At 62.3% G+C, this 110,939-nt stretch carries 116 protein-coding genes and 1 pseudogene (2 of these 117 running past the window's edge); 57 read left to right on the forward strand and 60 right to left on the reverse strand.

Features of this window, described 5'->3' with window-relative positions:
* Window positions 1–646 carry the 5' portion of a phosphatase PAP2 family protein gene (locus QRM57_RS18100; protein ID WP_284987601.1) on the reverse strand. The gene continues 185 nt to the left of window position 1, outside the view, so only the first 646 of its 831 coding nucleotides appear in the window; its start codon is at window positions 644–646; its stop codon lies beyond the left edge, outside the window.
* 151 nt (window positions 647–797) lie between these two features.
* Between QRM57_RS18100 and QRM57_RS18105 the strand changes: the two genes are divergently transcribed.
* The gene (locus tag QRM57_RS18105; protein WP_284987602.1) at window positions 798–1,892 is read left to right on the forward strand and encodes a pyridoxal-phosphate-dependent aminotransferase family protein; all 1,095 of its coding nucleotides are present in this window, start codon (window positions 798–800) and stop codon (window positions 1,890–1,892) included.
* Between the two features lie 71 nt (window positions 1,893–1,963).
* Here QRM57_RS18105 and QRM57_RS18110 read toward each other — a convergent pair whose 3' ends face one another.
* The 14 genes and pseudogenes from QRM57_RS18110 to QRM57_RS18175 form a co-directional block, all read right to left on the reverse strand.
* The gene (locus QRM57_RS18110; RefSeq protein WP_284987603.1) at window positions 1,964–2,233 is read right to left on the reverse strand and encodes a hypothetical protein; all 270 of its coding nucleotides are present in this window, start codon (window positions 2,231–2,233) and stop codon (window positions 1,964–1,966) included.
* A 2-nt stretch (window positions 2,234–2,235) separates the two neighbouring features.
* On the reverse strand, window positions 2,236–3,321 hold the full coding sequence (locus QRM57_RS18115) for a C2 family cysteine protease (protein ID WP_284987604.1): 1,086 nt from the start codon (window positions 3,319–3,321) through the stop codon (window positions 2,236–2,238).
* Between the two features lie 88 nt (window positions 3,322–3,409).
* Window positions 3,410–3,961: a hypothetical protein gene (locus tag QRM57_RS18120; RefSeq protein WP_284987605.1), complete on the reverse strand. Its 552-nt coding sequence runs from the start codon at window positions 3,959–3,961 to the stop codon at window positions 3,410–3,412.
* Window positions 3,962–4,147: 186 nt separating this feature from the next.
* On the reverse strand, window positions 4,148–4,567 hold the full coding sequence (locus tag QRM57_RS18125; RefSeq protein WP_284987607.1) for an ATP-binding protein: 420 nt from the start codon (window positions 4,565–4,567) through the stop codon (window positions 4,148–4,150).
* On the reverse strand, window positions 4,560–4,892 hold the full coding sequence (locus QRM57_RS18130; RefSeq protein ID WP_257369546.1) for an STAS domain-containing protein: 333 nt from the start codon (window positions 4,890–4,892) through the stop codon (window positions 4,560–4,562). The genes QRM57_RS18125 and QRM57_RS18130 overlap by 8 nt, the downstream gene beginning before the upstream one ends.
* Window positions 4,882–6,858, reverse strand: coding sequence for a glycosyltransferase family 2 protein (locus QRM57_RS18135; protein ID WP_284987608.1), 1,977 nt, complete (start codon window positions 6,856–6,858; stop codon window positions 4,882–4,884). Before QRM57_RS18135 ends, QRM57_RS18130 begins: the two co-directional genes overlap by 11 nt.
* Before the next feature lie 19 nt (window positions 6,859–6,877).
* Complete coding sequence (locus QRM57_RS18140; RefSeq protein ID WP_284987609.1) at window positions 6,878–7,984, reverse strand: PP2C family protein-serine/threonine phosphatase; 1,107 nt, start codon at window positions 7,982–7,984, stop codon at window positions 6,878–6,880.
* 178 nt (window positions 7,985–8,162) lie between these two features.
* Entirely contained in the window at window positions 8,163–8,630 is a 468-nt protein-coding gene (gene bcp / locus QRM57_RS18145) for a thioredoxin-dependent thiol peroxidase (RefSeq protein WP_284987612.1), read from the reverse strand.
* A 94-nt stretch (window positions 8,631–8,724) separates the two neighbouring features.
* Complete coding sequence (locus QRM57_RS18150) at window positions 8,725–9,504, reverse strand: winged helix-turn-helix domain-containing protein (protein ID WP_284987613.1); 780 nt, start codon at window positions 9,502–9,504, stop codon at window positions 8,725–8,727.
* Window positions 9,505–9,514: 10 nt separating this feature from the next.
* Entirely contained in the window at window positions 9,515–10,864 is a 1,350-nt protein-coding gene (allB, locus tag QRM57_RS18155; RefSeq protein WP_284987614.1) for an allantoinase AllB, read from the reverse strand.
* A complete protein-coding gene (locus QRM57_RS18160) occupies window positions 10,857–12,026 on the reverse strand; it encodes a glycerate kinase (protein WP_284987616.1) in 1,170 nt (389 codons plus the stop codon). Before QRM57_RS18160 ends, allB begins: the two co-directional genes overlap by 8 nt.
* Before the next feature lie 28 nt (window positions 12,027–12,054).
* The gene (gene gcl / locus QRM57_RS18165; protein ID WP_284987617.1) at window positions 12,055–13,830 is read right to left on the reverse strand and encodes a glyoxylate carboligase; all 1,776 of its coding nucleotides are present in this window, start codon (window positions 13,828–13,830) and stop codon (window positions 12,055–12,057) included.
* A 131-nt stretch (window positions 13,831–13,961) separates the two neighbouring features.
* Window positions 13,962–14,858, reverse strand: a pseudogene (locus QRM57_RS18170) (2-hydroxy-3-oxopropionate reductase); the annotation flags it as partial.
* Window positions 14,859–14,919: 61 nt separating this feature from the next.
* Complete coding sequence (locus QRM57_RS18175) at window positions 14,920–15,723, reverse strand: hydroxypyruvate isomerase family protein (protein WP_105692055.1); 804 nt, start codon at window positions 15,721–15,723, stop codon at window positions 14,920–14,922.
* Between the two features lie 457 nt (window positions 15,724–16,180).
* Here QRM57_RS18175 and QRM57_RS18180 point away from each other — a divergent pair, with 457 nt between their 5' ends.
* Window positions 16,181–17,230, forward strand: a complete 1,050-nt coding sequence (locus QRM57_RS18180) for a hypothetical protein (protein WP_284987619.1) — start codon at window positions 16,181–16,183, stop codon at window positions 17,228–17,230.
* Window positions 17,231–17,382: 152 nt separating this feature from the next.
* Here the strand turns inward: QRM57_RS18180 and QRM57_RS18185 are convergent, their stop codons facing one another.
* Window positions 17,383–17,787 carry a hypothetical protein gene (locus tag QRM57_RS18185; protein WP_284987620.1) on the reverse strand — a complete coding sequence of 135 codons (405 nt, stop codon included), beginning with the start codon at window positions 17,785–17,787 and terminating at the stop codon, window positions 17,383–17,385.
* A 214-nt stretch (window positions 17,788–18,001) separates the two neighbouring features.
* Here QRM57_RS18185 and QRM57_RS18190 point away from each other — a divergent pair, with 214 nt between their 5' ends.
* Complete coding sequence (locus tag QRM57_RS18190) at window positions 18,002–18,904, forward strand: hypothetical protein (RefSeq protein WP_284987621.1); 903 nt, start codon at window positions 18,002–18,004, stop codon at window positions 18,902–18,904.
* A 67-nt stretch (window positions 18,905–18,971) separates the two neighbouring features.
* Here the strand turns inward: QRM57_RS18190 and QRM57_RS18195 are convergent, their stop codons facing one another.
* The 4 genes from QRM57_RS18195 to QRM57_RS18210 all read right to left on the reverse strand — a co-directional run bounded on the left by QRM57_RS18195 (window position 18,972) and on the right by QRM57_RS18210 (window position 23,910).
* The gene (locus QRM57_RS18195) at window positions 18,972–20,756 is read right to left on the reverse strand and encodes an SAVED domain-containing protein (protein WP_284987622.1); all 1,785 of its coding nucleotides are present in this window, start codon (window positions 20,754–20,756) and stop codon (window positions 18,972–18,974) included.
* Entirely contained in the window at window positions 20,753–22,219 is a 1,467-nt protein-coding gene (locus QRM57_RS18200; RefSeq protein ID WP_284987623.1) for a ThiF family adenylyltransferase, read from the reverse strand. Before QRM57_RS18200 ends, QRM57_RS18195 begins: the two co-directional genes overlap by 4 nt.
* On the reverse strand, window positions 22,216–23,223 hold the full coding sequence (locus QRM57_RS18205) for a nucleotidyltransferase domain-containing protein (RefSeq protein ID WP_284987624.1): 1,008 nt from the start codon (window positions 23,221–23,223) through the stop codon (window positions 22,216–22,218). Before QRM57_RS18205 ends, QRM57_RS18200 begins: the two co-directional genes overlap by 4 nt.
* A gap of 543 nt (window positions 23,224–23,766) precedes the next feature.
* The gene (locus QRM57_RS18210) at window positions 23,767–23,910 is read right to left on the reverse strand and encodes a hypothetical protein (protein WP_284987626.1); all 144 of its coding nucleotides are present in this window, start codon (window positions 23,908–23,910) and stop codon (window positions 23,767–23,769) included.
* Between the two features lie 214 nt (window positions 23,911–24,124).
* Here QRM57_RS18210 and QRM57_RS18215 point away from each other — a divergent pair, with 214 nt between their 5' ends.
* Entirely contained in the window at window positions 24,125–24,874 is a 750-nt protein-coding gene (locus QRM57_RS18215) for a DUF7255 family protein (protein ID WP_284987627.1), read from the forward strand.
* Window positions 24,875–25,072: 198 nt separating this feature from the next.
* On the forward strand, window positions 25,073–25,774 hold the full coding sequence (locus QRM57_RS18220) for a hypothetical protein (RefSeq protein WP_284987628.1): 702 nt from the start codon (window positions 25,073–25,075) through the stop codon (window positions 25,772–25,774).
* A 52-nt stretch (window positions 25,775–25,826) separates the two neighbouring features.
* Here QRM57_RS18220 and QRM57_RS18225 read toward each other — a convergent pair whose 3' ends face one another.
* Complete coding sequence (locus QRM57_RS18225; RefSeq protein WP_284987629.1) at window positions 25,827–26,105, reverse strand: hypothetical protein; 279 nt, start codon at window positions 26,103–26,105, stop codon at window positions 25,827–25,829.
* Between the two features lie 443 nt (window positions 26,106–26,548).
* Here QRM57_RS18225 and QRM57_RS18230 point away from each other — a divergent pair, with 443 nt between their 5' ends.
* The 7 genes from QRM57_RS18230 (at window position 26,549) to QRM57_RS18260 (ending at window position 33,980) form a co-directional block, all read left to right on the forward strand.
* Window positions 26,549–27,544, forward strand: a complete 996-nt coding sequence (locus QRM57_RS18230) for a LacI family DNA-binding transcriptional regulator (RefSeq protein WP_284987630.1) — start codon at window positions 26,549–26,551, stop codon at window positions 27,542–27,544.
* A gap of 200 nt (window positions 27,545–27,744) precedes the next feature.
* Window positions 27,745–29,052, forward strand: coding sequence for an ABC transporter substrate-binding protein (locus QRM57_RS18235; protein ID WP_284987631.1), 1,308 nt, complete (start codon window positions 27,745–27,747; stop codon window positions 29,050–29,052).
* A gap of 3 nt (window positions 29,053–29,055) precedes the next feature.
* The gene (locus tag QRM57_RS18240) at window positions 29,056–29,997 is read left to right on the forward strand and encodes a carbohydrate ABC transporter permease (protein WP_284987632.1); all 942 of its coding nucleotides are present in this window, start codon (window positions 29,056–29,058) and stop codon (window positions 29,995–29,997) included.
* Window positions 29,994–30,893: a carbohydrate ABC transporter permease gene (locus QRM57_RS18245; protein ID WP_284987633.1), complete on the forward strand. Its 900-nt coding sequence runs from the start codon at window positions 29,994–29,996 to the stop codon at window positions 30,891–30,893. The genes QRM57_RS18240 and QRM57_RS18245 overlap by 4 nt, the downstream gene beginning before the upstream one ends.
* A 63-nt stretch (window positions 30,894–30,956) precedes the next feature.
* Window positions 30,957–32,060, forward strand: coding sequence for a Gfo/Idh/MocA family protein (locus QRM57_RS18250; protein WP_284987634.1), 1,104 nt, complete (start codon window positions 30,957–30,959; stop codon window positions 32,058–32,060).
* 1 nt (window position 32,061) lies between these two features.
* Window positions 32,062–32,808, forward strand: coding sequence for a ThuA domain-containing protein (locus QRM57_RS18255; protein WP_284987635.1), 747 nt, complete (start codon window positions 32,062–32,064; stop codon window positions 32,806–32,808).
* A 5-nt stretch (window positions 32,809–32,813) separates the two neighbouring features.
* Window positions 32,814–33,980 carry a Gfo/Idh/MocA family protein gene (locus QRM57_RS18260; RefSeq protein ID WP_284987636.1) on the forward strand — a complete coding sequence of 389 codons (1,167 nt, stop codon included), beginning with the start codon at window positions 32,814–32,816 and terminating at the stop codon, window positions 33,978–33,980.
* Here QRM57_RS18260 and QRM57_RS18265 read toward each other — a convergent pair.
* A complete protein-coding gene (locus QRM57_RS18265) occupies window positions 33,973–34,914 on the reverse strand; it encodes an NAD-dependent epimerase/dehydratase family protein (protein ID WP_284987637.1) in 942 nt (313 codons plus the stop codon). The two genes, QRM57_RS18260 and QRM57_RS18265, sit on opposite strands and share 8 nt — an antisense overlap.
* Window positions 34,915–34,999: 85 nt before the next feature.
* Between QRM57_RS18265 and QRM57_RS18270 the strand changes: the two genes are divergently transcribed.
* Window positions 35,000–35,635, forward strand: a complete 636-nt coding sequence (locus QRM57_RS18270; protein ID WP_257369577.1) for a TetR/AcrR family transcriptional regulator — start codon at window positions 35,000–35,002, stop codon at window positions 35,633–35,635.
* Window positions 35,632–36,315: a type 1 glutamine amidotransferase domain-containing protein gene (locus QRM57_RS18275; protein ID WP_257369579.1), complete on the forward strand. Its 684-nt coding sequence runs from the start codon at window positions 35,632–35,634 to the stop codon at window positions 36,313–36,315. Before QRM57_RS18270 ends, QRM57_RS18275 begins: the two co-directional genes overlap by 4 nt.
* Window positions 36,316–36,424: 109 nt before the next feature.
* Here the strand turns inward: QRM57_RS18275 and QRM57_RS18280 are convergent, their stop codons facing one another.
* Window positions 36,425–37,147 (reverse strand): hypothetical protein, encoded by a 723-nt coding sequence (locus tag QRM57_RS18280; RefSeq protein WP_284987639.1) that lies wholly within the window; start codon window positions 37,145–37,147, stop codon window positions 36,425–36,427.
* A gap of 144 nt (window positions 37,148–37,291) precedes the next feature.
* The gene (locus QRM57_RS18285; RefSeq protein ID WP_284987641.1) at window positions 37,292–37,729 is read right to left on the reverse strand and encodes a hypothetical protein; all 438 of its coding nucleotides are present in this window, start codon (window positions 37,727–37,729) and stop codon (window positions 37,292–37,294) included.
* A gap of 414 nt (window positions 37,730–38,143) precedes the next feature.
* On the opposite strand from QRM57_RS18285, the gene QRM57_RS18290 reads away from it, so the two are divergent.
* Both QRM57_RS18290 and QRM57_RS18295 read left to right on the forward strand, forming a co-directional pair.
* A complete protein-coding gene (locus QRM57_RS18290; protein ID WP_284987643.1) occupies window positions 38,144–38,341 on the forward strand; it encodes a hypothetical protein in 198 nt (65 codons plus the stop codon).
* A gap of 92 nt (window positions 38,342–38,433) precedes the next feature.
* Complete coding sequence (locus tag QRM57_RS18295) at window positions 38,434–38,814, forward strand: hypothetical protein (RefSeq protein WP_284987644.1); 381 nt, start codon at window positions 38,434–38,436, stop codon at window positions 38,812–38,814.
* Here the strand turns inward: QRM57_RS18295 and QRM57_RS18300 are convergent.
* Complete coding sequence (locus tag QRM57_RS18300; RefSeq protein ID WP_284987645.1) at window positions 38,800–39,393, reverse strand: hypothetical protein; 594 nt, start codon at window positions 39,391–39,393, stop codon at window positions 38,800–38,802. The genes QRM57_RS18295 and QRM57_RS18300 overlap by 15 nt on opposite strands.
* Before the next feature lie 382 nt (window positions 39,394–39,775).
* On the opposite strand from QRM57_RS18300, the gene mpaB reads away from it, so the two are divergent.
* The 13 genes from mpaB (at window position 39,776) to QRM57_RS18365 (ending at window position 49,952) form a co-directional block, all read left to right on the forward strand.
* Window positions 39,776–40,825, forward strand: a complete 1,050-nt coding sequence (mpaB, locus tag QRM57_RS18305; protein ID WP_284987646.1) for a daptide biosynthesis RiPP recognition protein — start codon at window positions 39,776–39,778, stop codon at window positions 40,823–40,825.
* Window positions 40,822–42,111: a daptide-type RiPP biosynthesis aminotransferase gene (mpaD, locus tag QRM57_RS18310; protein WP_284987647.1), complete on the forward strand. Its 1,290-nt coding sequence runs from the start codon at window positions 40,822–40,824 to the stop codon at window positions 42,109–42,111. The genes mpaB and mpaD overlap by 4 nt, the downstream gene beginning before the upstream one ends.
* On the forward strand, window positions 42,108–43,340 hold the full coding sequence (gene mpaC, locus QRM57_RS18315) for a daptide-type RiPP biosynthesis dehydogenase (RefSeq protein WP_284987648.1): 1,233 nt from the start codon (window positions 42,108–42,110) through the stop codon (window positions 43,338–43,340). The genes mpaD and mpaC overlap by 4 nt, the downstream gene beginning before the upstream one ends.
* 5 nt (window positions 43,341–43,345) lie before the next feature.
* Window positions 43,346–43,489, forward strand: coding sequence for a daptide-type RiPP (locus QRM57_RS18320; RefSeq protein WP_235517646.1), 144 nt, complete (start codon window positions 43,346–43,348; stop codon window positions 43,487–43,489).
* A 56-nt stretch (window positions 43,490–43,545) separates the two neighbouring features.
* A complete protein-coding gene (locus QRM57_RS18325) occupies window positions 43,546–43,671 on the forward strand; it encodes a daptide-type RiPP (protein ID WP_284987650.1) in 126 nt (41 codons plus the stop codon).
* A 49-nt stretch (window positions 43,672–43,720) separates the two neighbouring features.
* Complete coding sequence (locus tag QRM57_RS18330; RefSeq protein ID WP_211713282.1) at window positions 43,721–43,858, forward strand: daptide-type RiPP; 138 nt, start codon at window positions 43,721–43,723, stop codon at window positions 43,856–43,858.
* Window positions 43,859–43,938: 80 nt separating this feature from the next.
* Complete coding sequence (gene mpaM, locus QRM57_RS18335) at window positions 43,939–44,754, forward strand: daptide-type RiPP biosynthesis methyltransferase (protein ID WP_284987651.1); 816 nt, start codon at window positions 43,939–43,941, stop codon at window positions 44,752–44,754.
* Window positions 44,751–45,935, forward strand: coding sequence for a YcaO-like family protein (locus QRM57_RS18340; RefSeq protein ID WP_284987652.1), 1,185 nt, complete (start codon window positions 44,751–44,753; stop codon window positions 45,933–45,935). Before mpaM ends, QRM57_RS18340 begins: the two co-directional genes overlap by 4 nt.
* The gene (gene mpaP, locus QRM57_RS18345; protein ID WP_284987654.1) at window positions 45,932–47,593 is read left to right on the forward strand and encodes a daptide biosynthesis intramembrane metalloprotease; all 1,662 of its coding nucleotides are present in this window, start codon (window positions 45,932–45,934) and stop codon (window positions 47,591–47,593) included. Before QRM57_RS18340 ends, mpaP begins: the two co-directional genes overlap by 4 nt.
* The gene (locus QRM57_RS18350; RefSeq protein WP_284987655.1) at window positions 47,590–48,303 is read left to right on the forward strand and encodes an ABC transporter ATP-binding protein; all 714 of its coding nucleotides are present in this window, start codon (window positions 47,590–47,592) and stop codon (window positions 48,301–48,303) included. The genes mpaP and QRM57_RS18350 overlap by 4 nt, the downstream gene beginning before the upstream one ends.
* Window positions 48,300–49,034, forward strand: coding sequence for a hypothetical protein (locus QRM57_RS18355; protein ID WP_284987657.1), 735 nt, complete (start codon window positions 48,300–48,302; stop codon window positions 49,032–49,034). The genes QRM57_RS18350 and QRM57_RS18355 overlap by 4 nt, the downstream gene beginning before the upstream one ends.
* Complete coding sequence (locus tag QRM57_RS18360; protein ID WP_284987658.1) at window positions 49,034–49,738, forward strand: hypothetical protein; 705 nt, start codon at window positions 49,034–49,036, stop codon at window positions 49,736–49,738. Before QRM57_RS18355 ends, QRM57_RS18360 begins: the two co-directional genes overlap by 1 nt.
* A 28-nt stretch (window positions 49,739–49,766) precedes the next feature.
* Window positions 49,767–49,952 carry a hypothetical protein gene (locus tag QRM57_RS18365; protein WP_257369601.1) on the forward strand — a complete coding sequence of 62 codons (186 nt, stop codon included), beginning with the start codon at window positions 49,767–49,769 and terminating at the stop codon, window positions 49,950–49,952.
* A 14-nt stretch (window positions 49,953–49,966) separates the two neighbouring features.
* On the opposite strand, the gene ggt is transcribed toward QRM57_RS18365, so the two are convergent.
* Entirely contained in the window at window positions 49,967–51,796 is a 1,830-nt protein-coding gene (gene ggt / locus QRM57_RS18370; protein ID WP_284987749.1) for a gamma-glutamyltransferase, read from the reverse strand.
* A gap of 179 nt (window positions 51,797–51,975) precedes the next feature.
* Here ggt and QRM57_RS18375 point away from each other — a divergent pair, with 179 nt between their 5' ends.
* Together QRM57_RS18375 and QRM57_RS18380 are read left to right on the forward strand one after the other, a co-directional pair.
* A complete protein-coding gene (locus tag QRM57_RS18375) occupies window positions 51,976–52,548 on the forward strand; it encodes an RNA polymerase sigma factor (RefSeq protein ID WP_284987659.1) in 573 nt (190 codons plus the stop codon).
* Complete coding sequence (locus QRM57_RS18380; protein WP_284987660.1) at window positions 52,545–53,342, forward strand: hypothetical protein; 798 nt, start codon at window positions 52,545–52,547, stop codon at window positions 53,340–53,342. The genes QRM57_RS18375 and QRM57_RS18380 overlap by 4 nt, the downstream gene beginning before the upstream one ends.
* A 348-nt stretch (window positions 53,343–53,690) precedes the next feature.
* On the opposite strand, the gene QRM57_RS18385 is transcribed toward QRM57_RS18380, so the two are convergent.
* The 3 genes from QRM57_RS18385 to QRM57_RS18395 all read right to left on the reverse strand — a co-directional run bounded on the left by QRM57_RS18385 (window position 53,691) and on the right by QRM57_RS18395 (window position 55,611).
* Complete coding sequence (locus QRM57_RS18385; RefSeq protein WP_284987661.1) at window positions 53,691–53,975, reverse strand: hypothetical protein; 285 nt, start codon at window positions 53,973–53,975, stop codon at window positions 53,691–53,693.
* Between the two features lie 160 nt (window positions 53,976–54,135).
* Entirely contained in the window at window positions 54,136–54,651 is a 516-nt protein-coding gene (locus tag QRM57_RS18390) for a DUF4265 domain-containing protein (RefSeq protein ID WP_284987662.1), read from the reverse strand.
* Between the two features lie 126 nt (window positions 54,652–54,777).
* Window positions 54,778–55,611, reverse strand: coding sequence for a hypothetical protein (locus QRM57_RS18395; protein WP_284987663.1), 834 nt, complete (start codon window positions 55,609–55,611; stop codon window positions 54,778–54,780).
* A gap of 197 nt (window positions 55,612–55,808) precedes the next feature.
* Here QRM57_RS18395 and QRM57_RS18400 point away from each other — a divergent pair, with 197 nt between their 5' ends.
* Window positions 55,809–56,324: a hypothetical protein gene (locus QRM57_RS18400; protein WP_284987664.1), complete on the forward strand. Its 516-nt coding sequence runs from the start codon at window positions 55,809–55,811 to the stop codon at window positions 56,322–56,324.
* Window positions 56,325–56,348: 24 nt separating this feature from the next.
* On the forward strand, window positions 56,349–57,020 hold the full coding sequence (locus QRM57_RS18405) for an HAD family hydrolase (protein WP_284987666.1): 672 nt from the start codon (window positions 56,349–56,351) through the stop codon (window positions 57,018–57,020).
* A 182-nt stretch (window positions 57,021–57,202) separates the two neighbouring features.
* Here the strand turns inward: QRM57_RS18405 and QRM57_RS18410 are convergent, their stop codons facing one another.
* Together QRM57_RS18410 and QRM57_RS18415 are read right to left on the reverse strand one after the other, a co-directional pair.
* Window positions 57,203–57,514, reverse strand: a complete 312-nt coding sequence (locus tag QRM57_RS18410) for a hypothetical protein (protein WP_284987667.1) — start codon at window positions 57,512–57,514, stop codon at window positions 57,203–57,205.
* A gap of 302 nt (window positions 57,515–57,816) precedes the next feature.
* On the reverse strand, window positions 57,817–58,395 hold the full coding sequence (locus QRM57_RS18415) for a hypothetical protein (protein ID WP_284987668.1): 579 nt from the start codon (window positions 58,393–58,395) through the stop codon (window positions 57,817–57,819).
* A gap of 125 nt (window positions 58,396–58,520) precedes the next feature.
* Here QRM57_RS18415 and QRM57_RS18420 point away from each other — a divergent pair, with 125 nt between their 5' ends.
* Window positions 58,521–58,925 (forward strand): hypothetical protein, encoded by a 405-nt coding sequence (locus QRM57_RS18420; RefSeq protein WP_284987669.1) that lies wholly within the window; start codon window positions 58,521–58,523, stop codon window positions 58,923–58,925.
* A gap of 204 nt (window positions 58,926–59,129) precedes the next feature.
* On the opposite strand, the gene QRM57_RS18425 is transcribed toward QRM57_RS18420, so the two are convergent.
* The 4 genes from QRM57_RS18425 to QRM57_RS18440 all read right to left on the reverse strand — a co-directional run bounded on the left by QRM57_RS18425 (window position 59,130) and on the right by QRM57_RS18440 (window position 62,017).
* On the reverse strand, window positions 59,130–59,306 hold the full coding sequence (locus QRM57_RS18425) for a hypothetical protein (RefSeq protein ID WP_284987670.1): 177 nt from the start codon (window positions 59,304–59,306) through the stop codon (window positions 59,130–59,132).
* Between the two features lie 119 nt (window positions 59,307–59,425).
* Entirely contained in the window at window positions 59,426–59,662 is a 237-nt protein-coding gene (locus tag QRM57_RS18430; protein WP_284987671.1) for a hypothetical protein, read from the reverse strand.
* A 423-nt stretch (window positions 59,663–60,085) separates the two neighbouring features.
* Window positions 60,086–60,988, reverse strand: coding sequence for a diacylglycerol kinase catalytic domain-containing protein (locus QRM57_RS18435; RefSeq protein ID WP_284987672.1), 903 nt, complete (start codon window positions 60,986–60,988; stop codon window positions 60,086–60,088).
* 9 nt (window positions 60,989–60,997) lie between these two features.
* Entirely contained in the window at window positions 60,998–62,017 is a 1,020-nt protein-coding gene (locus QRM57_RS18440; protein WP_284987673.1) for an SPFH domain-containing protein, read from the reverse strand.
* A gap of 103 nt (window positions 62,018–62,120) precedes the next feature.
* Here QRM57_RS18440 and QRM57_RS18445 point away from each other — a divergent pair, with 103 nt between their 5' ends.
* Entirely contained in the window at window positions 62,121–62,858 is a 738-nt protein-coding gene (locus QRM57_RS18445) for an NUDIX hydrolase (RefSeq protein ID WP_284987675.1), read from the forward strand.
* Here the strand turns inward: QRM57_RS18445 and QRM57_RS18450 are convergent.
* The 4 genes from QRM57_RS18450 to QRM57_RS18465 all read right to left on the reverse strand — a co-directional run bounded on the left by QRM57_RS18450 (window position 62,853) and on the right by QRM57_RS18465 (window position 66,969).
* Window positions 62,853–63,449, reverse strand: a complete 597-nt coding sequence (locus QRM57_RS18450) for a dTMP kinase (RefSeq protein ID WP_284987676.1) — start codon at window positions 63,447–63,449, stop codon at window positions 62,853–62,855. The two genes, QRM57_RS18445 and QRM57_RS18450, sit on opposite strands and share 6 nt — an antisense overlap.
* 65 nt (window positions 63,450–63,514) lie before the next feature.
* Window positions 63,515–64,327, reverse strand: a complete 813-nt coding sequence (locus QRM57_RS18455) for an enoyl-CoA hydratase/isomerase family protein (RefSeq protein WP_284987677.1) — start codon at window positions 64,325–64,327, stop codon at window positions 63,515–63,517.
* On the reverse strand, window positions 64,324–65,556 hold the full coding sequence (locus QRM57_RS18460) for a CaiB/BaiF CoA transferase family protein (RefSeq protein WP_284987678.1): 1,233 nt from the start codon (window positions 65,554–65,556) through the stop codon (window positions 64,324–64,326). The genes QRM57_RS18455 and QRM57_RS18460 overlap by 4 nt, the downstream gene beginning before the upstream one ends.
* Window positions 65,557–65,583: 27 nt before the next feature.
* The gene (locus QRM57_RS18465; RefSeq protein WP_284987679.1) at window positions 65,584–66,969 is read right to left on the reverse strand and encodes an SLC13 family permease; all 1,386 of its coding nucleotides are present in this window, start codon (window positions 66,967–66,969) and stop codon (window positions 65,584–65,586) included.
* Window positions 66,970–67,080: 111 nt separating this feature from the next.
* Here QRM57_RS18465 and QRM57_RS18470 point away from each other — a divergent pair, with 111 nt between their 5' ends.
* From QRM57_RS18470 to QRM57_RS18520, 11 genes are all read left to right on the forward strand, one after another.
* On the forward strand, window positions 67,081–67,845 hold the full coding sequence (locus QRM57_RS18470; protein ID WP_257369624.1) for an IclR family transcriptional regulator: 765 nt from the start codon (window positions 67,081–67,083) through the stop codon (window positions 67,843–67,845).
* Between the two features lie 384 nt (window positions 67,846–68,229).
* Window positions 68,230–68,493: a hypothetical protein gene (locus QRM57_RS18475; RefSeq protein WP_235517603.1), complete on the forward strand. Its 264-nt coding sequence runs from the start codon at window positions 68,230–68,232 to the stop codon at window positions 68,491–68,493.
* 302 nt (window positions 68,494–68,795) lie between these two features.
* Window positions 68,796–69,281, forward strand: a complete 486-nt coding sequence (locus QRM57_RS18480) for a hypothetical protein (RefSeq protein ID WP_284987680.1) — start codon at window positions 68,796–68,798, stop codon at window positions 69,279–69,281.
* A complete protein-coding gene (locus QRM57_RS18485) occupies window positions 69,278–70,507 on the forward strand; it encodes an Nramp family divalent metal transporter (protein ID WP_284987682.1) in 1,230 nt (409 codons plus the stop codon). Before QRM57_RS18480 ends, QRM57_RS18485 begins: the two co-directional genes overlap by 4 nt.
* Complete coding sequence (locus tag QRM57_RS18490; protein WP_284987683.1) at window positions 70,504–70,926, forward strand: hypothetical protein; 423 nt, start codon at window positions 70,504–70,506, stop codon at window positions 70,924–70,926. Before QRM57_RS18485 ends, QRM57_RS18490 begins: the two co-directional genes overlap by 4 nt.
* Window positions 70,913–71,248 carry a PRC-barrel domain-containing protein gene (locus tag QRM57_RS18495; protein ID WP_235517593.1) on the forward strand — a complete coding sequence of 112 codons (336 nt, stop codon included), beginning with the start codon at window positions 70,913–70,915 and terminating at the stop codon, window positions 71,246–71,248. Before QRM57_RS18490 ends, QRM57_RS18495 begins: the two co-directional genes overlap by 14 nt.
* Before the next feature lie 126 nt (window positions 71,249–71,374).
* Window positions 71,375–71,752 carry a hypothetical protein gene (locus QRM57_RS18500; protein ID WP_284987684.1) on the forward strand — a complete coding sequence of 126 codons (378 nt, stop codon included), beginning with the start codon at window positions 71,375–71,377 and terminating at the stop codon, window positions 71,750–71,752.
* Window positions 71,753–71,869: 117 nt separating this feature from the next.
* A complete protein-coding gene (locus QRM57_RS18505; RefSeq protein ID WP_257369631.1) occupies window positions 71,870–72,385 on the forward strand; it encodes an SRPBCC family protein in 516 nt (171 codons plus the stop codon).
* Window positions 72,386–72,514: 129 nt separating this feature from the next.
* The gene (locus tag QRM57_RS18510) at window positions 72,515–74,038 is read left to right on the forward strand and encodes a CYTH and CHAD domain-containing protein (RefSeq protein ID WP_284987685.1); all 1,524 of its coding nucleotides are present in this window, start codon (window positions 72,515–72,517) and stop codon (window positions 74,036–74,038) included.
* 79 nt (window positions 74,039–74,117) lie between these two features.
* Window positions 74,118–75,851, forward strand: a complete 1,734-nt coding sequence (locus QRM57_RS18515; protein WP_284987686.1) for an ABC transporter ATP-binding protein — start codon at window positions 74,118–74,120, stop codon at window positions 75,849–75,851.
* The gene (locus tag QRM57_RS18520) at window positions 75,848–77,806 is read left to right on the forward strand and encodes an ABC transporter ATP-binding protein (protein ID WP_284987688.1); all 1,959 of its coding nucleotides are present in this window, start codon (window positions 75,848–75,850) and stop codon (window positions 77,804–77,806) included. The genes QRM57_RS18515 and QRM57_RS18520 overlap by 4 nt, the downstream gene beginning before the upstream one ends.
* A gap of 98 nt (window positions 77,807–77,904) precedes the next feature.
* Here QRM57_RS18520 and QRM57_RS18525 read toward each other — a convergent pair whose 3' ends face one another.
* From QRM57_RS18525 to QRM57_RS18545, 5 genes are all read right to left on the reverse strand, one after another.
* Window positions 77,905–78,477 (reverse strand): MOSC domain-containing protein, encoded by a 573-nt coding sequence (locus QRM57_RS18525; RefSeq protein ID WP_284987689.1) that lies wholly within the window; start codon window positions 78,475–78,477, stop codon window positions 77,905–77,907.
* The gene (locus QRM57_RS18530) at window positions 78,467–78,949 is read right to left on the reverse strand and encodes an NUDIX hydrolase (protein WP_235517575.1); all 483 of its coding nucleotides are present in this window, start codon (window positions 78,947–78,949) and stop codon (window positions 78,467–78,469) included. Before QRM57_RS18530 ends, QRM57_RS18525 begins: the two co-directional genes overlap by 11 nt.
* A gap of 78 nt (window positions 78,950–79,027) precedes the next feature.
* Window positions 79,028–80,362 (reverse strand): hypothetical protein, encoded by a 1,335-nt coding sequence (locus tag QRM57_RS18535; protein WP_284987691.1) that lies wholly within the window; start codon window positions 80,360–80,362, stop codon window positions 79,028–79,030.
* Window positions 80,359–81,975, reverse strand: coding sequence for an ArnT family glycosyltransferase (locus QRM57_RS18540; RefSeq protein WP_284987692.1), 1,617 nt, complete (start codon window positions 81,973–81,975; stop codon window positions 80,359–80,361). Before QRM57_RS18540 ends, QRM57_RS18535 begins: the two co-directional genes overlap by 4 nt.
* The gene (locus QRM57_RS18545; RefSeq protein ID WP_284987693.1) at window positions 81,969–82,091 is read right to left on the reverse strand and encodes a hypothetical protein; all 123 of its coding nucleotides are present in this window, start codon (window positions 82,089–82,091) and stop codon (window positions 81,969–81,971) included. Before QRM57_RS18545 ends, QRM57_RS18540 begins: the two co-directional genes overlap by 7 nt.
* Window positions 82,092–82,448: 357 nt before the next feature.
* Here QRM57_RS18545 and QRM57_RS18550 point away from each other — a divergent pair, with 357 nt between their 5' ends.
* On the forward strand, window positions 82,449–83,774 hold the full coding sequence (locus QRM57_RS18550; RefSeq protein ID WP_284987695.1) for a hypothetical protein: 1,326 nt from the start codon (window positions 82,449–82,451) through the stop codon (window positions 83,772–83,774).
* A gap of 85 nt (window positions 83,775–83,859) precedes the next feature.
* Here the strand turns inward: QRM57_RS18550 and QRM57_RS18555 are convergent, their stop codons facing one another.
* From QRM57_RS18555 to QRM57_RS18570, 4 genes are all read right to left on the reverse strand, one after another.
* Window positions 83,860–84,039 (reverse strand): hypothetical protein, encoded by a 180-nt coding sequence (locus QRM57_RS18555; protein WP_211713326.1) that lies wholly within the window; start codon window positions 84,037–84,039, stop codon window positions 83,860–83,862.
* A 6-nt stretch (window positions 84,040–84,045) separates the two neighbouring features.
* Complete coding sequence (locus QRM57_RS18560; protein WP_235517567.1) at window positions 84,046–85,176, reverse strand: glycosyltransferase family 2 protein; 1,131 nt, start codon at window positions 85,174–85,176, stop codon at window positions 84,046–84,048.
* A 185-nt stretch (window positions 85,177–85,361) separates the two neighbouring features.
* Window positions 85,362–85,532 carry a hypothetical protein gene (locus QRM57_RS18565; RefSeq protein ID WP_186313584.1) on the reverse strand — a complete coding sequence of 57 codons (171 nt, stop codon included), beginning with the start codon at window positions 85,530–85,532 and terminating at the stop codon, window positions 85,362–85,364.
* A gap of 180 nt (window positions 85,533–85,712) precedes the next feature.
* The gene (locus QRM57_RS18570; protein WP_284987696.1) at window positions 85,713–86,543 is read right to left on the reverse strand and encodes an oxidoreductase; all 831 of its coding nucleotides are present in this window, start codon (window positions 86,541–86,543) and stop codon (window positions 85,713–85,715) included.
* A gap of 280 nt (window positions 86,544–86,823) precedes the next feature.
* On the opposite strand from QRM57_RS18570, the gene QRM57_RS18575 reads away from it, so the two are divergent.
* The 3 genes from QRM57_RS18575 (at window position 86,824) to QRM57_RS18585 (ending at window position 88,618) form a co-directional block, all read left to right on the forward strand.
* On the forward strand, window positions 86,824–87,306 hold the full coding sequence (locus tag QRM57_RS18575; RefSeq protein WP_284987697.1) for a hypothetical protein: 483 nt from the start codon (window positions 86,824–86,826) through the stop codon (window positions 87,304–87,306).
* A 74-nt stretch (window positions 87,307–87,380) separates the two neighbouring features.
* Window positions 87,381–87,818, forward strand: coding sequence for a hypothetical protein (locus tag QRM57_RS18580; protein ID WP_235517559.1), 438 nt, complete (start codon window positions 87,381–87,383; stop codon window positions 87,816–87,818).
* Between the two features lie 122 nt (window positions 87,819–87,940).
* Entirely contained in the window at window positions 87,941–88,618 is a 678-nt protein-coding gene (locus tag QRM57_RS18585) for a zeta toxin family protein (RefSeq protein ID WP_284987698.1), read from the forward strand.
* Between the two features lie 99 nt (window positions 88,619–88,717).
* Here QRM57_RS18585 and QRM57_RS18590 read toward each other — a convergent pair whose 3' ends face one another.
* The 3 genes from QRM57_RS18590 to QRM57_RS18600 are packed head-to-tail and all read right to left on the reverse strand — an operon-like array spanning window position 88,718 to window position 91,544.
* Window positions 88,718–89,257 (reverse strand): GNAT family N-acetyltransferase, encoded by a 540-nt coding sequence (locus tag QRM57_RS18590; RefSeq protein WP_284987699.1) that lies wholly within the window; start codon window positions 89,255–89,257, stop codon window positions 88,718–88,720.
* Window positions 89,254–90,603, reverse strand: coding sequence for an LLM class flavin-dependent oxidoreductase (locus tag QRM57_RS18595; RefSeq protein WP_284987700.1), 1,350 nt, complete (start codon window positions 90,601–90,603; stop codon window positions 89,254–89,256). Before QRM57_RS18595 ends, QRM57_RS18590 begins: the two co-directional genes overlap by 4 nt.
* Window positions 90,604–90,659: 56 nt before the next feature.
* Entirely contained in the window at window positions 90,660–91,544 is an 885-nt protein-coding gene (locus QRM57_RS18600; protein WP_235517552.1) for a MetQ/NlpA family ABC transporter substrate-binding protein, read from the reverse strand.
* Between the two features lie 221 nt (window positions 91,545–91,765).
* On the opposite strand from QRM57_RS18600, the gene QRM57_RS18605 reads away from it, so the two are divergent.
* The 4 genes from QRM57_RS18605 (at window position 91,766) to QRM57_RS18620 (ending at window position 96,755) form a co-directional block, all read left to right on the forward strand.
* A complete protein-coding gene (locus QRM57_RS18605) occupies window positions 91,766–92,860 on the forward strand; it encodes a methionine ABC transporter ATP-binding protein (protein ID WP_284987701.1) in 1,095 nt (364 codons plus the stop codon).
* 2 nt (window positions 92,861–92,862) lie between these two features.
* On the forward strand, window positions 92,863–93,522 hold the full coding sequence (locus QRM57_RS18610; RefSeq protein WP_284987702.1) for a methionine ABC transporter permease: 660 nt from the start codon (window positions 92,863–92,865) through the stop codon (window positions 93,520–93,522).
* A gap of 22 nt (window positions 93,523–93,544) precedes the next feature.
* The gene (locus QRM57_RS18615) at window positions 93,545–94,699 is read left to right on the forward strand and encodes an LLM class flavin-dependent oxidoreductase (RefSeq protein ID WP_284987704.1); all 1,155 of its coding nucleotides are present in this window, start codon (window positions 93,545–93,547) and stop codon (window positions 94,697–94,699) included.
* 505 nt (window positions 94,700–95,204) lie between these two features.
* Window positions 95,205–96,755: an MFS transporter gene (locus QRM57_RS18620; protein ID WP_284987705.1), complete on the forward strand. Its 1,551-nt coding sequence runs from the start codon at window positions 95,205–95,207 to the stop codon at window positions 96,753–96,755.
* Here QRM57_RS18620 and QRM57_RS18625 read toward each other — a convergent pair.
* Together QRM57_RS18625 and QRM57_RS18630 are read right to left on the reverse strand one after the other, a co-directional pair.
* The gene (locus tag QRM57_RS18625; protein ID WP_284987706.1) at window positions 96,752–97,159 is read right to left on the reverse strand and encodes a rhodanese-like domain-containing protein; all 408 of its coding nucleotides are present in this window, start codon (window positions 97,157–97,159) and stop codon (window positions 96,752–96,754) included. The two genes, QRM57_RS18620 and QRM57_RS18625, sit on opposite strands and share 4 nt — an antisense overlap.
* A 36-nt stretch (window positions 97,160–97,195) precedes the next feature.
* Window positions 97,196–98,338: an LLM class flavin-dependent oxidoreductase gene (locus tag QRM57_RS18630; protein WP_284987707.1), complete on the reverse strand. Its 1,143-nt coding sequence runs from the start codon at window positions 98,336–98,338 to the stop codon at window positions 97,196–97,198.
* 453 nt (window positions 98,339–98,791) lie between these two features.
* Between QRM57_RS18630 and QRM57_RS18635 the strand changes: the two genes are divergently transcribed.
* Entirely contained in the window at window positions 98,792–100,813 is a 2,022-nt protein-coding gene (locus tag QRM57_RS18635; RefSeq protein WP_284987708.1) for a rhamnogalacturonan lyase, read from the forward strand.
* Between the two features lie 60 nt (window positions 100,814–100,873).
* Here the strand turns inward: QRM57_RS18635 and QRM57_RS18640 are convergent, their stop codons facing one another.
* The 4 genes from QRM57_RS18640 to QRM57_RS18655 form a co-directional block, all read right to left on the reverse strand.
* Window positions 100,874–101,539 carry an SRPBCC family protein gene (locus QRM57_RS18640; protein WP_284987709.1) on the reverse strand — a complete coding sequence of 222 codons (666 nt, stop codon included), beginning with the start codon at window positions 101,537–101,539 and terminating at the stop codon, window positions 100,874–100,876.
* Between the two features lie 89 nt (window positions 101,540–101,628).
* Window positions 101,629–102,849, reverse strand: coding sequence for a metal-dependent hydrolase family protein (locus tag QRM57_RS18645; RefSeq protein WP_284987710.1), 1,221 nt, complete (start codon window positions 102,847–102,849; stop codon window positions 101,629–101,631).
* Window position 102,850: 1 nt separating this feature from the next.
* Complete coding sequence (locus QRM57_RS18650) at window positions 102,851–103,360, reverse strand: GAF domain-containing protein (protein WP_284987712.1); 510 nt, start codon at window positions 103,358–103,360, stop codon at window positions 102,851–102,853.
* Window positions 103,357–104,760, reverse strand: a complete 1,404-nt coding sequence (locus tag QRM57_RS18655; protein WP_257369664.1) for an MFS transporter — start codon at window positions 104,758–104,760, stop codon at window positions 103,357–103,359. Before QRM57_RS18655 ends, QRM57_RS18650 begins: the two co-directional genes overlap by 4 nt.
* A 108-nt stretch (window positions 104,761–104,868) precedes the next feature.
* Between QRM57_RS18655 and QRM57_RS18660 the strand changes: the two genes are divergently transcribed.
* Window positions 104,869–105,747 (forward strand): MurR/RpiR family transcriptional regulator, encoded by an 879-nt coding sequence (locus QRM57_RS18660; RefSeq protein ID WP_235517530.1) that lies wholly within the window; start codon window positions 104,869–104,871, stop codon window positions 105,745–105,747.
* 7 nt (window positions 105,748–105,754) lie between these two features.
* On the opposite strand, the gene QRM57_RS18665 is transcribed toward QRM57_RS18660, so the two are convergent.
* A complete protein-coding gene (locus QRM57_RS18665) occupies window positions 105,755–108,418 on the reverse strand; it encodes an exo-rhamnogalacturonan lyase family protein (RefSeq protein WP_284987713.1) in 2,664 nt (887 codons plus the stop codon).
* A gap of 194 nt (window positions 108,419–108,612) precedes the next feature.
* Here QRM57_RS18665 and QRM57_RS18670 point away from each other — a divergent pair, with 194 nt between their 5' ends.
* Window positions 108,613–109,206, forward strand: a complete 594-nt coding sequence (locus tag QRM57_RS18670) for an adenylate kinase (protein WP_284987714.1) — start codon at window positions 108,613–108,615, stop codon at window positions 109,204–109,206.
* Here the strand turns inward: QRM57_RS18670 and QRM57_RS18675 are convergent.
* Both QRM57_RS18675 and QRM57_RS18680 read right to left on the reverse strand, forming a co-directional pair.
* On the reverse strand, window positions 109,203–109,952 hold the full coding sequence (locus QRM57_RS18675; protein WP_284987715.1) for a glycosyltransferase family 2 protein: 750 nt from the start codon (window positions 109,950–109,952) through the stop codon (window positions 109,203–109,205). The genes QRM57_RS18670 and QRM57_RS18675 overlap by 4 nt on opposite strands.
* Window positions 109,949–110,939: the 3' portion of a bifunctional PIG-L family deacetylase/class I SAM-dependent methyltransferase gene (locus tag QRM57_RS18680; protein ID WP_284987716.1), read on the reverse strand. Its footprint extends 389 nt past the window's final position; 991 of the gene's 1,380 nt are visible here — the last part of the coding sequence; its start codon lies beyond the right edge, outside the window — the gene reads right to left on this strand; it ends in the stop codon at window positions 109,949–109,951. The genes QRM57_RS18675 and QRM57_RS18680 overlap by 4 nt, the downstream gene beginning before the upstream one ends.

The raw sequence follows: 110,939 nt of genomic DNA on the forward strand, positions 1-110,939 counted from the left end.
TAATGACCCGCGCGCGCAGGGTCTTGAGCCTCAGGATGACCAGGTACGCCACGATGCCCGCAATCACCAGGGAGTTCAGGGAGTGTCCGCTGGGAAAGGAGGGGGAGTGCTCGTAGGGCGGGATGGCGTCGGCAAGGTCCGGCCGGGTGCGGCCAAAGAGTGGCTTGCCGAGGACGGTGATGAGCAGTGAGCCGAGCCCGGCGGCAAGCATCAGGATGACCGGTGTCCAGGACTTCCTGCGCACGGCCAGGAAGATCATGATCACCACGGCAATGATGGGCATTCCCACAGTGCCACCGACGTTTGTGTAGGCAGTGATCGCAACATCCAAAGCAGGGGATCGGACCGTCTTGGCTGCATCAAGTGCTGGATGGTCCAGGCCTGCAACGCCGTCGGCTTCCGTGACCGATTCATAGACCTCGCCGAAAACCAGGGCCAACGACAATGCCACCGCAAGGCCCACGACCAGCGTGATGATGAGCGCTGCATAGGGGCCGAGGAGTCTGGTGATCCACTCGGCGCCCCTGGCCAAGGTGCGCCCGATCGGGGATTTCCAGCGCGTCAGGTCCTGTCCGGCAACGAAGCGGTCCTGGCTTACTTCGCCTTGGACGCCGGCTTCTGGCTGCTTCTGCCCTTCAGTCGTCACTCTTGTCCCCTATCCGTGGCGGCCTCCGCATTGGTGAGCAACCTTAGCATTTTCACCTTGGGCGATCCTGGGGATGCGTTCAGGGAAGCTGCCGTTCGCTCCGTCCACCAAGCTGGGGCAGAATGACCACTACCAGCGGAAGGAGTTCCACATGCCAGACATTCTGACGTCCAGGTTCCTGTTCGGTCCCGGCCCCAGCAATTGCTACCCCGAAGCCATGGCCGCCCTTGCGTACCCAGTGCTCGGCCACCTGGACCCAGTGTTCATCGAGCGTCTGGACCACACCTGCGAGGGCCTCCGGACAGTGTGGGGGACTTCCAATGCGCGCACGCTTCCGTTGAGCGCTACGGGTTCCGGCGGGATGGAAGCGGCTTTCGTGAACACCGTGTCCGACGGCGACGTGGCAGTCATCGCCGTCAACGGACTGTTTGGGGTACGGATGTGCGAGGTCGCCCGACGATGCGGGGCAACAGTGGTCCGCGTCGATCACGAATGGGGGCAGCCCATCGATGCTGACAGGGTCCTCTCGGCACACCCTCATCCGAAAGTGATCGCGGCGGTCCACGCAGAGACGTCCGTAGGCGTGATCTCCGACATCGCCGCCCTCGGTGCCGGAAAGGGCGACGCTCTCCTGATTACGGACGCCGTCACATCGATCGGTGGGTTGGAGCTCCTGGCAGACGACTGGGGGATCGACGTCGGATACGCGGGCACGCAGAAGTGCTTAGGCGTCCCGCCGGGATTGTCGCCGTTCACGGTGTCCGACCGCGCGTTCGAACGCCGCGTCAAGGATCCGCGTTCCTGGTACCTCGATATTGGGCTGCTCGGTGGCTACGTCGGCGCGGCCAGCGGTGCCCGGACCTACCACCACACAGCGCCGGTCACCATGATCGCCGGCCTCGAAGCTGCGTTGGACCGCATCCTCGCCGAAGGGCTGGACGTTGTGCAGGCCCGGCATCGCGCCGCTGGTGACGCGTTGCAGAACGGGCTGCAGGAGATGGGCTTGGAGCTGTTCGCTGCCGAAGGCTCCCGGTTGCCGAGCCTCACCACCGTCAAAGTGCCCGACGGCGTCAACTCGGCTGCCGTCCGCGCTTACCTTTTGGAGCACTTCAGTATGGAGATCGGCTCCGGAGTGGGGGAGTTTGCCGACACCGTGTGGCGGATCGGAATGATGGGCCCCAACGCCAACAGTGCGTCGGTGACACTGGTGCTGGGCGCGCTGAAAGAGGCCCTCGCCAAAGCCTGACGCTCGCTCACGTCCCGCCTGCTTGGGGGTGACGCTCTCTCACGTCCCGCCTGCTTGGGGGTAACGCTCTCTCATGTCCCGCCGTCGTACTTCAACGTCACCGAGGCGAGGGCCGAGTCGTCGTCGGGCTGGATCCCGGTGACGGTGAGGACCCCCGCGCCAGGGAGGGTGACGGACTGACCCTCCCGGAAGGCCTGCTTCCGTTCCTGCTCTGCCGTCCGGATCCAGAACTGCACGGCAGGGGCTCCTTCGGCCATGCCAATCTTAACCACCCCAACTTTCACGCCGTCGAAGGTTGGCTGCATTCCTTGCTTCACGGTTACCAGCTGTTCCACGGTCATCCCTACTTCACATCCACGGAGTACACGGAATCGAAGTTCTCCTTGTACTCATCTTCGGTCAGTTCCAGCGTTCCGGACTTGTGGTCGCTGTCGCCCTCCATGTAACCGCCTGAAAGCCCCCACGGGTTGGCCAGCACGATGACCTTCTGGCCGTCGTCGTTGGTTTTCACATCCACCACCATGTACGCGTGGTTGGGGACCACATCTGTGCGGTTGACCTCTTCAGATTCCCAGAACCAGTCGAAGTCGTCGTCTTTCACATCTTCGGTGCCTACGGAGACCGCTTTGCCGTCCGAAAGTTTGTCCTCGATGTCGTCCAGGTTCAGCTCCCCGTCCTTATCCGCGGACTTTCCGGTCATCAGCTCCATGGCTTCGTTGCTGTAGCCGCCGTCGATGTCATCGTAGGAGCCGCCCCGGTGCTCAGCGGCAGCGCGTTCGTAGATGGACAACCAGTTCGGTTGGCCGTCTGCGCCGCGGACTCCGCCCTCCGTGGACTTGGCCTCCACAGTCACCTCCACGGGTTCGCCGTCGTCATACAGGGTGACAACCCAGTGTGTTGGCGGGTCGCCGACGGGACGCATATGCGATTCCAGGAACTCATCCAATTTGCCCTGCCGCTCCAATTCCTGGGCCACCGAACCCATCCCGGCCAGCAGCCAGCAGTCACCGATCTGGCCCTGGCGGATGTCGCTGGGGTTGCCGGCGTCGGGGTCCTTTCGAACATCGCCGGGAACATCGACGTCGGGCGTGTCCGGGTTCAGGGGCCCGGGGTCGCCGGGCGGGTTGGAGTCGCCCCGCCCGGAACGATCGGAGCCCGAAGACCCCGAGCTGGACCTGTCCTGCTCGTCCGCGTTCCGGGCCAATTCCGTGGCCTGGTCCCGTAGCTCGGCGGAGATCCTCACCAACATGGGCCGGTGCTCGGAGTTCCACGACGCCCGGAATATCGCAGCATCCCTGCCATCCCAGCGGGCGTTGGTGATGAGGTTGCCCAGCTCAAGGGACAACGAGGTCATGCGCTCGGAGTGTCGGGACATGGTTTTGGCCAATGTCCGCAACTGTTCAACATCAGCACCGTAGAATCCCGGCATTGTCCCGTCCCCCTTGAATGTTGTGGCCATGAAGCCAAGGTCACCGTAACCGTGTGGCCCGCCGGACGCGATGGATAGAACTTCCCTGTCAGCCCGTGGGGGTGGCCGTGCCGGCACAACTTTCGGCCGTGACCGGGACCGTCATGCTCAGGAAGGCGGGGCTCTTCGATTCGATGGTGATGGTCGCGCCAGTGCCGTCGGTGCTGCGGGCCACCACCCAGCCACCCGGAACGGGGTCAGTTCCGCCGAAGGCCGGGAAGCCGTACTTATCCAGGACGGGGTCTGCCGCGTCGAAAACAGCCTCGAAGTTTTTGGACGGCTCCACGATGTCCGCGCTGCTTTTCAAACTTTGCGGATGGAAGATGCACGTGCCGTCTTTGCTGTTCGTCACGCTGGAGGGATCGTCCGGGGCCCACGTGAGGCCGGGCATTTTGGCTTCCAAGGCCTCGACGAGCTCTTTGGTCAGGGCGTCATACTTGATGGTGCTCTCCGCGAGCGATGCCGGCGCGGCCGTGACCGGCGGCGCAGAGCTCGGTTTCCGGGAGGGGCCGTCCGGGGTTGCGGCGCAGCTGGACAATGCCGCCGCGCACCCCAAAAGCGCAGCTGCCAGCTGCAAGTTTCGCTGCGCGGTTCTGCGCATGGTTCCCCCAACTTCATAAAACGCTCGACGGCGGTACTCACCGAATGGTGTCACAAATGCCTTCCGGCGGCGATGGGCAGAACACCCCTCCGACGGCTTCGGCGGTGGGGTGTGAGGGAGGGTTGGCGGGAAGGGGGTGGGATGTGAGGGAGGGTTGGCGGGAAGGGGGTGGGGTGTGAGTGAGGGTCAGGTGTTGCGGGTGAGGATCCAGGTGTTGGTGCCGTCCTGGCGCTCGAACGTCACCGTGGTCACCAGTGCCTCGATCAGTGCCAGCCCCCGCCCGGACTCCGCCTCAGAATCCGGCATGGACGCCTGCATGTCGTCGGCGAACGGCTCGCGGGCGTTGAAAGCGCTCACCCTGGCCACCAGTCGGCTGGGACGGACGCTGATGTCGACGTCGATCTCCACAGGCTTCTCTGCCGCCGGCAAGGCATGCTGCACAATGTTGGCGGCGGCTTCGATCACGGCGGTCGCGAAAGTCATCCGGTCCATATCGGGCACGAAGGAAGCGTCGTCCCACAAGGCATCCAGTTCGTTGTGGATGGACTCGATCGCTTCCTCGGTGGAAGGCCCGTGGAACCCCCGGCGGGCGATCACGTCAGTCATCGCCGAATGCTTCCTCAGCCGAAGGGTATGCCGTCAGCACGCGGTCCATGTTGGTCAGTTCCAGCACCATCTTCACCTGCGGCTGAACTGCGGCGATGCGGAGGTCGCCACCGGCCTGGCGCGCTGCTTTGAGGCAGCCGATCAGTGCGCCCAGCCCGGACGAGTCCATGAAGTTGGTCTCGGCCAGGTTCACCACCACGCGGTTGGAACCCGATGCCACAACCTCGTTCACTACCTCGCGGAGTTTGGGCGCGGCCACCATGTTCAAACGGCCCACGCTCTTCACTTCCGCGTAGGTGTCCTTGACCTCATAGCTAAACTGCATCTGCATTCCTTTCCTCCGGGCGCTTGGGCCCAACATCCTCAGGCACGAAACCCTTGTACAAAACTGCCTTGACCAGCACGCTCAGGACCACCAGGTCGAAAGCCACCCACGCCACGTTCACCAAGGTGCCCAGCGGTTCGGAAAGCCCGGTCAGCAGGCGGGCGATACCAACCACCATCGCCACAGCCAGCAGGACGGCCACCGTGATCTGCGGGCGGATCAGGCTCCAACTCGGTCCGCCGCTCTGGCGTGCTTTGGGGGTGACCGCGAATCCGAGGGGACGGCCGAACCAGACGTTCCGCGCCGCCGTCGTGCATGCCTTGATCCATGTGGGGAACAGCGCAAGGCTGTACTGCTGCCCGCGCCAGGTGGGAATCCCGTGCCCCGCCACCACGAACAGCAGCTGGTTGACCACCATGAACGGGATGAAGCGGATGAAGAAGTCCCAGCTGAGGCTGCTGACCGGGAGGATGCCGAGGGTCAGGTAAATGATCGGCGCGGCGAAGTAGACCACGGCCGCAAACCCGCTGAGGTAGCTCCACATGGTGGAGAAGTACATGAGCCGTTGTCCCCAGGACAAGCGACGTTGCACCAGCGGATTTTCGCGAAGCAGGACCTGCATGGTGCCCTGTGCCCAGCGGAGGCGTTGGGTGAGCATGGTTTTGAGGTCCTCAGGCGCCAGTCCGTTGGCCAGGATTTCGTGGTGGTACACGCTCTTCCAGCCGAGCCCGTGGATGCGCATGGCCGTTGCCATGTCTTCGGTGACCGAGATGGTGGCCAGGGGCATGATCGGCTGGGCTTCGTCGGTGCGTTCCACGGAGATCGCGTCCAGGACGGCGTGGACCGATTCGAGCGCACCCAGCGGGGACCAGTCGCGCCCGGACATGCGGTCGACGGCGTCACTCGCCACAGTGGTGACGCCACCTTCGCCGACGTGGGCGAGTTCCATTGCCGCGATTTCTTCGAGGTCGGACTGCAGGGCGGAGAAGTCCGCTGCGACCAGGGTGCGCACGGCTTCGTCCACTTTGCGTCGCACGCGGTAGGTAATCTCGCTGAGGGACACCCGCGCGTCGAGTTCCTGTTGGGCTGCCGTGGTGGCGGCCTCCACCTCGTTGAGCATCTGCTCCACCAACGGGTTACGGGCCTCCTCCGAGCGCCGGGCCTTCTTGATGGCCTGCTTGGAGGCGCTCAATGCCCGCCGGACACTCTTCTCCGTGGCTTTGACGTAACCCACCAAGCCCAGTTGCATCAAGGCTTCGCGGCGAAGGATCGCGTTGGAGCCGCAGAAGAAGGCCGCGTTCCAGCCGTCCTTGCCCTGTTGGATGGGGCCGTAGAACAGGGGAGCCTGGCTGCCGAGGGGATCGTCGGCGGGAACGTTGCTGAAGTACTGCGGGGTCTGGACCAGCGCCACGCGGTCGTCGTTGAAGTAGCCCAGCGTCTTGTCCAGGATGTCCGGCTCGGGGATCTGGTCGGCGTCGAGAATCAACAGGTATTCGCCCGAGGTGACCATGAGCGCGTTGTTCAGGTTGCCTGCTTTGGCATGCCGCGGCATGTCAGGGGTCCAGTCCGCACCGCGCGTCACGTAGCCGATCCCGTGGGTGTCGGCGAGGTCGCGCATCTCGGGGCGATTGCCGTCGTCGAGAATCCAGGTGCTGTGCGGCCAGCGGATGTCCTTGGCGGCCAGGGCTGTGGTCAGGACCAGGTCCAGGGGTTCGTTATATGTGGTGATGAAGACGTCGACGGTGGCGTCGGCGGGCGGCGGGGGAGGCGGCTTGCGGATCTTGAGGTTCCACACCGTCAAGCCGAAAAGCATCACGTCGATCAGGCTGTACGTCTCGGCAATGACCAACGGAACGGCGATCCACCACGCATCCCAGTTCAGTGAGGCAAACCAACGCCAGGCCACATAGTTGACGCCCAAAATGACCGTGAGGACAACCAGAAGCCGGGTCCAGAAACGTGTCACAATCCCCCTTTAATGTGGCTCAGTGTTTACGGCGAACGACGACGGCGGTCACGTCATCTTCGGCGGTCGCAGCGGGTGCCAACTCCAGAAGGGCGGCGCAGACCTCGTCCGAGGTAGCTCCGTTGCGTGTCACCTTTTCGACGTTAACCAGGAATTCTTCAAGGGAGGCGTGGGCATCGAGCACTCCGTCGCTGACGATCACCAGGGAATCTCCGGGCTCCAGCTCAAGTTCCGCGGCCGGCCACAGCTGGTCGTCGAGGATGCCCACTGGCGGACCGGCCGAGACCAACCGCTGTGCCGCCCCGTCAGCCGGGACGTGCAACGCAAGGCCGTGACCGGCGTCGATATAGCTGAGCTTGCCTGAGCCGCTGTCCAGACGGGCGTGGAACATGGTGACGAACGAGCCCGACTGGTCAAGGTCCGAGGTGATGGTGGCGCTGGCCGAGCCGAACGCATCGGCGATCGCCGGGGTGTCCGCTACCGACCGCATCACGGCCCGGACAGTTGCTGCGATCAGGGCGGCCCCCATGCCCTTGCCCATGGCGTCGGCGAAGGTCAGGTGCATGCCGTCGCTGGTTTGGTACCAGTCGTAGAAGTCCCCGCCAACGCTGCGGGTCGGGCGGAAGGCCCCAGCGACGTCGTAACCGTCAACGCGGACCGTCTCCCGGGGGAGGAGGCTCTGTTGGACCACGGCCGCCCGCTCGAGTTCATCGGCTTGGCGCTGATCCTCGGCGGGAGCGGCAGGGGTGCGCGCCCGCCGGAACAGCGCGCGGATGCGGGCCTGGACTTCCTTGGGGCTGAAGGGCTTGCTGATGTAGTCGTCGGCGCCGGTGTCCAGGCCGTTGAGCCGGTCGATCTCGTCCGCGCGGGCTGTGAGCATCAGGACATAGGCGTCCGAGAACTCCCGCAGCCGGCGGCACACTTCCATGCCATCGATGTCCGGAAGATTGATGTCCAGCGTCACCAGTTCGGCGTTGGTGTTCCGGACGGCCTCGACGCCGGAAAGGCCATCGGGTGCCTCTGTCACCACGAAGTCGAGCTGCTCGAGGATGAGGACGAGGAGCCCGCGGATGTCGGCGTCATCTTCGACGACGACAGCGTGGCGTGGAGACGAGGTTGAGGCCATGGCTCCATTAACTAATGCGGCTGGGTATTTGTCACGTTTAGTCACGACATATGAAACGCCCACTCACAAAAGTGAGCGGGCGTTACATGATTTGTACAGTTACGTGAGAGAAGGATCCGCTCAAGCAGGCGGGATGTGGGAGAGGGATTCCCTCAAGCAGGCGGGATGTGAGAGAGGGTTAGACGCCCAGCTCTTCCTTCAGCGCCTGGACGTGGCCCTGCGCAGAAACCTGGTACTGGGCGAGCTGGACTGTGCCTTCGCCATCCAGGACAACGGTGGAGCGGACGATGCCCTCGACGATTTCGCCGTCTACCAGCTTCTCGCCCCAGGCGCCGTAGGCCAGGGCAACCTTGTGGTTTTCGTCGGAGAGCAGCGGGAAGGTCAGCGCGAATTCGCCGGTGAACTTGGCGAGGGCCTCGGGGCCGTCGGGGGAGATCCCGATGACGTCGTAGCCATTGCCCTGCAGGCTGGCGAGGTTGTCGCGGAAGTCGCAAGCCTCGGTGGTGCAGCCGGGGGTGGCTGCCTTCGGGTAGAAGTACACAATGACGTTGCGTCCGCGATAGTCGGACAGCGAGACCTTGGTGCCGTCGGCGTCGAGAAGCGCGAAATCAGGTGCTTGCGTTCCGACGAGGAGTTTCTGGGTCATGGCGATCCTTTACATTCAACCGGTGTGCACCGGCGGTCATTTCAAACAACAGCGATCATTCAAAGAACGAAGTCAATGAAGTAGAACAGCGAAATCAGATGCTGTATTCCGCAGGTCCGCGCACTGTGGCATAAGGCCCTGGCACGAACTGGTAGCCGCCACCACGGACGGTGGCGACGGTGTGTCGGGCGGAGCCTAGCTTCCGCCGCACCCTTCCAACATAAACGTCGATCGAGCGAAATGCCGCGCCGGGGAGGTCAAATGACTCCAGGAAGCGTTGCAATTCTTCACGTGCAATGGCCCGTGAGCAGTTCACCACGAGGTAGCGCAGCAGCTTGTATTCCATGCCAGTAAAGGAAACGGGCTCCCCATCCAGCAGGACTACTTCAGCGGCCAGGTCCACCGCAAGTTGGCTGCGGCGGCTGGCCAACGTTACGGGCTCGACGGCGGTGCTGCCGCCCGCTGAGGCGCCGTCGCCGCCGTCGGAAGCGGCTTCCGAACGCGCCTCCGCGAGGGCGTCCGCGAGTGTCACGGTCGCCGCCGACTTGGTACCGGCGTCGGCGGCTTCCTGCGGAGTGCCGCCCCAGGAAGTGTCGCCGACGCCGGAGTGCTCTGCCCCGGGGGCGGGCCAGATGCGGACTTCCGCTTCCGGGGCAAGTTTCATGGCACGGGCCAGCACAAGTCGTGCTGCCCGCTCCCAGATTTCAGGATCGATCTCGTCGCCCTCGGCAGGGTTGACCCAGAGCGCGAGGCCGTGAGCTGTCAGGCCGTTGCGATCGTTGAGGCTCCGAGGGTTCTGGCCGGGCCGCCGTGCGGAGGACCCGCGTGCTGCGGGTCCTCGCGACGGCGGTGGCCCGTAGGCATTGACTGCCATGACGGTAGGCCTAAACGTTGCCGCGGCGGAGCAGCTTGCCGCCGGGGTTCTGGCCGTCGATCGGGGTGCCGCGCAGGTAGGTGTTGCGGACGACGCCGGCCAGGGGACGGCCGTCGTACGGCGTGATCGGGTTCTTGTGCTTGAGCTTGGTGACGTCCACAACGAACGCTTCGTCCTGGGCGAAGATGGAGAAGTCGGCGTCGTAGCCAAGGGCCAGCTGGCCCTTGTTGTGCAGGCGGGCCAGGGCGGCGGGCTTCTCGGACATCCAGGCGACAACCTGTTCAAGGGAGATGCCGCGGTGGCGGGCTTCGGTCCAGATCAGGGACAGGCCCAGCTGCAGTGAGGAAACGCCGCCCCACGCCACAGCGAAGTCACCGTTCTCCAGGTCCTTGAGGTCCAGTGTGGAGGGCGAGTGGTCCGAGACGATGCAGTCGATGGTGCCATCCTGCAGGCCCTTCCAAAGGAGCTCGCGGTTGGAGGCTTCGCGGATGGGCGGGCAGCACTTGTAGGCCGTGGCGCCGTCGGGGATTTCTTCGGCCATGAGCGTCAGGTAGTGCGGGCACGTCTCAACGGTGAGGTTGACGCCGTCGCGCTTTGCCGAAGCGATCATGGGAAGCGCGTCGGAGGAGGAGAGGTGCAGGATGTGGGCGCGGGCGCCGGTCCAGCGGGCGCGTTCGATGACCTCGGCGATGGCCTTGTTCTCGGCGCCGCGGGGACGGGAGGCCAGGAAGGTCTCGTAGTGGTCGCCGCCCGGGTGCGGGGCACGGTCGATCGCGTGGGAGTCCTCGGCGTGCACGATCATGAGGGAGTCGAAGGACTTGAGCTCAGCCATGTCCTCTTCCATCTCGTCCGCGTCCAGGTGCGGGAACTCGTCCACGCCGGAGTGCAGGAGGAAGCACTTGAAGCCGAAAACGCCTTCGTCGTGCAGCGGACGGAGGTCGCCCTTGTTGCCCGGGATGGCACCGCCCCAGAATCCGACGTCCACGAAAGCCTGGTCCTTGGCGACGACGCGCTTCTGCTCCAGGCCGTCCACGGTGGTGGTGGGCGGGATGCTGTTCAGCGGCATGTCGATGATGGTGGTCACGCCACCGGCAGCTGCGGCACGGGTGGCGGAGGCGAAGCCTTCCCACTCGGTGCGGCCGGGCTCGTTGACGTGAACGTGGGTGTCCACCAGGCCGGGGATAAGGGTTTCGTCGTCTGCGAGTTCGATGACCTCATCGCCCGTCAGGCCGTTGCCCAGGGGTTCGATGGCCACGATGATGCCATCGCGGATGCCAACTTCGCGGGCTGCGATACCGGCGGTGGTCAGGATGCGCTGGCCCCGGATAACGAGGTCATAGGCGCCGATTGCTTCAGACATTGAGGTACTCCTTGTTTTCGGTCCGTTCCGCCAGGTACACGCCTATGTGCTTACCTAATTGTTCAAGCAACGGACCTGCTTCAGCGATACATTTTTGGACATCTTTTTCCAGATCGGTCAGTGCATGGACCGTATGGAAGCCGGCGTCCGTGAGTTGTTCCCGGCTCAGGGTACTCCGGCCGCACACGGCGATCACGGGAACCCCATTCCTCTGCGCTGCACGCGAGACGCCCATGGGGGTCTTGCCGAGCAGGCTTTGCTCGTCCAGGCTGCCCTCTCCGGTGATCACCAGATCGGCGCCCTTCAGGCGTTCTTCCAGTTCCGTGAATTCAAGCACGACGTCGATGCCCGGCCGCCGCTCTGCCTTCAGTGCCGCGATGGCAATGTAGCCAACGCCGCCTGCTGCTCCTGCGCCTTCTGCCTTGGCCGCGAATTTGGCATGTTGCCCGGTTGTGGCTGCAAGGACGTCGACGAAGTGGCTCAGTGCTGCATCCAGTTCGGTGACGTCGTCCGGCGTCGCGCCTTTTTGCGGACCGAAGATGGCTGGGGCTCCGCTGGCCCCCAGAAGGGGATTGTCGACGTCGGACGCCAACACGAACTCCGTGGCCTCAACGCGGACGTCGAAGTTGGAGAAGTCGATGCTGTCCACTTGGGCGAGGGCTGCGCCGCCGCCGGGGAGCTCGTTGCCGTTCTTGTCCAGGAAGACGGCACCGAGGCCCTGCAGGACTCCCGCGCCGGCGTCGGTGTTGGCGCTGCCGCCCACACCCAGGATGATCTTGCGGCAGCCGAGGTCCAGCGCGGCACGGATGAGTTCGCCCGTGCCGATGCTGTTGGCCTTCTTGGCCGTTTCGCTGCTGGGCCCGTCCGGGAGGAGGGCGAGACCGGAAGCTGCCGCCATTTCGATGACAGCTTCCTGGTCCTTGATGGCGAAGTCCGCTTTCACGGGTTCGCCCAGCGGGCCGGTGACGGTGGTGGTCCGGCGGGTGAAGCCGGAGCCGATGGCGGCGTCGATGGTTCCTTCGCCGCCGTCGGCCACCGGAATGCGTGTTGCTTCAAAACCCTTGGAGCCGAATCCCGCCAGCAGTCCTGTTGCCAGGTGCTTGGCGACGTCGGGCGCGGACAGCGAGCCCTTGAATTTGTCCGGGGCGATGACAACACGCATTCCGGTGCCTCCCTTCTTTTACTGTTACTTACGCTTTGGTCAGGATCGCGGTGGGTGCGTCCGCCGCAGACTCTGCCAACTCTTCGAACTCGTTCACGCCGTTGATCTCAACGCCCATGGAGATGTTGGTGATCTTTTCCAGGATCACTTCAACAACCACGGGAACCTTGAACTCGCCCATCAGTGCCTTGGCCTTATCGAAAGCGGCAGGCAGATCGTTCGGGTCCTCAACGCGGATGGCCTTGACGCCCAAGCCTTCGGCAACCTTGATGTGGTCCACGCCGTAGCCGTTTGTCTCCGGGCTGTTGATGTTTTCGAAAGCCAGGGAAACGTTCTGTTCCATGTTGAAGCCGCGCTGGCTCTGACGGATCAGGCCCAGGTAGCTGTTGTTCACCACAACGTGGATGTACGGCAGGTTGAACTGGGCGCCTACGGCCAGTTCCTCGATCATGAACTGGAAGTCGTAGTCACCGGACAGGGCAACAACGGTGGCGTCCGGGGTGCCCCTCACTACACCGAGTGCTGCCGGAGCGGTCCAACCCAGCGGGCCGGCCTGGCCCGCGTTGATCCACTTGCGGGCACCGAACACGTGCAGCATCTGTGCGCCGGCGATCTGCGACAGGCCAATGGTGGACACGTAGGTGGTGTCGCGGCCGAAGGCCTTGTTCATCTCCTGGTACACGCGCTGCGGCTTGATGGGCACGTTGTCGAAGTTGGTCTTGCGGTGCAGGGAGCCCTTGCGCTCCTGGCACTCGGCAACCCAACCCGAGTAGTCCGGCAGGGTCTTTGCTGCCTGGCGTTCGCGAGCCAGCTCCAACAGACCATCCAGCGCCGCACCGGCGTCGGACGCAATGCCCAAGTCCGGCGAGAAAACGCGACCGATCTGCGTCGGCTCGATGTCGATGTGCACGAACTTACGGCCAGCCGTGTAGGTGTCCAGGCCGCCGGTGTGGCGGTTGGCCCAACGGTTGCCGATGCCGATAACGAAGTCGCTCTGCAGGAACGTCTCGTTGCCGTAGCGGTGCGAGGTCTGCAGGCCAACCATGCCGGCCATCAGCTGGTGGTCATCCGGGATAGCGCCCCAGCCCATCAGAGTGGGGATAACAGGAACGTTCAAGATCTCGGCCAGCTCGACCAGCTGAGCGGAAGCGCCGGCGTTGATGATGCCGCCACCGGCAACGATCAGCGGGTGCTTGGCTGCGGTCAGCAGGTCCAGTGCCTTTTCCAGCTGCTTGCGGGAAGCCTTGGGCTTCTCGATGGGCAGGGGCTCGTAGGCGTCGATGTCGAACTCGATCTCGGCCATCTGGACGTCGATGGGCAGGTCCAACAGGACCGGGCCCGGACGACCCGAACGCATCAGCTGGAACGCCTTCTGGAAGGCGCCGGGAACCTGGCCCGGCTCCAGGATGGTCATGGCGAACTTGGTCAACGGCTTGGCGATGGACTCGATGTCCACGGCCTGGAAGTCTTCCTTGTGCAGCTTGGCAACGGGTGCTTGGCCGGTGATGCAGAGCATCGGGATGGAATCAGCCTGGGCTGCGTACAGGCCGGTGATCATGTCCGTGCCAGCGGGGCCCGACGTGCCGATGCAGATGCCGATGTTGCCATCAGCTGCGCGGCTGTAGCCGTCAGCCATGTGGCTGGCGCCTTCAACGTGGCGGGCCAGCGTGTGGCGGATACCGCCGTGGGCACGCATTGCTGAGTAGAAGGGGTTGATCGCTGCGCCGGGCAGACCGAAAGCTTCGGTTGCGCCTTCCTTTTCCAGGATGGCTACGGCCGCATCAACGGTGCGCATCTTTGCCATGGTGTACTCCTTGTTTTTTGCCCTTTCGGGCGAAGTCTGTGGTGTTTTTGGGTGTGGTGAGGGAGCCGCCGTCGTTTAAGTACGACGGCGGGTTCCCTACTTGTGTTGCTTGGTGCCTTTTGCCGGGGTGCTTACTTGCGGCCGCTGAGCTGGAGGACCTGCTTGAAGAGGCCCGAGTGGTCGAGGCCGCCGTCGCCCTGGTTGACGGTTGCGGCGACGAGCTGGGCGACGACTGCGCCGAGCGGGACAGCGACGTTGGCTTCGCGGGCTGCGGAGGTGACGATGCCGAGGTCCTTGTGGTGGAGGGCCAGGCGGAAGCCGGGGTCGAAGTTGCGGTCGAGCATCTTCTGACCCTTCTGGTCGAGGACCTTGGAGCCGGCCAAGCCGCCGCCGAGGACCTTTAGTGCTGCGTCGGTGTCTACGCCGTAGGCCTCAAGGAAGGCGATGGCCTCGCCGAGGACCTGAATGTTGACGGCTACGATCAGCTGGTTTGCAGCCTTGACGGTCTGGCCTGAGCCGGACGGGCCGACGTGGACGATGGTCTTGCCCACTGCGTTGAGGACATCCTGCGCTGCCTCGAAATCCTCCGCGGAGCCGCCGACCATGATGGACAGGACGGCGTCGATTGCGCCCTGCTCGCCACCGGATACGGGAGCGTCGAGCGGGCGGATGCCTGCTGCAACTGCATCTTCGGAGAGGCGCTTGGCGACGTCCGGGCGGATGCTGGATGCGTCGATCCAGATGGTGCCCTTCTTCGCGTTGGCGAAGACTCCATCCTTGCCGCTGACGACACCCTCAACATCGGGGGAGTCCGGGACCATGGTGATGACGACGTCGGCGTCCTTGACTGCGTCCGCGATGCTCGTGGCACCCTGGCCGCCTTCGGAGACGAGCTTGTCGATCTTGTCCTGGCTGCGGTTGAAACCGGTGACCGTGTGGCCGGCCTTGACGAGGTTGATGGCCATGGGGAGGCCCATGATTCCGAGTCCGATGACTGCAACGTTGCTCATTGTGGTTCTCTTTCTGAAAGTCTTTTTAGCTCAGGTGTGCTGTTTGGTGAGTCAGCCGCTGTGGCGGGTGCCGCCGTCGTTAGTTGGCGTTGGCGCGCTGGCGGATGGCCCAGCTGAAGGCCGATTCCTGCGGTTCCTTGTACTCGAGGCCGATGTAGCCGTCGTAGCCGAGTTCGCGGCTGCGGGCGATCCATTCGCCGAGGGGGAGCGTGCCGGTTCCGGGAGCGCCGCGGCCGGGGTTGTCGGCGATCTGGATGTGGCCGAAGTCCTTGGCGTGGTTCTCGATGACGGATTCGACGTCGTCGCCGTTGACTGCCAGGTGGTAGAAGTCGGCGAGGAGCTTGATGTTCTGTGCGCCGGATTCTGCCTTGACGCGGGCGATGACCTTGAGTGCGTCTTCGGCGGTGAGGAGCGGGTACTTGGGTGCGCCGCTGACCGGTTCGAGGAGGACGGTGCCGCCGATGCGGGCGACGCCTTCCGCTGCTGCAGCGAGGTTCTTTGCCGCGAGTTCGTCCTGCTCTTCAGGGGTGAACTCGTCCTGGCGGTTGCCATAGAGGGCGTTGAAGGCCTTGCAACCGAGGCGCTCACCGATGCCTGCTACGACGTCGATGTTGTCCTTGAACTCGGAGCAACGTCCCTTCCAGGACACCAGGCCGCGGTCGCCGCCGGGCATGTTGCCAGCGTTGAAGTTCAAGCCCGTGAGCTGAACGCCGGCGTCCTTGATGGCTGTTTCAAACTCTGTTGTCTCTTTGTCGGTGGGAACCGAAGTGGCGAAGGGCCACCAGAACTCGACGGCGTCAAAACCGGCTGCCTTCGCGGCGGCGGGGCGCTCGAGCAAGGGCAGCTCCGTCAGGAGGATGGAGCAGTTCACTGTGTACGTCATCGTAGGTCCTTCCGAGGAGGGGCTTGGATCTATCTTCCGTTGCTTGGCTATTGCCTTGGTGCTTGGCTTTGGTTTCCGCTTTGTGGAATTTAGATTCTGCTTTATGAAAAGTTTAGGGAAGGTGGGGGTGTGAGTCAAGGGGGTGGGTGGCGAGGTGGGGGTTTGGGATACCAGAGCCGTGTAGTGCCCAGGGCCGGTAGCCGCACTGCAGGCTCGCCTTCGCAACTAATTGTGCAAAGAGTCTTTGCTCGACTAGGGGTTGAATGTTCGGCGAAGACTGGGCGAGTACGGACTCCGTATACCTACTCCGCGCCAAGGTGGTCCGTAGGATTGGCGTTGTGTCAGAAACAACAACAGGCGGCCCACCGCGCTCACTGAGCGTCGGAGACATCGTCGTTGGTCCGAACGATCTTCTTGGCGAATGGGTGGCGGCCCAAATCACGAGTATCGATCCTGGTTGGAAAAGGTTGGTGTGCTCGACCTGAATTGGTCAGGTTCGCAACCGTTATCAACAGAGGACTTGGATGCCATTGAGCCGCTCGTATTGACGCACAATTCGTGGAATGGCCGGTTATCGCACGTCAACTGTGACTGGGTGCTTCCCCGGAGCTTTCGCGTCATCGGTAGCCTGCCACTGATCCATGACCAACCCTCGAACAGTTACACCAGCAGTTGGCGAGCGGGGTATCAGCTTGCCCTTCAACGTGCTTGGGACCGGGGTGAGCACGATTGGAAGGAACCAGGGAAACTCGAACTGACGCCAGGGGAATTGGATCATGCCCTAGTCGAAGGCGCACCTGTTCAAGATGGAGTGCGCAGCCTCAGAGTGACCGGCCTGTCCGAAGCAGACTGCCTGCGGATAGCATCGACTTTTCCCAACCTTAGGAGTCTAATTCTCGGCGGCAACCTCGGGCAGCTCAGGAACGCCGGAATGCTTAACCGGCTCGGCCGGCTCCGGGACCTACTTATCTCCGACCTATTCGGCATGACGAAGGCCGACTGTTTGCTTCCTATCGAAGTTCCCAACCTCGAGTATCTTTACCTAGACAGCGTCCCTCATGAGTACGCCTCTGCGATGCGGAGTCGTTGGCGGTCTGAGGCGGCAAACGGCACAAGCGTCAGCATCACCAAGGCACGCAAACCTGAATGGGTGCAAGAGAATCTTGAAAATCCGCTTCGTGACTGGGACGGACGCGAGCACATTAGTTCTGATCGGTTCAAGAAAGCTGTGACGCAATTCAAGAAAACACGAAGGGAGGTGCTCGCAGCGCGCTCAGTGAAGTCCGAAGAGCCCACCTTGGGACGAATGGAGGACGTTGGGCGTGATTACGCCAGCGCCTTCAATCGCCTCGACGGACGGTCCCCATTCATTGAGACAGAGGAGCGCGAGGAATTGTTCGCTGCGCTCGACAAGGTCATGGCTGAGTCTGAATTGGAGTTCGGTCGTTCCCTCGCGGCCGAGCGGCTGGCCCTTTTGTCGGGAGTAGAGGACGCACGGGACTGGTGAGCCTTGCCTTGGCCTGGGAATCGGCCCACGACGCACCTGCCGAAGAAACTCCACCCGCCAGCCCTGGTTACGAACTGTCGCACTAACCCATCTGATGGGGTGCCTCGGCTCCTACACGACATTAGCGATGATGAGTGATTCGAACATTTGCCTTATTCCGGTGCATTTTTGAGTGCCCAAAGGGCTACCGCTTGGGCAATAAGCCAGATATAAGTGAGCATGAGAAGAAATGCCGCTGACCAAGCCGTCAAGAGGGCGATCCTAAGCCAAATGGTTCTCACCTTGCGGCGTACGATTCCAATTACCGATTGTGAAAGCTTAACGAGAGGCCACATCAGGAGTGCGGCCACTCCGACGACTAGCAATGCCGAGATCATCTTTACAGGGCTAGGAAGTCCCAGAAGACCATTAGCTGCTAGGACCACGTAGCCAACCAGTATGACAATTAGCCCCGACAATGCACGCGCCGTAACTTCTCGCCAGAAGTTTTGATCTCTAAACCAGGCGGCTGGCCAGCGCCAGGGGCTTTGCTTCACCGGATACCGTTTGTTGTTCACACCTTGAGGTTAGACAGCACTCGACCTGTTCGGCGAGCAGGCTGAAGATGTCGGCACGAAAAGTCGACTACAGCTGCCATGCTTTCCTCAAACCCGCCGAGACGCGAAGAGATTTCCAAACCTCAGCACTCGGCCAGCCCTCTCAGTGCTTCTTTGCTGTGCGCCCTGCACGAATGATTGCACTTGAGCTGCCCGCCGATGTCAGGATTGGAAGGTGACCGAAGACCAAGTTTTCTACACGTTCCAGGCCCTCAAACGGGTGGACGACAACGAGCTTTCAGCGCGGCCAATCCGGCAGCTCTCCGAAGAAGAGTTCGGACAAACCTGGAACGCCATCGATTTGATTGAGAATTACCTGACAGGCTTTGATGCCTATATCTGGCGTGCGGTGGAGGATCTATTCAATACCACAGAGGAAGCTCGAAACCAGTACGCAGAAAAGGGCGGCATCCTAAGTCCCGGACCAATCGTCAGCGAGCTTGAACTTCGCATCATCAACGTATGTTCGACGGTAAAGATGTACGCTGAGCACGTTGAAGTGCGGCTAGGGCGACTCTACGGGAAAGAGTCGCCCGAACTGCGGGAAGTCTCGAGGCTGTTTTCCGCTCTCTATGATTCAAGCCTTCCCTACAGAGTCAGCAATCATCTGAGAAACGCGCTCGTCCATGGCTCCCCGGCTGAATTACTTGTTGCCACGTTTAATTCTCAACGCTCTGATTCGGGAGAAAGCATCGCAACGGTTGAAGTGCATCTGTCCAGGGAAGGTTTTCAGAAGCACGCGCAAAATGCGAAGGTGCGCGACGAGGTCGTCGCACTGCCGGAAGAGCTGGAACTACTGTCCACTGTTATTCAAGCGGCAAAGGGTGCAATGGCGCTCCACGAAGAGATCATGCACTTGCTAAGTCCCGGCGCCGTTCAAGCCGCGGATTGGTTGGCGAAGCTGTTCAAAGAAGCCTCCACAGTACTGGCCGAGGACGAATGGCCAGGATTCTTCGAGGTGCATCCAGAGGCTGCTGGAGGGTCCAAGATCCAGCCGCTTCCACTGCCTGAAAACGTGTCTAGGTTCATTCAGGATTACATTGATGGACCAATTTCGCGAGAGCCGGGTCCCTTGTAACCGCTGTAGTAGAAGGAGCCGGAAACAGGCGTGGATTCTAGGGATCGAAATTTCCGACCGCCAATATTCATGAAGCGGGAGGCGTGTCCGCAGCCTGGTTATCTAGCATCACATCAGTGATCGGACCTTCAGCACTTCCGGGATCTAGAGTTAGCGTTGGAACGTAGCTTGGGGTGTGTGCGTCGTCCCATTCGTAGGTAATTGTTTTAACCGTGTTGAGGTGACGGCCGACCAACATGGCCATTGTGTAGGGCCCGTGAAATGCCAAGTGAACCTCGGAGCGCCCGTTCTCTGCTGCGACCCGTTTAATGTGCTGCGCGATTGATGCGCTGAGCCGCCCCGCTTCGAGCGGATCGATTCTTGTGGTGGTGGATGACAGCATTACTGCTTTGGTGAAGGGCTGCGTCGAAGCGTTTATGAGTCGGTCGAAGGCGGTCCGGTCTGCGCCGGGTGTCAAAGTAACGAAAATTGCAACTTTCCGGGTGGCTTGCTCACGAGCTAGGACCAGCTCTTCGGTATTGATGACGTTGACCATCGGGTCATCGCTGTTGCTGTCGGACGACCAGGTTTCCCCTCGGGTATCTAAGGCCTCAACGGTTCCGAACTTGGTCTCCGGCAGTGCTGCCCCGAGCGCCAGTGCTATCGAAAGGTGTGCGCCGCCGAGGATCTGGATGCGGGGTGCCCGTGCTGCATAGACGGCGTCGCTGATGAGCGGAAGGGTCTTGCGAAGAAGGTGGAGTCCTTCCAGGCCGGGAAGGCGCCCTGCGGGTGAGGAGTTCAGGCGAATATGCAGGTCTTCAGCGTCAGCGTCTAGGGCAAATGGTGTCGGCCGAGTCTGTGTACGTATGGTGAACGCTCGCGCGTCTGCTCGAATCAGGCTCTTGCGCTGCTCCATTCGGTGCATGAGCAGGTCACGTGCGATTTCGAGTTCGCCTTCTGGATCGAGCATGTTACTTTGCTTCTTGTCGGCTAGAGCTCGCGTGGGCGTCAGTCGAAGGAGCCTGTCGGGGGCGTCGTAGTCGCATTTGGAGTCGCTTCCTGGTCGACCCACAGTGTTGGCGATACTGAGGCTGAAATTGGGATCTTCGTCGAGTTGCAGCAGGCGCGGGAGTTCGCGTTCCCGGACGATCTCGCTGTAAACGATGTCGGGTGTCACGACGAGTACTGCTGCCGACAGTCCTTGAGTCAAAGCAAGCTCGAGCCGGTCGGTTGTTGTACCGGCTCGAAGATCCCGGTAGTCACGCCAGACAACAAGGCCGGCTGCCCGGAGCAGATGTTCGAGGCGCTTGGCTTGGTCGGTCCCGTCTGTTTGACGGTAGGAGATGAAAACTGGCCCATCGCCGCGGACTGCGTTGGCAGGCAAGGGTCCGAGGGCCGAAAATCGAGACTCGGGCAATACCACTGGGACGCTTGAGTTGGTGACGGAGCGAAATCGCTGTCGTTGTGCCACAACCCCGTGGAACGGGGTTGTGTCTGATGTGGCATGGACGACGAGCGCCACTGGCCCGTTGCTTGTTTTGGCAATTGCTTGAATGGAGCCCAGATCTGTATGGCTGGGGCCCTGAGGGGCTGGATGGCTATGCCATTCGCCGACGTATCCCGTTGGATCGTCGGCCCGTCCGTCTAGAAACTCTTGGAGCAATGTGTTGGCAAGAATGTCGTCTCGAACATATTGACTTGTTGTCGCATGGGCGCTCCCGACAGCTAGAGCGTTCGTTACCACAACGGTGTTGGACTCACGGTAGCCGAGTAGGATGCCACCTGCTTCCTTGGGAAGGTTTTTGGCTGTTTCGGTTGCGATGACCTCATACGCTTGGTGTTGCAGTCGGATTTGCGTGAGTTGTCGAGTCATGTCTGCCTTTCGGAAACCGTTCTTAGGCTGCGCGTTTCTCCGGCCGGATGCAGCGGTTGTTGGGCCAGGAGGCCGATACTGTGACGCACTGCGGCCGCCGCAGCCTCCATGACCGCATGCGGGGGCGTGGGCGAGATCGGGCTGCCGCATCCGGCCTCGAAGAGCTCGGGCAGTGTCTGGCCTTCATCCCGTAGCGTCGAAAGGGGTGGTACGGGAGGAGTCCCGTTGAGCGTGGGAAGGATATCGACACGGAAAGCATTCCCGTCGTCCTGAAGAGCCACCGAAATAGTGTTGGCCCCGAGGGAATGTGCGGCTACCTTCAGCAACGCTGTCGTGCTGAAGTCGGCCGATGCGTTCACAACCAGATCATGGTCGCGGACGAGCCGGGCGACTTGCTCAGCTGTTGTTACATCCTTTTTCAGGACGGTTATGTCTTCTAGGCTGTGCTCGTATCTGGTGACTATGTAATCCCTCACGGCATCAACCTTCGGCAAACCTACTGATTCACGTCCGACGAGGTGACGAACAATGTTTCCAGGGAGAACGATATCCCCGTCTACTAGAGTCAATCGACCTACTCCAGCTCGAGCCAGCATGTCAGCAGTAAACGACCCGAGGGCGCCGACGCCAATGACGGCCACGCTTTTGCTGCTAAGCACGGTCTTCTGGAGCCCGGCCCTGGCGCCTCTGGCAGCAGCAGTGTTGGCTGCCGAGGTCAATCGTCTTGCCTCGATACCATTCGACGAAGGAAAGACTCTCAGCGCGATGACGCCATCGTGGTCTCCCCGCATGTACTTCAACAGCACAACCTGGATTTCGCCCCGAGTAATTCTGGCGTCGAGGTTTATCCCTGGCTGGATCCTCGCAGCGATGTCGGCCCAGGACCGGGGAGGCACGTCAACCGCGCCCAAATCAACCACGTAACCGCCGTAATCCTTGGTTGATTTTCTTGCCTTCCTTACTGGAGTGCCTTTGCCGGATCGCATGACGTTGTTCTTTTCCTGACGGAACCTGATGAACGTATTGCTGGCTGATGCTTGTTCGTCATAGAGATAGACCTGCTTGTCGGTCGACGGGAGGAAGTACCTGTCCAGGTCAAGGTCTGGGCGATCGTCTGGCCAACCTGCGGCGGCCTGTTCAATCCAGTCAGCAACATGTTCGAGGAAAGCAGGGGCCTCCGCCCACCAAAGATCCTCGTGGTCGTCTTCAGCGATCAAGCACAGGGATCCATCCAATTCGCGGTGCCAGGACCAGGGGACAGAGTCGCCCAGTGTCGGCCGGACCTTCGGTGGTTTGAAGGGAAATCGTTCTGGCAGTTGCACACTGACCTCTACCTGGTTGTCAGCCTCACCGAGCACCCCCTTCCACCCGTTCTCTGCTTCGACGAAACCGGAGCGGAGAATTCCTTCTTCAAAGTGCTGTTGGGTGTAGGCCACGTACTCGGCAAAGTCGTCCAGGTTCACCCAAAGGTCCTCTGTCCGGCGGGGACGGTTCGGGCGCCGGCTGAGATGATCGTTGAACGTTTGGTGCCGTCGTCGTTGAACCCCGGTGGCATCGGGAAAACGGTGTTGTTGTCCCCATTCTTACCGAGTAGCTTGCGGAACTTCGTTGCTGCTTCCCCTTCGTCTTCGTCATCGAGGGCAGCGAGTGCCGTCGCTGCGGCATCGGTGAAACGTGTCGCCGCCCGGTTGAGTTCTTCTTCCGAGGCGCGGATGCGGATGCTCTGGCCGTATACCGTCGGATCGGCTACTGGGATTCCCAGCAGTACAAAGTTGCTGATGATCTTGGAGACCTCGCTAAGGGCAGAAACATAGTACTCAGCGTGATCGTTGCCCTTGACCATGCCAGAGCTGAAAGCCTGATAAGTAGCCATCTCTATGAAGAACCCGCCTGGTTTCGCATGGCCCAACAAAGCTCGGCGTGTTTGGCGGAGGAGCTTCACGGTAGGGACGTAGAAGCTTTCGTGGCGTGTATTCATTTCACTGGAGAGGGCTGTAAGTGCCTCGGGGTTGGTCTGAACCCACTTGTTTTCAGTCCCTTTTTGCGGGATCTCCCACGTTTTACCGTCCCAGTGGGGCCTCGCGGGAACGGCGTCCACGTACAGGTCGTAGTCCGGAAAGGAGACTTGCAGGCTTCGATCTTGCCGCTTTGTACGGCGGTGTCCGTCTTCGTCGCTACCAAACTCCTTGTGCAGGACTGTGAAGAACCGGTCCAAGATGTCCTTGGAGGTGACATCACTCGGAAGTTCGGGGAGCCGGACGAACACGTCAACGTCCTTTACTCGCTTGATGGATACGCTTCGCTTGTATGAGCCAATGAGCACTGGGTCGACACCATATTCGATAAGTTTCGAGTCGGCTTCAAGGGCTTGTCGAACGAGTTGGTGGGCTTCAGGAGCGTTTGCTTTGTCCGCGCCGGGCTCGATGGAGCCTAGGGCGTCTTTGAACTGCTGTTTGAGATGAGCCATGGCCCCTCCGATCTCGTGGGTATCAACATTGTCGAACTCTGGATATCAAGGCCGCATCCCAGTCGAACACTACATATAGTAGCTAAGGTGACTGGTAACCACAACATAATGTATTACATTGATGTCATTCTCCGGTTTACTGAGTATTGCAAGTCTTTCTCAATTGCGTCTCTGGTAATGCTCAAGATTGGCTCAAGATGAGCAAGGTTCGCTTATGAAGTGCAGATCCTCGAGGACTTACCGCCCGGGGCAGTCGGCGTCTCGAGGACTTTGCGATCATTGGCTGAATCTGCGCTCTACTGCATCAGGAGGCCGTAGTGTGCGGACACGCGGGCGTCGTCACTGCTTCGCGCTTTGTCTCGGCATCCCAGCGTTTCCTGGCTCCTTGGCGGGTGAAGCCATAGGCCCTGCCGATCTTGTCCCATGAAAGGTCCTCGGAGCGAGCTGCGGCCACGGCCGCGTCGAGCTGGGCCCCGATTGTCTGAGCTGTTCGCCCAGTGCGCTGATGGTGTGGAGGTGCAAGTCGGGGGCAATGTGGGAACGTTACGGGTCCAGGAACAGAGGTTCGAGATCTTCCCGGTCGCTGACGTAGGCGGCGTCATCGCTGGACGGATCTCCGGCGTAGATGCGGTGGCGGCTAGGGTCTTCATCGGCGGGATAGCAGACACGGGTCCACAGCTGGTCCATGATGACGTGCTTCCTGAAGATTCGCAGCTGCAGGTGACTTTCCAGCCGACGACCTGGGATGGCGGCTGCAACAGCGATACCACCGATGCTGTTGGATCCGCTCGAAATGATTCTCCGAATTGTAACGGTAGAACGTTGTTCACACCAAGGGAAACGAGGGGTTCTTCCGCACGGTCTGCGATGTTGAAGTTCCATGCTGTGATTAGGATCCAGCATGGGGAATATTGAAAGCCGAGCCATATCCTTCGGGAAGTCATTGGAGGCCGCCGGATACAGCGTAGTTTGGAAGCCTAAGAAGGCTTTCGTCCCATGGGCGACTATCGAAGCGCTTCCCGCGACTGCCGCGACCATGCTGTTGGGCATTTTCCGAGAATTGGGCGGCATGCCGGCCTGCCAGACAGCACTCGCGCCCCGCGGCTGGGACATGCAGGCTGACCAAATACTCATCGAGTTTGACGAGGACCTGCATTTCAACAGGTACCGGTCCCTTTCACTTGCCACACCGTGGGCCCCCGACTTGCCTTGGTCCACTTTGTACGGCGACTACGCCATGGGGATGGAAGGTTTGTGCATGAAGGCAGGCAGACACGGCGGGAAATGGGCCAACTTCTCCTCTGACCGCATGTTCGGAGGCTCCGATGAAAAAGGGGGCCTCGAACCTCTGGGCGCTTCCCGCTGGAAACAGCGGGCCCTTTACGACGCAGTCAAGGATGCTTACGCCCTGTACTCGCCAATGGTGTCACTGGCCCGGGTGTCGATCCACGATCAAATCGGCGGCAAGAACGTAAACCAAGCGACGAAGAAAGGTATTCTTCTGGAGCCGGAAGCACTGAGGGCCTTCCTCACAGCCAGGACCGTTCCCTTGGAACGCGATGCGGCGGGACAATGTCAGGGAAAGTCCGGGGAATACCACCGTTCAAGAGATATCTACTCATTGCGGCGTAGTCAGCAAGAGAAGTCATGACTTATCCTTTCGCTGGTCTGGTTGGTCAACCCCTGAGGGCTTTCTGAGGTTCTCAAGGCTTCTATTCACCGCGTCCCATGTAGACAGCATCTGAAGGGTTATCGACACATCGGCATCGAAAATCGAAGGATCTCTTCCACGCACCCTGGTCCCTGACACGAAGCAGGACTGCAACGGGTTCGCTGCTAACTTGAACGCATGCTTCCTGCTGACATCATCATCAACAACATCCAGCCCACGCCGTTCGGATGGTTCCCACCCACCATCGCAGGAGTCACAGCCCTGGGTGTTGCCTGGCTAGCTGCATGGTCGCTGAAAAAGTCAGACGAGCGCAAGAAGGCTCAGGAGGACAGGCGGCGATGGGATGAGGAACTGGTCAAGGCAGTTGTTGCCATGCTTGTTATCACTGACGACGTTGCCGCCACCGAGAAAGAGGTCCGCAAGAAGAAGAAGACCATTTTTGCCGGAGACCTGCCAGGAGAATTGAACCGGCTTCTCATACAGATTCGCCTTCTCACCAATGAGCACCTTGCCGACCAAGCCCAGCATGTCGTGACGCACTTCCTGACCGAACGCATTGCTATGAACAAGTTGCTGACCACGGCAGTCGCTGAGGGTAATAAGCTTGATGACATAGCGGAGCTACCGGGATACGACTTCGGGAGCACCATCAGCGAGAGCTACCACGAATCCCGCCGCTACTTCCTCAACTTGTTCCACCAACTCCTGGTATCTACCGAAGTCCAAAAGTTCACCGCTCAGAGCTCAGTCAACTGGAAAGCAATGGTGAAGCTCGTGGATGAGGCTGAGAACGAGATGAAAAGGCAGGAAGAGGAACCGAAACACCGGAAGCCCGATGAGCCTATTCCTGCCACAGCGGTTCGGGGTCGAATCAACTAGCCAAAGGTGTCGGCAGGGCAATCACTTTTACGTTTGTAGACACCTGTCGACATCACCACTTCCTTCCGCCGTCTGCTCTGCCCACCACCCAGGATTGGTCCTCGGCTGCCACTGGTGTTCGGTGAGCCAATCTGCGAACGAACAGGACAGGATGACATTCTAGCAATTCCCTAACCTCCGCATCGAGGTAGAGGTTGCCGGCCAGGAGTTCCACAAGATACAGGTCATGATCCATGGCTTTTCTGCATGGGAGGAACCCGCTTACCGCTTCAGCGATATGCCGCCGTTCTTCAAGCGTTCCGATGTCATCGGTCAGCAGAGGCAGTGTCAAGTGCGCTCCTGGCCTTGGGGTTGGACGAGCACCAGTTCATCTTCGACCGTGGCCGGGCCCATCCTCTCCAGGCGTCGTGTCAAAGGATCCTTTGACACGACGCCTCTCTTAAGGCCATGGTGAATCGGTATGCCTCCGTAGGAAGGTTGTGCTACGTCCAAGCGAACTGTCTCATTTTGATTTTCTCAATTTGGATGAGTTCACGCCTTTAACGAGACTTGGGGGCATGTGCACTCGTGATGATGCCTGTGGTGGCGCTCGCCCCGCGCCAATGAACAAGTCGATACCCCAATGCCGCTTTCGGTAATAGCTCCAGGGGTCGAACTTCGATTGACCGTCAGTCCAGCTCGAGCGGCGCTCCTCCGACTAAGCTGATGAGCGCCGCTGGGCATGCCACGGCAATTGCGCAGAAGCCGCAGAGCTGCTCGCGGAAGGACAAACGAATGGCACGAGCGACAGTTCAGGACGTCGCTAGGACGGCGGGTGTGTCCGTAGGGACGGTGTCGCGCGTCTTGAACGGGAGCCCGGCTGTCAGCGAGGCGGCCAAGGAGAAGGTCAACGCCGCCATCCGGGAGCTCAGCTATCGTCCTCTCGCTTCGGCGAGGGATCTCCGAAGAGACCGGACGATGCGTGTGTTGGCCCTCGCCAAGAACCTGGACTCCTTGGTCATCAGTGAAGTGTTCCGAGGTGTAGGAGACGCTGCGGCAGACAACGGCTACGTCAGCCTCATCGCGGCCACCGACGGGGACTTGGATCGAGAACAGCAGCTGGTGGACATGCTGCGCAACGGCTCCGTGGATGGCCTGGTGATTTTCTCGCCCACTATGGCGGATGACGACGTGAACACGGTCGCCGAGCAAATGAGCGTGGTCCAGGTCTGTGAAATCGTCGACGCCGAGGCTGCCTTCGGAGTGTCCATCGATGACCGCCAGGCCGCCTACGACATCACCAAGCACCTGATCGACACAGGCGCCAAGAAGCTGGCCATGATCGCCCACAGGGGCGCCCGCTCGGGCCGGCTCCGTGAAGAAGGATTCCGCCAGGCACTCACGGAAGCGGGTCTTGAACCAGACCAGATCCTGTTCGGTGAAGGCAATTTCGGCTTCCACTCCGGCCGCACCCTGGCAAAGAAACTGCTCGAAGCAAAAGAGCTCCCGGACGCCGTTTTCTGCGGGACCGACGTAGTCGCAGCCGGCTGCGTTCGAGAACTCACCGACGCCGGCCTCCGTGTTCCACAAGACATCGCCGTCGCAGGCTTTGATGACTCGGTTCAGGCGGAAATGTGCGTCCCGGAGCTGACCACAGTCCGCCAGCCAGCCTACGAAATGGGCCGCGTAGCTTTCGCCGAACTACTGGAGCGAATGACCGTCGAGGGCTCGCATCGCAAGGGAAGAACCTTCCTCCCGCACGAACTCGTCATCCGGGACTCCACCAAATAAAGAGGGTTGACAGCTCTCAGTGGTCCCTGTCACACTACTTTGGAATCGATTCCACGGCCGCAAGGCCGATTCTTTTGGACACATTTGGAATCGATTCCATGGATCACAAGAATCACCGGCAAAGAAGCCACCCTCAGCACGCGGGACAGCCAAAACGCGCACTGAACGCCACCCACCCACAGCCACCAAAGGAGCCACTTGTGGACTTGAACCGACCTGCTCTCCCGCTCCAGAACAAAGCCACAAACCGAAAAGCACTGGCCGCGACCGCAATAGCAGCGGCCCTCCTCCTCAGTGCGTGCGGCGGGGGAGCAGCACCCCAAGGTGCGGAACAAGCGGCAGCTGCCGACCCGGCGTCGGGCGCTAATGCCAGCGGCGCCGTGAATATCTGCGGCGTCAAGGACGCGAGCGGCATCTACAAGGGCACGGCAGAGGCGTTCACCAAGGCGAACGGCAAGGTCGCGGCCAAGTACACCGAGATCGGCGCCACCACGGATGAGGCCCGCACGCAGATCGTGCAGCGGCTCGAGGGTAAGTCCACTGAGTGCGACCTCTTTGTCACAGACGTCATCTGGACCTCCGAGTTCGCCTCCCAGGGCTGGCTGCTGGACCAGACCAAGTTGGTTGAGGCCAACAAGGACCGGCTCATTCCCTCCACTGTGGAAACCACCAAGTACCAGGACAAGTACTGGGGCTCACCGTTCTTCACCAACGCCGGATTGATCTATTACCAGAAGGACAAGGTGGCCAAGCCCGAGTCCTGGCAGCAGCTCTACGCGGAAGCCGCCAAGGCTCCCGGCAACGGGTACGTCTACCAGGGCAAGCAGTACGAGGGCCTCACGGTGAACTTCCTCGAAATGCTCTACAGCGCAGGCGGCGAGGTCCTCAACGACCAAGGCGACGTCAAGATCGACTCCAAGGAGACCCGCGACGTCCTCAACTTCATGAGCGACGGCCTCAAGAACGGCTCAGCAGACCGCGCCGTCCTCACCTACAACGAGGACCCGGCCCGACTCGCCTACGAGTCCGGCGACTTCGGATATCAGCGCAACTGGCCGCACGTGTACCGGCTGCTCAACGCGACACCGCTGGCGTCCAGCTTCGGCGTCGCGCCGCTTCCGGCATGGGAAGGCGGCAAGGCCTCCGGCGTGCTCGGCGGCTGGAACCTGGCAATCTCGGCCCACTCCACCAACCAGGCCGGGGCTGTCGCGTTCATCGACTTCGCCACCACCCCGGACTGGCAGAAGCACGTGGCCATGGACTACTCCCAGGCCCCGGTCAACGAAGCTGCCTACTCTGACCCGGCGGTTCTGCAGAAGATGCCGTTCGCCACCGAACTCCTCGCCTCGGTGAAGGGTGCCAAGCCGCGCCCCATCTCGCCGGTCTACCCGCAGATCTCGCAGGCGATCTACAAGAACGTCTACGCCGTCCTCTCCGGCACCGCCTCCACCGAAGAAGCCGTGAAGAAGATGGCTGACGAAATCACCACCGCCAAGGCGAGCTTCTAAGTCATGGCCATCAGAACAATCCCGCCAAGCCGCGGCCCAGCGAAGACAAGCGGCCGCGACCGCGCCGAACGCAAGCTCGCGTCCCGCATGACCGCCCCGTCGCTGGTCATCATGGCGCTGGTTGCTGCGGTCCCCATCGGCTACGCGATCTGGCTCTCGCTGAACCAGTACAGCGTCCGAACCGCCGGCCTGTCCCGTTTTGTCGGCCTGGAAAACTACATCAATGCCCTCGCAAGCCGAGAGTGGTGGGCAGCGTTCGGCCAGACGTTCCTCTTCGCAGGACTCTCCGTGAGCCTGGAACTGGTCCTCGGTACGGCCATGGCGCTCCTGCTCAACCTCGCGTTCAAGGGCCGCGCCGTCCTGCGCACTGTGGTGCTGCTGCCGTACGCGATCATCACCGTGGTCAGCGCCATCACCTGGCAAACGATGTTCCAGCCCAACATGGGCCTGGTCACCAACGTCCTCTCCGCACTGGGGCTGCCGGGCGGCGACGTCGTCTGGCTCGGTGAGCACGGCTACGCGATGGCCGTGATCGTCATGGCCGACGTCTGGAAGACCACCCCCTTCGCGGCGCTCATCATCCTGGCCGGCCTGCAGGTCATCTCCGCCGAAACGTACGAGGCCGCGGAACTCGACGGCGCCAGCAAATGGCAGACCTTCGTGAACATCACCCTGCCGCTGTTGCGTCCGGCAATCGTCCTGGCCGCGATCTTCCGCACCATGGACGCCCTCCGCGTCTTCGACCTGCCGTTCGTCCTCACCCGCGGCGCCAACGGCACCGAATCCATGTCCATGCTCGCCTACACACAACTGCGCGAAAACCGGCTGGTGGGCGAAGGATCGGCGCTGTCCATCCTGACCTTCCTCACCGTCATGGTGGTCTCGGTCATCTACGTCCGCTTCGCCGGCGGCAACATCCGCGACGTCGCGAAGGAGGAACAATGAGCACACTGACCGCTGAACGCCCGACGGCGGAACTCACCACCGGGCGCAAGGCACCGAAGCGTCGCTTGCGTGGGGAATCGAAGCTGCACCCCTTGGTTTGGGTATTTGTGGTGGCCGTCATGGCTTTCTCGCTCATCCCTTTCTACTGGCTGGTCAACACCTCCCTTAAGAAGGGCGCGAGCCTGTCACAAGGCGAGCTCTTCCCGAGCCAACCGACCCTCGAGAACTATCTGGTGGTCTTCCAGAACCCCGAGTTCCTCCTGGCCCTGCGCAACTCGGTGATTATCGCCGTCGTGACTACAACGGTGGCGCTGGTGTTCGCGTCCTTTGCCGCCTATGCGCTGGCCCGGTTGAAGATGCGCCGCAAGGCGATGATCCTGACGCTGATCCTCTCGGTCACCACGTTCCCGGCTATTGCCATCGCGGCCCCAATGTTCTCCATCTGGCGCGAGATCGGGCTGTACGACACTCTGCTGGGCCTCATCATCCCGAAGCTGACGTTTGCGTTGCCGCTGGCGATCTACACGCTGACGTCCTTCTTCAAGGAGATTCCGCGTGAGCTCGAGGAATCCGCGTACATGGATGGCGCCACGCCGTTCACCGCGTTCCGCAAGGTCATCCTGCCGCTGGCGGTCCCCGGCTTGGCGACGACGGCGATCCTGGTGTTCATCTCGGTCTGGAACGAATTCCTCCTGGCCGTCACCCTGACCACCTCGCCCGAAGCCCGGCCCGTGCCTGTCGCGATCGCGTTTTTCAGCGGCACCAGCGAGTTCGACCAACCCCTCGGCACCATCAGCGCCGCGTCGGTGATCATCACTGTCCCGCTCGTGATCCTCGTGCTGCTGTGCCAGAAGCGCATCGTTTCCGGCATGACGGCCGGCGCGGTCAAGGGCTAACCCCGTCACAAAATCCAAGAACCACCCACTGACTCCTAGAAACCCGGAAAGAACAGGAACAACGTGAGCATTCAGCAGCAGGCCCCGTCCACAACCCTCAAAGTGGGAGTTGTGGGCATCGGTTGGGCCGGCCAGCAGCACCTCAAGGCGTACAGCAATATCGACGGCGTCGAGATCGTCGCCGTCGCCGGTATGGAAGCTGACCTTCTTGCCCAGCTGAAGGAGGAGTACAGCATTCCCCACGCCTTCGCCCGATGGGAAGACATGATCGAGCTCGAAGGCCTCGACGCCGTCAGCGTCGCCGTGCCAACGTTCCTGCACGCCCCTATCGCGATTGCTTCGCTCGAGCGGGGACTGCACGTGCTGAGCGAAAAGCCGTTGGCGCGCAACGCCGTCGAGGGTCAACAGATGGTGGACGCCGCCCGCAAGGCTGGCCGTGTTCTGGACGTCGCGTTCAACCACCGCCGCCGCGGCGACATCCAGGCACTCAAGGAAGTAATCGACGCCGGCACGCTGGGTCGCCCGTACTACGCCAAGGCATCGTGGCTCCGACGCCAAGGAATTCCGATGTTGGGCAGCTGGTTCACCAACCCGGAACTCGCCGGTGGCGGTCCGCTTGCTGACATTGGCGTGCACGTCCTGGACTACTCGCTGCACCTCCTCGGCGAGCCCAAGGTGCTGGCCGTCTCGGCGTCGACCCATTCCGAACTCGGTCCGCGCGGACTCGGCGGCAACACCCGGTACACGGCGTCGAACTCCAGTCATAAGTTTGAAGTGGAAGATTTCGCCTCCGCGTTCATCCGGCTGGAAGGCGGCGGGACCCTGATCCTGGAAGCGGGATGGGCCACGTACCGCGACGAGCGGGACCTGATGGACTTCACCGTTTACGGGACCGACGGCGGAGCGGACTTGCGCTCGGTCGGCGCCTCCGAGAACCCGGTCGCGGACGTCCACGTCTTCACCGAGAAGGACGGCGAAAACGCCGACTTCGAAGTGGTGGCCGAACCCGGCAGAGCCCACCAGGCCGTCGTCGACGACTTCATCGCTGCCGTGCGCGGTGGCGAAACTGTATGGGGAAGCCATGACGGCTCGCTCGCCCTCAGCCGTGCCCTGGTGCTCGATGCCTGCTACAAATCCGCCCTCGAACAACGTGAAGTGGTGCTCTGAAATGTCTGATGCGAAATTGAAGATTGTCGTCTGGAACGAGGCCGTGCACGAGGCCCGTAACGAGCCCGCAACCATCGGCGAGATGTACCCCGAAGGGATCCACGGCGCCATCGCCGCCGGGCTCCGCGGCTTCTACCCGGACTCCGAAATCTCGACGGCGACACTCGCCGATCCCGAGCACGGACTTTCTGAAGAGGTGCTGGAGCAGACCGACGTGCTGCTGTGGTGGGGACACATAGCGCATGGGGAAGTTGCTGAAGAAGTGGTGGAGCGCGTGCAGCGCCACGTCTTGGGTGGCATGGGACTCGTGGTGCTCCATTCCGGGCACTTCGCCAAGATCTTCACCCGGCTGCTGGGGACCACCTGCTCGCTGAAGTGGCGCAACGAGGGCGAACGCGAGCTCGTGTGGACGGTCAAGCCGTCACACCCCATCGCAGCCGGCATTGAGAGCCCCATCGTGATTCCGCAGCAGGAAATGTACGGCGAACTGTTCGACATTCCCGAGCCCGATGACCTGATCTTCATCAGTTCGTTTACCGGGGGAGAGGTGTTCCGCTCCGGCGTGACGTTCTCGCGCGGCAAGGGCCGGATCTTCTACTTCAGCCCCGGCGACCAGGAATACCCGGTGTACCACCAGCCGCAGATCCAGAAGGTCATAGCCAACGGTGTTGGCTGGGTGGCGCAACCTGGCATGTTCCGGGAGGCGCCGGAGGTTTCCAACCCCTCGCGGGGCTGGTTCGAGGCTTAAAGACGATGAACACTCCTCTTCCTAGTGGCCGTCCGTTGGGCGTGGCTGTCATCGGTTACGCCTTCATGGGGAAGGCCCACTCGAACGCGTGGCGGAACGTGGCCAGCTTCTTCGACGTCCCGGCCGTCGAACAGAAAGTGCTGGTGGGCCGGGACGCCGGCCTGGTGGCCGAGGCCGCTGCCAAGTATGGCTGGGCCGAGTCAGCCACGGACTGGCGTTCCGTGATTGCGCGGGACGACATCGACATTGTGGACATCTGCGCACCGGGCTGGATGCACGCGGAGATCGCTCTGGAAGCCCTGGCTGCCGGGAAGCATGTGCTCGTTGAGAAACCGCTGGCCAACACTCTGGAAGAGGCCGAGGCAATGGCGGAAGCAGCAGCGTCGGCGCGGGGCCGGGGTGTGCAATCGATGATCGGCTTCAACTACCGCCGCGTTCCTGCACTTGCATTGGCCCGCGAACTGATTGCCGAAGGACGTCTCGGAACCGTGCGGCACGTCCGTGCCGCCTACCTGCAGGACTGGCTTTCCGACGTCGAAACCCCCATGAGCTGGCGGCTCCGCAAGGAGACGGCCGGCTCCGGAGCGCTGGGCGATATCGCCTCCCACGCCATCGACCAGGTCCAGCACCTCACCGGGCAGACCGTCACTGAAGTGACGGGGACGCTGCGGACCTTTGTGGCCGAACGCTCCGGTGCCGCTGGGCTGGAGAAAGTGACAGTCGACGACGCCGCGTGGGCCACCTTGGGCCTGACCGGCGGCCTCAGCGCGTCGGTAGAAGCGTCACGAGTGGCTACCGGACAGAAGAACTCGTTGAAGATTGAAATCTACGGCTCATTGGGGTCGTTGACGTTCGATCTGGAGAACCTGAACGAACTCGGCTTTCTGGATGCCACACTCCCCGTGCGGGAGCAAGGGTTTCGGCGGATCCTGGTGAATGAGCCCGAACACCCGTACGTCGATGCGTGGTGGCCACAGGGGCACGTCATCGGTTGGGAGCACACGTTCACGCACCAGGTCCGCGACTTCCTCCTTGCCGTTCGCGACGGAAGCCAGCCGTCGCCGTCGTTCGATGACGGGCTGCAGATCCAGCGGGTGCTGGCCGCCGTCGAAGAGTCGGCGCGGAACAGGAGCACCGTGACTGAGGTTCCTGAACGGGTTGCCGTCAGTTAGCCGGAACTACGTTGGCTTCCGCGTGGATAAGAGCGAGTCCATCACGGTAGGAGGTGACTGCGAACTCCGGGAAGCGCGTTGTGAACTTCGTCGAGTCAAAACGGTTGTCGTGATCGTACCGCGGCAGAAGCTCCCTGAGCTCCCGTACCTGCGGCGAGAACAGCCCGGCTGCGCTGAGGACCCATCGGGGAACGACGGTGTAGCCGGGTCCCTGGCCGAATTCTTTGGCGGCCATGGTGGCGAATTCCCGGTAGGTCGGCCGCTCTTCAGCCACCGGAAGGTGCCACGTCTGCCCATAGGCGTCCGGCGTATTGCCCAGAAGCGCAAGGGCACGGCTCGCGTCCGGGGTCCAGATGAGCGTGCGCACTCGGTCGGCCCGCACCGGGACGCGGGGCTTCTTGCCCGACTTGAGAGGGTCAATGATCAGGGTGTTGGTGAAGCTCTGCGTCCGGCCGGGCCCGTAGAACTCGGGAGCGCGGGCGATGAGGACGGGAATGTCACCCCGGACCATCTCCTCAAGCACCATGGACGCCATTGCCTCGCGGACCTTGCCTTTCCGTCCGTTGGGAGCGAAGGGGGTCTCTTCGGTCTGGACGCGGTCGTCCTGGGGATACATGTAGGTGTTGTCGAAATAGACGAACTTGGCGCCGGCTGTCCGAGCCGCATCTAGCGCATTCTGGAGCATCGTAGGGAACTGCGCCTCCCATAGTTCGGTGTTCGCCGGCAGCCCCGCTGTGAAATAGACGACGTCGCTGCCCTCCACGGCCGCGGCGGTCTGCCCTGCGTCGAGAAGGTCCGCACGCATGACGACGTCGGACTCGCTCACCTTGCGTGGGTTGCGGCTCACCAGCCGCAGGTCCTCGGTGTAGGCGCGGTGTAGCTCGCGGGCGAGTTCCACGGCGATCTGGCCGTTCGCGCCCAGAATGGTCTGCATTTCAACCTCCGCTGATGGGATGACATGGGAATCGCAATGCGGTATGTTTGCACTGCTTACATCAGCGTAGGAGGCAAAGTTAGCAGTGTCAACATCGACTAAGAACTACCATCATGGTGACCTTCGAGCCGCCTTGCTGGCAGCTGCGATCGAGAGTCTCGAAGCGGGTGAGCCATTCTCCCTGCGGGGTGTCGCCCGCCGCGCAGGAGTGTCGCCCACCGCGCCGTACCGGCATTTCGCGGACCGCGAAGCGCTCGACAGTGCGGTTGCGGTTGAGGGTTTCAGGGATCTTCGAGCGGGCCTCGAGGCTGCGTTGGCTGTCTTGGCGGATCCCGCGGAGCCTGAGGGTGTGATCACGGCACTCGGAGTCGCCTATGTTGGCTTCGCGTTGAGGCGGCCGGCCGTGTTCCGGTTGATGTTCGGCAACGAATGCGATGAGGAGGACAGTGAACGCGTGCTGGCCTCGGAGCAGCTCCACGGGATGTTGAACCAAGCGATCGAGCGCCTTTTCCCGAGTGCCAACAACTCCAACTTGTCCATCGCGCTGTGGAGCATGGCGCACGGCCTGGCGTTCCTCCATCTCGACGGCAAGTTACGGCCTCAAACCAGCGACGACGTTGCAGTTCGCGTGAAGTCGGCGGTTGGGGCGATCTTCGCGCTCAATGCCAACACTGCCGTAGCTAGTCCCGATCCCGTCACACCTCCAGGAGAACGAGCATGACAAAACGCATCCTTCACGTCGTCACCAATGTCAGCCACTACGAGGATCCTTCACACCAGACCGGCCTGTGGCTGTCCGAACTGGTTCACGCCTGGGAGGTCTTCGAGGCGCACGGTTTCGAACAGGACATTGTCAGCCCCCAAGGCGGAGCTGCACCTTTGGAACCACGTTCACTGAAGTTCCCCAGCTACGACAAGGCGGCCAAATCGTGGCACAACGACCCGGCACGGATGGCCCTTCTTGAAAACACCGCCAGTCCGGCGAGCATCAACGCGGCCGACTACGATGCCATCTACTTCACCGGCGGCCATGCGGTGATGTACGACTTCCCTGACAGCGAAGGGTTGCAGCGGATCACCCGCGAGATCTGGGAACGGGGCGGCATCGTATCCTCGGTCTGCCACGGGTATTGCGGCCTGCTCAACACCAGGCTTTCGGACGGCAGCCTCCTGGTTGAGGGCCGCAAGGTGACTGGCTTCGCGTGGCAGGAAGAAGTGCTGGCTCGGGTCGACAAGCTGGTGCCGTACAACGCTGAGGAGGAGATGAAGAGTCGCGGAGCACTCTATGAGAAGGCCCTGCTCCCGTTCGTCTCCTACGCCATCGCGGACGGCAAGTTGGTTACCGGCCAGAACCCGGGATCAGCCAAGGCGACTGCGACGAAGGTCGCGGCACTGCTCTAAAGCGTCTGGCGGGGACACCGCGAAAGGCGAGTGCCGGCGTCGTGGGTTAATCCCCAGAGCGCAGGGGCCGCGACCTTCGGTGGTCACGGCCCCTGCGCGTGCAGGACTGCTATTTGATCAGTGCTGCGGCCTGCTCCATGAGGTCGCTGGCCGTGGCAACGCCGTTGGCATCAGCGCCCTTGCCGGACGCCGTAGCGGAGATCAGCACGCCCTCCTTGATGGCGTAAGCCATGTAGGTGGTTTGTGCCGCGCCGCTGGCTGTGGACATTTCGGTCTTGTAGGCCACAGTTCCGGGGACCGTGTTGATGCCGTCGAACTTTGCAGTGGAGACGTTCATCGATTGACCGGACATAGACAGCGTCATCTTCGAGCACTTCTCTGCCTGTACACCGCTCTTATCGATGCTGTCCTGTAGCTTCTGCTTATCGAGCCCGGACGTCAGGGTCACCATTGTCATGACCCCTGATGTAGCGTCCAGATCGGCGCCCGCTGCCGTGGTTGAACCGGCGAGGGTCTCACTGCCGCCCAGCGTTGCAAGGTCCTTGCACTCAGCGGGTTCGACGGTGAACATGCTCATGAGCGCTTTCATGGGGTTCTCCTGGGCGAGTTCATCGCTGGAGGCGACTGTCAATTCTTTGCCGGACTTCGGCTTGATCTGCTTGACCAGTTCAACGAGCTCGTCGTTGGTGTACTGCTTGGCGGCGGTGGGCGTCGGCGACGCCGTGGCTTCGGGCGAAGCGGCATCAGTCGAGCCTGTTGACCCGCCGCATCCGGTCAGTGCCATCATTGCCAGCGCCGATATTGCTACGCTCTGCAGCGCAAACTTCTTCAATTTGTTCCCCCATTGGGTCTACTTTTACGGCCGGGTGGTCCCCAGCTGAGATAACACTATCGGTCACTAACGTGTGGGCGCCGCTGGCTTGAGACGGGGAAGTCCGCCATCCAACGTGCCTCCGCGTCCCTTTGCGGCTTTGAGTCAGGTTCGCTTGCGGCTCGCGATCAAGTCAGAGAGGTGCTGCACATCGGCGGGGTTCGCGTCCGTGGCCAGTGCAACGTAGTGGTCCATGACGGCTGGCCGGTAGCGCACTGGCAAAGTCTGTCCTGGGGCGAGTCGGGTGAGAGCGGTGATCGTTAGGCTTTCGTCTGCGATGCCACGAAAGGAGATACCGTCGGCTGTTTCCACGTCGAGCATCAGGACAACGCGCGGGTTGCTGTTGACCTCCCGCCAGTCGACGAGAACACCAAGCGCCAGCGTTCCATTGCGCAGTTCCGCATTGCGCTTCCGCGCTTCACCGCTGAGGACCGGGTTCGGGGCGACGCCCGGGAAATTGGTGCCGACGCCGAGCGACTCCCGACTCAAGTCCGGTCTCAGCTGCTCCATCAGGTCGTTGAGCTTCTTCTTCGAACCGAACATTCTGAGCTCTCCCCCCAACAGCGATGCCGGAATTTCGGCCTTGAGATTCGCCTCACCGCGATTCTATGTCATGGACATTCCCGGCCACGGTTGCGAATCTGGCACACCTCCCAACGTCCACGAGAATTGCCGATGGTCTGCGTAGCATTGGGCCCAACAACTCTTTGGGGGAGCAATGAATTTAGGTCCGGCCTTTGGAATCATCGGGATTCTATACGTTATTTTTGTGATCGCGATTGCCGTCCTGGCGGTGTATGCCTTGGTCTTGACCATTATCTTCTTACGGCTGCGAATCGCTGAGTTGAAGAGGGCGGCACGCTCCGAGGAGGGTTAAACCATTGCCTGGTCTTGTGCCAAGTGCAGAGTCCATTGCTGCCCTCATCGAACTGATCGTGACCTCAGAATGGCCTCACGGTGAACAGGCGCAGGCTGGCCTACGTCCTGTTCGGTGGGACGGCCCCGTTCGTGGCAACCGCCTTGGTAGCGGGCTTTGGGACTCCGTTGGCTCCGGCGTTCTACCTGATGGGCATGGCCTTGGTGTCAGCGGTGGTTGTGGTCCTGTTCTTCCGTGAGACCAAGAACCTGTCACTTTCGCGGACGACGGTTCTGTAAGGGTTCACAACGAAGCCCCGACGAGTCAGTTTTATGCAGGCTCGCTGGGGCTTCGTTGCGTCCAGCTGCAAGCTGCTGGTTGGCTAGGCAGCATGGAACAACGCTTTGTGCGCTACCAGTCGACTACGCCTGATCCCAAGGGCCGATACCTTGGGATCTTCGCCTTAGCGAACAGGCTGGCGAAGGAAGGCCGTCTCAGCCCCGAAGACAGGGGTCTTTGGCGCAGCGCCAATGACTTCTACGACGATGCATACGCCACGCCTGACGCATCAATCTATGCATCCTCGCACGCACAGGCTTGGTTCAAACTGTCAGCCACACACCTGATAGACCGAATAGCTTTCTATTCCGATCTTCTGCGCCGGCACGACGTCCCCTGCGATGCGTTCTACTCAGATGATCCCGGCACGATCCTTTATGAAGACGACGTTCAAGTTGTTGCCATTCCCTACGAACAATCAAGCGGTTCCTGATACCAGGGTTAGCGACGAGACAAATTTTTCGATTCGCTCAAACACCTCGCCCTGAGCCGTCTGCGAAGCCCGCCAATCGTCCGCGATCTGCAAAGAATGATCGGCTCCCGGAACCTCCACGAACGTCCCGCACCGCTCGGATTTCCGTCCGCCGTCCCACAGCTTGTCCAACGAGCCGCCAACAAAAAGGTCCTCTTTGGATGTCGCCGCGATCGTGCTCCGGACAAGAGAATCCGTAAGCAACGGCGTCAACCAAATACCGGGGACGTGGTGTTCTTCCGCCCAAGGAATGCTCAACGTGCTGAACGACTTGGCAACAATCAACCTCTGATGAGCATCGGGAGAAGACACGAAGGCGCTTTCGACGGCCCGGGCCATAAATGAGTGCGGGTCAACATTAGGCGAATCATCGGGAGTCCACCGCACGGCCTGAACGTGCCAACCAAGCGAACCCAGCATTTCCCCGACCCAAAACAGGACCGGGCCTTCCACTGGATACCCGGACCCCGGCAGCAGCACAGCGACCTTGGTTTTATCCGGCTTTTCTGCAGGGGCTTTGGCCCACGTGAATGACTCCATATGGCAGGCTACTCCGCTGGTGGAACAGAGCTCCAATTCGATGGCTCGCTGCGCATTAGATGGTTGGCAACGTCTAATGCGCAGCGATCCATCGAAATGGGCTGCGGGGTTCGCCAGCGTGGGGTCCCGGGTTCGCCAGCGTGAGGTCCCAGGCCACGTGGACCGCCGACGCCGCCCAGCGAAACCACTCCAGCTGGAACCACGCTCCACCCAGCACCACCTAGATACCCTCGATTCAGCACCTAGGTACCCCTAAATTCCGGCCAAAACGGGCCTCTTCACCACCTAGTTCCCGCATACTGCCCTGTGGCCCTCCAGCCCGCCCATAGTGTCCTTCAAAGAACGAGCCCGCGGTAAAACACGGCGGCCGCTCCAGAAAAACGTGGACAACATTGGGGTTGGGGAATTGAAGCTGAGTCAGCAACAAAGCATTGCCGCCGCCACGGATCAGTGGATCACCGGCATTCCGGGTCGCATTCCGGGTCATGTCATTTTCGTAGAGAATCCCGAGCATACGGGCTACGCCAAGTCCCTCGCCGCTGAAGGCTCCACCATCCTCGTCTGCAATGGCGACAAGGATGACCGCGGTATTGTCCCGGTCAGCGGATCATTCGACGCCGCCGGTGAAGAGCTCCTGGTGGACGGCACGCTCAGCCTCGAGATCCAGGATTACATAGCCATCCCGTTCGTGAACCTGGTGGGCGTAACCGTCGTCAGGATCACCACTAAAGAGGACTGGCAAGCCTTCTTCGACGATGCTGACGAAGCCCGCGGCTCGGGCCACTTCGTCCCGCAACTGACCGAGGTCAACGCGGTGCTGGCGGAACGCGGACTGCTGGCCGGGACCCAGAAGGACAGCCTCCTGCTGTCCAGGCTTCACATCGCCCGGGACGGATCTGTCCTCAGCGGACCATACGGAACCAGGATCGGCAAGGTGGGTGATCACCTGGCGGATCTCAAGATACGGGCCATCATGCTCCGTCCGGAGTCGGCGGTGGCCGCTGTTTACTACCCGTGGGACATCCAGGATTCCTTGGCTGCCAAACCTTGGATACCCCGCTACTTGGCCGCCTTGGACGCGTGGAAGTTCATTCCTCGCGACGAGCGCCCCACGACCAAGCTGGTGGGATTTGGCACGAGCCTTTACGGTGCAGCACCAAGCGACCACCTTCCGTCACCACAGGCTCCCTTCATCCTCACAAGGGGCCTGGACCACACCCTTTTGGACACCAAGACGGGCCGTCTCTTCAAACTTGGACCGGATGCAGCCGTGATCATCGAGGCCGTCTCCAACCTGCGGGATGTCAAAGCAGCGGCCATCAGGACAGCGCCGCAGCTCAAAGTATCGGTCTCGATCGTTGAGGAATCCGCACGAGCTGTCCTGGCACGCTTTGAGCAGCTTGGCATCGACGTCATTGGTGCGAACCGATGACCGTTGTACCCATCCTCCCCACACCTCGCACACAGTTGCCGCTGTGGGTTCCTCTCACCACCCAGCATGATTTCGCTGCGGACAGCTTTACTGCAGTGAAGGCCGACGGCGTTCACGTCACCTTTGAGGATGGGCGGCGGAGGCTGTGTGCCAAGAGCGGACTCTGGAATGCCAACCTGGGCTACGGCAACCAGCACATTGCCGCGAACATCAGTACGGAACTCCAAGCAGCGTCGTATTTGCCGCTCTTCCGTTCGGCCCATCGCCAAGCCATCGATGCCTCCACAGCCCTCCTGGGCCTGCCAAAGCACGCCTTTCATCGTGTCGTGTTTTCCACCTCCGGCGGCGCTGCCAACGACGCCGCGATGAAGCTCGCCCGCCAGTACTTCGTCCTCGAAGGACAGCCGGAGCGGAAACTCATTGTCGGACTCAAGGGCAGCTACCACGGGCTCACGTACGGGAGCCAGGCTCTCAGCGGTGACGAACTCGGTCAGGCCATGTACGCCGTGGATCAGCGGAACATCCGCCACATAGCGTTCGATGACGACGGCAAGGAACTGACCCAACTGATGAACCGCGAAGGTCACAGGATCGCAGCCGTCATTGTGGAACCGGTCCTCGGATCGGGCGCGGAAGCAGTTCCGGACGACTTCCTGCAAGAAGTCATGAAGCACAGAAAGCAGCACGGCTTCCTCCTGGTGGCGGACGAGGTTGCCACCGGATTCGGCCGGGTGGGCGGCTGGTTCGCGTCCGATGACTGGGCGGAGCAGCCGGACGTCATCATCACATCCAAAGGCCTGACCAACGGCACCAGCGCATGCGCTGCATTGCTCATCAGCCAACGGGTCACCGAAACCTTTGACCAGAACGAGGCCGTGTTCGTCCATGGGGAGACCCAGGCAGGAACCCCGGCAACGTGCGCCGCGATCCTGGGCACCATCGATGAAATGCGGCGGCTCGACTTCAGGACCCTCAACAAAGGCGTTTCACGTGGCCTGGACACACTCATCACTGAACTCCAGAACACCAAGGGCGTGGGCAACTCCTCCGGCCGGGGCTGCATGCGGGGCCTCAAGCTCCTGTCCAACAACGGCTTGCCCCTCTCAGCCGAGGGAGTCCTCGCCGTAGTCAAACGCATCCACCTCGCGGGCGCCATCGTGCAGCCCGGACCAGGCCGGATTCAGCTCTTGCCGGCTCTTGTTTACACCGAGGAGAACTTCGAGGAGCTCAGGATCGCCCTCAAAGCTGGCCTCACCACAGCACACTTCGACGGAGTGTTCGCATGATCGCCGACCACCTGTGGAAGACACGCTGCGTAGTGCTGGGCGCGGGAATGTCGCCCAAGTACATCGGTGGAATCACCCGCGGCCGGACAGGCCTGGTGGTGGACAAAGCACTGCCGCAGCACAGGAACAAACTCCTGGCCGGTGACCTCAAGGGTGTTCCGGTCCTGGAACTCACGGCCAGACCCGTCGATGTGGGCACCCCGCGTGCGGTGGGGACGTTCATTCGCGAGAACGGACTCCAGACGGTCGTTGGACTGGGAGGTGGTTCGGTTCTCGACGCCGTAAAGCTCGCCGCCCTTTTCACAGCTGACCCGAGCCTGCCCATCTTCGCGGAGCGGCACTCCAAACGGTCGGGACTCCTGGTCCTGCCTCCAATCGCCACCACCAAGGATCGCCCCAAGACCATCCTGATGCCGTCCACTGTGGGGACCGGCGCGGAAGTCAGCGGCGTAGCGTGCCTGGATACCGCCGTCGGACGCCGCTTGATTGTCTCCCGTCATCTGGCGGGTGACACCGCAATGCTCGACGCCGGCCACCTCGCCACCCTGCCGACGGCGCTGGTCTTCGAGGGCCTCCTGGAAGCATTCCTGCGTGTTGCCGGAACCATGATCGGCAGCACAGCGAACATCTTCGACGACGACGGCTACACCCTCATCCAGCGGATCATTCGGCTGGGGCAACGCCTGCTCAAGGGCGATTCGCTGGAGCTGAGGCTGGCTGCCGGCCGGCTGAGCATGGAGACCCACACCGGCTGGGCGCTGATGGGACGCAATCCTTACGGCGCGAAACATTGGTATGTCGCCAACGAGCTTGCCTACGTCACCGGGGCGCGGAAGATGACGGCGACGGCGTCAGTGATCGGACCTATCTGGCGGGAGATCGCCAGCGGCGGCGCAGCCTGGGGCGACAAAGCCCGGCTCGACGAGCTGTGGTCCGTGGTGAGGGACGTCGAGCCATCGCTTGACCGCAGCCCGGGCGACGGCATCGATGAGCTGATGTGGCGCTGGGGTATCGCCCGGCTCAGCACCATCAGCAAAGATGCGGAAGCACGGACCGCGGACGCAAGCATCCTGAACTGGGGCGGAGCGCTGCCCATGATGCGCGGAATTGACTCCGTTCAGGTGCAGCACGTGCTCGCCGAAGCAGCAGCAACTGTCGAAGCGGCGGCAGCAACCCAAGACTTGCCAAGCCCAGTGGGCCAACTACGAGTGGCAGGGGAGAGGGGGTGAAGCACATGAACAGCAGCACAGCACTCAAGCCCTTGGACCTCAGCATCCAGGAACTTGAACCCATGGACGTCCCGGACGACTGGGACGAGCGCATCAAGGGAATCTCAGCAGGCCTGGCGTTGGTGGGGATCGCGGTGGCGATCACCTGATCGATCCAAAGGCTGAAACGCAAAGCCGCAGTACCCCCGAAAGGAGGTGAACACACATGCAGGATCAGCTCAACCTCTCCATCCAGGAGATCGAGTCGATGGATACCCCGGACTTCAACAACTGGTTCATCGGAGTCACCCAGGGCGTCGCCATCGGCATCATCGCCGTCAGCATCACCTAATCAGGCACCGGTCCACAACCGGCAAGCGCCAGAAAGAAAGGAGGAGCCAATGATCGCAACCTCGAACCTCCAGCTGTCCATCGAAGAGCTCGAGAACCTCGACACCCCGGACGATACACCGTGGTACATCCGGGTCGGTGACGTCATCATCATAGCCGGCATCGTCGTCGGCATCGCCGCCACCTAGCCAGTGCACGCGGGTGGTGTTCTGTTCCGTCGCCACCCGCGTGCGCTCCCGGCCCAACCAACTTCCGGAGGACACAGTTGATGAAAACCGCTCCCGACAAGACTGCCGACGCCATCCTGCGCGTGCTCGGCCACCTCGATCCGCCCGAGGATTTGTACAGCGCTTCAGGGTCCCGCCTCTACGACCGGATCACCGCAAACGACCTCACCGAACTTCCCGAGATCCTGGCCGCGGCACGCAAAACGTCCGGTCCCATCCTCGAATTGGCGTCGGGTTCGGGCCGGATCACCCGGCCCCTCCTCACGCTGGGACGTCCGCTGACCGCCGTCGACTCTTCACCGGAAATGCTCGCACTGCTTCAGGCGAGGGTAGCGAGCCGGGCCTTCAATCCCAGGGAGGTTCGGGTGGACTTGGTGGAGGCGGACATGTCCCGCTTTGAGCTCGACGGCGGGTACGGTTGCGTGGTTCTCGGTGCCAGTTCCATCACCCTCCTGGATGGGTCCACCCGGCGTGAGCTCTTCCGCCGCGTCCGTGACTGCCTGACGCCGGACGGCGTCTTCCTCCTGACGGTCCTGAACGCTGACAGCCACCAAGCGTCGGACGACGACGGCGACACCACCATCTCCGCGTTCGGGGAGGACTCATTCCTGATCACCGCTGAAAGCCGTGACCCCGTCAATGGCGCACGGCACGTCACCATGATCCACGTCAGCTTCAACGAGGGCGGCACCTACCGGTCCTCTGCCTACGCCAGCGAAGTTGCCTTCGTCAGCAACAGCCTCATCGCGGAGGAAATCGTGGGCCAGGGGCTCACTATCCGCGAACGCCGTCCGGTTCGGATCGCGTCCCGCAGCCCACGGCTGAACGACATTGAGCTGTGGGTGTGTGCGGCATGAGCCTGGATCCCGTACGCACGCTGGACCCGGCCTCGGGAGTGGTGTCAGAGGCTTCCGTGTATGTGCCAAACGACGTCGGCTTGTGGCGGACCGTGGGGGTGCTCGCACAAGCGCAAGGTTCGCAACCAGGGTACGCCTCCGCCGTCGGCGCCTTTGACGTCAACAAACGCGCCTCCTTGACCAGGGGCGCCGGGGAAGCTGTGGAGCGTTTCGCCTTGGTATCCGCGCCCAGCGATGACCAGCACCTTACCGGCCGGCCAGGCAGCGACGAGCAGCGCCTCGATTTCGTCACGGCCGGGCTGGGCCGCGCGTCGGCCTTGGCGTTCGACTTTCCTTGGTACCGAGCTACTGACCTCCTCACGCAGAAGACGACGTACGTTCCCGCTCCGCTGGTGGATTACGGTCCCGGCCTCGCGGAGCCAAATCCGTGGGACGCGTTCTTTGATCCTTCACCGAATGGTGCTGCTTCCGGGCCGTCCGAGGGTTTCGCCCAGGCTGCAGGGATTGCTGAAGTTCTGGAGCGGGATGCGTTCCTTTCTGGCTGGCACACCAAGACGCCGCTGCACCTGTTCGACGTCGCAGATCTGAAGGACGCGCCAGAAAATCGGAGCCTCCTGGAGCTTCTCGCCATGAGCCGGGCGGCGGGGATCGAGCCCACTCTCGCGTTCGTTCCGCACCTTGGCAGCCCCTTGGAGACAGCGGTTTGCATCATCACCAACCCCTCCGCACCCAAGCCTTTCGGTGCTGTCGGGTTGAAAGCTTCGCCGGACCCGATAGCAGCGCTGCGGGGAGCACTCCAGGAAGGACTGCAGATACGGGAACTCTTCCTTGCCCGCACCCAGGCTGCTGTTCCCGTGCTGGCAGTCACCGACGACGAATCACGCGCCGAGTTCTGGACCACCGAACCCGCCCTCAGTGAGTTGCTTCAGTGGGTCGGCACCTTCTCGCCGAGTCCGCTGCCTGCCTGTCAGCCGGTAGCCAGCGTCGATGCCCTGGTAAATCACTTGGAGGGGAGGGACATCCCGACCTTGTGGGTCAGCCTCACCCACCGGCTCCCGCAAGCCATTCGGGACATGGGCTGGGTGGCTGGGAAGGCGATCTGCCCCGGTACGGTCCCCTTGTCGATGGACGAAACCAAAGGTCTGTCCGGTAGGGCCTCTACCCCGCATCCCTTGATATGAACCGCGCAGCAAAAGCCGGAACCACTGTGGAATGGCCGGTCCAACTCGCCCCCACGGCCTCCATCGACGAACCGCTCCAGGAGGGCGGACCGTGGATTGTTGCCGTGAACGGTGTGCCGAAAGCGAGGGTCTCTGCCGACGTCGCCCATGTCCTTAAAGTGGTGGACGGCCAGAAGGATCCGGCGCAGGTGGCCGTCCGCCTGGGATCGCCGTGGACATCCGCGGATGTCATGGGAATTGTGCGTCAGCTCGCTCCCACCGGAATGTTCGACGGCGACGCGCGGCCGGCAGAGGCGCGTCGCGTCCAGTTCCGGGCGCCGCTGACATTGCAGCTCACGTTGTTCAACCCGGCCCCGTTTCTGTTGGCACTTCGACCGGTAGTCGCCGCGATGATGCGACCTGCTGCGGCCATCGTTGCTCTGTTGTTGCTGTTCGGAGGCTTGGTTGGTGCCTCGATGGCGGGGCCGCAACTGTGGCGGGTCCTTGCCTCGCCACTTCCCGTTGAGGCGTACTTGTACGTTGTTGGCGCCATGTTCGTGTCCACGCTTTTGCATGAGCTGGGGCACGGGATGGCCCTCAGCTACTTTGGCGGAACACCGCGACGCATCGGGATCATGTTGTTCTACCTGTCGCCCGCGTTCTTCTGCGACGTTACAGACGGGTGGCGGTTGAGCTCACGAAAACAACGAGTACTGGTTGCTCTCGCGGGGCCCTTGGTACACGTTGCGCTTGGCAGTATCGCCTTGACTCTCCAGACCCTTCTTCCGGAGTCATCCGTGAAGGACGCGGCAGTCCTGTACGGTCTGATCTGCTACGCGGTGGCAGTCCTGAACCTTTTTCCTTTCATCAAACTGGATGGCTACGTCGCGTTGATGTCCGCCGTGGACATCCCCCACCTCCGGAAGAAATCGCTGAACGCGCTGGGCGAGATCGTTAGCTCCCGCGTTCTCGGCTCTCAGACGACCTTCAGGAGCCAAGGCCTCCTGCCGTGGTTCGGCCTCGCATGTTTCATCTCCGGGATCGTCTTCATGCTGGTCGGGTTCCAGCGACTCATGCCGATCTTCCTGCAGCTCGGCTACCCGGGACACTTGGTTGTTCTCCTGGTCCTTTGCCTGCTGCTTGGAATGGCCGCCAAGAGTGTTTACCGGTTTTTCAGCGCAGCGGCCAGAAACGGAAGTGCCCTGTGGCGGCGGATCCTCATGGCGCTGTTGGGGTCCCTGGTGGCTTGTTTGCTCCTTGCCATCATTCCGGTGCGGCCAGTGACGGTAGCCGGGTACACCTATCACGATGGCCAATTGAGCATCGTGGTCCCGCTCGAAGGCTCGGCCTATGCGCTCTCACCGGGGGATCACGTCACCTTGCAATCGCAGGGAATGATCATTCACGAGAACCTGGGGCGGGCCACTGTGGGCGAGCAGCCGCCGTCGAAATCCGCGGCACCGCTGGACACGCTGGTCCCGGTAGCGCTGGAAGGCGACAGCCTTCCCGTCCTCGCCTTCCCAGGGCGCTTGGAATCAGGGACCAACCTCTCCATCTCAGGACGTGCTGAAATCACCAGCCAACAGCAATCAAGCCTGGGGGAGTGGCTGTGGGACTCGGTTACGACATCGCCGTTGTGGCCCGCCCATTCCGTCGATGCGTTGAAAGGGCGATCATGACGATTCATGCCAGCTTTGATCATTTCAGCAAGAAACGAGGCTCGAGATTCGCCGTCGAGGACCTGACGTTCGACGTTCGGGCCGGCACTGTCGTGGGCCTGATCGGCCCCAACGGGGCGGGGAAAAGTACTGCGCTCGCTGGCCTGACCGGGCTCTTGGAACCGACCTCCGGCAGGGCGACGGTGTTCGGCTCCGACTACCGGACGCTGCGTCGTCCCGCCACGAAGGTGGGGGTGTACCTGGAGGGGATGGATGTGGAGCCCGGGCTCACCGGACGGCGCCACCTGCAGATCTGCCAACTCGCGGCAGGAGTTGACCGCGAAAGCGTGGACCGCGTCCTCGATCAGGTGGATCTTGTCGCCGACGCAGGCCGGAGGGTCCGGGACTACTCGTTGGGCATGCGGCAACGCCTCGGGATTGCGTCCGCCCTTGTCGGCAGCCCCGAGCTGCTTGTCCTCGACGAACCCGCCAACGGGCTGGACCCCGAAGGCATCCAGTGGCTCCGATGGTTCCTGCGCGATTTCGCTGCCGATGGAGGCAGCGCGCTCGTTTCCAGTCACCAACTCATGGAACTGGAACAGGTGGCTGACGAGGTAGTCATTCTCAAGCAAAGAACGCTATTCCGCGGGTCCCTGGACGAAGCGAAGGCCATGGGCGGCGGCAGCTTGGAATCCGCGTACTTCACCATTCTCGGGTCGGCGGCCGAATGAACACTCTGGCCTGCGGCCTCCGTTCGGAACTCCTCCGGTACTTCAGCGGGTACTCAGTCCTGGGCATCCTGGCCTTCAGCGGCTTGGTGCCGTGGTTCGTTGCCAACTTCCTCGGCTGGCCCCAAAACTCGGATCGGCTCCAGGCCGCGGACAACGTTGGGATCTTCTGGGCCGTCGCTGCCAGCATTGCCCCCGTGGCCACGTTTGCCGGGAGTTACTTGGTCACTCGGGAGTCGTACTACGGGACGATTCGACGCAGTGTGGTGGCCTCGGGTGCGATGAGCGTGTTCAGGGCCAAGTACGTTGCGGCGCTGGCTGTTGGAATTGGTACGGCGCTCGCAGGAATCGTGGTGTGGGGCGGCAGCGTGGTGTTCGCCCTGGCGCCGACTACCCGGGAGCAGTTGCTGGCGCCTGAATCACTGGGCCCCTTAGGGGCCGTTGTCCTCGCGTCAAGCCTCGGTGCGCTTTGGGGATGTTCCCTCGGTTGGATCATCCAGCATTACTACGCGACGACGATTCTCACCTTGCTCATTCCACTCGCCATTGAGCTGCCCTTGATGGCCAATGCTCCCGAGGTTGCGCGCTGGCTTCCTTCCGGGGCTCTGGCGGGTGTGGTGTCTCTGCCGATGGAAGGTTTGCTGGAGCCCGTAGCGGCCCTCCTTATGTCCGTTGCCTGGACGCTCATTGCTGGCGTAGGGGCGCTGTGGGTTGTTCGGAGGAGGGAACTGTAGTGGTCAATCTGGGACCCGCCCTTCTCTCGGACCTCCGGCGGCCATGGTTGTGGAAGGGATCGGCCATCAGCGCCGCGCTGGCTCTGGGACTCACCGGAATGCTGTTTGTCGCGGCCACCCATGACGCCGGGGCGGACACAACAGGGTTGCCTGCGCTCCTCCTGGAAGCGGTGACTTCGTTGGTGCTGACCGTCTCCGCGGTGTTCGGGTCGTTCTCGTTCACCGCCGACTACCGGGCGGGCAGCCTTAACCGCAGGGTCTTGCTGTTCCAGCGGAGGCCGGCTTTCCTTGGACGTGCGCTCTCGACGGCGGCGGCCGCCCTCCTTGCTGGGGCCGCTATTGGCTTGGCCTTCGGTTTCGCTTCGGCAGTTCTCAAGGTTGCCGGGACGCTCTCTCCGAGCCTGGTCCTGGCCTTTGCGGGGGCAGCCACCATGGGGGCACTCTGGGGCTTCGCCCTTGGCTCCCTCCTTCGGAACCACCTGCTCAGCCTCTTTGCGGTTCCGCTCAGCGTGGCCCTGCCCGGGTTGCTGCCCGACCCCTTACACCCAATGGGGACGTTCTTCTTCCCCGTGCTGGCCGCCGACTGGGCTCAACAAGCGGCTGTCAACATACCGGCGTCGGGGGCTTTCTGCGGAGCCGCAGGCTGGCTTGTACTGGTGGCAGCGGCAGCATTCACGGTGTTCGTGAAGCGTGACCTGGCCTGAAAAATCACCACATATTAAGGAATGCATTGTGAATCGAAAACCCCTGGTCTGGCTGCTCCTATCGTTGGTGCTGGCGGCCTACGCCGTCTCCATTTTCGTGTCCAACACCCAGCAGGCGTGGTGGTCCACGGTTTCCGGAGTCATCATCGCGGCCGCCTCGCTGGTGATGGCGTGGAGATTCAGCCGGGAGCTCAAGAACAACCGCCGTCCTTGAGCCACGGGCCAACCTCAAGACCCCTTCGCGGGTTTGACCACCATCGCTGAACCGCCGCCTCGACGAACCGGCTCGGCAGCAGCAGTTGTTGATCCATCCTTGTTGAACTCGATTGCTGTTGCGGCACCTATTTCCGGATCTGATGTGAGGCCGTCACCGGCAGGAACCAGTTGGTGGCCAAGGGACTTCAGCCCGTCGCCATACTTGGCGATGAAGGCTGGTTCGGAAGTCACCGTCGCGCCGTTCCTGGGCGCCGCGCGGGGAGCGGCAAGGGCTTCGGATACCGTCATTCCCAGGTCCACCCGGTTCAGAATGGTTTGCAGGACCGTAGTGATGATGGTGGAACCACCAGGGGAGCCGAGGGCCAGGAACGGATTGCCGTCCTTCAGGATGATCGTGGGTGACATCGACGACCTCGGACGCTTGCCTGGCTCGATCCGGTTCGGGTCAGTGGCCTTATATTCCGTGCTGAAATCGGTCAGTTCGTTGTTGAGCAGGAAACCACGGCCGGGCACAACAATCCCGGAGCCGCCTGTCTGTTCGATCGTCAGCGTGTACTCCACCACGTTGCCCCACTTGTCGGCGACAGTCATGTTGGTCGTCGAAATGTTCTCTGTATCCGTCTCATCGGCGAGCGGCGCCGCAGAAGTCGGGCACACGCCGTCGTACGTTTCTATGTTGCCTGGGGCCACTGGCTTCTTGGCCGCCGTCGGGCCGATTTCGCAGGCACGTTCTTTAGCGAACACGTCACTGAGCAGGGTCTGGGTGGGGACATTGACGAAGCGGGGATCGCCCACGTAGGCGCCACGATCAGCGAAAGCGAGGGAACTGGCCTCGATGTAGTGATGCAGAGCGTCCACCGGCTGCATGTCTTTGAGGTTGTAGTTCTCCAGGATGTTCAGCGCTTCGCCCACTGTGGTGCCGCCGCTGCTCGAGGGGGCCATGCCGTAGACGTCGTACCCCCGGTACTGCACCTTGGTGGCGTCCTGGTTCACCACTTTGTAGTTCGCCAGGTCCTTGGCGGTCATTGAGCCAACCGGGACGGGAAGCGTGGTGTCCGTGGTCTTCGGGGGAGCCTGGACTGTTTTGGCGATTTCCTCGGCAAGAGCGCCGCGATAGAAGGCGTCAGCGCCCTCTTTGGCGAGCAGTTTGTACGTCGCCGCGAGATCGTGGTTCTGGAATACGCTTCCGACGGCGGGAGCGTCGCCACCGGGAAGGAACAGGTCCTGCGTGGAGGTGAAGGCATTGAAGCGGAGCTTGTTATCGAGTGTCTGCTTGCGGAAGGTGTTGTCCACCACGAAACCGCGGGTAGCTACCTTGATGGCCGGTTTCAGGGCATCGCCCAAATCCATGGTGCCCCAGCGCTTCAGCGCTTGCTCCCATGTTGCGGCAGTGCCGGGAACCCCGACTGAGACACCGCTGGTTACCAGTTCCGGGGTGAAGTTGTAAGGCTTCTTGGTGGCGGGGTCGATGAACGCATCCTTGGTGATGCCGGTCGGGGCAGTTTCACGGCCGTCGATGGTGCCAACCTGCTTGGTCTTGGCGTCGTAGTAGACGAAGTAGCCACCACCGCCAATGCCGGCGCTGTAGGGCTCGGTGACGCCGAGGGTGGCCGCTGCGGCCACGGCCGCGTCGGCCGCGTTGCCACCCTTGCGCAGCACTTCGATGGCCGCCGCCGAGGCTTCAGGATCCACGGTGCTGACAGCCCCGCCGTAGCCCGTGACCGTAGGGTTTTTGTCGGTTTGGCGGGGATCGGCGAAGGCTGGACTGGCCATTGCTCCGCTGGTCACGGTCAGTGCCAAGGCTGCCGTGACAGCAGCCAACTGACGTCGCACATGTGTCATGGTGTCTCCCAGAATTTCCCAGACGATGATGTGGTTGGACGGTCCGGTCACCCTACCCCGGGGTTTTGCGGGGGACAACGGTTGCCTTGGCGCGGCGTTGGGAGTATGCGGGCGCGTGCGAATCGAGAATTCCACCATGGTTGCGACACACTTGGGGGTGTGGCGGACAGGTACAGGGTATGAGCTACCCATCGAGAGCCGCTGACAGCCAACGGGCCTTTCGGTTTCTATATGAGTCCGCATACGCCGACCTCCTGAAATTCGTTCAACGCCGAACAGATCCGGCGAATGCCGAGGATGTCGTGGCCGAGACATTTCTGATCGTTTGGCGGCGGTTCCAGGAAGTACCGGGGAACCAGGATGACGCCCGGGCATGGATCTTTGGAATCGCACGCAATCTGTTGCTGAATGCCCGTCGCAGTGAACAGCGTCAGCAGGCCCTCGGGGTCCGTCTGGCTGAAGCGTCGATGGAATCGCAATCGGATTCCCACGCTGACCTCGTCAGCAGCCGGGTTGATCTAAGCAGGGCTTGGGCGCTCCTTTCAGAGGTCCATCAGGAAACACTCGGCCTTTCTGTATTTGAAAACCTGGCCGCGCCCCAAGCAGCTCTTGTCGTCGGAATCTCCCCGGTGGCTTTCCGATTGCGCCTCACCCGAGCCCGACGAGCTTTGCGGCTCCTGCTGGAACATTCCCCGCGCAACGCTTATGCCACGCCTACCACGACGCTTTCAGAAAAGGCATCGACACCATGAAAAACAACCAGCACATTGCAGAGCTCCTCTTGTCCATGGATGCAGCTGAGCAGAGCCCGGCTCCGGATCCGGATCGACGCGAGAAAGACCTTCGTCAAGTTCTTGAAACGAACCCCGGCGTTTCTGTCTTGCCGGCGGTGGCACGCTTAGGCCGTCGTTGGAAAACCCTGGCGCTGGCTGGCTCTACGGTCGCAGCAACCGCCGCCCTCATCATCGTTCCGGCACTTTCGGGGGGAGACCCCGCCTTTGCAACGTGGACTGCCGCGCCTGGTCAGCTCAGCGGCACCGAACGGGATAACGCTGTTTCCGACTGCCTCCGATCACGCGAAAGCGTCGGCGGTGGTATGTACGCGGACGATCTGGCCGCGGCCGACGTCGCGATCGCCGAGCGACGAGGTGCCTGGACAACAGTGGTCCTCACAGGAGCCGACGGTTTTGAAGCAACCTGCACCACAGATGCCTCGGCTCCATGGTTCAACAAGGGATCATTCGGATCCATAGGAAAACCATTCCCCGGAGAATCCCTATCGGCCCGTGGCGTCAGGGCCACAGAACTGGGGACAGGTGTCATCTCCGACAAGCCCCTGTCCATGGCCGCTGGCCGAGTAGGCGCAGATGTCACTGCGATCGTTTACACCAGCGCAGCGGGAAAACGGATCGAAGCAACGGTTTCCAAAGGTCAGTTCGCATTTTGGCTGCCCGGTGCCGAAATAACAAACTCTTCCGATCAAAGGGTCCCTATCGAGGTGACTTTCGTCGATAACTCGAAGGAAACCCTCTATCTCAGCCTCTGACTGGCTACACTCGGTTGACACTTACGAAACGGGGGAATTGTGAGTTCATCAACAACGCAAGTACCGCTTTCCAGCCAAACTGTGGGCCCTTCTCAGCGTTCTCAGGTACATACCGACTTCCGTGCAGCAGTGGATCAACTGACTGTGCAGTGAGTGTCGATCCAGATGCTCAGCGCCGGTGGGCGACTCGTCGGCGGATTTCCAGACCGACGCTGAGCGGCCAGGTTTAGGAAGCGGAGTTTGAGAGGTAGCTCTTCACGCTGGCACGCAGGGCTTCCCACCAGATCGTCATGTTCTGCAAATGGCTTGGATCATCCGGGTAATAACTTGTGGCCGGTAAGGGATGGACTAAAGAACCACCCCAGCGCCGATCCGTCTGTTGCCCTCGAGAATCTCGAAGCGCGCTCCGGGGGCCAATGCCCCGTAGTCAATGTCGTAGAGCAGGTCGAGGGTGACGAGGCCGCTTTCCCCAGGATCAAGGGTTACTGCCGTGTCGCTTCGGAGTGCGACCCCCAGATACTCCCCGCCGTCGACTCTCAGATGGGGCGTGTAACGACCGCTCAGGTCGATAGCACCGCTCCGGCCCCCTTCACTGTTTGGCAGGAGGCTGATGTCGGCGCGAAGTGAATCCATAACGACGAATTATCCACGTAGACGGACGCGACGTCAGGCTGCGAAATGAGCGATTAGGCCAGCAAGCTGCACATACCAATTGATCGATCTTTAGTCTGGGGTCGACGTCTCGACTATGCCCGTTGGAGGATCCTAGAACGGGCACCGGCTCTCGAGGCGCCTATCCCGGCTGCCGAGTTCGACCAGTTTCATAATGAAGGATGCCCTCGTGTTGTAATGCGAACAATCTGTCGGCGATTTCCTGCGCCTGGGCCTCGCTGGAAGATATGGCGAAGAACCGCGGAGACATGAGATCAAGAAGGCAGCCGCGCTCGGCGAGCTCAGATCCTAGGGGCTGCCACGCGGTGGGGTCGTCAGATTTCAGCAGGACTCTGAAGGTGAAGTTCCGGGCGTCGTGCTCCACCCCGGTGGCAACGAGCGCGTTCTCCGCCGATCGCATGACGCTCACACGATCACTAAAATTAAGGTCATAGAGGTAAGCGGGGATACCCAGAACAGTCGCTGTGCCGTCCTTCTCCAGCCGACCGGGAAGGCCCTCCCACATCTGTTCCGCATCAGGCTCAGGGGGCACAGCAAACCATATGGTCTCTCCAGCATCCTGTGCTTCTGGAAGGGGCTGGAGTGAGTCATGGCGCCAGTGTGCCACGACGCTGGGATGTTGCCGGTAGTCAGTCACCAGCTGAGACTATCCAACGAATGCGGCCATGACTGTACTTTCAGGGGTAAATGGCGGTATTTTCACAGCGCTATTTGGCGCATGGGGTAGTTTGCAAAGGGAATGGTTGAGTGACCACTGCAATGTTCAGCGAGGTCCGTGGGCAATCCTGGGTGCTTGTGCTTGGGACCGGAGTTGAATTAGACGCTCCACGTCCGATGATTGAGCGAGACCGCCTTCGATGGATAGCAAGGAAAGCAATCGCAAAGGACGGTGCGCTTCAGCTGCGGCCTGCATTTTGTGGTGGCCATCGAGCAAGAAATGTGTAACGCCCCAATGGTTGTAGTAGTCCGTGCCGCGGTCGACGGCCGGTGCACAAACATCAAGGATCGACAAGGCCACTGCCGTTGGGGTAGAGGAGTTCAGGAGTTCCTGTGCGTACTCTTCCACCCGACTGGATTCGTTCCAGTTAGGAGGCACCATCGGAACGACGAATTCAAATGCGTGTGCCTCAGCATTCACTGGGGCTTGCCAAGTCCGGTAGTACGGCGTTTGCGGATACTCGGGGAGGCCCCAAAAACCAGAAATACCCCAGGTATCTACCTGTTCCTCGCTGAAGTAATCACCTTTGCGGCCTGGATACACCAATTCGGGCTGCACGTGCAGGAGTAGGGGCACGTACGAACCCTCTGGCAGAATCGCTGTGAATGCGTCAAGTACGCTGTCCTCGATTTTGTCAATACCAGAGTTCAGGGTCTGCTGCATTTCTGGAAGAGACAGCGTCTCTGTTGCCCCTTCCAGGCGTTTGAACAGCAGCGGGCAGGTTCCACACCACCACGAGAGCTCAAACGCAGGGTCGGCACCCTGCCACAGCAGGCGTCGCCCAACTCCTTGTCCGTCCGGTTTGTCTTCCTGTCCGAGCTTCAACACTGATGTCTTAGACTCTCTGACGACCCGGGTCTCACCCGTTTCCAACAACATGATCGGCAGTCTAGCTCCCTTGCCCCTCGCAAGAGATTCGAAAGGGATGTGCTGCAAAACCTCGGGCACTCGAATCGACCGGCCAGTAATCCCCGGCGCACGATAAGGGATCGCCTTACTTATGTCTGCTTGGCACCCAGCGCTACAGTTGACCGGGCCACGCGATTCATCGGACATGGCGGGTAGGGAGGCCGACGTTGGGAAAGTACTTTGAGCATGATGTTCTTAGGGGCTTCTACCTGGAAGACAGCTGGGTATTGGACATCAATGCAAGTCGAGGGCAGCTTGTCATCACCGCGGAGTTCGTACTGACCGAGGAACACCCCTCTTATGCCTCGGCACGCCCCGGAGAGCAATACTGCTACCGCAAGGGGGTGCTGGTGTTCGATGGTGTAACAGATTTGACCTGGACGGGTCAGCTCAGTTCCCGGCCTTCGCGTGACCCTGACGGCTCAGTTGACTACGGCAATATCGACTCACTCATCATCGAGGGGACCACTACACCGTTGAAGGAGGCCTCGGCACAATCGAACTCCACGCTGCATCCATCCGCGTGGCACTGGTCTCGGACGGCACGATCCTCACTTCGCCCGGCACCGCTGCTGACCTCTAGCCCGCGTCCGGTGAAGGATCCTTCACCGGACGTTGAGTCAATCCCCGGACGATTCACCGCAGCGGGGGTGGTCTCTCCAGCCTTCGGTCACAAACACTGAAGAACAGCGGGCTACGCTGGGCGGGTGCAAATTCGAGCCGTCCTATTCGATCTGGACAACACTCTGTTCGATCATCCGTCATCCGCCCGTGCGGGCGTGGGCGCTCTCCTTCACCATCTTGGAACGGAGCGTTCCAACGAACTGACACGTTGCTGGTTTCAAATCGAGGAAGCCAATTACCAGCGGTTCCTCGCAAAGGAACTCAATTTCCAGGAACAGTTCCTTCCCTTAGCCGGGCTCTCAGTTCCCCAAAATAACACCCGAATCGATGAGTTGTTCACCACGTACCTCGAGAACTACGAGGACGCCTGGATGGCCTTTCCAGACGCGGCGCCGGCATTGAAAAGCCTCCGGGCCATCGGCATGCCGGTGGCCGTCATCACCAACGGGAACCACGACCAGCAAACGTCCAAAGTTAACAGAATAGGGCTCAAGCCCCTCCTAGACCGGGTATTCAGCTCCGAACTTACAAACCACGCCAAACCGGCACAAGAGGCGTTCTTACAGCCCTGCAGAAGCATGAATGTGTCACCGGCCGAGACCCTTTATATCGGAGATAACTACCGGGTCGATGTCGAAGGTGCCCGGAACGCGGGGCTGCAAGCCATACACCTCAACCGCGAAGGCCCAATGGGAGAGGGGACCATCCAAAGCCTTGCTGAATTGCTTCTTCGCCTCTTCGAAGGATCCCTTTAGGCTGGCCGGTGGTATGCGAAACTCCAGGAAACACGATTTCGGACCCTATTTTGCCGACCGAAGGCCTCCCTCGGGGCGTCCGGTAAGGCATCCCTTACCGGACGCCGCAGCGTCTTAGGACGGGGCTAAGTCGTCCAATTGCGCGAGGCCGTGCCGTGAGTCACTGAGCAGGGCGCGGTGCATCACGACACCGAGAAGGCCTGAAGCGTTTCCGGCCACACCAGAATGTAGCGGTCACCTTCTGCCGGCCTGTACGCCACTCGTACCTCGGCCCATCTAGGGTGAGCATCGAGGGACGATACTGCGTCCCCGAACGCTTCGAGGGGGTCGTCGGTGTGGACAAAGATATTCATCTCGCCTGCGCCGAAGTCGTGCCCATCCACGAAGCCGTGGGCAGCGGGGAGCGCGCGCTCCAGCGCGTCCTCTATGGCGATGAGGGCGTCATAATCCGCCTCCGAGTCGGCTGGCCACTGCAGAACGAGGATGTATTGCACAACTGCCTACCAAGGTTATAGACGTGTCCGAAGACCCCGGGCCACATGCTTCTGGATGGATAACAACTGCCTCTCCCCGGGCCAAATGGGCAGAGTCTCGTGGAGCGACAGCTAAAGGGCGAGCATATCTGGCGTCGCCCGGACCAGGACGAGGGGAACGAAATGCGGGGGTGGCTGCGCTGAGCAGTGCCAGATGCCAACGAAGTAGCTACACAGCCCGCCATCCAATACCCACGTTCGATAGGGGATCCCCAACCGGGCACTGAATCGTCCGTTAGGCCACCGGCTTACGGGCGCCGCTTCTACTGCTGAGCGAACGTGAGAGCAGAGTCGATTGCGGACTCAACCGCCTCGCGGTGTGCGTCGGTTGAGTGATCAAGAAGCGACCGGATCGCTTGGACCAGCGCCACGAGCTCCGGCGTTCGGAGCATTGTGAATCGTCTCATCGAAGTGGCAAGCGATTCAATGACGAGGACGCCTACCTGATCTCCGTAAGCCCCTGAGTGAGACCCGTGAGGAGCCTCGTAGCTTCCTCCGATAGAGATGTCCCCCAAGAGCGCCAGCAAGGGGACGCGAATCGAGTCTGGAACATCACCAGCGGCAACCGCTGCGATAAAGGGAACTGCATGGGCGGTTGCTTCATAGACCGTGCCCTGGTGGCAGACGTTGGAGTAGAGCCCATCACCGATGGCGAAGGAAGGGGCGTCTCGAAGGGCAGCTAATGATCGCGCCACGTCTCCGGCAATGCTAAGTGACGCGTTGGATCCTTCCAGTGAAACGACGCCTTTTCCGTACGCGTGCTGCAACCGACTCCAGTCGACGTGGTCGAGTTCGTCCAAGGCACCGAGGCCTGTTGCATTCGGTTGATACAGAACATCCATACAACTGAGAGTAACCAGACGAACACAGAAGGATCCCTCACCGGGCATCGGGCGTCGCCCAGGACCACCTACGGGCGTGGCACGATGAGAGCCGGCGACCGTCTGGGCGAAAAAGGAGCTGCGACTTGGCGAACACGGGATCCCGTACCGGATTGATCACTGGCAAAACTGCTTTTGAAATTGCACGGTGGCGTCACCGCGTATTGGCCGTTTTGGTGGTTGTTAGTCTGTCGATTGCTTATCTAAGCAATGCTGGTATCCCTCAGTCCTTGTTTACTAATCTGCTGCTAGGACTACTGGCCGTCTCAGGACTCATTTTGGTCGTCTTCATTAACTGGGCAGGGCTCAGGGAGGATGCTGAGAAAAAGGCTGGCTACACAACCCTCCGCTTTGGCAACAGGCAGTTGATGCAGCGAGATCCGTACATGGGTCGCATCATCCGGCTGGCCGGCGCCGACTACCTTGACCGCCAGTACTTCAACGAGATTTTGGATAAAACCAAGGCTGAATCGGAAGCGGACAAGCAGTAGGACCCCTAGGACGTACCCCGTAAGCCGGTGGCCTAACGGACGATTCAGTCCCCGGTTGGGGATCCTTCAACGTGCAGCTGGCCTTGATCATTGAATGATGTCGGGGTTGGGGTCGAGCCGTCTGATCAGCCTGGGGTGGTCTCCCTAGTCGCGTGGGCGAACGACGGAAGCACTTTAACGCTTACCTGGGACGAGATCGCCGCGTCAGCGAGCATTCGCTGGCTTAACGGTGACGAAGAGCTCCTTGTTCTTGAACGAGAGACCCCGGTGAAGATCAGTGTCCGAGACGAGCAAGGCGTCATTGAGTTCCACGTCTGGTCCCGTTGGGAAGGAACGTCCGGCGAATTGATGGTGAGGGTCGGCGAGCACGTGGCGGTCCACGACACACTCCTACGTACTTAGCAGCCTTCTTGCGTTCGGTCGGAGATCCTTCAATCGGCGTCGTCGGTTACCTGCCTGGTCCCGCCTTCGTTCAGGCACCGGGCCGCTGGAGACGAACTTTAGGGGGCGGGGTACTGGAGACGGCTCCGCGCCTCATCCAGTAAGGAGGAGTAGTCCTCTGAGAACACCTGGACCAAGACTGATTCCAGAGAGCTTTCGATGTCCCACAGGACGCGTTGCTCGGCTTGGTCAGTGAGATTAGAGCTGTTGCTCTTGTTGAACCGCGCCAGCCAGTCGAAGAGCACTAAAGCTTCGTCCCGGCTGAGCTTGACGCTGATGTGCTCGTTCTCGCCCATACAGTCTCCTCGATCTTGAGTCATTTCGCCACAAAAGGCCACGGCATCTCTCGATGCATCTCAGCATTTGCGACATTGAGACATTGTCTCTGACCGCAGGGGGAAGCTGTGAAGACCGAACGTCCCTGCCGCCCGTTAGCCGGTCCTCCACCGGCCGCCGTTCAGGCTCACTCGGCGCGCGTCGGCACTCCCTCCGTTCAGGGGCTTCGCGATTCCCGTAAGACCTGCCCGCAAAACTGCCCGGTGAGGGTGCGCCCTAAACGCTACACATCCGCCCTGCAAGTAGCGGGGGACCTTCACACGGCCCGTGGACCATGAAAGTTCACAGCACTCCTGTTGCGACGATCAGTGGAAAATCGCCCGCTTGTGCTGCCAGGATCCTGTGCCGCATGTCGCCCCAAACCTTTGAGACAACGCTGCTGCTCAAACAACCAGCCGCAGCGGCCGCTGTCCCAGCTGGACCGTGATCTCCTGCCCCCATGACGCCGTCAGCCGGTCGTCTTCCATCCCGTCCCCGAACACCACCAACTGGTCGGATGCCACGGTGATCCGGAGGACCTCGCCGGCTTCCAGTACGCCTTCGGTGAGCGAAGCACCCGTAACCGGGGACGGCCACGCTTCCCGCACGAACCAGGCAAGCCGTGGATCAGTGGGCGCCGGCAAGGCACGTCCGCCGCGCTCCAAAGCGATCGATGCGCACCAGCCCGTGGCGCCCGTGCCGGTGGAGACAATAAGGCCCGACGACGACTGCCGCTCCGTCTGTCCTCCTGCTTGGGTGAAACTGGGTACGGAAAGGGAGTACTTCGCTGACTGATGCGAGGCGTGCCCGACGAAAACTTCATTGAGCGCCGAAAGCTGCTGACCGTCGTCGAGCGTTGCTGTCACGGTGGTGAGGTCCTGGCAGCGCAGCCGCCCCGGGTCTCCGGTGCGCAGCAGCGCGGCGGCGGCGGCCGGTGTGTGGCGGACCAGGACGCCGGGGTTGGCGCCGGGTTCAGGATCGACGCCGATGACCGGCTGGCCGTTCAGGTACTTGGCCACGTTGGCCACCAATCCGTCCTGTCCCACCACGGCGATGATGTCCTCGGCGGTCAGCAGGAACCGGCTGAGGTCGGCGCGTTCCACTTCGGCTTGGCGCCAATCCGACGGTACGGAAGCCCTGATAGTTGCCAGGGCGTTGGTTAGACGATCGTGCCGGTCCTGTACGTCCTGGATGCTGCGGCCCCGGGTGCTCAGGAAGAACTCCGCCTGCCCGCGGGTGGCGTGCCGGTCCAGGAGTTCCTGCAGTTCGGTTCGCCGGTGGACGAGGACGATGCGCGGGGTTGCCATGGTGGGTCCTTACTTGGTGATTTCGGCGGGGGCAGCGGGTTCCTTGAACAGCCCGGCGAGTGCTCCGCTGAGCAGGTCCGGGGTGATGGTGAGATTCCCGATGTTCGGGAGGCTGCCGGCGGCGTCCTTGAGCGCGAGGGCCAGCAGGGTGGCCTGTTCCATACCGCGGTACACCTCCATCGTGGCGGCTTCGCGGGCTGCGGCAGCTTCGCCAACCAGGCGGATCTGGTTTGCTTCCGCTGCGGCGCCGATGCCCTTTCGCTCGGCTGACCCTTGGGCTTCGATGAGCCCGGCTGCGGCCTTTTCTTCGGCGGCGCGGCGGGCGTTGGCGCCCTCTTGCGCCACCAGGTTCTCGCGGCGGACGGCCAGTTCGATCTGGCTGGCCATCTCGTTCTCGGAAATGGTGCGTTCACGTTCGACGGCGACCGCTCGCCTTTCGTAAACCGCCCGGTCCGCTTCGGCCTGTAGCTGTTCGCGCACCGGGGTCTGCAGGGCGCGTTCGACGTCGGATTCGGGGCGAACCGCGAGGACCTGGACGCCGAGGATCTCGATACCTGTGGATTGGAGCCGTGCATCGGCCCGCAGTGCGTCGGTGAGCACCAGGCGGAGTTGGCTGACTCCGCGTTCCAGGGCTTCGGCGAGCGTAGTGGTGGCGATCTGGTCGATCGCGTGGCTCTGGCAGAGCTGGCCGATGATCGTCGAAACTTGCTCGCGTCCGGTGGCCGGCGCCTTGCCTGCGGTCTGCAGCCCGAAGTCGAGGCGGGTGGAAACAGCCACGGGGTCGATGAAGCGGTAGGTCACGTTTGCCTGGACACTGACGTCCTGGTGGTCGCGGGTGATGGCGTGAAAAAGAGTGGGGAGCTCCTGATCGTCCACAGGAACCTCGCTGAGTACTGAGTTGGCGGGGCGGAAGAAGAACGCCTGGCCCACGCCCTGGTGCTTGACTGCACCCTTCTGCAGGTGCACGACGTAGCCGGTGGGGCTGCCAAGGAAGTGGCTGATCCAGGGGTAGTGCTTGATGGTTGCCATGATGTTCTCTCCTTCATTTCTTCTCGTCAACTTGACGATAACTCGACTGTAGAGCTGGCGCGGGATTATTGTCAACATGACGATAATTACCTACGATTGATCCATGCCTGAATCCCACCCGGCGCCCCAGCTCTTCCCGGTGACCGTCGACGTCGTCGCCCTTACCGTTCGCAACGGAGAGCTGAACGTCCTGCTGATCACCCGACTCATCGAGCCATTTCGTGGCAAACTGGCGCTTCCCGGTGGCTTCGTTCTGGCGGGGGAGGACTTGCTGGAAGCGGCGGCCCGGGAGCTCGCGGAGGAGGCCGGCGTCGAGCATCTGCCCGGGCACCTTGAGCAATTGGGGAGTTATGGGCCGAAAGGCCGCGATCCGCGTGGCGATATCCTGACGGTCGCTCATCTGCTGCTGGCGCCGGACTTTCCCGTATTGGCGGCAGGCAGCGACGCCGAGAAAGCGGCTTGGTACCCGGTTCGGGAGATCCAGGATGGCACGCTTGAGCTGGCGTTCGACCATGCGCAAATCCTCAACGACGCCCTGGAACGGGCCAAGTCCAAGCTGGAGTATTCACCCCTCGGGGCGGCCTTCTGCGGCGAGGAGTTCACCATCGCCCAGCTTCGCGCCGTCTATGAGGCGGTCTGGGGTACGCGCCTGGACCCGCGGAATTTCCATCGGAAGGCAACAGGGACGCCCGGATTCCTAGAGGACACCGGTCGAATGACAGCGGGCGACGCCGGTAGGCCGGCTGCGCTTTTCCGGCTCGCCCCCGCGGCGCGCCCGACGGCGGGCCAACCCACCCGCGCGGTTCTCAATCCACCCCTGATGCGCCCGCGGGAATCATGATAGCCAAGCCGGCTCGACTGCGGCCATGGCACGGTTGAGATGGGCCAGTACGTCCTCGGGCGTACCGTTCGCGTCCACCACTACGAAGTCGTCGAACTCCGGGAGGGATCGGTATGCCGCCCGGAAAGCCACCAGGTCTGCGAGGATTTCCTTGTCGGTGCCGCGAGCCATGACGCGGTCGTGGGCAACCCGCGGATCGACGTCGAAGTGGATCATGAGGTCCGGAGCTGGAAGCTTCCCCAGCAACCACGGAATCAAACGGCCGCGACCCAATCCGTTGGCCTGGCGCAACGCGAGTTGGCAGTGAAGGTGGCGGTCCATCACCACCAGCCCGTCGAACCTGCGAGCGGCAGACGAGGCGCGGGCGTGATTTACCAGCACGTTGAAAACTCGAATGCCGGTCTCAACAAAATCGGCAAACCAAGGCTGCAGATGCCAGTTCAATCTCGCGGAAAGAAGCGACAAGTGCCTCCGGCCGGCGTGGTTGCTGAGCAGCAGGGCGTTCCGTCCCTCGGCGTGGGCCGAATCGACCAAGGCGCGGGCCGCCGTCGTCTTTCCTGAACCGTCAATTCCCGTCAGAACAATGAGCATGTGGCCTCCCCTCGTTTCCTTTCCAACGAAACGAGGGGAGGGATTGTCCCGCGATGCGGCGCAGATCACCCCATGGGCCGCCACTGGAACCGGGGTTGCTTGCGGTTCAGAAAAGCGCTGATGCCGATCTCCATGTCCGGGTTGGCAGGCATCGCAGCCCAGGCCGCGGCCCATTCCTGGTCCACGACCGGTTCACCCGCTGACCCCTCACAATCCACCAGCCGCTTCATCGCGTGCATGGAGAAACGGGACCGGCTGCGCAGCGTGTTGATCAGTGCTGCGCACTTCTCTTCAAAGGACTCCGAGGGAACGACGTCGGCCACCAGGCCAAGCGCCTTGGCTTCAGTAGCGCTGAACGTCCGTCCGGTGAGGAGGATGTACTTTGCGTTGGCGTGACCCACCAGCCGCACCAACCGTTCCAAGCCGGGACGGGGATAGATGATGCCGATCTTCGCCGGGGTCAGCCCAATGACGGCGCGTTCGTTGGCGATGACGAAGTCGCACGCTGCTGCAATCTGCCAGCCGCCACCCATGCACGCGCCGTCCACCAAGGCCACCGTCGGCTTCGCCACGGAAGCAATGGCGGAATCGGCCAGGCTGAGATGGTCCACCGTGGAGCCGTCAGGTTGGGGGTCGGTGAGGACGGAGGAGAGTTCGCTGATGGACGCGCCGGCACAGAACGTGTCCCCGGCGCCGCGCAACACGATTACTGAAACATCAGGATCGGCGTCCAAGCGAGGCATGATTTCCTGGAACTCCAGGCACATGGCTTTAGTCACGGCGTTGCGCTGGGCAAGGTTGGAGATCTCCACTGTCGCCACACCGCCGGCAACTGAAACGGAAAGGCGGCCGGTGCGCACCTCGGAAGCGATGCTCATGAGCGTGCTCCCGCGTCCGCGGAAGTCCGGAATGCCGGCCCGCACACAACGCGACCCTCGCGCTCAAGCCGGGACACGTCGTCGTGCGTCATTCCACGTTCCAACAGAACCTCCGCTGTGTGCTCGCCAAGAAGCGGCGGCGGCGTATGGATTTCGCTCGCCTCGCCGTCCAGGCTCAGCGGCCCGCGCAGGAGGGGGAGTTCGGAACCGTCCCGTCGCTGGCGGCGCTGAACGAGCTTCAACGCGGCCACTTGCTCAGTAGCCAGCGCCTGCGTGTAGTTGAAGATGGGCCCGCAAGGGATACCGGCTTGGCTGATCAGCGGAACCCACTCGGAAGCGGGCCTGGTGGCAAGCGAGGACTCAATGAGTTCTGTCAGCTGATCGCGGTTGGCCGAACGATCCGCTCCGGTGGCGAACCGGGGATCCTCCAGCGCGGAGGGAACGCCGATCAGCGTGCAGAACGCCCGCCATTGCTTGTCGCTTCCCACGGCGATGTTGATGGATTCCGTGGCGGTGGCAAACGTGCCGTAGGGCGCGATGACGGGGTGGTTGTTGCCTTGCGGGGTGGCTGCTTCGCCGAGGCTTAGGGCTTTCTGTCCTTGGAACGCGGACAGGTTCAGTGCGGTTTCCAGCAGTGAGGTGGACACCCGGCCGGGCCGTTCGCCGTTCCGGGCGCCGAGCAGCGCGGAGACGATGCCGAACGCACAAACCATCCCGGAAGTGATGTCCACGATCGGAAGACCCACACGATATGTTTCCCCGGGACCGGGCCCTGTGACGGACATCAGCCCCGACATTCCCTGGATGACCTGGTCCAGTCCGGCGTCGTCCTTGAGGGGCCCGATGTTCCCGAACCCACTGACGGACCCCAGCACGAGGTCCGGGTTGAGTTCTTCGAGTCGCGCTGCGGTGAAGCCCATCTTGTCCAGGGTGCCGGGTTTGAAGTTCTCCACCAGGACATCGGCATCGGCGATCAAGCCGGCGAGGATGTCGCGACCCTCGGCAGAATAGAAGTCCAGGCACACAGATGCCTTGTTGCGGTTGACGGAGTCGAAGTACAGGCTGTGGCCGTCCTGGAATGGCGGCCATTGCCGGGCGGTGTCACCGCCGTTGACGCTTTCCACCTTGATGATCCTGGCGCCCATGTCAGCCAGGAGTGCCGTGCAATAGGGCCCGGCGAGAGCCCGGCTGAGGTCGATCACGGTGATCCCGCGGAGTGGTTTGAGCATGGTTGTGTACCTAACGTTGGAGCGGATTCAGAGGCTGGAGGGCAACACCAGGGCACCCACCAGAAGGAGCGGGCCGACCACCACCATGGACAGGCCCCACCGGGTGAGGAGGGTGGTGATGCGGGGACGTTCGTCGGCGTCGACTGTGGCTACGAACGTGGCGCCGACAGTGGAGAACGGTGAAACGTCCACGATGGATGAACACACGCCCAGCGCCGCGATGACCGCCCACCCGGCGATGTCACCGGAGGCCACCAGTGGCAAGGCAAGCGGCACAAGGGCCGCGAGCATGCCGGTGGTGGAAGCGAACGCGGACACGAGGCCGCCGATCGCGCAGATCAACAGCGCGGCCAGGAGCGGGGTTCCGACGGCGCCGGCTGCTTCGCCGAGCAGGGTGACCGCTCCCATGGTCTGAAGCACTCCGACGAACGTGATGATCCCGCCCACCAGCAGGACCGTGGACCAGTCGATCTTGGCCACGGCCGACTTGCCGGACTGCGGATCGCACAAGGTGAGGACCGAGGCGAAAGCGAAACACAGAACGCCGATGTCCGGGCTGGCGCCCAAGACGGACATCAGGATGACGGTGAGGACCAAACCCGCCATGCAGAGCACCGTGATGACCTGGTTGAGGTTGAGTTGAGGGCCCGACGCCGGTGCCTCCGCGGGTGGGCCGTCCAGGACCTGGATGGTTTGTTGTGCCGCTTGCTTGCCCCGCGCGATGTTGCCGTCGCGCTCAAAGGGGTGTGACGGCGTCGGGCGTTCTTTGCTGAAGCGTGGCACGGCTGTGCCAAAACCGTCCGTGGTGCGGGTGTTGAGCAGCTTGAAGCCGCCGAAGAGGACGTAGGCGGCAGCTACGAGAGCCAGGTTGGTGCCCAGTGCCACGGTGAAGAGAACCAGCGGATCGAGGTCGATCCCCGCTGCCCGCGCCGTGCCATAGGTGACGATGCCGAACAAGCTGGTGGGGGCGAATCCTCCAGCGCTGAGGCCTGAGCCGATGGCGATCCCCATCAGCATGCGGTCGATGCCGTAACGCTTGGCCAGCGGCATCCCAATGGGCGCCATAACCAATCCGGCCAGCGGCGAACCCATGGCCGAGATGCCAATGGTCAGCGCGAAGAAGGCCAAGGGCAGGAAGAAGGCCCGGTCACCTACTTTGGCGATGGCCCGCTCAATGATCACGTCGATGGTCCCGTTCGCTTGGGCGATCGCGAAGAAATAGGTGACGCCTACCAGCAGGACCAGGATCCCGATGGGGAATCCCGCTACTACCTTGTCGATAGTCATCCCCGCCATCCACACGCCGACGCCCGCTGCCGCTGCGAACATGAGCACTCCGATGTGCACTTTGCGCAGGGTAGCCAGGACGAACACGCCCACAAAGATGGCGAGAGCCGCGATTTGTAATTCCATAGCCCGTTCTCCAATCAAACTTCTTCGGTTCACTGGATGAACCAACGGTTCATTTTGGGAAGTCGCCTGTAATGTAGAGGACAGGGAAAAGGCCGTCAAGCGGGAGAGTGGATGAGTACGCAGAGTGTGGTCACGGCAATCCGGGTGCTTGAAGCGGTCTCCGACAACCAGCCGGCGGGTTTGTCCGAACTCAGCCGGGAAGTGGATGTTCCCAAGGCCACGGTTCTCCGGGTTCTGAGGACACTGGGGGAGCTGGGCTGGGTCTCGCAGTCCGAAGCCCAAGCCGGCAAATGGGTCCTGACCAATCACGCGTTCGCTGTTGCCAGCCGTGGAAGCAGCGGATCTGTTATCCGCGACGCCGCCATGGGCCCACTCAACGCGCTGCAGCTGGACACCACCGAAACAGTCCACCTGGCGGTGCCGGACCGCCGCTATATGCTCATCATCGAGCGCCTGGACACGCCGCACGTCCTCCGGGCTTTCCTGCCGCTGGGCTCGCGTCTGCCCATGCACGCCTCGTCGACCGGCATGGCGTACCTGTCAGCCGCCGATGAAGCTTTCGTCGAGGAATACCTGGCCGGTCCGCTTGAAGCACTGACACCGCAAACCGTCGTGGACCCGGCCAAGCTGCGGGCGATGATCGGAGACACGCGGGCCCGAGGGTATTCCATCAACGAGCAGGGGCTCAGCACTGGCATCACCTCGATCGGTGTTCCGCTTCTGGGGCCCGGCGGCGTGGCGGCGGGATCGATCTCCATTTCGGGGCCCTCAAGCAGGATTGTTCCCACCAAGTACCAGGAGTACGGCGAGGCTGCAGCAGGAACCGCCCGGGAGATCAGTCGTGCTCTGGGAGCTTCTTCATCAAAAGGTTACTAAGTTTCCTGACCAACTACTGCGCTGGAAGTCATTGCACGCCTATCATGATGCTGTGAACGTGCTTCTGCCGGGCAATTGTTCGTTTGAACTCTTTTCCGGGAGGGTACGTAAGCGATAAGGAGATGAATTTCTCCGATCGGTGCCCGTTGGCATGGGTGGCGCTCCTCCGGGGGTACCAGCGGACGCCTTCCTGAATAGACAAACATTTATTGAAGGGATGCGTAGCTCAATGAACACACTCCTGATAATCGCTGGCGTAATTGCGATCATCTTGCTTCTCGTCGGTGGATTTAACCAAGCCCTCAGTTTCCTGCTGTGGGTAGGAATTATCCTGCTGGTACTGGCCCTCATTGGATGGGTGCTGGGCCGGGGCCGGTCTCGCGTATGACAACTGATCCAAGCGAAGTTGCCGGCTACGCCCAGGTTCGCGACGGAACAACTACGCCCGGGCGCCCCCTTCCCAGGGACCCGGACGTGCCCGGAACCGGTGGGCAGGTGCCGGTCAGCGACGGTCCCGAGGAAGCTCCAGAGGATGCCGTTGATGCCGGACCCAGCGAATCAGCAAATCCGCCGGGACCGGCAGAGGAAAAGGATGAGAAAACCGCGGATAATCGCGGTTTGACCACCGAAACCAATCCCACGGACTGACAGTGGGCTTTTGCGGCCGCGGGCGGAAGAAATTCCGGCTGCGGCCGCACTCGTAATCAGTGACTGCGGCGGGGTGCAGCCAACTCAGCGATTGAGGTTGATATGCGGTTCGGTTCAATCATCGGGCTTCTGGTAGTGGTGTGGCTGGTTATAGGAGCGGTGGCTGCCGGCCAGCGGGGTTACTACAGCGACCCGCCCGCGCAATGCTCGCAGTTTGCAACCATTGCGCTCAACATCGTCGCGGGTCCACTGAATTACACCGGCCTGAATCCCCAAGGCGGGTGTGAGATTCCGAAGCCGTCATGACCCGAAGCTGGAAGCTTCTGGCAGCAACCCTGGCCGCCTTGGTCTTCGTGGGCGGACTGCTTTCCGGGTGCGCCCAAAGCCCTTCAGCGGGCTCCCTTAAAGGCCCTGCCAAGGAAGCCGCCTCCGCTGTTCGCGCCGCTTCCCTGGCGGTGGACCTCAGGCTCCAGGAACGCGCGACGGCGGCAGCGGCGACTACCACTGCGGACGACATGCTCAAGGGCATGCAATCCGCCACCGATCAGCTGGAACATTTCGGCGCGAAAACGCAGGATGAACAGTCGCTGCGGGACCGCATGCTGGCCTGCTTCTCCGCCATTTCACGGTCTCTCCTCCACGCCAGGGACGCCCTAGCCGCACCCACATCAACACCTGACGGCGGAACGGACCTCGCAGGAAGTGTCCAGCTCCCGGCGGTCCAGGGTGAACTCCGAACGGCTACTGAACAACTTGACGCCCTCATGACCAAGGCCGGCATCCAGTGAAACGGCTCCTCGGTGTTGCACTCGGCATCCTGACAGCGATCGGGGGCTTTGTCGACATCGGGGATCTTGTGACCAACGCCGTCGTTGGCTCCCGCTTTGGACTCTCGCTGGCTTGGGTGGTTGTGGTTGGCGTGGTGGGCATTTGCCTCTTCGCCAATATGTCGGGACGGGTCGCCGCCGTCTCTGGGCGGGCCACCTTTGAAGTGATCCGGGAACGCATGGGACCGCGGGCGGGCCTTGCCAATCTCACCGCATCCTTCCTGATCAACCTCATGACTGTCACTGCGGAGATCGGCGGAATTGCCCTGGCCCTCCAGCTGGCCAGCGGCGTTTCCTACATGCTGTGGGTTCCGTTCGCCTTGATCGCGGTATGGCTGGTGATATGGCGGGTGAAGTTCAGCATCATGGAAAATGTGACAGGGCTTGTAGGCCTGTCCCTGGTGGTCTTCGCCGTAGCGCTCTTCCTCCTCAAGCCGGACTGGGGTTCGCTCGCCTCCCAGGCGCTGAACCCCTCAATCCCCTCGGAGGAGGGTTCCGGCGTGTACTGGTACTACGCGATCGCCCTGTTTGGAGCGGCCATGACGCCCTACGAAGTGTTCTTCTTCTCCTCCGGTGCCGTGGAGGAACGCTGGAAGGTCAAGGACTTGGTGCAATCACGGATCAACGTCCTGTTGGGCTTCCCGCTGGGAGGTTTCCTGTCCCTCGCCATCGCGGCGTGCGCCGCCGTCGTCCTCCTGCCGGCCGGCATCAGCGTGACGACGCTGTCGCAGGTCGCGCTGCCAGTCATCCAGGCGGGCGGGCAACTGGCGTTGGCTGTCCTGATCCTCGGCGTTGTCGCCGCGACTTTCGGTGCTGCGTTGGAAACGACCCTGTCCAGCGGGTACACGCTGGCCCAGTTCTTCGGTTGGTCCTGGGGTAAGTTCCGGCGCCCGGCGGAGGCGGCCCGCTTCCACGTGGCCATGATCGTGGTCCTGCTGGCGGGTGTCGCTGTCCTGGCCACCGGTGTGGACCCTATCCTGGTCACCGAATATTCCGTGGTGTTTTCGGCGATAGCGCTGCCGCTGACCTACCTGCCCATCCTGATCGTGGCGAACGATCCCCAGTACATGGGCAAGCACGTCAACGGCCGGGCTGTGAACATTGTGGCCTTCGTTTACTTGGTCATCATCCTGGTGGCCTCTGTGGCGGCCATCCCCCTCATGATTGCGACGGGAGCAGGGGCATGAGAAAAGCGAAACCGATCCCGGTCCAGGACATCAGGCCCGCGCCGCGCCCGGCCGGCCTGGTCCTGGATGCCCAGCTGCACTTGCTGGACCGGCAAATACTGGACGTCGACGGCGTACCCGTCACCACGGTTGACGACGTGGAGTTGAGCGGCCCCGCACCTGGAGAACCCATCCCCGAAGGAACCGAGGCGCCCCACATCACCGCCTTGCTGACCGGAGCGGTCCTCGGGACGCGCATCTTTGGCGGCAGGCCGCCGTCGAGCAGGTTCATCAGGATCCCGTGGGAAGTGGTGGCTGGCGTGGACACGGTAGTGTCCTTGGGTGTCCGGGCCAATTCGCTCGATGCTTCCTGGCTTGAGCGCTGGATGCGCGACCAGATCATCGCCAAAATTCCTGGAGGCCGGCATGATCCTGAATGACCTTTTGGGTACAGATGTCGTGGACAGCACCGGCCAGCGGTTGGGTGAGGTGTCGGACGTCCGGTTTGCCCTGGACGCTGCTCCGGCGCAGCTTCTGAGCCGGGCCCGGATGGTGGGCGTCGTGGTCTGTCCCAGGACGGCCACATCGTTCCTTGGGTATGAACGGATGGACGTGAACCAGCCTTGGCCCCTAGCCCAGCTGCTGAGGTGGCGGCATCGGGGATCGTTCCTGGTGTTGTGGGAGGACATCGCGGTGATGGGTCCCGACGGCGTGAGGCTGCGCTCCGAGTTCACGGCGTACGAATCAACATTGCCAAGGTAGCCGCTGTTTGCAAATGCTAAGTTTGCTGATTAGTTTGGTAGTAGGGCATGGACATGCCATAGAACGCCCTTAGGGGTTCGAAGAGTTCCATATACACGTTCACCGCTTTTGGAAAGGACAGGTCGCATGGACAAGCAGAACGCCACACCGGAAGAGGAAGTGGGCGGCTACGGCACTCCCACCGCGGAGCAGGAAGCCGGCGGCGGCCAAGCGCAGCCCCGGGTGGAGGAAGACCTCTCCGAAGCCGGACTCAGCCAGGACAGCCCCGACGGCGAAACGTTCGCCACCGGTGCGCCGAACCTCAGCCACTTGGACCCCGAAGACTCGGACAGCTCAGGGGAGCCGGGCGCCGGGCGCTTCGGTGGGACCGATGAACAGGCCCACGCCGAGCAGTCCCTGCAGCCCGACGGCAATGACGACGACCTGCCGGACGGCAGCGGTAACGACCTCCCCCAAGAGGAGTCTCCGAATGACGATGACGAAGAAGATTTCGACGCCGGCTAAAAACTCCAGCTGGCGCGCTTAAGCAGGCGCGCCTCCGGTTAAGCAGCCAGCCGGCTGGCGTGCCACTGGCACCACCCGCAATAAAGCACCCGAGACACGATCGAAGGAGCAAAACCTATGGCCACCGTAAACAAGTCAATTGAAGTAGACGTCCCCGTATCCGTCGCCTACAACCAATGGACACAGTTCGAGACGTTCCCCGAGTTCATGAACGGGGTGGACGCTGTTGAGCAGATCGACGAAACGGGCCTCCACTTCTCAACCAACGTGGGCGGGGTAAAGCGCGAGTACAACGCGCAGATCGTGGAACAGGTCCCGGACACCTTGGTCAGCTGGGCCAGCGTGGACGGCCCCCGCAACGGCGGCACGGTGAGCTTCGAGTCGCTCGAACCTGCCAGGACCCGGGTCTCGGTCGAGATCGTGTGGGAGCCGGAAAGCCTCACTGAAAAGGCTGGTTCGGCCCTTGGGGTGGACAGCCTGCGTGTTGGCGCGGACCTGGACAAGTTCAAGAAGTTCATTGAGGCCCAGGGGCACGAAACCGGTGCCTGGCGTGGGACGGTGTCTGGCGGCGACGTGGATGACACAGGCGAAGGAACGCTGGATCCCACCCGCCCCCGCTCGGTAGACATCTAGCGCGGCGCTGCGGACTCGTTCACACTGGTAACAGCACCAAATAGATAGCTCCAACGAGGGCCGGCCACTGATACGGGCCGGCCCTCGCGGCATATCCGGGAGCTGACACGGCAGAGGAGCACGGAGTACATGGCAACGGCCAGCAACATCGAGACTGAGCGGAAATTCGACGCCGATGAGTCCACGCCGCTCCCAGACCTGGAGTCCATCGAGGGCGTCGGGAGAGTCGGTGAGCCCGCGGTCCATCACCTGGAGGCCGTCTACTTCGACACCAGCCGCCTGGCCCTGGCCGCCCGCGGGATCACGCTGCGCCGCCGCACCGGTGGTACCGATGCCGGCTGGCACCTCAAACTTCCGCATAGCCCGGGCAACAGGACGGAAGTCCAGGCCCCACTGGGCTCCGTGGATTCCATTCCCGACGAACTCCTGGAACGCGTCCTTGCCTACACCCGTGGTCGGCCGCTGGCGCCGGTTGCCACGCTGAATACCGAACGCACCAGCTTCGCCCTCTACGGAGACGACGGCGGACGCCTTGCCGACTTCGTCGACGACCGGGTGCGTGCCCTCGTAACCATCGATGGGCCGCGTGAGTCCCGCTGGCGCGAGTGGGAGCTCGAACTGGCGGCGAAGGACGGGCAAGACGATGCATTGCTGGAGGCTCTCGCCGGACAGCTGGCCGACGCCGGAGCCGTGCCCAGCAAGCGTGCCTCCAAGTTGGCCACGGCCCTGGGCGATTCATGGCCGCCGCCCCGGAAAGCAGCTGGGCATTCTTCCAGTGGCAAGGCCCCGGCCGTTACTCCGGTGCTGGAGTACCTGGAGTCGCAAATCGCTGACCTGCTTCTCCAGGACGCGCACGTCCGGCAGGACCGGGACGACGCCGTGCATCAAATGCGCTCCCTGATCCGACGCATCCGTTCGGTGCTGCACACCTACCGAAAGCTCTTTGATCCCGCGGCGGTGGAAGGGCTTGAATCTGAACTGAAGTCCTTGGCCGAAACGCTGGGCCGCTACCGGGATGCGGAGGTCCTGCACGAACGGCTTCGCGCGTCCCTGGACGAGTTGCCGGCGAAGCTGGTGCTGGGTCCGCTGCATGACGAACTCGACCAGCGCATGCAGGTCAGGTTGGACACGGCGTTGTCGGCCATCCGGGAGCGATTGGACAGTGCCCGTTACTACAAGCTGCTGGAACAGCTCGAGGAGTTCACCCAAGCCCCACCCACCATCCTCAAGGGGAGCCGTCCGGCCGGCAAAACGACCGCCAAGCTCGTCAACAAGGCCGCCCAACGGCTCGGCAAACGCCATGACGCCGCGGTGGGTGCCGCCGTCGGGCCTCAACGCGACAAGGCCTTCCATGAGGTCCGGAAGGCAGCCAAAAAGCTGCGTTTCGCCGCCGCGGCTGTAGGAAGCGTGCACGGCAAGCGCGCCGGCAGGATTGAGGACGCAGCCCACAAGGTGCAATCGATCCTGGGCGAGCACCAGGACAGTGCCATGGCCCGCGAAGAGCTGCTGAAACTGGGCTCGGCGTCGGACGTCGGGAACGCGGCGTTCACCTACGGGGTGCTTCACGCGCAGGAGCGCAGTGCCGCAGATGCGACAGAGCTCCAGTACCTGCAGAGTGGCAAGAAAGCGCGAAAACTACGACTCAAGCCCTGACACAGCATTGCCCCTAGTTGCCCGCGGCAACCAGACGTAAACTGGCCTTCGGTTCATACAGCGTCTGCTTGGAGATCTCATGCTTTGGAAGGTCCTTGTCCGGTTCCTGCGGCCGCATCAGCGGCTGTTGATTGCCGTCGTCGTCTTCCAGCTGGCGCAGTCCATCGCCTCCCTGTACCTGCCCACACTCAACGCGGACATCATCGATAACGGTGTGGCCACCGGCGATACCGACTACATCCTGCGCATGGGCGGGCTCATGCTGCTGATTACCCTGCTGCAGATAGCGTGTGCCGTGGTGGCTGTGTACTTCGGCGCGAAAGCCGCCATGGGCATGGGTCGCGACGTCCGCGACGCGATCTTCAGCCGCGTCGGCGAGTTTTCCGAGCAGGAGGTCACCAGGTTCGGTGCGCCGTCCCTGATCACACGCTCCACCAACGACGTCCAGCAGATCCAGCAGCTGGTCCTCATGTCCTGCACGCTGATGGTCGCGGCCCCCATGCTCAGCATCGGCGGGGTGATCATGGCCGTGCGACAGGACGCGCAACTGTCCTGGCTGATTGCGGTCTGCGTCCCGGTCCTGCTGGTGGCGGTCGGCCTGATCGTGACCCGGATGGTGCCGCTGTTCCGCAAAATGCAGGTAAGGATCGACGCCGTCAACCGGGTCCTGCGCGAGCAGCTCACCGGCATCCGGGTGGTCCGGGCGTTCGTGCGCGAAGACATGGAGACAGCCCGTTTCGGTAAAGCGAACGACGACGTCACTGACGTAGCGCTGCGGGCGGGCCGTTTGATGTCGCTCATGTTCCCTGTGGTCATGCTGGTCATGAACGTCTCCAGTGTGGCGGTGATCTGGTTCGGGTCCTTCAGGATCGAGGACGGGTCCATGCAAGTGGGCACCCTGATCGCGTTCCTGAGCTACCTGATGCAGATCCTCATGTCCGTCATGATGGCCACGTTCATGGCCGTGATGATTCCCCGGGCGTCCGTCTCCGCCGACCGGATCGGTGAGGTGCTCGATACCCCCTCAAGCGTCCAGCCGCCGTCGAACCCGGTAGCCGCCGGTATCCGCCGGGGCGAACTGGCCATGCACGACGTCGGATTCGCCTACCCGGGTGCCGAGCAACCTGTACTGAGCGGTGTCACTTTCACCGCCGCCGCAGGGCAGACCACAGCGATCATCGGCAGCACCGGTGCCGGTAAAACCACTCTGGTGAACCTCATGCCGCGCCTTTTCGATGCCACCAGCGGATCCGTGCGAATGGATGGCGTGGACGTCCGCGACCTGCACCCAGACAAATTATGGGGCCACATCGGCCTGGTGCCGCAACGGCCATACCTGTTCTCCGGAACGGTCCGCAGCAACCTCCAATACGGCAAACCCGACGCTACCGAGGAAGAGATGTGGCAGGCACTGTCCGTGGCCCAGGCGCGGGACTTCGTCGAAGAAATGGAAGGTGGCCTCGACGCGGCCATCTCCCAGGGCGGCACAAACGTCTCGGGCGGGCAGCGCCAGCGGCTCGCGATTGCGCGGGCATTGGTGAAGCAGCCGGAACTGTACATTTTTGATGATTCGTTCTCCTCGCTGGACACCGCAACGGACGCCCGGCTGCGGCAGGCACTCAAACGGCACACAAACGGAGCCACCCTGGTGATCATCGCCCAGCGCGTGTCCAGCATCGCCGACGCGGACCAGATCCTGGTGCTCGACGACGGCAGGATCGTGGGGCAGGGAACGCACGATGAGTTGCTGGAGTACTCCGAAACCTACCGCGAAATCGTGTCGTCCCAGCTGGCATCGGAGGAAGCAGCATGAGCACGGCCACCCGGGGACCCCAACGGCCCGCCATGGGTCCAGGACGCGGCGGACCCTTCGCCGGGATGAACGTCCCGGCCGAGAAAGCATCCAACTTCGGCGCCTCCGCCCGGCGCCTGCTGGGCACCCTCCATCCGGAGCGGTTCTGGCTGACCATGGTCCTGGTGTTCGCCGTGGTCAGCGTCGCGCTGTCCGTGATCGGGCCCCGGCTGCTTGGCGAAGGCACCAACCTGATCTTTGCCGGCGTCGTCTCCAAACAGCTGCCCGCAGGAGTCACCAAAGCCGAGGTGATCGACAGGCTCCGCGCCTCAGGCGAGGGCAGCAAAGCCGACATGCTCAGCGCCATGACCCTCACTCCCGGCGTCGGAATCGACTTCGGCGCGCTGTCCTCCGTGCTGCTGTGGGCGCTGGCCCTATATGTCCTGGCCTCAGCGTTCGGTTGGATGCAGGCGTACGTCCTCAACGGCGTCGTCCAGCGCACCGTCTACCGGCTGCGTGAGCGGATCGAAGCGAAAATCCACCGGCTGCCGCTCCGGTACTTCGACTCCATACAGCGCGGCGAGCTGCTCAGTCGGGTGACCAACGATGTGGACAACATCTCCCAAAGCCTGCAGCAATCCATCAGCCAGGTAGTTTCGTCCCTGCTCACCGTGTTGGGCGTGCTGGTGATGATGTTCATCCTCTCGCCACTGCTGGCACTGATCGCACTTGTGACCATCCCCCTGACCCTGGGCATCACCATGCTGATCGCCAAACGGTCCCAGAAAATGTTCGTGGCCCAGTGGAAAAACACAGGCGAACTCAACGGCCAGATCGAGGAAACCTACACCGGCCACGCGTTGGTGAAGGTGTTCGGGCGGCAGAACGAGGTTCAGGAGAAATTCCGCACGAAGAACGCGGAGCTGTACCAGGCCAGCTTCGGGGCGCAGTTCGTGAGTGGGCTGATCATGCCGGCCATGACATTCATCGGCAACCTCGTCTATGTGGGTATCGCCGTGGTGGGAGGCCTGCAGGTCGCCTCCGGTGCCATGCAACTGGGCGATGTGCAGGCGTTCATCCAGTACTCGCGGCAGTTCACCATGCCGCTGGCCCAGCTCGGATCCATGGCCAACATGCTCCAATCCGGGGTCGCATCCGCCGAACGCGTCTTCAACCTGCTCGATGAAAAGGAGGAGTCCGAAGAGCCGGCAGCTACCGCAACCGGTCCCTCCCGCGGCCGGCTCGTGTTCGAGAACGTGTCCTTCCGCTACTCGCCGGACAAGCCGCTGATCACGGACCTCAGCCTGGTCGCCGAGCCGGGGCAGAGCATTGCGATCGTTGGGCCCACGGGTGCCGGCAAGACAACGCTGGTGAACCTCATGATGCGGTTCTACGACCTCGACGGCGGCCGGATCACCTTGGACGGCGTGGACATCGCGTCCCTGTCACGGCAGGAACTGCGCTCGCGGATGGGCATGGTGCTGCAGGATACGTGGCTGTTTGGCGGGACCATCCGGGACAACATCGCCTACGGGCGGCCCACAGCTTCCGAATCCGAGATTGTTGAAGCCGCACAGGCAACCTATGTCGACCGCTTCGTGCGGTCGCTCCCGGAAGGTTACGACACCCTGCTCGACGACGAGGGCGGCAATGTGTCGGCAGGTGAGAAGCAGTTGCTGACCATCGCGCGTGCTTTCCTGTCCCGTCCGTCCGTGCTGATCCTGGATGAAGCGACCAGCTCCGTTGATACGCGGACCGAGGTGCTGGTGCAGAAAGCCATGAACGCGCTGCGCTCGGACCGGACCAGCTTCGTGATCGCGCACCGGCTCTCCACCATCCGGGACGCCGACCTCATTCTGGTCATGGAGGCCGGGCAGATCGTGGAACAGGGGACGCACTCGGAGCTGTTGGCCGCAGGGGGAGCGTACTCCAGGCTGTACGAGGCACAATTCGCAGCGCCGGCCGCCGAAGTGTAGGAGCTCCAGTGTCCACGGCCCACGTCCAAGAGCGGCACGGAACGCCCTGGGTTCGACGGGCAATTGTCCAGGTCCTTCAATGGTGCGTGCTGTGCTCCCTAGGGCAGGCGTGACGGTCGAAGCACGTTGGCATCTCCGGCCTTGGCTGGGTCCAGGGGGACGGGGCTCACCAGTGTGGCTGGGCCCTTGTTCAGCAGTCCACCCGAGATGACCTGGCATCGCACGCCGCCGCGGCCCCGCATCGCTTTGTGGGCGCCGGGAGCCAACATTTGGTCCATCCATGCGCACGGGTGGGCTGGGCGGCCCGCCTTCAACCGCACCGCATCGTCCCCGGACTCCAGGGTGAATTCGTGTCCGAGCAAGGGCGCCAGCTCGGCACCCCTGAGGACAACATTGCGGCGCGTCAGCAACGGGTCAAAAGGCCCGGCGTCGAGTTCGTCCGCGATTGCCTCCAACGCCTCTACTGAGAAGAGCGTGACTGCTGCGTCCATGTGGGCGGCCTTGCCGAAGAACCTGTCCCCAACAATTCCCTTGCCGGTGACCAGTTCCGCGTGGTGGGCATCCGTGGTGGGGACATCCGCAGCCCCCTCCCGGGCACGACCAAAGTAGGCATGCGCCGGCGACACCAATAGGTGCAGAACCTCGACGTCGTACCTGTATTCAGTGGCCATCCCTTAACGCTAGCCGACTGACCAACGCATCAACGATGGGCAGCTGCCCTTTGACCAGCTTGGTCCGGGCCGTGGCTTCATCAAACCAACGTGCGTCATCAATCTCGGGGAATTCCTTGATGGCCCCGGAGCCTTTTGGCCACTCCATGGGGAAGGTGTTGCTGACAATTGTGTCCGGCTGAAATTCCCTGGCTTCGGCGGCGAAAGCAGTGATGAGTTTGCCGGAGGGCTGGCGGAAAACCCCCAACAATTCGTAGTCTACGGATGGGGGAGGGGAGCCAATTTCCTCCAGAAATTCCCGTTTCGCTGCGTCCAAGGCGTCTTCATCGTCAGTGAATTCGCCCTTGGGAATGGACCACGCGTGCTGGTCTTTCCGTGACCAGAATGGGCCGCCCATGTGGGCTATCCATAGTTCCAACGGACCAGATGGAGGCTGCCGGTAAAGAAGTATGCCTGCGCTGCGAATTGCCATTTTTTCCTTCGAACCATCCAGGACGTCCAAGGTCAGGAACCGAGCCTACCGGATGCGTTGCCCTAGAGGATTGCTGCATCAACGCCCGTCTGCCCGGAGCTGCTGGATCGCCCTGCCGTAGTCCGCTACGCCCACCTCCCTTCCGGCGTGGCCCTCGCCCCGGAAGAGGTCCTCCTCGAAGCCGAAAAGGAACATGCTCATCCCGCACTCTGCGGCGTACTCGGGCGCCAGCCGCAACTGATCGGCAAGGCTGTGGGAGAGCGGCGACCCCCCGGTGAACGGCGCATCTGGAGAGCCGGGATTTTCGCCGACCAACCCGAGCCCGGAGCGCCTCGCCAATGCACTGGTGTATCTGTGGGACGACCATTCAGAGACGTCATCCTGGACCACCCTGGTTTGATCATCCGGGCGGCAACGGTCCTGTGGGGGATCGGCTGCCCCTGCCACCACATCAGAGGCGTCGTCCAAACCAGTGAAGTCAATAGCCAGACCGGGCAAGGAGGCCAAAACCGCGAACTGGGCAACGTAGTCAAGGCCGCGCTCCAAGGCGCCATCCGGGTTGGCGCGGCCATCGAGGCGTCCCTCCACCGCTTCCACCACGTCGGCAGGCAAGGCTCCGCGGCCGGCCACCGGAACGTGAACCAGCCCTTTGTAGCCGAGCCTCCGCAACTCGCCCACCTGCCACACCAACGCATCCACAGCTGATCCCGTATACCAGTCCCACCAGTTCCGGACCTGCTCAGGTGTTACCAACCGTCCGTTCCAGGATCGGGAGCCCGGAACCCAACCCGGCATGGGCGACCGCGCCGCGCCTTCGGCCAGTCCGATCCCGCGTTGGGGTGCGTCGCCAAAGGCCCAATACTCGCGTTTGTTTCCGCCATCCTCGGGTCCCGGATATCCCAGCTCACCGCTGGCGTCCGTACCAACCCTTATGGCAGTGAAGTGCTCCAGCCCGAGATCCGATGCGACGCGGGCCAGATATTCTTGGGCGGCATCCCGGGTTGCGGCGCTGAAGATCAGCTCCGCTCCGCCGTGGCGGGCTACGCCTCCGGAGCTGCCCTTCAGGACACCGCCGGTCAACCGCCGGACCCAGTTCGGCGCATAGTGAAGGCCAGGAGACAGGACCACCCCCATCCCGGCCTGGCGGCAAGCGTTCAACCGTGCCTGCACCTCAGCGACGTAGCGTGAATCTACCCGGCCTTCCACTGGTTCGTAGCGATCCCAAGCCAGTGGCAGCTCCACTACGCTAACTCCAACCGTCCGAAGCGCGGCCAGACGGTCCGGGGAACAGCTGGAGCCCAGGACGCCGAAAGCCATCGGGGCAGGGCTGACGCGCCCGGCTCCGGCCGAACAGCCAACGGTTGAGCCCAGGATCATCAACGCCAGGAAGGTCAAGAGGCTAACGCGCCTCATGGGTAACCGCCGGTCACCGGTGGCAGCGTCATTCCGCCGGCCACAGCGGCGTCCAGCTTGTCGCGATCCAGTTTCCACACCACAGTGTTCCCTGACGTTGGCCCGGAGAAGGTGAAGACGGGCTGGGCATTCTTCTCTAGCCAATCCAGGAATGCAGGTGAAGCGTAGCCGTACCCTTCGCCCAGTTGCCTGCCCTGCGTCAGGACATACTCCGCGTTCCGGTCATGCAATGACTGCAAGGACGGCAAAACCTCCCAGCCCTCGTGCGGCAAAAGTGCGAACTCACCCGTGACGGACGTCAGCCCTACGATCGCGGACGGAGGCAGCTCCGTCGTCATGAAGGCCCGCGCACGGACCAGACCGTCGTCAACCACCGACCTTGCCTGAACACCCAAAAACAGGCCCAGGCCTGTCATGAGGATGACGACGGCGGTTACGGCACTCCGCAGACGGGGTCGCCACGCCACCACCATGACCGTGGCTACAGGCGTTGAAACCAAAGCCGCCAGCACCACGCAATAGCCGAACTGCTCCTCAGCCGCACCGAAAAACACGGAGTAGACGCCCACCATGCCGGTGATCAAAGAGAACAAGCCAATAATGCGTCGTTCCACCAGCGGGGAGGCCGCGGCCAGGCCGCCGGCCACGATGGAAAGTCCCAGGAGCACGTAGCTTGTGCCGAACCGCCCCAACAGAACCATCAGCCGATCCAGCAGCCCGACGCCAGGGACGGCATTGAAGCCCGTCATCTGCACCACGCCGGCCATTCTTAGGACACCCACGGACTTTTGTTCCAGGAACTGGGGGAGCAGCCCACCTGCAGTGATCAGGCTCAGATAGATGAGGTACGGAACCACGGAACAACAAACAATCCTCAGGGCGGTCAGCGTAGGAACCGTTCGCCGCCAGGGCACACCGGCCAGCAATGGGACCACGGTGAAAATCGCCGTCATGTCTTTCATGACGATCGCCAATCCAAAGACCAGTCCTGCTGCTATTTCGAGCCATAGCCTGGTGCGTCCGCGTTCGCCCTTGATCAGCAGCAGGACCAGGAGCCAACCGGACAGGACCGCCAAGCCAGTGGGCGTCTCCATCATCAACCGCCCGTCCATGCGGAGCACGAAGGGGTCGCTGGCCAGGATGATGCCGGCAACGAAGGCAGGACCCAGCCCTACCAGCCTGCGGACCAGCATGAAGCAGACAACAACGGTGGCCACGCCCAGGAAGGCGTTGAACCAGCGCAGTTGAAGCGCCAGGTCCATGGGATGCCCATCGAGGCCCATGATCCGGATAACCAGGGCATTGAGTGCGTAGGAGCCGGGAGGATGGAGGAAAAAGGGAGAGCCTGACGTTGAAGGAACCTGCCCGTCCGCCAGTTGCCTGGCCAGATCGGCGTATGTCACCTCGTCGATGAAGACGTCGTTGGCCCGCTCAACTCCTGTTACCCGGAACACCAGGGCGAGCAAGCCCACCAGCCCGGCAATCCAAACGGGACGCCGGGCGAGCTTCGAGGTCCAGGACTCCTTCCGGATCCGGACCCGCAGCATGGGTGTCCCGGATTGGTCCTGTGGGTTCGTGGGGTGCCCGGGAGTTATTGTGCTTGAGGTCAGCATGTAGGGGTTTGGGTGTTCCCGATGCGCGGTGTCTTGTCTTCGGCGGAGGACAGCTCACGCGGGGCTGCGTAGGGCAAAACCGGTCCGGGCTCAGCGGCGCCGCTGCGGCTTGTCATTGGATGAGTCTCCGATCTAACGTCCATGTCTTTCTGCATCAAGGCATGTGTCCTGTCACTTTGTTAGTGCGGGCAAACGAGTGATCGTGACGCGGCCGGAGTCGCCCCGGAATGCAGCGCCAGAGGTAGTGCGACGTCCCGCCGTTATCCAATTGATGTAGTAGTGCCGATTTTGCTGGCCCATTTCGCTTCCGACAGGACCCTGCCTAATCGATAATCGAGGAGTTGCACGTTCCTCGGGGGTGGAACGTCACGGCGGCCTCGGGCAATTGCCGGAGGCATTTCTGGGCGCATCAGCAGGAGGACACAGCTATGGCATTGTCAGTGAAGCTCCTTCCACATGGGGGAAGAAAAGCAATGGGATTGGCCGTCATTGCGGCGGTAGGTTTATCGATGTTCACGGGTATGGGCCCCTCAAGTGCCGCGGATACCACGCCGATGGCTGATGATCCCGGGCCGGTGGGCAGTTTTGCGTGGAAGGGATTCAACTGGCAAAAGCGTTTTTGGGGTGGGGCGCCCATGTACAACGCCAGCTGGGACGCCAACAATGTGAGCAATCCTGACGCCAACGGGTACGTCAAGCTCTCCATCACCAACCCCACCGGGTCCGCTCCCAAGGGGGCGGAGTTCCAGTCCACCCGTGAAGGATTTGGCTATGGCACCTACAGCACCACGGTGGAAAAGGACGTCAGCGCCCTGCAGAAGGAAGTTGTATGGGGTTGCCTGTTCACGTACGACCCCGCAGCGGAACCCGGGTACACCGAAATCGATCTTTGCGAAGCGTCGGCGTGGGGTGGCGGAGCGGCTTACGGCGAGAACTGGCCGGTAACGCAGGGGCATGGCTACTGGTTCGATGCCACCAAGCCTCCAGGGCAGGGCAATAACACTGTCACCTTCGATGTCACCAACGCTCCGATTCTCACGCACAGGATGGTGTGGGAGCCGGGCAAGCTGACTTTCGAGACGTTTGCAGGGGAGGGCTACACCGGGACGCTGCTGAAAAGGACCGTCCTCCAGGGGTCTACGGTTCCGCTTCCCGCCAAGGAACAGATCCACTTCAACCTTTGGGTGACCGGCGGTGGGGGAGGAGACGCAGCAGGCGTTGCTCCGGAGTCCGTCACCATTCGCGATTTCTCCTTTGTCCCGGGCATCCCGTTGACGGCCCCGACTCCCACGGTGACCGGTACGGCAGCAGTGGGTTCAACGTTGACGGCCGCGCCGGGAACGTGGACCACGGGCACTGCACTGACTTACCAGTGGTACAGGAATGGAGTGGCGATTGCAGGCGCCACCAACGCAACCCGCGTCTTGGCTGCGGCAGACCAAGGCACCAAATTGACTGTCCGGGTCACCGGAACCAAAGCCGGGTACGCAACAACAACCAAGGAGTCCGCGCCAACGGCAACAGTTGTCGCAGGCACCCTGGTGGCACCGGTTCCCACCATCAGTGGGACGTTGACCGTGGGCTCCACACTGACAGCCAATACGGGCACCTGGACCTCAGGAACCACCCTGACGTACCAGTGGTATCGGTCAGGGGTGGCGATTTCGGGGGCAACGGCTAAAACCTACATGCTGGTGAGCGCTGACCAGGCCGACACGATGAGTGTGAGGGTCACCGGCACCAACCCTGGTTACACCACGGCGGCCAAAACATCCGCCAGCACAGCGGTTGTGGCCTGAGTCTTAAAACAACGGGCCCGCAGTTGTGTCGCGCTGGGGGGAAAGCGACACACCTGCGGGCCTGTTGGGCTTTGGGGAGAAGCGGCTAGGCCTTCTTCTCGGCACGGACTGGGACGATCCTCTTGATGGCGAGGCCCAGGGCGAGCATTGCGAAGGCAGCCAGGGCGAACCAGAACAGATCGCCTGCGCCTGTCATGGCGAGCGTTCCTGAGCCTGTGGCACCTACGAATGCGCCTGCTGCGGGTCCTGCTGGGTTGTTGTACATCAGTGATTACCAAACTTTCTTGCGGTTGAGGGCTGCATCCAGGTAGGCCTTGGCGTGCACGGCCTGGAGGAAGATATCGATGACGGTTTCGTACATGGTGGCGGCCAGCAGCATGTACCTCCAGCCGCGGAAACGCAGTGTGACGATGCGTTCCAGGACGAAGATGCCGGTGACTGCGATCCAGAATGGCTGGAGGTTCAGGCCCATTCCGGTGGTCAAAGCAAAAATGATGGAGCCGAAGTAGGCGATGGTTACTACGACGCCGATCATGGACAGGAACTGCCGGCCCCAGTAAGCGCGCGTTACCTTGGTCCAGCCGTACTGCACGCAGTTCTCCACAGCGCCCCGCTTCCAGCGGAGCCGTTGCGCCCAGAGTTCACGCCAGGTGGGCATGACCTCGGTGACCAGGGTGCAATTGGAGGGCGAAGCGATGCGGTACCCGAGGGTCAGCAGGGCGAAGGAAAGCTCGTTGTCTTCGGTGAGGACGGAGGTGTCGTAGACGCCGCCCTTGCCGTTTCCGGGAGGCAAGGTGCCCGCCAAACGAGCTGCAACCACATCGCGCAACGTCTTGACCCTGAACAGTGCGGCCGTTCCGGTCACCACCAGGCATTTGCCGTGGAGGCGCTTGACGTCCCTTGCGTAGCGGGCGTACTCGTTGCGCTGCAGGTGGCCCACAAAACCGCCGCCGGGACCACCGCTGAACACGCCACCAACGGCGCCGAGCAGATCGTCCTTGAGCAGGTTGGCGGTGGCGTTCTCGATGAAGTCCAGGGCCAGCTGGGAGTCGGCGTCCTGGACCAGCACCAAGTCTTCGGGATCGGCGTCCGGAAGCAATTGGCTGAGTGCGAAGTTCAAGGCACCGGCCTTCTTGTCCTTGTTACCGACGGTTGGCAGCACCTCGACGCCCTGGGCAAGCGCCAAAGTCTCGGTGTCATCGGTGCAGTTATCGGCGACCACGATGATGCGGTCCGGGCGGCGGGTTTGGTTCTTCAGAGATACCAGCGTCTCGGTGATTCCGGCAGATTCGTTGTGGGCCGGGACCAGGACTGTTACTACTCCGCCGGCGGCACGGTGGGATCCGCGCGGTGAGGCGTCCGTGTCCGGTGCGTCTGCACGAACCGTGATTTCCGTGAGCATTGTGATCCCTCCGTTCGTTTGTTGAAGCGTTGACTCACTTAGAGTTCCAACGCCAACGCAAGAAATACGCAGGCAAAGCGTCAAGGAAAACTCAAGGTTTGCTCAGGACTTCCAGACGGACTTAAACGCAAGAGGACGACGCCGGCAAGTACCGGCGTCGTCCTCTTGCGTTTGGTTTGGGCTGCTTAGCGGCTCAAGGCGACCGTGAAGGTTTTCGGTCCGCTGAGCGTCACTGCGATGCCGCAGTTTTCGGCGGCGGCGCGGTGTGAGAGGGACTGGATGGCGGCATCGATGGTGTGGTCGATGGCCGACTTGTCCCAGATTTTCAGCGTGATGGAGTCAGTATGTGTCGTCATTGTCAGTACTTTCACTCAGGCCGTTATCAGCCCCAAGCCTCTTCGCCCGGGGCCGCATCCTCGTCGGTGAGGATTGCTGATTCAGCTTGTAAGGGAACGAATTCCCTCATTCATGGTTCATGTTGCGCACCGCGATTGACAAGCGAATCCGGCCAAGTGTGACCGATTACACGTTGCTCGTTACTCCGTGTAACCAGTGCTGGCACTGTGCTCGCGCCAACGGTCAACCTCTGCGCGCATCGCTTCCTCCACGGCGTCGTAGGCATAAACGGCATCCGCTCCAAGCAACAGGAAAGCCGGGGTCTGCTCGGCTTCGACTGCGCTGATGATCACTTGGGCAGCCTTGTCCGGATCGCCCGGCTGGGTGCCGTGGACGGTGTCGCTTTCCTTGCGGCGTTTCCCGGCCGTGTCAGCGTAGTCCGCGATTGCCTCGGCCGACTGGGTGAGCGAACGTCCGGCGAAGTCGGTCCGGAATCCACCCGGTTCCACGGCAGTGACGGAGATCCCCAACGGCTGGAGTTCTTTGTGCAGCGAACCCGAGATTCCCTCCAGGGCGGCCTTGGACGCAGAGTAGTACCCCGATCCGGGCGGGCAGATCCGGGCACCAATGGAGGAGATATTCACGATCGCGCCCGAGCGCGTGGAGCGCATGCCCGGGAGGACAGCCTTGATCATGGCGACGGGGCCGAACACGTTGGTGTCGAACAGTGCGCGGACGTCGGCGTCGTCGCCCTCTTCAATGGCTGCACGGTAACCGTAGCCGGCGTTGTTGACCAGGACGTCCACGCCGCCGAAACGCTCCGTTGCCTGCTGAACCGCCGCGTCCACCTGGGACTGATCGGTGACGTCGAGCGACACGGCGAGGGCCGTCGTCGGGAATTCCGCGGCCAGGTCCTGCAGCGAATCCGTGTTGCGGGCAGTGACGACGGCGTTATCGCCTTTTGCGAGGACCGCTTGGGCGAGGGCCCTGCCGAGTCCGGTGGAGCAGCCTGTGATGAGCCAGGTAGTCATGATGTTCCTTTTCCTAGGGGACCATTCCATTGGAACGCTACTCCTGGGAATGCGGGAGTGCCCGGCCTTCCGGGTACTGCCGGGGCCCCTCTTATGCCGCCGGGAGGATCTCGTTGTTGCTCAGGCCGAAAACCGGGCTCAGAGGGCAGGGACGGTGATCAGGTGCGTGCTGATATTCTGCATCGGCCCACGGCGCTTCAGTTGTGTGGCTCAAGGGAATGGACCATCGGGGGAAACCGTGCCAAGAACAGACAGAACCAACAACGAGTGGCCGACTTGGATGAAAGTAGTCCAGTACACGCTGCTAGGGGCAGGGCTGGTGGCGACTCTTGCATTACCTATCTATCTGCTTCATTTGGCAACAAATGCCCTTGCAGACAACAAATCGCTGGCGGATCAGTACAGCGCCTGGTCTTCAGCGCTAGTGGCACTTGGCCCCTCCCTCTACACGACAAGTCTTCTGGCCATGTTCAGTAGGCTGCCTCTGTTAGCACGTATCGGATTTAGCCTCATTGCCACCGCCCTAGCCGTTTACAGCTACGTTCAGTTGTGGCAGATCGGCAAGGATTTCTATATCCCCATGGTTTTGGGTATCGCAGGCGTTATTTACTGCGTTCTTGCCGACCTCTTCACTCCGGTTAGCCCGCCCAAGGCAAAGGCTTCCACAGCGGGTCTCTTCCCCACGTTGGTGACGTTGGCGGTCGCGTTCGTTTTCGCTGTCGTCCTCGGTGCGCGTGACAATCACGCCTCACGGAATCGGTGACGATTACAGCAGCCTACCTTCTTGATTCATGGTGAATCAGCAAGGTAGGCTGACAGCAGAAGAGGAGGTGTCGAATGATCACCATGGACAGCAATCTTGCTGCAATGCATCATGAGGCGCTGCAGCGTCAGGCTCGACAGCGGGTCGATTTGCTTGATGAGCTTCGGGCGGTTCGGAACGTCGCGAACCGGAACTTCAATCAGCGTGATATCGCCGAGATCCTTGTGACAAGCCAGGCCAAAGTGCACCGGTTGCTAAAGGCCATCGAACGCAGAGGCGGAGACCTGAGCCCCGATCCGGAGGAAGTGATCCTCCGCGCCTTCGCCTATGACACGTCCCGCGACAAACTTGTGGCTGATCTGAAAGCGTTCGCGTACTCCTTCGGCGAAGATGCACCATACCCGAACGAAGGTCGTGTGCCCGGGACGTGGGACCAAGTAGTGGTGGCCGTGGCCCAGGGTCTCCTCAGCGAAACCGAGTTCCAGGAGGTAAGGGCGGCAATTGGCCGTTGACCGGGACGCCGTCCATTCCGCTCTTACCCAACTCTTTTCTCCAGGTGGTGCACTGGAAACGCCACCTTCAGAACTGGCCGTGTACTTCGATGACTTAGCTATAGCGCGCAGCTAAGGCATACATGCGTCTTCAGGACGATGTGTCAACGGGCGGCCATGCGGTGGTAGTCACGGCTGGTCCGCCTGGTGCGGGAAAGTCGGAGGCAAGAGAGACGATGGCGCTTCAGAGGTATCGCGTCATCGACCCCGATGTGGCCAAAGATCTGCTCCCCAGGGATGCGGATGCCAATGGTCTGCTGGCATACAGGCACACTCACGTCCTGCCTGACGGAAAGCCCGTCGGCATACGGGAACTTGCCGCGCACATCCATTCAGCTTCTTCGCGGACCACGGATGTCGTACGGCGGTTGGCGTTGAGCGCAGGCGAGAACGTCGTCTTGGACGGAACCCTATCTTGGAGGCCACTCATCGATGTCTACATCAACGAGTTGTTCAGCGCAGGATACGAGGACCTGGAAGTAGTGAACGTTGAGGCTCCTCTGCATGTCGCAACTGAGCGCGCCAGAACACGATGGTGGCACGGGAGGCAACGTGATCTTGACCTGGGTGGGAGGTTCGTTGCCGAAAAGGTCATTCAGGGTTACTACGAAAATCACTCATGGCAATCTTCGTGCGCGGCCAACGCCTTGATTCTGGCCGAGCGCGCGGCAGACGAACTGGGTGCCGGTAAGCTAAGCCGGTTCGACGTAGATCCTGCAACAGGGGTTGTGACCTTGTCTTCTGAAACGGTTTTCAGGTAGCCATGCCACGGTCGATGTCGAACCAAAACCCCTGATGATTTTCAGAGACCGCAGAAGTTCGAACTCTGCAGCCATCGGGCATGTGCGGTGGGGCCTCCTTTAGGCCGTTGGGAGCTCCAGCGTGTAGACCACCAGCTGCACCTTTGGCGCGGGGCGCTCCTTCTCACGCTCGGGACGTCGAATATAGCCAAGGCGTCGGTAAAGGCTTTGGGACGCTTCATTGTCGACGGCGGTGTCCAGCACCACGCGCAGGGCACCCTGTGCGGCGGCCAAGCGGGCGGATTCGTCCAGGATTTTCTGGCCAAGGCCTGTTCTGCGCGCGTCCGGGTGCACAGCCAGCAACCGCAGCTCCACCTCGCCTTCCTCCGCCTGACGGCTGAGGCGTGAACCAAAGGGCAGCAGGCTGGCTGTGCCCACCAGACGCCCGGTTTCCACGTCTTCGGCCACCAGCAGCACGCCTTCGCGGGCTCGTGCCGCGGCATCGAGCAAAAGCTCCAACCGCTGTTCGTCAGGCTGATGCGCGCCTGGGAGATGATGACCGAAGCCTTCGTACGTCAGCCGCCCCACGGCGTCGTACTCCTCGGGGCGAGCCTGGCGGATCACGTGGGTGGCGGTGACGACGGTTGGTGTGGTGGTCATGGTTGTCCTTTCGGCTGCGGATCGAGTCCGAGGTGCGATTTCAGGGTGGTGCCGGCGTACTCAGTGCGCGCCAGGCCGCGTTCCTGGAGCAGCGGAATGACGCCCGTGGCGAAGCGCTCCAGGTCCTGGGGGAGGAGCGAGAACATGAGGTTGAAGCCGTCGGCCGCGCCCTCAGCGTGCCATCGCTCCAGGGAGTCGGCCACGTGCTGCGGGGTGCCGATGAAGTCGTGGTTCCGCTTGTCGCCAGTGAGGATCGAGTAGAGGTCCTTGAGCGTGACCTCGTCTTCACGCCCGCTGATCTGTTCGCCGGCGGAACGGAAATCGGTCCGGGGCTGCGCGATGGTGAGGATGCCGGACTGGGCCACCGTGGCGTCCGCCCCGAGGCCTGTGAAGTCCAACTGGCCTGCGAAATACTCCTGCAGGAAATCCAGGACCTGCTGATCCGTGATGAGGCTGTCCAGTTCACGGAGCCGTTCCAAGGCCTCGTCCCGGGTGTCCGCCACTACAGGGGAGATGGCTTGGTAGACGTAGAGTTCGTCGGGATTCCGGCCAAACGCCGTTGCCTGGGCCCTCACGGAATCGCGGTATTGCCTCGCCTGCGGAATGTCGGGATGGCTGGCGAAGAGGGCGTTGGCGAACCGGGCACCCAGCTGCTGGCCGGGCACCGAAGTGCCCGCCTGGGCCAGCAAGGGAGAGTGCTGCGGGGAGGGGCCGATGTTGAGCGGACCTGCAACCTTGAAGAACTCGCCCTTGTAGTCCAGGCGGTGAAGTTTGTGGCGGTCGAAGAATCGGCCGTTGTCCTTGTCATAGCTGAAAGCGTCGCTGTCCCAGGAGTTCCAGAGTCCTTGGGTCACCTCAACGAACTCCTCAGCGCGGCGGTACCTGAGACTGTGGTCGAAGTGTTCATCGGCGCTGAAGTTGCCCGCAGTGCTGTTGGTGAGGTCTCGGGTTGTGACAATGTTCCAACCGACGCGGCCGCCGCTGATATGGTCCGCGGTGAGGGCAGCCCGGGCGAAATTGAAGGGCTCGTCATAGGACGTGGACGATGTCGCGATGAGGCCGATGTTTGTGGTGACCGCCCCAAGGGCCGTGACCAGGCCAATGGGGTCAAAGCGGTTGAGGATGCCCGGGTTGGACGTCTCATCGATCGCCAGGGAATCGCCCAGGAAGATGGCGTCGAATTTCGCGTCCTCGGCTGTCCGGGCGAGCCTTACCTGGTGCTCAAAGTCGATGCTGGCCTGGGGAAAGGCCGTTTCGTGCCGCCAGGAAGCCAAATGGATGCCGGTGCCCACGAGGTAGGCGAAGAAATGGATCTGCTGGCGTTCACGGGTGAGTGTCTGGTTCATGGCCTGTTCCTGGATGCCGTGAGGGTGCCCGCCGCGTGGCGGGCACCCTTGTGCGGCTACTTGGTCTTCTTGATGGCGTCTTCTTCGGCGGTCAGGACTTCCTGCAGCTTGGCAGCGGTCCAGTCAGCCTTGAACTGCAGGTTGCCGTCGTTGAGCTTGGTGACCGCAGCTTCGACCTCGGGCGTGTGATAGGCGTCCACAATCTTCTTCCAGGTGGGATCATCCTTGCGGTCAGCCTTCACCACGAAGCCGTTGATGTATGGCGCCAGGGACTCAGAGTTGAGGTCTTCCTTGAAGATGATCTTGTCATCGCCAAGTCCGCCCTTCTGCGCCTGGGTGTTGTTAACAACCGCTGCTTCAGTGGTGCCCTTGAGCGCATTGACTGTCTGGTTGCTGTCCACCGGGACGACCTTGATCTTGCTTGACGTAATTTCGGCGGGCGTGGAGAGCGAGTTGCCGCCATCCTTGAGCTGCAGCAAGCCTGCCGTCTGAAGGTTGAGCAGGGCGCGCGCCTGGTTGGTGGGGTTGTTGGGGATGGCAACCTCGGCATCGGCCGGAAGCTCCTGCACGGACTTGAACTTCTCCGAGTACAACGCCAGCGGGTAGACGGCAGTAGCTCCGACTGGGACCAGTGTGCCGTTGCTGTTCACGTTGAACTGCGACAAGTACTTCAGGTGCTGGAACAGGTTGATGTCTACCTGTCCCTGCTGGGTTGCCGTGTTGATCTGGGCGCCGTCGGTGAAGTTCTTAACTTCGAGGTCGATGCCTTGGTCCTTGAGCTTGTTCTTCAGGATGGTCCAGTGTTGTTCGGCGCCGTCGTCGACGCCGATAACCACCTTGGTGTTCGCAGAGGTCGTGGAACCGCTTGACGCACCTCCGCAGGCCGAGAGCGATAGGGCGGCGATGAGGCCGACGGCGGCGACTAACAAGCGGTTCTTCATGATGCTTCTCCGTACAAAGGGTCTGATGCGAATGGAAAGGTACGGGGTGTTCCCCCTGCCTCACGCTAGGCAGGGTGACCGGTGGGAATCGAACGCTTTCGCAACACTCCGACGCGCGCCGTCAAGGAAAGAAACCGCAGGTCACAGGGGGTCACTGGGTTCGATCTGCAGGCTTGCGCGCTGTTGGAATGGGCATCCAAACAACCCCAAAGGAGGCTCCGGTGAGCGCGATCGTTTCGCTGCGCGGCGTCAGCAAACTGTTCCCGGTCCAAGGTGGCAACCGCAGCCACCGCGCCGAACCAGTGCGTGCCGTTGATAGCGTCACCTTGGACATCGAAGAGGGCACGGTGGTAGGCATCGTCGGGTACTCCGGAGCCGGAAAATCCACTTTGGTGCGCCTGCTCAACGGGCTGGAGCGTCCCACGGAGGGGCAGGTCTTCGTCAAAGGCCAGGACATCTCGTCCCTCCCGGAAAGCGAACTCCGGAAGGTTCGCGCCGGCATCGGCATGATCTTCCAACAGTTCAACCTCCTGAAGTCCCGCACCGTGTTCGGAAACGTCGCCTACCCGCTCAAGGTGGCCGGCTGGCCCAAGGACAAAATCAAGCCACGAGTGGACGAGCTCCTGGAGTTCGTGGGCATCGCTGACAAGGCGGGCTCCTACCCTCGGCGGCTTTCCGGCGGGCAGCAGCAACGCGTCGGCATCGCCCGCGCCCTGGCGAACGCTCCGGACATCCTTCTCGCCGACGAAGCCACCAGCGCACTGGACCCGGAAACCACCCGCGACGTCCTCCGTCTGCTCCGGCGTATCAACAAGGAACTTGGGACCACCGTTGTGGTTATTACCCACGAGATGCACGTGGTCCGGGAAATCTGCGACACCGTGGTGATGATGGAATCCGGCAAGGTGGTGGAAGCCGGGCCGACGTACTCCGTGTTCGCCAACCCGCAGAGCGACTCCACCCAGCGCTTCGTCTCCACAGCTGTCCACGGCACACCGGAACCGGACACTGTCAGCCGGCTAGCTGCCGCGCATCCGGGCCGGCTCGTCTCCATCGGCATCTCCGAGGCTGCGCCCACTCCCTTGGTTGCTGCCACTTTTGAACGCCACGGTGTCGGCTCCAGCGTCGTGTTCGGCGGTGTCACGGAGATCCAGAACAAGATCCTCGGCACCCTCACCTACGAACTCACGGGCAGCGACGACGCCATTGACGCCGCGCTCGCCGACCTAGGCGACGTCACCGCCGTCGAGCGCCAGACAGCCGCCGCCGATAGTGCCGTACCGCACCTGCCCGTCCCCGCGAACGCCGGAGAATAGCCATGACCGACTGGACAACCCTCCTGCCCGTCCTGGGCGAATCCTTCCAACAGACCATCTACATGGTGGTCATCACGGTCCTGCTCAGCGGTCTTGCCGGGCTCGCGTTGGGGGTCACGCTCTACGCCACCCGGCCGGGCAACCTGTTCGCCAACAAGGCCGTGTTCTCCTTCCTGAACTTCCTGGTCAACATCATCCGGCCCATCCCGTTCATCATCTTCATCACGGCCATCGCCCCGCTGACGCTGATTGTCATGGGAACCACCATCGGCACCACGGCCGCGATCGTGCCCATGGCGCTCATGGCCGGCGTCGTCATTGGGCGTGTGGTGGAACAAAACCTGGTCGCATCCGATCCCGGTGTTGTGGAAGCCGCCCGGGCCATGGGTGACAGCCGCCTGCACATCCTGTGGTCCGTGGTGATTCCCGAGTCGCTGGCGCCGCTGATCCTGGGCTACACGTTCATGATCATCGCCATCGTGGATATGTCCGCCATGGCCGGGTACATCGGCGGCGGTGGCTTGGGCAACTTCGCCATCATGTACGGCTACCAGCAGTTCAACTGGGAAGTCACCCTGGTGACCGTCCTCATCATCATCGTCATGGTGCAGGCCGCGCAGTTGCTGGGCAACTTCCTGGCCCAGCGCATCCTCCGCCGCTAACTCGTTTTAAGGGAGAACCACAGTGCCTATCGAATTCCTCGGCATGGGTGCCGGCAACGATTCCACCGAGACGTCGCCAGCCACGACGTCCTTCTTCGATCCCCAGTACGCTGCCCGTATCGCGAGGATCCATGAAGACAACAACTGGGACCACGTCCTGTTCGCTTACAACTCCACTACCCAAGACCCTTCAGTCCACGCAGCGTGGGTCGCCGCTCATACCGAGCGGATTCAGTTGCGGCTGGCGCACCGGCCCAACGTTTCCCACCCGACGTTCGCGGCGCGCTCCTTCCTGACGCTCGACCACATCGCCCAAGGCCGACTGACCGTGCACTTCATCACCGGCGGCAGCCAGGCGGACCAAGCCCGCGAAGGTGATTTCCTTGCCAAGGATGCCCGGTACGGCCGGACGCAGGAATATATGCAGATCGTCCGGCGGGCATGGTCCGGTGATTCGTTCAGTTGGGACAGTGAGCACTACCGGTTTGAAGACTTCGCTTCTGGTCTGGCGCCCTTTGCGGGGAAACGCCCGGGTATTTCCTTTGGCGGATCCTCCGAGGCTGCCTGGTCCGTGGGTGCAGCTGAGGCCGATATCTATGCGCTCTTCGGGGAGCCGTTGGCGGATGCTGCCGGGCAGCAGGAGCAGATCCTTGCTCGGGCCGCTGCCCTCGGACGCACTCATCCCCTGCGCTGGCAAATCGCCTTCCGGCCCATTGTTGGGCCAACTGATGAGCTCGCGTGGGAGAAAGCACACGCCATCCTGGGCACCTTCGAGGCGCGACGGTCGGCCGGCGAGGTGATTGATCCTGTCCGCCACTACAACCAGAAGCCCGAGGCCGCCGGCACCCAGCGACTCCTCGCTGCAGCCGAGCGCGGGGACCTCCACGACCGCGCGCTGTGGACGGCCCTCGCCAAAGCGGCAGGTGGCGGGGGAGGAAGCGCGACGGCGTTGGTTGGCTCCTACGACACCGTCACCCAGGCGATCCTGGACTACCACGACCTCGGATTCGAGATCTTCGGCCTCCGTGGCTACGACTTCGTCCCGGACGCCCTTGAGTTCGGGCAGCACGTTATTCCGCAGCTGAAGCAGGAAGTGGCGCATCGGGAGCAAGGCCGCACCGCCGAGGAGATCCGGGCAAGCCAAGCCGCCGCCCGCGCCCGCCTCCTCCGCCCGTGACCCTCGCTCACGTTCCGCCGGTTTGAGGCCAACGCTCCCTCACGTTCCGCCTGTTTGGGGCGGTCGCTCTCTCACGTTCCGCCCCTTTGGGGCGGTCACTCTCTCACGTTCCGCCTGTTTGGGGCGGTCGCTCTCTCACGTCCCGGCGTTCTCCCCTGCTGCACGGAGTCCCCTGAAGAGCATGCGACGACGGCGAGGAGACAGTAGCCGCCGTCGTCGCGCCCTTTTGGGCGTCAGCGGTGAGTGAGGGTTGGTGGGAAAGGGGAGGGTTGTGAGTGAGGGTTGGGCTAAAGGGTGAGGTTGGTGGGAAAGGGGAGGGTTGTGAGTGAAGGTTGGGTTGAAGGGGGTGGGGTGTGAGTGAGGGTTGGGCTGAAGGGGGTGGGTTGTGAGTGAGGGCTGGCCGGAAGGGTCACACCGAGTCACCATCGGTAACCCCGGTTAACGCCCCTTAACCCAGTGACTTGCGATGAGCGCGCCCATGCGAAGCCAGCCTAGAGTCACAAATATGGGTACAAACGCCAAACGTTCCGCCCTCTGGCTTTGCCTGGGCGCCGGGTTCATCACGCTCTTGGATCAATCGGTGTTCGTTTTGGCGGTCCCGGCAATGTCGGCTTCGCTCCACGCGGATTCGGGGTCCGTGCAATGGATCCTGGCCAGCTACTCCCTGGCTTTCGGCCTAGCCCTGGTACCGGCGGGACGGCTGGGTGACTTGGTTGGCAGGCGTGCGCTCTTCATCGCGGGCATCACGGTTTTCGGAGCGTCGAGCCTACTCGGCGGCCTGGCGACCGATCCCGCCCTGGTGATCGTGGCCCGCCTCCTGCAGGGCCTGGGTGCGGGTACCCTCAACCCGCAGGTGCTGGGTCTGTTGCAGGACATCTTCTCCGGCCACGATCGTGCCAAAGCACTTGGGGCTTACGCGGCGGCCGGTGGTTCCGCAGCCGTGTGTGGTCCTTTGATTGGCGGGCTGGTTCTTTCCCTCGGCGACCCGGCGATTGGTTGGCGCATCCTGTTCCTGGCCAATGTGCCCCTGGTACTGATTCTTGTGCCGCTGGCGTTCGCCTTGTTGCCGCGGGCAGCAGGAAAACGCCGCGAAAGCGGCGCTGCCAAACCATCCATCGACGTCGTGGGTGCCCTCCTCCTGGGTGGGGTCGTCGTCGCCAGCCTCATCCCCACGATCCACGGCGCCGGCACGGTCGCCATAACTTCCATGATGATCGGTGCCGCGGCGCTGCTGGCCTTCGCGGGCTGGGAAGTCCTGTACTACCGCCGCGGCCGGACGCCCCTGCTCAGCGCTGCCTTGGCCCGGTCGAAGGGCTACGCCCTGGGAACGGTGGTGGCCCTGTGCCAGTTCGGCGTTGGAGCGGGGATGGCCGCGGTGACATCGTTCTACTTCCTGTCCGGAACGGGCATGGCCCCGCTCGCAGCGGCGGCAATCCTGACGCCGCAGGCGGCCGGAATGCTGTTGGCCTCGAGCTTCAGCTGGCGATTCGTGGCACGCTATGGACGAGCCGGAATTGTTGTGGCGCTGCTGGCCAGCTTGGCGACATTGGTAGTCAAGGACCTGTCCGTGCAACGCGTCGATGACGCCACAGCGGCGCTGGCTGTCGCCGTTGTCGGCTTTTTCCAAGGCGTGGCTACGGGGCTGGTGGTTGCGCCAAATCAGACCCTGACGCTCGGCTACGCACCACCGGGTGCGGCAGGCGTGGCAGCAGGCTTTTATCAGCTCAGCCAACGATTCGCCGCGGCCCTCTGCTCGGCAGCGGCGGCTGGAATGTTCCTCCAGGCACACGGCGCGGCCACTGGCGACGCCGCAAAGTCAGCTTTCCATGGGGGCATCCTGATGTGCTGCATCCTGTTGGGCGTCGCGCTTCTGGCCGGCGGACTGGACTGGCTCCGCGAGGTGCGGCGGCCCGCAAACGAAAGTGCCGTCGTCGTGATTCCCAGCAAGGAGAGCACGACGACGGCAACGGAACCGGCCGTAGCCGGTCCGGTAACGCCAGGCACGACGGCGGGTGGCAGCCAGCGCCCGGAAGTCACCGAATCGGTGGACGCCTAAGCAGTTTCAGCCGGAGGTGCGGTGGGGTCGGTGGTGGGTACGCCAGCGTCGCGCAGGGCGGGGAAACCGCCGTCGACGTGCACGGCATGGTCGTAGCCCAGGACCTTGAGCTTCTCCGCGACGGGGCGTGAGCCATTTACGGAACCGCAGAAGACCACGATCCTCTGCTGGGTTCCGGTCACTTGGGGAAGACGGTGGGCGGACTCCGGACTGAAGTCCTCCTCCACGTGCTCGCGGTTGACAACTACGGCTCCGGGGACAGCGCCGGTGCTGGCACGACCACCCTCACTGCGGACATCGATCAGCAGTGCGCCCTGCTCAATGAGCTCGGCCGCTTCGGCAGCCGTGACCAGCTGCGCGTCTTCCTGGACTATGGTTTCCGGGACTGTGGTTTCGATGGACATATGTGCTCCTTTGTTGGTGGGTGGAAATCGAAAAAGCTAAAGGCCCCAGGCCTCGGCGAGCAACTGGTAGGAGTTCACCCGGTCCGCGGGGTCGTGGGCGATGGTGGTGATCAACAGTTCCTGCGCGCCCGTGACGCGCTGCAGCGTCAGGAGATGCTCCCTGACCTGATGCGGATCCCCGACGAACCTGGTGTCCAACCGGTCTTTGACCAAGGCCACGGCTTCGGCGTCCAAACCCCTTTCCAATGCGTCTTCCGGCGAAGGGTAGGGGATAGCACCCTGGCCGCTCCGGATTCCACGAACCCATTGCCCAAAACCGCGGGCGAGCCGCTGTGCCTGACGTTCGTCGGCGGCTACCAGTACGTCCGCTGAGACGATCACATGGGGTTCCTGCAAAGTCACGGATGGCTCAAAATGGGCGCGGTACTCGGCGATGGAGTCCAGCACGCCGGCAGGTGCAACGTGGTAGTTGGCGCCGAAGGGAAGCCCGAGTTTTCCGGCCAGCCGGGCACTGGGGCCGGCGGTGGAACCGTGAATCCAGAACTGGGGTGACTCACCCAGAGCCGGCGTCGCGGTGACCTCCTCCCCGTGCTGCGTCCGGTATTCCCCGCTGAAGAACCCGATGATGTCCTGGATGTCGTTTTCGAAGTTGTCCGTGTCGCCAGGGAATCGGCCCAGCAGTTCACTCTGAAGCCGGAATTTCCGCGGCAAAACGGCGCCGAAGATCGGGCGGGCCGCAGGGATCAACAGCCCGTCCACTACTCGGTCTGTCGCCTCGGCCGAGGCGACAGGCGGCACCACGCCCGGAGCGGGGTCGCTTGAGGACTTTGGCGGGCCGGAGCGTCCGAAACCCAGATCCAGGCGGTCGGGGAACACTGCGGCGAGCGTCCCGATGCTCTCGGCAATTTGGAGTGGCCGGTAATTCCCCAGCAGGGTGGCTGCAGTCCCCACCCTGATGGTCTTAGTGGCTGACGCTACCAATCCGGCCAAGACGTGTGGGGCCGAGCCTGCAACCCCAGTGTTGAGGTGATGCTCGGCCAGCCAGTACCGCGAATAACCGGAAGCCTCGGCAGCAGCGGCAAGGCCCAGCGTGCTGCGCAACGCCTCGCCGGGTGTCTGCCCGGCGGACACCGGGCTGAGGTCTAGGACGGACAGTGGAGTGACTGAGGGCTTCGGCATGGCTCGACACTACGGAGGCCCGTGTCTGCGCCCAAGCTGCGCCGTCACCGCGCTCAACTGGAGTCAATGTTGCTCAACGGGGCGCAATCCACCGTCACATGGGGAGGCCGGGTGGGATCTGAGTAGGCGTCGGGTTGAAGGGGGTGGGATGTGAGTGGGGGTTGGGTTGAAGGGGGTGGGATGTGAGTGGGGGTTGGGTTGAAGGGGGTGGGATGTGAGTGGGGGTTGGGGCGGCACAAAAGTGAACATCAAGAAACGGAAACTCACAGTTATTTTCTGTCACACCCTTGACCGCCCAGTTGAAACGCTGATAAACCTTGATGTCGGAAAGCGTTTTCACTTACCGCCAAACCCCGTCAATCGCAAAGGAGGGGCTTGTCGGTCCAATTAGTGAAACGTTCCAAACCGCGAGGGTGCAGACCCACTGCGCCCCGGCATCAAAGGAGATGTTGCATGGCTTACCCCTCAAAATGTTCCCCGAGCTCCCGACGACCAGCCCTCTTGCCCCTGGCGGTCACAGCGACCCTGGCGGCAGCTGCCTTGGCCTTCACCGGAGTTCCGCTCGCCCAAGCAGCGCCACCCGAAGCGTCCCGGACTGTACAAGGCAACCAATCCGCCGTCGTCAACGACGCGAAGGACCCGGCGGCACTCAAGCGCCAAGTGGAAAACCTGGACCGGGCGCCGGTTGCAGTCCTGACGGACCAGGGTGTCACCGTGAGTTGGCGCATGCTGGGCCTGGACAAGGACAGCATCGGCTTCCAGGTGCTGCGCGATGGTGTCAACATCACTCCCGAGCCCATCCGCAACGCCACCATGTTCGTGGACCCCGCAGGCACGGCACAGTCCAGCTATGTCATCAAGACCGTCGGAAACGGGCAGGGCCAGGACAAGCTGACCGACGCAGTGAAGCCGCTCGCGCAAAACTACCTGGCCATCAAGCTGGACAAGCCTGCCGACGGCGTTACCCCGGATGGCAAGCCGTACACCTACTCGGCCAATGACGCGACGGTGGCGGACCTGGACGGAGACGGTAAGTACGAAGTCATCCAGACCTGGTCCCCTTCCAACGCCAAGGACAACTCCCAGTCCGGCTACACGGGCAACGTCTACGTTGATGCGTACAAGCTGGATGGCACCAAGCTCTGGCGCATCGACCTCGGCCGCAACATCCGCGCCGGCGCGCACTACACTCAGGTTCTGGCCTACGACTTCGACGGCGACGGTAAGGCGGAGGTTTCGTTCAAGACGGCCGACGGCACCCGCGATGCGGCCGGCACCGTGATTGGAAACGCCGACGCCGACTTCCGCAACAGTGCCGGTTACGTCCTGAATGGTCCGGAATTCCTCACGGCCTTTAAGGGTGAAACCGGGACCATCATGGACACTGTGGCTTACGAGCCTGAGCGCGGGTCGGTGGCCAGCTGGGGCGACAATTACGGCAACCGCGTGGACCGCTTCCTGGCAGCCGTGGCGTACCTCGATGGCCAGCACCCATCCATGATGTTCAGCCGTGGTTACTACACGCGCACAGTGCTGGTGACCTACGACCTGGTCAACGGCAAGCTCCAGAAACGGTGGACGTTCGACTCCAATCAGGCGGGTGACGAATATAAGGGTCAAGGCAACCACAACTTGTCTGTGGCAGACGTTGACCAGGACGGCAAGGACGAATTCGTCTTCGGTTCCATGACCATTGACGACGATGGCAAGCCGCTCTACAACACCAAGCTCGGCCATGGCGATGCGATCCACACCGGCGACCTTGATCCGTCCAGGCCCGGCTTGGAGACCTTCGCCGTCCACGAGAACATGGGTGCCAGCGGCAATCGCGGGGCAACTTTCCGTGACGCTGCGACAGGCGAGGTGTTGTGGAGCATCCCGGCCATTAAGGACACAGGCCGCGGTGCTGCAGGTGACATCGATCCGCGTTACGCCGGGGCCGAGGGCTGGGCTGTGGGCGGTTCCGCTGCCTGGGATTCGCCGGTGGGTCAGCTGATGTCCGCAAAGGGTGAGCTGATCGCGGAGAACATCCCGGCCGCGAACTTCCTGGCTTGGTGGGACGGCGACCTGCTCCGTGAGATCGTGGACCACGATTACGACGCCACCGTGTCCCGCGGCGTTCCCACCATTTCCAAGTGGAACTGGGAAACGGAAACCAGTGACCGGCTCCTGACCGCTGAGGGTGCCCGCAGCAACAACACCACCAAGGGGAACCCGTCCATCCAGGCTGACATCCTGGGCGACTGGCGCGAAGAGATCGCGTGGCCCTCCACGGACAGCTCCGAGCTGCGGATCTACACCACCACGGCTCCCACCGAGGTCCGTCTCCGGACCCTGATGCACGACACCGTGTACCGCACGGCGGTGGCCCGGGAAAACGTGGCGTACAACCAGCCGCCGCACCCGAGTTTCTTCATTGGTGAGGGCATGCAGGCACCGGCGATGCCCGCCGTCGTCTACACCGGCAAGAAGTAGCCCACACAAACAATGCCGCCCGGGTCGTGTTGACCCGGGCGGCTTTTGGCGTCGGCGGACCTAGTGCTGTCCCGGGAGCCATCCGCTCTGCGGCGGTATGAATCCGGGACCGCGGTCTGCGTCGTCGTCGTCGGCCAACCCGTTCGTCTGGTCGAAGGGATGGGTGACGGGATCGACGATCGGCGTCGTGTCCGTTGCGCTGGCGTCATGCCCGACGGCGGTGGCAGCGGTTCCGGTGGCGGTCGCCGGAGTCGGGGTGCCGGTCGCCGGAGCGGCAGTGGTGGTCCCGGCAGTAGACGCGGTTTCCGGTGCCTGCTTTTCGATGTACTCCTTGAACTTCTTCAAGTCCGACTCCGCCTGCCTTTCAATAACGTGCAGCTTGTCGCCCAGGAACTCCAGGACGCCGTGGGGTTCGTATTCCAACGACAGGTGCAGGGACGTCTGGCTGGGCCCGGCTTCCTTGAACTCCACCCACCCTGCGTTCTTGACGCCGTCGACGGCGGCCCATGCCACGGCCCGGTTGACATCCTGCTGGACGATCTTTGCTTCCCACTTGCGGTGGACGCCCGCGATTTCGGCGACCCATTCCAGGCGGTCGTCGCCAAGCCGCGTCACCCGTTCGACTCCGCCCATGAAATGCGGGAATTCTTCGAACTGGGTCCACTGCCTGTAGGCCGTACTGATCGGAACGTTGACCATGATTGTCTTGTTCACTTTCGTGGTCATGGTGTCTTCCTCCTTGACTCAATATTGATCAGCATACTTACATTATCGGGCTTTTTGGAGGGTAAAGACAGGCCCTGGTGACGCAGGAACTAGGAGATCTCGCGGCCGTTCTGGATCAGGTGTTCCAAATGCTCGGAGATGTCGGCCAGTACGGCGATGTCAGCCACCGGATCCGCATCCAGGATCAGCATGTCCGCGTCCGCGCCAGGTGCGACCACGCCAAGTTCACCTTCGCGCTCAAGCAGCTGGGCCGCCGTCGTGGTTGCAGAACGGATGGCATCAATGGCTGGCTGGACCTTGCCGAGTAGCCTGAACTGTTCGTTCTGGTGGCGGTGCATGCCACCCAGGAGGTCGGAACCGAAGGCCATTTTCACTCCGGCCTCATGGGCGCGGGCGATTGCCTCGAGGCCGCTGGTGAGCACCGAGTCCACCTTGGCCCACATTTCTTCCGTGAGCCCAAACTCCTTGCCCTCTTCCTTGAGCGCCCAGTAGGTGACCAGGGTGGGAACCAGGAAGGCGTCCTTTTCGAGGAACAATTTCAGGCTTTCGTCGTCCAGCAGGTTGCCGTGTTCGATCGAGCGGACACCAGCTTCCAGTGCGCGGTTGATGGCGCGTGCAGTGTAGGCGTGGGCGGCGACGTAGCGGTTTGCGGCCTGGGCTTCTTCCACTGCTGCACGCATTTCCTCCATGGAGTACTGGGTGGAGTCGATACGGTCAGTAGGTGACGAGACCCCGCCGGATGCCATGATCTTGATGTGGTGGGCGCCCTTGCGGATCTCGTCCCTGGCGGCCGCGCGGACTGCATCCACGCCGTCGGCCACCCGGCCGATCCCGCAGCAGCCCCGGCCGTTGGGGTCATGGTCTTCGCCGGGGAGGCGCATGTCGCCGTGGCCGCCGGTCTGGCTCAACGCGTGGCCGCAGAAGTGGATCTTCGGACCTTCCAGGAGTCCTTCTTCCTGGGCCATCGCCAGGCCAAAGTCGGCACCTGAGAGGTCGCGGACAGTGGTGAAGCCGCGGCGGAGCATCTCGCCCATGATCCGGGCGGTTTGCGCATAGACATACGACGCCGGTGTGTAGGTGAGGGAGCGGAAGTCGGCGCTGGAAGCAACGACGTGGACGTGGGCATCAATCAGGCCCGGGATGACGAACTTGCCGGTGCCATCGATGACCCGCGCACCTTCAGGAGCGTCGGCGTTCGGCCCGACGCTGCTGATCTTTCCGTCAACGCTGACGACGTCGGCGGTGGAGTACGTGCCTGCGTCGACGTCCAGGACGCTGGCATTGCGTATAACGAGGGGTGTGGTGCTCATGTTAAACGGTGTCCTTCGCAGGTGCTTCAGTGGATTCGGGGACTTCGACTTCAGTGGGGTGGGCTTCGAAGGCCTGTATAAGTTGTGCCTGGTTTGCGTTGACGAGGCCGACGGCGCTGTCCACACTTTGCTGCGTGTACTTGCCTTCAGCGTCGAGGAGGGCAAGGACGCCCACCACGTTGCTTTCCGGATCGAGGACCGGCACGTTGATCACGGCACCGCAGCCGAGTTGTTGGATGAGCCCGGAGTCGGCAAAGACTTCCTTCAGCGCGTCCAGGTCTGCCGCGAGGAACGGCTTCTTGTCCTCGATGACGGTTCCGAGCCACCCGGGGGAGATCTCAACTGTCTTTTCGCCGCCCACCGGATACTCTGCGGGGTGGCTTGTGAAGAGGCGCTTCAGGCTGGAGCGCTGGGGGATCCATTGAAGGGCCGTAAAAAGGACGACGCCTGGGTCCTGCTGCAGCGCATCGAAGGCCTGTTGGAAAGTAGTGTCCGATTCCATGAAGCTCATTTGGTGACCGTTCCTGCGTGGTTGTCTGGCGCTGCGTCATGCTCGGCGCGGGCGTTGATGTCCTCCAGGGATTTCCCTGCGGTGGAAGCTCCGAAGATCACGACGCCCAGGACGCCGATGGTCAGGACCACTGTGGTCATGGTGAACACGCCGCCGAAGCCGAGTGAGGCTGCGAAGATGCCGATGATGGATGGTGCCAGGATGCTGCCTATGCGGCCAACGGCACTGGCCAGGCCAACGCCGGTAGCGCGCATCCAGGTGGGGAAGAGCTCCGGGGTGTAGGCGTAGACGCCGGCGTAGGTGCCGTTGAGGAAGAAGGACAACGTTGCGGCGGCCAGCAGGATCATGCCGGAATCGTTGGACTGGCTCAGCCAGAAGGCACTGATGGCCGATCCTGCCAGATAAAGGGCGATGGTGTTTTTGCGGTCAATCCGGTCGCACAACCAGGCGGCGGAGAAGTACCCGGGGATCTGCGCAAGGTAGATCAGGATGGAGAACTCGAAGCTCTTGGTGACCGTGATGCCGCGGCCGACCAGCAGGGTGGGGATCCAGGAGAAGAAGCCGTAGTAGGAGAACGTAATCACGAACCAGATCAGCCAGATCACTGCGGTCCGGCGACGCATCGCCTTTGACCACATGAATTTCAGGGCATTCCAGACGCTGATCTTCTGCTCGTGTTTGGTGATCTCTTCGGTACCGGGTACCAAGGGTGTGAGTTCCTTGCCTGTGGCTTTCACAACGCTCTGCTCGAAGCGTTCCACTACGGCCGTCGCCTCCGCGACGCGCCCCCGGCTGATCAGGAAGCGGGGTGATTCGGGCAGTCCCCGGCGCCACCAGAGCAGGAGGAGGATGGGGATTGCCGTAAGGACCTGGGCCCAGCGCCAGCCATCCTCGCCCATGGGAACCACGAACCGGCCAATCAGTGCTGCGGCCACAAAGCCGAAGGAGAAGAATCCGGCAAGGGTTCCAATGAACCAGCCGCGGCGCTTGGGGGGAATGAACTCGGAGAGGAACGGTGCGATGATCACGCTTTCCGCGCCTGCGCCGAGTCCTGCAAAGATCCGTGCAATCAGGAAGATTTCGAAGTTCGGGGCCATCGCCGCAATGATCGACATGAGGCAGTAGAAGGCCAATGCCCACAACATGACCTTTTTACGGCCGAATCGGTCACCCATCCAGCCCGACAGGATTGCCCCGAAGAAGAAGCCGAACGGGGCAGCCGAGCCGACCAATCCCAGGCTGGCCGTGCTGAGGCCCCAGAGTTCCTGGATGCGCGGGAGCAGGAAAGCGACCACTGCCCCGTCCATGCCGTCGAACGAATAGCCGAGGCCTCCGATGAGGAGAAGCTTGTAGTGTGGTCGACTGAGAGCCAGACGGTCCAGGCGTGCTGTGAGAGACATGGTGATTCCTGCCAAAGTGGGCCAAGTTGTACATTTTGAGGAATATGCACAGGTCTGTGCAGAAGCGATGTATCGAAGTTACGGCCAAAGTGTGAGGTAGGTCAATAGGTGGAAGAAGATTTCGACTCGTCAACATTGACCGAGTGGCTGGACGATCGTGTCCAGGGGCGGAAGCTCGCGGCCCGGCAGATGCAGGTCATCGGCATCCTCCGGTCCCAGCCGCGGCTCGCCTCTTATGGCTCCGTCAGCGACATCGCCGCGGTTGCTGCTTCCAACGCCTCCACGGTGACCAGAACCGCGCAATCATTGGGATTCAAGGGTTGGGTGGATTTCCAATTCGAGCTCAGGTCACGGTTCCTGGCATCACTGAGTGCCGTGGAAGTCGCGGCCGAACACAACGGCCACATCAGTAGTCCTGCACAGGCTGCGGTCTCCACGGACCGGGCCAATTTGGCGCACTTCGAGCGCACGCTGGATGCCAACACTGTTCATGAAATTGCGAAGTTGATCGCGGGGGCGCGGCAGACCTTTATCGTCGCGGCAGGCAGCTACGCCATTCCCGGCAAGGCCCTGGAGCACAACGCCATCATTGCCGGCTACAACGTTCGGCTCCTGGATGCCGACGTCGCCGCCCTCACCAACGCCATAGCCCGGCTCGGCGCCGAAGATCTGGTCATCGCGATCAGCCTTTGGCGGGTCTACGACAGCACCATGAGGGCCGTCGACATCGCCCACAACCTGGGCACGCCCATAGTTTCCATTACTGATAGCGCAGGATCACCGGTGGCGGTGCACGCGGACCACAGGATCGTGGTGCCAACCGAGGGTGCCGGGTTCTTTCCCTCCCTGACAGGTGCGGTGACCGCGGTCCAGGCGATCGCCGTCGAGCTGGCATCCCTGGACCGCGAACGGTCAAACCTCAACATCGCCGCGTCGGAGCGGACCTGGGACCAGATGCGGATCATGCATCCCAGGTCCAGCTCCTAGCAAGAAGTTACGACGCCGGTTCCTCCTCCCGCGCCTCGGTGGACGCCGGCAGCCGGTCGCCGATCAGGGCCAGGTTCTGGACGACCGCGAGCCCAAATTGCGCGGTGTCATTGGTGGATACCGTCGGCGCTTCATCGACAGGCTGAAGCACGTACGGGGGAAGGATTTTCCTGAGCGTAAAGGCCTCGGCGTGGTTCAGGTTTTCTCCGCCCTCGGCAAAGCTGTCCCACGCCAAGGCGGCCAGTTCCGGAGACGCCAGCTTCGCGGCCGCGTATGCCGTGAGGCGGCTGTGGGCTTGGGTGAGGTAGATGCCAGCCAGGGGTTGGCCGACTTCAGCGGCCTGTTCCTCCGGGGTCGCCAGGAACAGGCGGCAATACTGCATCCAGGCCCTTTCGAAGGCGGCATCAGGCACCAGGCGGATCAGTTCGCTGCAGATTTCCACCAAACCGAACACGGCACTCAGGTGGGAGACACTGATGACTTCCCTGCCGGCGTCGAACCTTCCCGCATCAAGGTCATAGAGCGCCTCGCCCGTCAGGAAGCCGTACTTTAGTGCGCCGATATCGGCCATGGTTCCCAGCAGGCGATCACGGGAGCGGGGATGGCCCGTGCGCTCCCAGTCGGTGAGCCACGTGGCGGCCAGCGAACCCCAATCCGTCCCCAGCCCCACGCCCAGGGCGCCGCGGTCCGGGCGGTAAGTATCGGCGTCGGGCCTTACTTTGCGGACAGGGTCCAGCCCCAGGAAGTTCTGGTCGCTGTCCACCAGTTCGGTGAGGAGGTCGCCGGTGCGGTCGTCGGCGGTCAGGTAGTAGTAGAAGCGCCGGTAGGCCGGGGTGCTGATGCGCAGCTGCTTGGCGCTGCAACCCCAGTGCTGGACGTTGTGCCGCGATCCCAGGCCCCGCCAGGGGCCAAGGTGGTAGACATCCACCTCACCGGTATGGCGGGTCATGGCCTCGGCGTAGCGGAAGACGTCTGCGCGGCCCGTGCGGAGGTACATGTACCAAAGCCAGAGGTCGGGTGAGAGCTCGGAGTTGTCCCACGCATAGCCGCCCACGTCGTAGCGCCAGACATGCCGGTCAGTGTCGTAGGTGTGCATGACGTCGCCGTAGTTCCAGAACCCGTACCAGCGGCGCTGCTCCGTCTGGCCCTGGTAGAAATCGAACAGGAAGTCCAGCTTGTCTTCCAGCTCTGCCCGGACAGGGGTGCTGCGGTCCACGGGAGCCCAGTCACCGAAGACGCCGGCTTGGTGAAGGTACTCCGGGGAGGGCTGCAGCAGCGGGGGAGTGGAGGCTGCCCGTGCGTCGGCGGCGAGGCTCTCCGTGCTGGGCGTTGAGTCGTAGGCGTACAGCGTGAGTTCGTGCGTCCGGGCGATCCCGGTGGGGTTTCCGAAGCCCGGCTCGTAGTCCTCGTAGGTGATTTCAAGGCCCTCAAGCTGGTCCTCGAACGTGTCCTGGCCCAGGCCGTCGTGGTAGAAGCGGAGATCCATCGGCTGGGCTTCGGGGGAATAGAGCCAAGCGGTCACTGTCGCGTTGCTTGTTGCGGCGCCGCGGATATCCAGCTGCCCCGGGTGCGACTGCCAAAAGTTCCTCACTCCGATACCGAAACCGCCGCGTAGATCGCTCAGCGAACAGAAACCAGCTGACCGGGTTCCGCCGGAAATGCCCACCCATCCGTGGCCGGGCGCCGTCCGTTTGCGCAGCTCGAAGCCGTCAGCAGACAGTTGGGTGAGGGTGTAGTCGTTCCAGCTGGGTATGAGGCGGAGGCGCTCCGAAACCAGCGGGCTCCACTCACTGAGTGGCGGGGTGGCCTCACCGGCAATCTGCGCGGCGCGGACAGCTTCTCCCGGATCCCGGCGCAAACCAGTCAGGCCCCGGACCGCTTCGACCAGGAATCCGCCGTCAGAACCGGCGATGCGTACGTGGCGGTCATGCAATTCACTGGCAAGCGGTACCGTGAATTCAACACCGAGACCCGCAAGGAAGTCTTCCTCCGCATTGCCGTCCCAAATGAACGAGTGCATCATCCGTATGCTGCTGGCGCCCGCGTAGAAGTATAAGCGGACAGTGAAGGGGAGCCATTCCCTGCCGCCATCCTTGGCACTGTGCCGCCCCTCGATCCGAACTACCGCCCGGACCGGGCCACGCTGTTCCACTGTGACGCCTGAAACCTGGCTGGTGTAGGCCTCGCGCGGAGCGCTGCCTGCTCCCTCTGCCAGGTTGTTCTGCAGCAGGCTTACCAGCCGGGCATCCTTGGCTACGGCCTCGCCGGCGCGACGGAGTTCGCTGAACAGGGTTTCCCCGCGCCTGGGGATGACCATGTCGAGCATGCCTGTGGAGACGGTGACGGCGTCATCCGTTTCGGCGACCGTCACCCCGGGTGAGTGTTCGACGGCGGCTGCCGGGCCGCCGTCGTGCGTATCGGTTGAGTGGGTGACCTGGTAGGCGTCGGAGGGCTGATCCGTTGCTCCAATGGCGATGCCGGCCCATTTGAGGGAACCGTCGGGCCACGTGGCGAGCGGCCAGGCCTGGGCATTGACGGCATCTCCATTCATGTCGCGCACCTGGAGGTGGTCCGCACCCGCTGCGGTGCCGCGCTGGAACGGCATGCCCCAGGTCGTGCCACTGCTGAGCCTGGCGGGCGGTTCGGCATCGATCCACCTGAGCTGAGTCATGTTCATTCCACCTAAAGTCTGGGAAAACGCTTTCTTTGAGACGTTTCAATAACTTACCCGCGCGTGCGAATGGCTGCAAGGGGGTGGTTGGATACTGGGATCGATGAACCAACAAATTCGCGTGACCCGGGCGCTCCGACCTGCCGCGGGCGTATGGTTTAAGTCCCGGCCGCCTCTCGAAACGGACCAGACTCATGGCGCGACTGATCATCATGGGCCCTCCCGGTTCCGGCAAAGGCACACAGGCGGAGCACATCGCCAGGCACTTCCGGATCCCTGCCATTTCCACAGGAGAGTTGTTCCGCGACCACATTCGCCAAAAGACGGAGTTGGGGGAGGAGGCCAGTGCGTACATTGACCACGGCGAATTCGTGCCGGACCATGTCACCACGGCCATGTTGAAGCAACGCCTGGACGAAGATGATGCCGGAGAGGGGTTCCTCCTGGACGGCTATCCGCGAACGGTCATCCAGGTTGCTGCCCTGGACGAGATGCTCACCGATCGGGGACAGGCGCTTGACGCAGCCCTCGCGTTGACGGTCGACGATCATGAGTTGCTGGACCGGATGCTCCGCCGCGCCCAGGAACAGGGACGCAGCGATGACACTGCGCCGGTTATTCGTCGCCGTTTGGAACTCTACCGTGAGCATACAAGGCCGGTTCTGGAGGCCTACTCAAACCGTGGGATATTGCTGACGGTGAATGGATCCGGCGAGAGGGAAGCGATTACTGAGGCCGCGATTGCCGCCATCGAAGGGGCCTTGGCGAATAAGGCCGTAGGAGCCTAGCTCCCTGTCGCGGCAGGAACGTCAGCGCCGAGTGCCAGCAGATACGCTGCGAATCCCTCGGGTGCCCGGGCCTCAGTCCGGCCGGAGGTGAGAACCCTGATGGAATCCGTGGCAACCACCCTGAATCCTTGGTGACGGGTGCGCTCCACCAGGCGCCTGTCCTCATGGGCCCGGAGATGCGGGAAACCCCCTGCGGCGAGGTACGCCGAGGCCCTGATACCCAGGTTGGCGCCGTAGATGTGCTGATGGTTTTCGCGAAAGGGGTGTAGTTCCAGCCATCGACGAAGCACGGCTGGGTCCACATCGTAGGCATCCGGTTCCACCGACCCCAGAACCACGTCAGCGCCGGCGTTGGCCAACCCGACTTGGCGTACCAGCCAGTTCGGCGGGACCACCGAGTCGGCATCGGTGTTGGCGAGCCACAAGCTCCCTGTTGCTTCCGCCGGATGGGGGAGCAGGGCCGTCCGGATGCCGTAGTCCCGGCAAGCTCCTGCGCTCCGCAGTTGGACGCTGACGGACGTGAAACGCGGGTCCGCCGCGACGTGGGCGGCGGTGATCCCGGCCGAACTGTCGGTGCAGCTGTCCAGGACCACAGTGACAGTGGCAGGCATACCCGGATGCTCCCGCTCCAGGGTGTCCAACGCTGTACCCAATGCTGCCAGCGCCCTGCCGATGTGCTGTTCCTCGTCGTGGGCGGGCATGGTGACCGCGATGCGTTGGATCCGCTGCCTGGTGCCCCCGGTCATGTCGGGCCGTCACTGACGGCCGGGGCCGGTGCAACCAGGGTTTCCAGCACGAAATCCTTCTCGCGGTAGACCCCCAACGTTGGCCAGGCAAGTTGCTGCCGGGCCATCGAGTGAACGGCTTCCGCGTCCAACTGCCAGCCTGAGATGGGGTGGCGCCAGTGGCACAGGAGCAGCGTGCCGCCCGGTTTCATGGCGGCCTTGATGTGCCCGAAAACGTCAGCCAGCTCTTCCGGTGCCAGGTAATAGCCCATCTCGGAGAGCACTACCAGGTCAAAGGAGCCCTCGGGCCACTCATGGGGGATGGTGAGGTGCCGCGCTTCGGCGGAGGGGTACGCGGAAAGCCGCTCGGCCGCCTTTTTGGCCGCAATACCGCTGGCTTCAACACCGAGGAACGCCTGGCAACGTTGAGCGAGTTCCTCGCTGAGGGTGCCGATGGAGCAACCGAGTTCCAGCCCGGATTCGTACGATTCCTCCGGGAGGGCAGCCAAGGTCAGTGCGCGTTTTCGGCGCTCGTACCAGCTGGTTGTATAGGCCCAGGGGTCGTCTCCCTTGGCGTGGACTTCGTCAAAGATCCGTTCAGCGTCGGCGGCGGTGTTGTTTCCTGCCTTCGACGGTTGCCAAGCGAAGGTTTCCCATGGCCTTTCGAAGTGCTCCAGGAACGTCCCCGACAAGAGTGTTCCGTCGCCGGGTTCCTCCGACAACGGTTCGATCTGGGACGTGTGGGCGCCCATGGCCTTTCCCTTCGTTTCCAGCTCACGCCCGGACAAAGGCACCCGCACCCAGGATTGCCATGTTGGGTCGTCCAGGCCCGCCCACAACCAGTACCAGATGGGGTATTCCAAGAGCCCGTGGCCGTCCTCTTCAGCAACCTTGGCCGCTGTTGCGCCAACAGCATCGTGGTCGGTGTGGCCGTCGTGGCGGTACGGGGCAACGATGACGATGTTCTCCGGTGGCCGGTTGTGCGCGGAAATGGCGTCGCGTATGGCC

This window comes from Arthrobacter sp. fls2-241-R2A-172, assembly GCF_030208885.1.
GTDB lineage: Bacteria > Actinomycetota > Actinomycetes > Actinomycetales > Micrococcaceae > Arthrobacter.

What these genes read in the sequence shown, in the direction of transcription:
- QRM57_RS18105 (WP_284987602.1), top strand. Translation starts at nt 798, where the DNA reads ATGCCAGACATTCTGACGTCCAGGTTCCTGTTCGGTCCCGGCCCCAGC.
- QRM57_RS18110 (WP_284987603.1), bottom strand. Translation starts at nt 2,233, where the DNA reads ATGACCGTGGAACAGCTGGTAACCGTGAAGCAAGGAATGCAGCCAACC.
- QRM57_RS18115 (WP_284987604.1), bottom strand. Translation starts at nt 3,321, where the DNA reads ATGCCGGGATTCTACGGTGCTGATGTTGAACAGTTGCGGACATTGGCC.
- QRM57_RS18120 (WP_284987605.1), bottom strand. Translation starts at nt 3,961, where the DNA reads ATGCGCAGAACCGCGCAGCGAAACTTGCAGCTGGCAGCTGCGCTTTTG.
- QRM57_RS18125 (WP_284987607.1), bottom strand. Translation starts at nt 4,567, where the DNA reads ATGACTGACGTGATCGCCCGCCGGGGGTTCCACGGGCCTTCCACCGAG.
- QRM57_RS18130 (WP_257369546.1), bottom strand. Translation starts at nt 4,892, where the DNA reads ATGCAGTTTAGCTATGAGGTCAAGGACACCTACGCGGAAGTGAAGAGC.
- QRM57_RS18140 (WP_284987609.1), bottom strand. Translation starts at nt 7,984, where the DNA reads ATGGCCTCAACCTCGTCTCCACGCCACGCTGTCGTCGTCGAAGATGAC.
- bcp (WP_284987612.1), bottom strand. Translation starts at nt 8,630, where the DNA reads ATGACCCAGAAACTCCTCGTCGGAACGCAAGCACCTGATTTCGCGCTT.
- QRM57_RS18150 (WP_284987613.1), bottom strand. Translation starts at nt 9,504, where the DNA reads ATGGCAGTCAATGCCTACGGGCCACCGCCGTCGCGAGGACCCGCAGCA.
- allB (WP_284987614.1), bottom strand. Translation starts at nt 10,864, where the DNA reads ATGTCTGAAGCAATCGGCGCCTATGACCTCGTTATCCGGGGCCAGCGC.
- QRM57_RS18160 (WP_284987616.1), bottom strand. Translation starts at nt 12,026, where the DNA reads ATGCGTGTTGTCATCGCCCCGGACAAATTCAAGGGCTCGCTGTCCGCG.
- gcl (WP_284987617.1), bottom strand. Translation starts at nt 13,830, where the DNA reads ATGGCAAAGATGCGCACCGTTGATGCGGCCGTAGCCATCCTGGAAAAG.
- QRM57_RS18175 (WP_105692055.1), bottom strand. Translation starts at nt 15,723, where the DNA reads ATGACGTACACAGTGAACTGCTCCATCCTCCTGACGGAGCTGCCCTTG.
- QRM57_RS18195 (WP_284987622.1), bottom strand. Translation starts at nt 20,756, where the DNA reads ATGACTCGACAACTCACGCAAATCCGACTGCAACACCAAGCGTATGAG.
- QRM57_RS18205 (WP_284987624.1), bottom strand. Translation starts at nt 23,223, where the DNA reads ATGGCTCATCTCAAACAGCAGTTCAAAGACGCCCTAGGCTCCATCGAG.
- QRM57_RS18210 (WP_284987626.1), bottom strand. Translation starts at nt 23,910, where the DNA reads ATGGACCAGCTGTGGACCCGTGTCTGCTATCCCGCCGATGAAGACCCT.
- QRM57_RS18215 (WP_284987627.1), top strand. Translation starts at nt 24,125, where the DNA reads ATGGGGAATATTGAAAGCCGAGCCATATCCTTCGGGAAGTCATTGGAG.
- QRM57_RS18220 (WP_284987628.1), top strand. Translation starts at nt 25,073, where the DNA reads ATGCTTCCTGCTGACATCATCATCAACAACATCCAGCCCACGCCGTTC.
- QRM57_RS18230 (WP_284987630.1), top strand. Translation starts at nt 26,549, where the DNA reads ATGGCACGAGCGACAGTTCAGGACGTCGCTAGGACGGCGGGTGTGTCC.
- QRM57_RS18240 (WP_284987632.1), top strand. Translation starts at nt 29,056, where the DNA reads ATGGCCATCAGAACAATCCCGCCAAGCCGCGGCCCAGCGAAGACAAGC.
- QRM57_RS18245 (WP_284987633.1), top strand. Translation starts at nt 29,994, where the DNA reads ATGAGCACACTGACCGCTGAACGCCCGACGGCGGAACTCACCACCGGG.
- QRM57_RS18255 (WP_284987635.1), top strand. Translation starts at nt 32,062, where the DNA reads ATGTCTGATGCGAAATTGAAGATTGTCGTCTGGAACGAGGCCGTGCAC.
- QRM57_RS18260 (WP_284987636.1), top strand. Translation starts at nt 32,814, where the DNA reads ATGAACACTCCTCTTCCTAGTGGCCGTCCGTTGGGCGTGGCTGTCATC.
- QRM57_RS18265 (WP_284987637.1), bottom strand. Translation starts at nt 34,914, where the DNA reads ATGCAGACCATTCTGGGCGCGAACGGCCAGATCGCCGTGGAACTCGCC.
- QRM57_RS18275 (WP_257369579.1), top strand. Translation starts at nt 35,632, where the DNA reads ATGACAAAACGCATCCTTCACGTCGTCACCAATGTCAGCCACTACGAG.
- QRM57_RS18285 (WP_284987641.1), bottom strand. Translation starts at nt 37,729, where the DNA reads ATGTTCGGTTCGAAGAAGAAGCTCAACGACCTGATGGAGCAGCTGAGA.
- QRM57_RS18295 (WP_284987644.1), top strand. Translation starts at nt 38,434, where the DNA reads ATGGAACAACGCTTTGTGCGCTACCAGTCGACTACGCCTGATCCCAAG.
- QRM57_RS18300 (WP_284987645.1), bottom strand. Translation starts at nt 39,393, where the DNA reads ATGGAGTCATTCACGTGGGCCAAAGCCCCTGCAGAAAAGCCGGATAAA.
- mpaD (WP_284987647.1), top strand. Translation starts at nt 40,822, where the DNA reads ATGACCGTTGTACCCATCCTCCCCACACCTCGCACACAGTTGCCGCTG.
- mpaC (WP_284987648.1), top strand. Translation starts at nt 42,108, where the DNA reads ATGATCGCCGACCACCTGTGGAAGACACGCTGCGTAGTGCTGGGCGCG.
- QRM57_RS18320 (WP_235517646.1), top strand. Translation starts at nt 43,346, where the DNA reads ATGAACAGCAGCACAGCACTCAAGCCCTTGGACCTCAGCATCCAGGAA.
- QRM57_RS18325 (WP_284987650.1), top strand. Translation starts at nt 43,546, where the DNA reads ATGCAGGATCAGCTCAACCTCTCCATCCAGGAGATCGAGTCGATGGAT.
- QRM57_RS18330 (WP_211713282.1), top strand. Translation starts at nt 43,721, where the DNA reads ATGATCGCAACCTCGAACCTCCAGCTGTCCATCGAAGAGCTCGAGAAC.
- mpaM (WP_284987651.1), top strand. Translation starts at nt 43,939, where the DNA reads ATGAAAACCGCTCCCGACAAGACTGCCGACGCCATCCTGCGCGTGCTC.
- QRM57_RS18340 (WP_284987652.1), top strand. Translation starts at nt 44,751, where the DNA reads ATGAGCCTGGATCCCGTACGCACGCTGGACCCGGCCTCGGGAGTGGTG.
- mpaP (WP_284987654.1), top strand. Translation starts at nt 45,932, where the DNA reads ATGAACCGCGCAGCAAAAGCCGGAACCACTGTGGAATGGCCGGTCCAA.
- QRM57_RS18350 (WP_284987655.1), top strand. Translation starts at nt 47,590, where the DNA reads ATGACGATTCATGCCAGCTTTGATCATTTCAGCAAGAAACGAGGCTCG.
- QRM57_RS18355 (WP_284987657.1), top strand. Translation starts at nt 48,300, where the DNA reads ATGAACACTCTGGCCTGCGGCCTCCGTTCGGAACTCCTCCGGTACTTC.
- ggt (WP_284987749.1), bottom strand. Translation starts at nt 51,796, where the DNA reads ATGACACATGTGCGACGTCAGTTGGCTGCTGTCACGGCAGCCTTGGCA.
- QRM57_RS18375 (WP_284987659.1), top strand. Translation starts at nt 51,976, where the DNA reads ATGAGCTACCCATCGAGAGCCGCTGACAGCCAACGGGCCTTTCGGTTT.
- QRM57_RS18380 (WP_284987660.1), top strand. Translation starts at nt 52,545, where the DNA reads ATGAAAAACAACCAGCACATTGCAGAGCTCCTCTTGTCCATGGATGCA.
- QRM57_RS18385 (WP_284987661.1), bottom strand. Translation starts at nt 53,975, where the DNA reads ATGGATTCACTTCGCGCCGACATCAGCCTCCTGCCAAACAGTGAAGGG.
- QRM57_RS18395 (WP_284987663.1), bottom strand. Translation starts at nt 55,611, where the DNA reads ATGTTGTTGGAAACGGGTGAGACCCGGGTCGTCAGAGAGTCTAAGACA.
- QRM57_RS18415 (WP_284987668.1), bottom strand. Translation starts at nt 58,395, where the DNA reads ATGGATGTTCTGTATCAACCGAATGCAACAGGCCTCGGTGCCTTGGAC.
- QRM57_RS18430 (WP_284987671.1), bottom strand. Translation starts at nt 59,662, where the DNA reads ATGGGCGAGAACGAGCACATCAGCGTCAAGCTCAGCCGGGACGAAGCT.
- QRM57_RS18435 (WP_284987672.1), bottom strand. Translation starts at nt 60,988, where the DNA reads ATGGCAACCCCGCGCATCGTCCTCGTCCACCGGCGAACCGAACTGCAG.
- QRM57_RS18440 (WP_284987673.1), bottom strand. Translation starts at nt 62,017, where the DNA reads ATGGCAACCATCAAGCACTACCCCTGGATCAGCCACTTCCTTGGCAGC.
- QRM57_RS18445 (WP_284987675.1), top strand. Translation starts at nt 62,121, where the DNA reads ATGCCTGAATCCCACCCGGCGCCCCAGCTCTTCCCGGTGACCGTCGAC.
- QRM57_RS18450 (WP_284987676.1), bottom strand. Translation starts at nt 63,449, where the DNA reads ATGCTCATTGTTCTGACGGGAATTGACGGTTCAGGAAAGACGACGGCG.
- QRM57_RS18455 (WP_284987677.1), bottom strand. Translation starts at nt 64,327, where the DNA reads ATGAGCATCGCTTCCGAGGTGCGCACCGGCCGCCTTTCCGTTTCAGTT.
- QRM57_RS18460 (WP_284987678.1), bottom strand. Translation starts at nt 65,556, where the DNA reads ATGCTCAAACCACTCCGCGGGATCACCGTGATCGACCTCAGCCGGGCT.
- QRM57_RS18465 (WP_284987679.1), bottom strand. Translation starts at nt 66,969, where the DNA reads ATGGAATTACAAATCGCGGCTCTCGCCATCTTTGTGGGCGTGTTCGTC.
- QRM57_RS18470 (WP_257369624.1), top strand. Translation starts at nt 67,081, where the DNA reads ATGAGTACGCAGAGTGTGGTCACGGCAATCCGGGTGCTTGAAGCGGTC.
- QRM57_RS18475 (WP_235517603.1), top strand. Translation starts at nt 68,230, where the DNA reads ATGACAACTGATCCAAGCGAAGTTGCCGGCTACGCCCAGGTTCGCGAC.
- QRM57_RS18480 (WP_284987680.1), top strand. Translation starts at nt 68,796, where the DNA reads ATGACCCGAAGCTGGAAGCTTCTGGCAGCAACCCTGGCCGCCTTGGTC.
- QRM57_RS18490 (WP_284987683.1), top strand. Translation starts at nt 70,504, where the DNA reads ATGAGAAAAGCGAAACCGATCCCGGTCCAGGACATCAGGCCCGCGCCG.
- QRM57_RS18495 (WP_235517593.1), top strand. Translation starts at nt 70,913, where the DNA reads ATGATCCTGAATGACCTTTTGGGTACAGATGTCGTGGACAGCACCGGC.
- QRM57_RS18500 (WP_284987684.1), top strand. Translation starts at nt 71,375, where the DNA reads ATGGACAAGCAGAACGCCACACCGGAAGAGGAAGTGGGCGGCTACGGC.
- QRM57_RS18505 (WP_257369631.1), top strand. Translation starts at nt 71,870, where the DNA reads ATGGCCACCGTAAACAAGTCAATTGAAGTAGACGTCCCCGTATCCGTC.
- QRM57_RS18510 (WP_284987685.1), top strand. Translation starts at nt 72,515, where the DNA reads ATGGCAACGGCCAGCAACATCGAGACTGAGCGGAAATTCGACGCCGAT.
- QRM57_RS18515 (WP_284987686.1), top strand. Translation starts at nt 74,118, where the DNA reads ATGCTTTGGAAGGTCCTTGTCCGGTTCCTGCGGCCGCATCAGCGGCTG.
- QRM57_RS18520 (WP_284987688.1), top strand. Translation starts at nt 75,848, where the DNA reads ATGAGCACGGCCACCCGGGGACCCCAACGGCCCGCCATGGGTCCAGGA.
- QRM57_RS18525 (WP_284987689.1), bottom strand. Translation starts at nt 78,477, where the DNA reads ATGGCCACTGAATACAGGTACGACGTCGAGGTTCTGCACCTATTGGTG.
- QRM57_RS18530 (WP_235517575.1), bottom strand. Translation starts at nt 78,949, where the DNA reads ATGGCAATTCGCAGCGCAGGCATACTTCTTTACCGGCAGCCTCCATCT.
- QRM57_RS18535 (WP_284987691.1), bottom strand. Translation starts at nt 80,362, where the DNA reads ATGAGGCGCGTTAGCCTCTTGACCTTCCTGGCGTTGATGATCCTGGGC.
- QRM57_RS18540 (WP_284987692.1), bottom strand. Translation starts at nt 81,975, where the DNA reads ATGCTGACCTCAAGCACAATAACTCCCGGGCACCCCACGAACCCACAG.
- QRM57_RS18545 (WP_284987693.1), bottom strand. Translation starts at nt 82,091, where the DNA reads ATGACAAGCCGCAGCGGCGCCGCTGAGCCCGGACCGGTTTTGCCCTAC.
- QRM57_RS18550 (WP_284987695.1), top strand. Translation starts at nt 82,449, where the DNA reads ATGGGATTGGCCGTCATTGCGGCGGTAGGTTTATCGATGTTCACGGGT.
- QRM57_RS18555 (WP_211713326.1), bottom strand. Translation starts at nt 84,039, where the DNA reads ATGTACAACAACCCAGCAGGACCCGCAGCAGGCGCATTCGTAGGTGCC.
- QRM57_RS18560 (WP_235517567.1), bottom strand. Translation starts at nt 85,176, where the DNA reads ATGCTCACGGAAATCACGGTTCGTGCAGACGCACCGGACACGGACGCC.
- QRM57_RS18565 (WP_186313584.1), bottom strand. Translation starts at nt 85,532, where the DNA reads ATGACGACACATACTGACTCCATCACGCTGAAAATCTGGGACAAGTCG.
- QRM57_RS18570 (WP_284987696.1), bottom strand. Translation starts at nt 86,543, where the DNA reads ATGACTACCTGGCTCATCACAGGCTGCTCCACCGGACTCGGCAGGGCC.
- QRM57_RS18575 (WP_284987697.1), top strand. Translation starts at nt 86,824, where the DNA reads ATGAAAGTAGTCCAGTACACGCTGCTAGGGGCAGGGCTGGTGGCGACT.
- QRM57_RS18580 (WP_235517559.1), top strand. Translation starts at nt 87,381, where the DNA reads ATGATCACCATGGACAGCAATCTTGCTGCAATGCATCATGAGGCGCTG.
- QRM57_RS18585 (WP_284987698.1), top strand. Translation starts at nt 87,941, where the DNA reads ATGCGTCTTCAGGACGATGTGTCAACGGGCGGCCATGCGGTGGTAGTC.
- QRM57_RS18590 (WP_284987699.1), bottom strand. Translation starts at nt 89,257, where the DNA reads ATGACCACCACACCAACCGTCGTCACCGCCACCCACGTGATCCGCCAG.
- QRM57_RS18595 (WP_284987700.1), bottom strand. Translation starts at nt 90,603, where the DNA reads ATGAACCAGACACTCACCCGTGAACGCCAGCAGATCCATTTCTTCGCC.
- QRM57_RS18600 (WP_235517552.1), bottom strand. Translation starts at nt 91,544, where the DNA reads ATGAAGAACCGCTTGTTAGTCGCCGCCGTCGGCCTCATCGCCGCCCTA.
- QRM57_RS18610 (WP_284987702.1), top strand. Translation starts at nt 92,863, where the DNA reads ATGACCGACTGGACAACCCTCCTGCCCGTCCTGGGCGAATCCTTCCAA.
- QRM57_RS18620 (WP_284987705.1), top strand. Translation starts at nt 95,205, where the DNA reads ATGGGTACAAACGCCAAACGTTCCGCCCTCTGGCTTTGCCTGGGCGCC.
- QRM57_RS18625 (WP_284987706.1), bottom strand. Translation starts at nt 97,159, where the DNA reads ATGTCCATCGAAACCACAGTCCCGGAAACCATAGTCCAGGAAGACGCG.
- QRM57_RS18630 (WP_284987707.1), bottom strand. Translation starts at nt 98,338, where the DNA reads ATGCCGAAGCCCTCAGTCACTCCACTGTCCGTCCTAGACCTCAGCCCG.
- QRM57_RS18635 (WP_284987708.1), top strand. Translation starts at nt 98,792, where the DNA reads ATGGCTTACCCCTCAAAATGTTCCCCGAGCTCCCGACGACCAGCCCTC.
- QRM57_RS18640 (WP_284987709.1), bottom strand. Translation starts at nt 101,539, where the DNA reads ATGACCACGAAAGTGAACAAGACAATCATGGTCAACGTTCCGATCAGT.
- QRM57_RS18645 (WP_284987710.1), bottom strand. Translation starts at nt 102,849, where the DNA reads ATGAGCACCACACCCCTCGTTATACGCAATGCCAGCGTCCTGGACGTC.
- QRM57_RS18650 (WP_284987712.1), bottom strand. Translation starts at nt 103,360, where the DNA reads ATGAGCTTCATGGAATCGGACACTACTTTCCAACAGGCCTTCGATGCG.
- QRM57_RS18655 (WP_257369664.1), bottom strand. Translation starts at nt 104,760, where the DNA reads ATGTCTCTCACAGCACGCCTGGACCGTCTGGCTCTCAGTCGACCACAC.
- QRM57_RS18665 (WP_284987713.1), bottom strand. Translation starts at nt 108,418, where the DNA reads ATGACTCAGCTCAGGTGGATCGATGCCGAACCGCCCGCCAGGCTCAGC.
- QRM57_RS18670 (WP_284987714.1), top strand. Translation starts at nt 108,613, where the DNA reads ATGGCGCGACTGATCATCATGGGCCCTCCCGGTTCCGGCAAAGGCACA.
- QRM57_RS18675 (WP_284987715.1), bottom strand. Translation starts at nt 109,952, where the DNA reads ATGACCGGGGGCACCAGGCAGCGGATCCAACGCATCGCGGTCACCATG.